The 113877-nt window shown below is 63.2% G+C and carries 100 protein-coding genes and 1 riboswitch (2 of these 101 cut by a window edge); of the genes, 29 read left to right on the top strand and 71 right to left on the bottom strand.

Annotation, left to right across the window (positions count from 1 at the left end; genetic code table 11):
• Positions 1–239: the beginning of a ribonuclease R gene (gene rnr / locus ACEUCR_RS10710; RefSeq protein ID WP_111874761.1), read on the bottom strand. It extends 2140 nt beyond the left edge of the window; 239 of the gene's 2379 nt are visible here — the first part of the coding sequence; it begins with the start codon at positions 237–239; its stop codon lies beyond the left edge, outside the window.
• A 133-nt stretch (positions 240–372) separates the two neighbouring features.
• Between rnr and ACEUCR_RS10705 the strand changes: the two genes are divergently transcribed.
• Positions 373–1395, top strand: a complete 1023-nt coding sequence (locus ACEUCR_RS10705; RefSeq protein ID WP_041995095.1) for a GGDEF domain-containing protein — start codon at positions 373–375, stop codon at positions 1393–1395.
• A 138-nt stretch (positions 1396–1533) separates the two neighbouring features.
• On the opposite strand, the gene luxS is transcribed toward ACEUCR_RS10705, so the two are convergent.
• Genes luxS through ACEUCR_RS10685 form a run of 4 tightly spaced genes read right to left on the bottom strand, consistent with a single transcriptional unit; the run spans position 1534 to position 4628 of the window.
• Complete coding sequence (gene luxS, locus ACEUCR_RS10700; protein WP_408790014.1) at positions 1534–2043, bottom strand: S-ribosylhomocysteine lyase; 510 nt, start codon at positions 2041–2043, stop codon at positions 1534–1536.
• A gap of 18 nt (positions 2044–2061) precedes the next feature.
• The gene (locus tag ACEUCR_RS10695; RefSeq protein WP_408790011.1) at positions 2062–2658 is read right to left on the bottom strand and encodes a transglycosylase SLT domain-containing protein; all 597 of its coding nucleotides are present in this window, start codon (positions 2656–2658) and stop codon (positions 2062–2064) included.
• Positions 2658–2996 (bottom strand): nitrogen regulatory protein P-II, encoded by a 339-nt coding sequence (glnB, locus tag ACEUCR_RS10690; RefSeq protein ID WP_041995101.1) that lies wholly within the window; start codon positions 2994–2996, stop codon positions 2658–2660. The genes ACEUCR_RS10695 and glnB overlap by 1 nt, the downstream gene beginning before the upstream one ends.
• A 9-nt stretch (positions 2997–3005) precedes the next feature.
• Positions 3006–4628: an NAD+ synthase gene (locus tag ACEUCR_RS10685; protein ID WP_408790008.1), complete on the bottom strand. Its 1623-nt coding sequence runs from the start codon at positions 4626–4628 to the stop codon at positions 3006–3008.
• 148 nt (positions 4629–4776) lie between these two features.
• Between ACEUCR_RS10685 and ACEUCR_RS10680 the strand changes: the two genes are divergently transcribed.
• Positions 4777–5268: a GspH/FimT family pseudopilin gene (locus ACEUCR_RS10680; protein WP_408790005.1), complete on the top strand. Its 492-nt coding sequence runs from the start codon at positions 4777–4779 to the stop codon at positions 5266–5268.
• Here the strand turns inward: ACEUCR_RS10680 and ACEUCR_RS10675 are convergent.
• From ACEUCR_RS10675 to murJ, 12 genes are all read right to left on the bottom strand, one after another.
• On the bottom strand, positions 5265–5549 hold the full coding sequence (locus tag ACEUCR_RS10675) for a TapY2 family type IVa secretion system protein (RefSeq protein ID WP_408790002.1): 285 nt from the start codon (positions 5547–5549) through the stop codon (positions 5265–5267). The genes ACEUCR_RS10680 and ACEUCR_RS10675 overlap by 4 nt on opposite strands.
• The gene (locus ACEUCR_RS10670; RefSeq protein ID WP_408790000.1) at positions 5546–9124 is read right to left on the bottom strand and encodes a pilus assembly protein; all 3579 of its coding nucleotides are present in this window, start codon (positions 9122–9124) and stop codon (positions 5546–5548) included. Before ACEUCR_RS10670 ends, ACEUCR_RS10675 begins: the two co-directional genes overlap by 4 nt.
• A 10-nt stretch (positions 9125–9134) precedes the next feature.
• Positions 9135–9566: a type IVa pilus pseudopilin TppD gene (gene tppD / locus ACEUCR_RS10665; protein ID WP_041995110.1), complete on the bottom strand. Its 432-nt coding sequence runs from the start codon at positions 9564–9566 to the stop codon at positions 9135–9137.
• Complete coding sequence (locus ACEUCR_RS10660) at positions 9563–10567, bottom strand: PilW family protein (protein ID WP_408789997.1); 1005 nt, start codon at positions 10565–10567, stop codon at positions 9563–9565. Before ACEUCR_RS10660 ends, tppD begins: the two co-directional genes overlap by 4 nt.
• On the bottom strand, positions 10564–11139 hold the full coding sequence (pilV, locus tag ACEUCR_RS10655) for a type IV pilus modification protein PilV (protein WP_408789994.1): 576 nt from the start codon (positions 11137–11139) through the stop codon (positions 10564–10566). Before pilV ends, ACEUCR_RS10660 begins: the two co-directional genes overlap by 4 nt.
• A gap of 6 nt (positions 11140–11145) precedes the next feature.
• Positions 11146–11550, bottom strand: coding sequence for a type IVa pilus pseudopilin TppA (gene tppA / locus ACEUCR_RS10650; RefSeq protein WP_041995115.1), 405 nt, complete (start codon positions 11548–11550; stop codon positions 11146–11148).
• A 107-nt stretch (positions 11551–11657) separates the two neighbouring features.
• Entirely contained in the window at positions 11658–12593 is a 936-nt protein-coding gene (ispH, locus tag ACEUCR_RS10645) for a 4-hydroxy-3-methylbut-2-enyl diphosphate reductase (protein ID WP_041995117.1), read from the bottom strand.
• A 91-nt stretch (positions 12594–12684) separates the two neighbouring features.
• Positions 12685–13137, bottom strand: a complete 453-nt coding sequence (fkpB, locus tag ACEUCR_RS10640) for an FKBP-type peptidyl-prolyl cis-trans isomerase (protein ID WP_041995119.1) — start codon at positions 13135–13137, stop codon at positions 12685–12687.
• Positions 13134–13649, bottom strand: a complete 516-nt coding sequence (gene lspA / locus ACEUCR_RS10635; protein ID WP_041995121.1) for a signal peptidase II — start codon at positions 13647–13649, stop codon at positions 13134–13136. Before lspA ends, fkpB begins: the two co-directional genes overlap by 4 nt.
• Positions 13649–16510, bottom strand: coding sequence for an isoleucine--tRNA ligase (ileS, locus tag ACEUCR_RS10630; RefSeq protein WP_408773463.1), 2862 nt, complete (start codon positions 16508–16510; stop codon positions 13649–13651). The genes lspA and ileS overlap by 1 nt, the downstream gene beginning before the upstream one ends.
• Complete coding sequence (gene ribF / locus ACEUCR_RS10625; protein ID WP_111874754.1) at positions 16510–17484, bottom strand: bifunctional riboflavin kinase/FAD synthetase; 975 nt, start codon at positions 17482–17484, stop codon at positions 16510–16512. The genes ileS and ribF overlap by 1 nt, the downstream gene beginning before the upstream one ends.
• Before the next feature lie 61 nt (positions 17485–17545).
• The gene (gene murJ, locus ACEUCR_RS10620; protein WP_408789992.1) at positions 17546–19111 is read right to left on the bottom strand and encodes a murein biosynthesis integral membrane protein MurJ; all 1566 of its coding nucleotides are present in this window, start codon (positions 19109–19111) and stop codon (positions 17546–17548) included.
• 191 nt (positions 19112–19302) lie between these two features.
• Between murJ and rpsT the strand changes: the two genes are divergently transcribed.
• Entirely contained in the window at positions 19303–19566 is a 264-nt protein-coding gene (gene rpsT, locus ACEUCR_RS10615; protein ID WP_041995129.1) for a 30S ribosomal protein S20, read from the top strand.
• 49 nt (positions 19567–19615) lie between these two features.
• On the opposite strand, the gene ACEUCR_RS10610 is transcribed toward rpsT, so the two are convergent.
• The 8 genes from ACEUCR_RS10610 to rppH all read right to left on the bottom strand — a co-directional run bounded on the left by ACEUCR_RS10610 (position 19616) and on the right by rppH (position 27302).
• The gene (locus ACEUCR_RS10610; protein WP_041995133.1) at positions 19616–19918 is read right to left on the bottom strand and encodes an ArsR/SmtB family transcription factor; all 303 of its coding nucleotides are present in this window, start codon (positions 19916–19918) and stop codon (positions 19616–19618) included.
• A gap of 50 nt (positions 19919–19968) precedes the next feature.
• Positions 19969–20901, bottom strand: coding sequence for a transcriptional activator NhaR (gene nhaR, locus ACEUCR_RS10605; RefSeq protein ID WP_041995135.1), 933 nt, complete (start codon positions 20899–20901; stop codon positions 19969–19971).
• The gene (locus tag ACEUCR_RS10600; RefSeq protein ID WP_374704033.1) at positions 20888–21271 is read right to left on the bottom strand and encodes a hypothetical protein; all 384 of its coding nucleotides are present in this window, start codon (positions 21269–21271) and stop codon (positions 20888–20890) included. The genes nhaR and ACEUCR_RS10600 overlap by 14 nt, the downstream gene beginning before the upstream one ends.
• Positions 21272–21291: 20 nt before the next feature.
• Entirely contained in the window at positions 21292–22482 is a 1191-nt protein-coding gene (gene nhaA, locus ACEUCR_RS10595) for a Na+/H+ antiporter NhaA (RefSeq protein ID WP_041995139.1), read from the bottom strand.
• A 233-nt stretch (positions 22483–22715) separates the two neighbouring features.
• Entirely contained in the window at positions 22716–23510 is a 795-nt protein-coding gene (thyA, locus tag ACEUCR_RS10590; protein ID WP_041995141.1) for a thymidylate synthase, read from the bottom strand.
• Positions 23511–23592: 82 nt separating this feature from the next.
• A complete protein-coding gene (gene lgt / locus ACEUCR_RS10585) occupies positions 23593–24420 on the bottom strand; it encodes a prolipoprotein diacylglyceryl transferase (protein ID WP_392442070.1) in 828 nt (275 codons plus the stop codon).
• A 74-nt stretch (positions 24421–24494) separates the two neighbouring features.
• The gene (gene ptsP, locus ACEUCR_RS10580; RefSeq protein ID WP_408789990.1) at positions 24495–26762 is read right to left on the bottom strand and encodes a phosphoenolpyruvate--protein phosphotransferase; all 2268 of its coding nucleotides are present in this window, start codon (positions 26760–26762) and stop codon (positions 24495–24497) included.
• A 12-nt stretch (positions 26763–26774) separates the two neighbouring features.
• The gene (gene rppH / locus ACEUCR_RS10575) at positions 26775–27302 is read right to left on the bottom strand and encodes an RNA pyrophosphohydrolase (protein ID WP_084205309.1); all 528 of its coding nucleotides are present in this window, start codon (positions 27300–27302) and stop codon (positions 26775–26777) included.
• 728 nt (positions 27303–28030) lie between these two features.
• On the opposite strand from rppH, the gene mutH reads away from it, so the two are divergent.
• Both mutH and ACEUCR_RS10565 read left to right on the top strand, forming a co-directional pair.
• Positions 28031–28705 (top strand): DNA mismatch repair endonuclease MutH, encoded by a 675-nt coding sequence (gene mutH / locus ACEUCR_RS10570; protein WP_408773473.1) that lies wholly within the window; start codon positions 28031–28033, stop codon positions 28703–28705.
• Between the two features lie 80 nt (positions 28706–28785).
• Entirely contained in the window at positions 28786–29109 is a 324-nt protein-coding gene (locus ACEUCR_RS10565; protein WP_041995149.1) for an isoamylase early set domain-containing protein, read from the top strand.
• Between the two features lie 82 nt (positions 29110–29191).
• Here the strand turns inward: ACEUCR_RS10565 and rplS are convergent, their stop codons facing one another.
• From rplS to ffh, 5 genes are all read right to left on the bottom strand, one after another.
• The gene (rplS, locus tag ACEUCR_RS10560; RefSeq protein ID WP_005313505.1) at positions 29192–29539 is read right to left on the bottom strand and encodes a 50S ribosomal protein L19; all 348 of its coding nucleotides are present in this window, start codon (positions 29537–29539) and stop codon (positions 29192–29194) included.
• A 35-nt stretch (positions 29540–29574) separates the two neighbouring features.
• Positions 29575–30321 (bottom strand): tRNA (guanosine(37)-N1)-methyltransferase TrmD, encoded by a 747-nt coding sequence (gene trmD, locus ACEUCR_RS10555; protein ID WP_111874750.1) that lies wholly within the window; start codon positions 30319–30321, stop codon positions 29575–29577.
• A 27-nt stretch (positions 30322–30348) separates the two neighbouring features.
• Positions 30349–30870, bottom strand: a complete 522-nt coding sequence (rimM, locus tag ACEUCR_RS10550; RefSeq protein WP_041995153.1) for a ribosome maturation factor RimM — start codon at positions 30868–30870, stop codon at positions 30349–30351.
• 24 nt (positions 30871–30894) lie between these two features.
• Positions 30895–31143: a 30S ribosomal protein S16 gene (gene rpsP, locus ACEUCR_RS10545; protein ID WP_041995155.1), complete on the bottom strand. Its 249-nt coding sequence runs from the start codon at positions 31141–31143 to the stop codon at positions 30895–30897.
• Between the two features lie 182 nt (positions 31144–31325).
• Positions 31326–32705, bottom strand: a complete 1380-nt coding sequence (ffh, locus tag ACEUCR_RS10540; RefSeq protein WP_111874749.1) for a signal recognition particle protein — start codon at positions 32703–32705, stop codon at positions 31326–31328.
• Between the two features lie 201 nt (positions 32706–32906).
• On the opposite strand from ffh, the gene ACEUCR_RS10535 reads away from it, so the two are divergent.
• Both ACEUCR_RS10535 and ACEUCR_RS10530 read left to right on the top strand, forming a co-directional pair.
• Entirely contained in the window at positions 32907–33698 is a 792-nt protein-coding gene (locus ACEUCR_RS10535) for a cytochrome C assembly family protein (protein ID WP_041995158.1), read from the top strand.
• 47 nt (positions 33699–33745) lie between these two features.
• The gene (locus tag ACEUCR_RS10530; RefSeq protein ID WP_111874748.1) at positions 33746–35032 is read left to right on the top strand and encodes an HlyC/CorC family transporter; all 1287 of its coding nucleotides are present in this window, start codon (positions 33746–33748) and stop codon (positions 35030–35032) included.
• A gap of 74 nt (positions 35033–35106) precedes the next feature.
• Here the strand turns inward: ACEUCR_RS10530 and ACEUCR_RS10525 are convergent, their stop codons facing one another.
• A complete protein-coding gene (locus tag ACEUCR_RS10525; protein WP_041995162.1) occupies positions 35107–35574 on the bottom strand; it encodes an Rrf2 family transcriptional regulator in 468 nt (155 codons plus the stop codon).
• Positions 35575–35681: 107 nt separating this feature from the next.
• Between ACEUCR_RS10525 and hmpA the strand changes: the two genes are divergently transcribed.
• On the top strand, positions 35682–36875 hold the full coding sequence (hmpA, locus tag ACEUCR_RS10520) for an NO-inducible flavohemoprotein (protein ID WP_392442083.1): 1194 nt from the start codon (positions 35682–35684) through the stop codon (positions 36873–36875).
• 123 nt (positions 36876–36998) lie between these two features.
• On the opposite strand, the gene ACEUCR_RS10515 is transcribed toward hmpA, so the two are convergent.
• From ACEUCR_RS10515 to ACEUCR_RS10490, 6 genes are all read right to left on the bottom strand, one after another.
• Positions 36999–37856: a tetratricopeptide repeat protein gene (locus tag ACEUCR_RS10515; protein ID WP_392442086.1), complete on the bottom strand. Its 858-nt coding sequence runs from the start codon at positions 37854–37856 to the stop codon at positions 36999–37001.
• 123 nt (positions 37857–37979) lie between these two features.
• Positions 37980–38915, bottom strand: a complete 936-nt coding sequence (gene mdh / locus ACEUCR_RS10510) for a malate dehydrogenase (protein ID WP_041995166.1) — start codon at positions 38913–38915, stop codon at positions 37980–37982.
• A gap of 219 nt (positions 38916–39134) precedes the next feature.
• On the bottom strand, positions 39135–39797 hold the full coding sequence (gene artM, locus ACEUCR_RS10505) for an arginine ABC transporter permease ArtM (protein WP_111874776.1): 663 nt from the start codon (positions 39795–39797) through the stop codon (positions 39135–39137).
• Between the two features lie 8 nt (positions 39798–39805).
• Entirely contained in the window at positions 39806–40456 is a 651-nt protein-coding gene (artQ, locus tag ACEUCR_RS10500; RefSeq protein WP_041995168.1) for an arginine ABC transporter permease ArtQ, read from the bottom strand.
• 3 nt (positions 40457–40459) lie between these two features.
• Complete coding sequence (locus ACEUCR_RS10495; protein ID WP_111874746.1) at positions 40460–41197, bottom strand: transporter substrate-binding domain-containing protein; 738 nt, start codon at positions 41195–41197, stop codon at positions 40460–40462.
• Positions 41198–41225: 28 nt separating this feature from the next.
• A complete protein-coding gene (locus tag ACEUCR_RS10490; protein WP_408789984.1) occupies positions 41226–41966 on the bottom strand; it encodes an ATP-binding cassette domain-containing protein in 741 nt (246 codons plus the stop codon).
• A 201-nt stretch (positions 41967–42167) separates the two neighbouring features.
• Here ACEUCR_RS10490 and argR point away from each other — a divergent pair, with 201 nt between their 5' ends.
• Positions 42168–42638: a transcriptional regulator ArgR gene (gene argR, locus ACEUCR_RS10485; RefSeq protein ID WP_005308670.1), complete on the top strand. Its 471-nt coding sequence runs from the start codon at positions 42168–42170 to the stop codon at positions 42636–42638.
• 97 nt (positions 42639–42735) lie between these two features.
• Here argR and ACEUCR_RS10480 read toward each other — a convergent pair whose 3' ends face one another.
• The 6 genes from ACEUCR_RS10480 to glnK form a co-directional block, all read right to left on the bottom strand.
• Positions 42736–43641, bottom strand: a complete 906-nt coding sequence (locus ACEUCR_RS10480) for a Dyp-type peroxidase (RefSeq protein ID WP_111874744.1) — start codon at positions 43639–43641, stop codon at positions 42736–42738.
• Positions 43642–43737: 96 nt separating this feature from the next.
• Entirely contained in the window at positions 43738–44769 is a 1032-nt protein-coding gene (locus ACEUCR_RS10475; RefSeq protein WP_408789981.1) for an ABC transporter ATP-binding protein, read from the bottom strand.
• Positions 44770–44831: 62 nt separating this feature from the next.
• Entirely contained in the window at positions 44832–46457 is a 1626-nt protein-coding gene (locus ACEUCR_RS10470) for an ABC transporter permease (RefSeq protein ID WP_041995181.1), read from the bottom strand.
• A 39-nt stretch (positions 46458–46496) separates the two neighbouring features.
• Positions 46497–47504: a Fe(3+) ABC transporter substrate-binding protein gene (locus ACEUCR_RS10465; RefSeq protein ID WP_408773797.1), complete on the bottom strand. Its 1008-nt coding sequence runs from the start codon at positions 47502–47504 to the stop codon at positions 46497–46499.
• A gap of 172 nt (positions 47505–47676) precedes the next feature.
• Positions 47677–48918, bottom strand: a complete 1242-nt coding sequence (locus tag ACEUCR_RS10460) for an ammonium transporter (protein WP_041995185.1) — start codon at positions 48916–48918, stop codon at positions 47677–47679.
• Positions 48919–48951: 33 nt separating this feature from the next.
• Positions 48952–49290, bottom strand: a complete 339-nt coding sequence (gene glnK / locus ACEUCR_RS10455) for a P-II family nitrogen regulator (protein WP_041995187.1) — start codon at positions 49288–49290, stop codon at positions 48952–48954.
• Between the two features lie 202 nt (positions 49291–49492).
• Between glnK and arfB the strand changes: the two genes are divergently transcribed.
• Positions 49493–49909, top strand: a complete 417-nt coding sequence (gene arfB, locus ACEUCR_RS10450) for an alternative ribosome rescue aminoacyl-tRNA hydrolase ArfB (RefSeq protein ID WP_392442102.1) — start codon at positions 49493–49495, stop codon at positions 49907–49909.
• Between the two features lie 332 nt (positions 49910–50241).
• Here arfB and ACEUCR_RS10445 read toward each other — a convergent pair whose 3' ends face one another.
• The 7 genes from ACEUCR_RS10445 to ACEUCR_RS10415 all read right to left on the bottom strand — a co-directional run bounded on the left by ACEUCR_RS10445 (position 50242) and on the right by ACEUCR_RS10415 (position 57665).
• The gene (locus ACEUCR_RS10445; protein WP_111874739.1) at positions 50242–51438 is read right to left on the bottom strand and encodes a NupC/NupG family nucleoside CNT transporter; all 1197 of its coding nucleotides are present in this window, start codon (positions 51436–51438) and stop codon (positions 50242–50244) included.
• Between the two features lie 181 nt (positions 51439–51619).
• The gene (locus ACEUCR_RS10440; protein WP_041995195.1) at positions 51620–52555 is read right to left on the bottom strand and encodes a LysR family transcriptional regulator; all 936 of its coding nucleotides are present in this window, start codon (positions 52553–52555) and stop codon (positions 51620–51622) included.
• 161 nt (positions 52556–52716) lie between these two features.
• Positions 52717–53253: a glutathione peroxidase gene (locus tag ACEUCR_RS10435; RefSeq protein ID WP_408789978.1), complete on the bottom strand. Its 537-nt coding sequence runs from the start codon at positions 53251–53253 to the stop codon at positions 52717–52719.
• Between the two features lie 59 nt (positions 53254–53312).
• Positions 53313–53876, bottom strand: coding sequence for an NnrU family protein (locus tag ACEUCR_RS10430; RefSeq protein WP_408789975.1), 564 nt, complete (start codon positions 53874–53876; stop codon positions 53313–53315).
• A 149-nt stretch (positions 53877–54025) separates the two neighbouring features.
• Complete coding sequence (locus tag ACEUCR_RS10425; protein ID WP_408789972.1) at positions 54026–55159, bottom strand: glycerate kinase; 1134 nt, start codon at positions 55157–55159, stop codon at positions 54026–54028.
• Between the two features lie 9 nt (positions 55160–55168).
• Positions 55169–56431 carry a GntP family permease gene (locus ACEUCR_RS10420; protein ID WP_408773506.1) on the bottom strand — a complete coding sequence of 421 codons (1263 nt, stop codon included), beginning with the start codon at positions 56429–56431 and terminating at the stop codon, positions 55169–55171.
• Between the two features lie 118 nt (positions 56432–56549).
• Positions 56550–57665: a sugar diacid recognition domain-containing protein gene (locus tag ACEUCR_RS10415; protein ID WP_408789969.1), complete on the bottom strand. Its 1116-nt coding sequence runs from the start codon at positions 57663–57665 to the stop codon at positions 56550–56552.
• Positions 57666–57850: 185 nt separating this feature from the next.
• Between ACEUCR_RS10415 and ACEUCR_RS10410 the strand changes: the two genes are divergently transcribed.
• The 4 genes from ACEUCR_RS10410 (at position 57851) to ACEUCR_RS10395 (ending at position 61360) form a co-directional block, all read left to right on the top strand.
• Positions 57851–58225, top strand: coding sequence for a YacL family protein (locus ACEUCR_RS10410; RefSeq protein WP_041995206.1), 375 nt, complete (start codon positions 57851–57853; stop codon positions 58223–58225).
• Between the two features lie 43 nt (positions 58226–58268).
• Positions 58269–58565: a hypothetical protein gene (locus tag ACEUCR_RS10405; protein WP_025325671.1), complete on the top strand. Its 297-nt coding sequence runs from the start codon at positions 58269–58271 to the stop codon at positions 58563–58565.
• Between the two features lie 203 nt (positions 58566–58768).
• Positions 58769–59599 carry a CPBP family intramembrane glutamic endopeptidase gene (locus ACEUCR_RS10400; protein ID WP_408789966.1) on the top strand — a complete coding sequence of 277 codons (831 nt, stop codon included), beginning with the start codon at positions 58769–58771 and terminating at the stop codon, positions 59597–59599.
• Positions 59600–59800: 201 nt separating this feature from the next.
• Complete coding sequence (locus ACEUCR_RS10395; protein ID WP_408789964.1) at positions 59801–61360, top strand: methyl-accepting chemotaxis protein; 1560 nt, start codon at positions 59801–59803, stop codon at positions 61358–61360.
• A 91-nt stretch (positions 61361–61451) separates the two neighbouring features.
• Here the strand turns inward: ACEUCR_RS10395 and ACEUCR_RS10390 are convergent, their stop codons facing one another.
• Positions 61452–62936, bottom strand: a complete 1485-nt coding sequence (locus ACEUCR_RS10390; protein ID WP_111874732.1) for an alkaline phosphatase D family protein — start codon at positions 62934–62936, stop codon at positions 61452–61454.
• Positions 62937–63025: 89 nt separating this feature from the next.
• Entirely contained in the window at positions 63026–64246 is a 1221-nt protein-coding gene (locus ACEUCR_RS10385; protein ID WP_408790121.1) for a DEAD/DEAH box helicase, read from the bottom strand.
• Positions 64247–64467: 221 nt separating this feature from the next.
• Here ACEUCR_RS10385 and ACEUCR_RS10380 point away from each other — a divergent pair, with 221 nt between their 5' ends.
• Positions 64468–66408, top strand: a complete 1941-nt coding sequence (locus tag ACEUCR_RS10380) for an alkyl/aryl-sulfatase (RefSeq protein ID WP_408790118.1) — start codon at positions 64468–64470, stop codon at positions 66406–66408.
• Positions 66405–66935, top strand: a complete 531-nt coding sequence (locus ACEUCR_RS10375; protein ID WP_041995218.1) for a hypothetical protein — start codon at positions 66405–66407, stop codon at positions 66933–66935. The genes ACEUCR_RS10380 and ACEUCR_RS10375 overlap by 4 nt, the downstream gene beginning before the upstream one ends.
• Before the next feature lie 105 nt (positions 66936–67040).
• Here the strand turns inward: ACEUCR_RS10375 and tpx are convergent, their stop codons facing one another.
• Entirely contained in the window at positions 67041–67544 is a 504-nt protein-coding gene (tpx, locus tag ACEUCR_RS10370; RefSeq protein WP_041995220.1) for a thiol peroxidase, read from the bottom strand.
• A gap of 256 nt (positions 67545–67800) precedes the next feature.
• Between tpx and ACEUCR_RS10365 the strand changes: the two genes are divergently transcribed.
• A complete protein-coding gene (locus ACEUCR_RS10365) occupies positions 67801–70200 on the top strand; it encodes a zinc/cadmium/mercury/lead-transporting ATPase (RefSeq protein ID WP_408789959.1) in 2400 nt (799 codons plus the stop codon).
• 190 nt (positions 70201–70390) lie between these two features.
• Here ACEUCR_RS10365 and pulA read toward each other — a convergent pair whose 3' ends face one another.
• Positions 70391–74038: a pullulanase-type alpha-1,6-glucosidase gene (gene pulA / locus ACEUCR_RS10360; protein ID WP_408789956.1), complete on the bottom strand. Its 3648-nt coding sequence runs from the start codon at positions 74036–74038 to the stop codon at positions 70391–70393.
• A gap of 265 nt (positions 74039–74303) precedes the next feature.
• Here pulA and ACEUCR_RS10355 point away from each other — a divergent pair, with 265 nt between their 5' ends.
• Entirely contained in the window at positions 74304–74711 is a 408-nt protein-coding gene (locus ACEUCR_RS10355; RefSeq protein ID WP_408789953.1) for a hypothetical protein, read from the top strand.
• Positions 74712–74871: 160 nt separating this feature from the next.
• Here ACEUCR_RS10355 and bcsC read toward each other — a convergent pair whose 3' ends face one another.
• From bcsC to bcsG, 7 genes are read right to left on the bottom strand one after another with little or no spacing between them, the layout of a single operon-like run.
• Positions 74872–78315 (bottom strand): cellulose synthase complex outer membrane protein BcsC, encoded by a 3444-nt coding sequence (gene bcsC, locus ACEUCR_RS10350; protein WP_408789950.1) that lies wholly within the window; start codon positions 78313–78315, stop codon positions 74872–74874.
• Positions 78300–79409, bottom strand: coding sequence for a cellulose synthase complex periplasmic endoglucanase BcsZ (gene bcsZ, locus ACEUCR_RS10345; protein WP_408789947.1), 1110 nt, complete (start codon positions 79407–79409; stop codon positions 78300–78302). The genes bcsC and bcsZ overlap by 16 nt, the downstream gene beginning before the upstream one ends.
• 3 nt (positions 79410–79412) lie before the next feature.
• Positions 79413–81638 (bottom strand): cellulose biosynthesis cyclic di-GMP-binding regulatory protein BcsB, encoded by a 2226-nt coding sequence (bcsB, locus tag ACEUCR_RS10340; protein ID WP_408789945.1) that lies wholly within the window; start codon positions 81636–81638, stop codon positions 79413–79415.
• Positions 81635–84202 carry a UDP-forming cellulose synthase catalytic subunit gene (bcsA, locus tag ACEUCR_RS10335; RefSeq protein WP_408789942.1) on the bottom strand — a complete coding sequence of 856 codons (2568 nt, stop codon included), beginning with the start codon at positions 84200–84202 and terminating at the stop codon, positions 81635–81637. Before bcsA ends, bcsB begins: the two co-directional genes overlap by 4 nt.
• Entirely contained in the window at positions 84196–84864 is a 669-nt protein-coding gene (bcsQ, locus tag ACEUCR_RS10330; protein ID WP_408789939.1) for a cellulose biosynthesis protein BcsQ, read from the bottom strand. The genes bcsA and bcsQ overlap by 7 nt, the downstream gene beginning before the upstream one ends.
• Complete coding sequence (bcsR, locus tag ACEUCR_RS10325; RefSeq protein ID WP_408789936.1) at positions 84861–85061, bottom strand: cellulose biosynthesis protein BcsR; 201 nt, start codon at positions 85059–85061, stop codon at positions 84861–84863. The genes bcsQ and bcsR overlap by 4 nt, the downstream gene beginning before the upstream one ends.
• 14 nt (positions 85062–85075) lie before the next feature.
• A complete protein-coding gene (gene bcsG, locus ACEUCR_RS10320; protein WP_408789933.1) occupies positions 85076–86728 on the bottom strand; it encodes a cellulose biosynthesis protein BcsG in 1653 nt (550 codons plus the stop codon).
• 394 nt (positions 86729–87122) lie between these two features.
• Between bcsG and ACEUCR_RS10315 the strand changes: the two genes are divergently transcribed.
• The 6 genes from ACEUCR_RS10315 to ACEUCR_RS10290 all read left to right on the top strand — a co-directional run bounded on the left by ACEUCR_RS10315 (position 87123) and on the right by ACEUCR_RS10290 (position 94177).
• Positions 87123–88319: an amino acid aminotransferase gene (locus ACEUCR_RS10315; RefSeq protein WP_408789930.1), complete on the top strand. Its 1197-nt coding sequence runs from the start codon at positions 87123–87125 to the stop codon at positions 88317–88319.
• Between the two features lie 526 nt (positions 88320–88845).
• The gene (locus ACEUCR_RS10310; protein WP_408789927.1) at positions 88846–90000 is read left to right on the top strand and encodes an AI-2E family transporter; all 1155 of its coding nucleotides are present in this window, start codon (positions 88846–88848) and stop codon (positions 89998–90000) included.
• Positions 89990–91525 carry a TolC family protein gene (locus tag ACEUCR_RS10305; RefSeq protein ID WP_408789925.1) on the top strand — a complete coding sequence of 512 codons (1536 nt, stop codon included), beginning with the start codon at positions 89990–89992 and terminating at the stop codon, positions 91523–91525. The genes ACEUCR_RS10310 and ACEUCR_RS10305 overlap by 11 nt, the downstream gene beginning before the upstream one ends.
• Before the next feature lie 18 nt (positions 91526–91543).
• Entirely contained in the window at positions 91544–92671 is a 1128-nt protein-coding gene (locus ACEUCR_RS10300) for an HlyD family secretion protein (protein ID WP_408789923.1), read from the top strand.
• Positions 92672–92705: 34 nt separating this feature from the next.
• Positions 92706–93731, top strand: a complete 1026-nt coding sequence (locus tag ACEUCR_RS10295) for a DUF2955 domain-containing protein (RefSeq protein ID WP_392442141.1) — start codon at positions 92706–92708, stop codon at positions 93729–93731.
• Positions 93728–94177 (top strand): ion channel, encoded by a 450-nt coding sequence (locus tag ACEUCR_RS10290; RefSeq protein WP_408747106.1) that lies wholly within the window; start codon positions 93728–93730, stop codon positions 94175–94177. Before ACEUCR_RS10295 ends, ACEUCR_RS10290 begins: the two co-directional genes overlap by 4 nt.
• A gap of 65 nt (positions 94178–94242) precedes the next feature.
• Here ACEUCR_RS10290 and ACEUCR_RS10285 read toward each other — a convergent pair whose 3' ends face one another.
• The 6 genes from ACEUCR_RS10285 to ACEUCR_RS10260 all read right to left on the bottom strand — a co-directional run bounded on the left by ACEUCR_RS10285 (position 94243) and on the right by ACEUCR_RS10260 (position 103232).
• Positions 94243–94722 (bottom strand): L,D-transpeptidase family protein, encoded by a 480-nt coding sequence (locus ACEUCR_RS10285; RefSeq protein ID WP_111874005.1) that lies wholly within the window; start codon positions 94720–94722, stop codon positions 94243–94245.
• 197 nt (positions 94723–94919) lie between these two features.
• The gene (locus tag ACEUCR_RS10280; RefSeq protein ID WP_041998121.1) at positions 94920–95222 is read right to left on the bottom strand and encodes a hypothetical protein; all 303 of its coding nucleotides are present in this window, start codon (positions 95220–95222) and stop codon (positions 94920–94922) included.
• Entirely contained in the window at positions 95209–96459 is a 1251-nt protein-coding gene (pgaC, locus tag ACEUCR_RS10275) for a poly-beta-1,6-N-acetyl-D-glucosamine synthase (RefSeq protein ID WP_408789920.1), read from the bottom strand. Before pgaC ends, ACEUCR_RS10280 begins: the two co-directional genes overlap by 14 nt.
• On the bottom strand, positions 96456–98402 hold the full coding sequence (gene pgaB / locus ACEUCR_RS10270) for a poly-beta-1,6-N-acetyl-D-glucosamine N-deacetylase PgaB (protein WP_408789917.1): 1947 nt from the start codon (positions 98400–98402) through the stop codon (positions 96456–96458). Before pgaB ends, pgaC begins: the two co-directional genes overlap by 4 nt.
• Entirely contained in the window at positions 98402–100786 is a 2385-nt protein-coding gene (gene pgaA, locus ACEUCR_RS10265; RefSeq protein ID WP_408789915.1) for a poly-beta-1,6 N-acetyl-D-glucosamine export porin PgaA, read from the bottom strand. The genes pgaB and pgaA overlap by 1 nt, the downstream gene beginning before the upstream one ends.
• 589 nt (positions 100787–101375) lie before the next feature.
• Positions 101376–103232, bottom strand: a complete 1857-nt coding sequence (locus ACEUCR_RS10260) for a M3 family metallopeptidase (protein ID WP_408789912.1) — start codon at positions 103230–103232, stop codon at positions 101376–101378.
• 294 nt (positions 103233–103526) lie between these two features.
• Here ACEUCR_RS10260 and ACEUCR_RS10255 point away from each other — a divergent pair, with 294 nt between their 5' ends.
• The 5 genes from ACEUCR_RS10255 (at position 103527) to ACEUCR_RS10235 (ending at position 109496) form a co-directional block, all read left to right on the top strand.
• The gene (locus ACEUCR_RS10255) at positions 103527–105185 is read left to right on the top strand and encodes a methyl-accepting chemotaxis protein (RefSeq protein ID WP_392442162.1); all 1659 of its coding nucleotides are present in this window, start codon (positions 103527–103529) and stop codon (positions 105183–105185) included.
• 277 nt (positions 105186–105462) lie between these two features.
• A riboswitch (cyclic di-GMP riboswitch) is annotated at positions 105463–105548 on the top strand.
• Between the two features lie 65 nt (positions 105549–105613).
• The gene (gene gbpA, locus ACEUCR_RS10250; RefSeq protein ID WP_408789908.1) at positions 105614–107029 is read left to right on the top strand and encodes an N-acetylglucosamine-binding protein GbpA; all 1416 of its coding nucleotides are present in this window, start codon (positions 105614–105616) and stop codon (positions 107027–107029) included.
• A gap of 228 nt (positions 107030–107257) precedes the next feature.
• On the top strand, positions 107258–108508 hold the full coding sequence (locus tag ACEUCR_RS10245; protein WP_392442178.1) for an MgtC/SapB family protein: 1251 nt from the start codon (positions 107258–107260) through the stop codon (positions 108506–108508).
• A 65-nt stretch (positions 108509–108573) separates the two neighbouring features.
• Positions 108574–109161: a sugar O-acetyltransferase gene (locus ACEUCR_RS10240; RefSeq protein ID WP_408789905.1), complete on the top strand. Its 588-nt coding sequence runs from the start codon at positions 108574–108576 to the stop codon at positions 109159–109161.
• Positions 109158–109496 (top strand): DUF1294 domain-containing protein, encoded by a 339-nt coding sequence (locus ACEUCR_RS10235; RefSeq protein ID WP_408789903.1) that lies wholly within the window; start codon positions 109158–109160, stop codon positions 109494–109496. Before ACEUCR_RS10240 ends, ACEUCR_RS10235 begins: the two co-directional genes overlap by 4 nt.
• A gap of 133 nt (positions 109497–109629) precedes the next feature.
• Here the strand turns inward: ACEUCR_RS10235 and ptsG are convergent, their stop codons facing one another.
• The 4 genes from ptsG to ACEUCR_RS10215 all read right to left on the bottom strand — a co-directional run.
• Positions 109630–111084: a glucose-specific PTS transporter subunit IIBC gene (gene ptsG / locus ACEUCR_RS10230; RefSeq protein WP_408789901.1), complete on the bottom strand. Its 1455-nt coding sequence runs from the start codon at positions 111082–111084 to the stop codon at positions 109630–109632.
• 108 nt (positions 111085–111192) lie between these two features.
• On the bottom strand, positions 111193–112440 hold the full coding sequence (locus ACEUCR_RS10225; protein ID WP_408789898.1) for an ABC transporter substrate-binding protein: 1248 nt from the start codon (positions 112438–112440) through the stop codon (positions 111193–111195).
• Positions 112433–113875 (bottom strand): sensor histidine kinase, encoded by a 1443-nt coding sequence (locus ACEUCR_RS10220; protein ID WP_408789895.1) that lies wholly within the window; start codon positions 113873–113875, stop codon positions 112433–112435. Before ACEUCR_RS10220 ends, ACEUCR_RS10225 begins: the two co-directional genes overlap by 8 nt.
• Positions 113865–113877, bottom strand: the end of a protein-coding gene (locus ACEUCR_RS10215; protein WP_111873994.1) for a response regulator. The gene runs 692 nt beyond the window's last position; only the last 13 of its 705 coding nucleotides appear in the window; its start codon lies off the right edge, out of view; it ends in the stop codon at positions 113865–113867. Before ACEUCR_RS10215 ends, ACEUCR_RS10220 begins: the two co-directional genes overlap by 11 nt.

Here is a 113877-nt window from a genome sequence, read left to right as displayed (position 1 = left end):
GGCAGGGCATAACATTGGTTGCGGGTGAATACCAATTGTCCGTCACGCTCCATGGCGCGCAGACGACGGCGAAGGGCTTCCAACGGCTCTTCCTCGGTCAGCTTGAGGACGGTGGCCAACTCTTCGCGGGACATGGGTTTTTCATGGCCTCGAATGAGCTCCAGCAGCATCTCGCGGCTGGCGATGGGATTCTCATATTTCTCGGCCTCGCGTTGGAGGAAAGGATCTTGTTGAGACATAAGCAGGCCTTAGAATAAGTAATGACTCGGCTAGTATATCGGAGGGGGGAGCTAATGGCATCCACCCGCTGCCTTTTCCAGCATCTCTCTGTCATACTGAGCGCCATTGCGCGCCCGAGAAGACATGGAACCCATGAGCAAGGATTCATTCGCCCAGTCCGCCGCCTACCTGAAACAGGCGGTGCCTCTGATGATCAAGTATCAGATACCCACCACACCGGCCAACTACACCCTCTGGTACAGCTATGTGTCGGCCAGCATGCCCGAGCTCAATCAGGCGATCGATCAGGCCATCAAGTTGCAGGGCACCTGCTCGCTCACCACCTGTGAACGGCTGTTCCACCAATATCTGGCGGCCCAGAGCGACCAGCAGCTCGAGACCATGAAGCTGAATCTGGCCGCCATGACCAGCGAGCTGGGCCACACCATGCAAGACGCCCTGTCGGACACGGGGGCGTTTCAGGCCATGCTGGATCGCAGTTTCGATCGGCTGAGCCGGATCGACGACGAGGGGCTCAGCCTCGAAGATACCATGGGGATATTACGGGAGCTGGTCCGCGAGTCGCGGGATGTGCGGATGTCGACCATGCACTTTCGCAGCCAGCTGACCAGCGCCGAGAAAGAGATAAAGGCGCTGAAGGAAGCCCTGGACGAGACGAGAAAACTCGCCAACGAGGATGCCCTGACCGGTCTGCTCAACCGCCGCGCCTTCAGCCTGGAGATGGATAGCCTCATCCGCAACCGGCACCCCTTCTCCCTGATCCTGACCGACATAGACCGCTTCAAGAACTTCAATGACGAATATGGTCATCTGCTCGGCGATCAGGTGCTGCGCGCCTTCAGCAAGCGGTTGCGGGAATGCTGCAAGGAGGGCGTCAGCGCCTATCGCCTCGGCGGCGAAGAGTTTGCCCTGCTGCTGCCGGGCCGCAGCCTGGCCCTCAGCCGCCAGGTGGCGGAGAGCCTGCGCCGGGCCATCGAGAAGATGTCGATCCTGGATCGCAAGTCAGGTCGGCGTATCGACCACATCACCTCCTCCTTCGGGGTCGGCGAGCACGACGGTACAGAGGCGGCCGACCCCCTGGTCGAGCGCGTCGACAGGCTGCTCTACAAGGCCAAGGAGCTCGGCCGCAACCGGGTGATGCCTCTCCCCTCCTGACGCCCGGATGTCGCTCGGCGGCCGGGCCGCCGGCCACGGCAAGCCCTGCTGTTCGGAGCGAACCTCCTTGCAAGACACAGGGGACAAAAAGAGAAGGCCGGTCACTGACCGGCCTTCTTCGTTTTCGCTGCCCGCGCCTTAGAGGTTGTTGAGCTTCTCTTGCGGCAACGCCAGCTCGTCGTTGTGGTTCACACCGACCCCGCGAGCCAGGACGTTGCGGGCGATACCCTGGGCTTCATCCAGAGAGTGCATGGCGTAGGTGCCGCACTGATAGAGGTTCAGCTCGGGGATCTGGGATTGATCCTGCACCTTGAGCACATCGTCCATCGCCGCCAGCCAGGCCTGGCCCACCCGGGCCTCGTCCGGCGCGCCGATCAGGCTCATGTAGAAGCCGGTACGGCAGCCCATGGGGGAGATGTCGATGATCTCCACCCCATTGCCGTTCAGGTGGTCCCGCATGAAACCGGCAAACAGGTGCTCCAGGGTGTGAATGCCACGCTCGGAGAGGATCTCCTGATTCGGCACGCAAAAGCGCAGATCGAACACGGTAATAGTGTCCTTGCTCGGGGTCTGCATGGTTTTGGCGACACGTACCGCAGGGGCTTCCATACGGGTGTGGTCAACGGTAAAACTGTCCAATAACGGCATTTCTGACTCCTGATTGGGTTACCAGAACCAGCTCCCGCTGGAGAGCTGATCCTTGCATTGTCGATACTGGGCGCCATAGCGCTGGGCGCGGGCCTCCACCTTGCGGGAGACCTTCATCAGCCACCCCTTGCTGCGGTAGCTGCCACGGCGATAACCGCCCCAGCCTTCGTGATAATTGAGGTACTGGCCGTAGGCATCCCACTTGGAGGTGCCGTTGAGCTTCTGGGCCTTGTCAGTGTACCAGCCCATGAAATCGATGGCGTCGGCGAAGTCGTCCCGGCTGCTCCAGCCGTTGCCGGTTTCCCGCTGGTAATCGGCCCAGGTCTCGTCTTTCACCTGGGCATAACCATAGGCCGAACTGGCGCGCCCGGTCGGGATAAACAGGAAGTATCCCATGGGCGGCTGGGCATCATGCACGAAGGAGGACTCCTGATACATCATGGCCATCACCACCTGTACCGGTGTGCCCCACCGCGCCGTCATGTCGAGCGCGGCCTCGTGCCACTCGGGTTTTTCGCGAAAGATCTGACACAGGTTTTCCGGCTGGGCCGGCGGCGAACTGCTGCAGGCGGCAAGCCCCAGCGAGAGGCCCGCCAGCGCGAGGCGTTTGTGCATCAGATGGCGTCTTCGTTCTCTTCGCCGGTACGGATCCGGATCACCCGCTCCACGTCACACACGAAGATCTTGCCATCGCCAATCTTGCCGGTGCGCGCCGTGTTCTGGATCACCTCGATGCAGGCATCGAGTTCTTCATCCTGGACCACCAGCTCCACCTTCACTTTCGGCAGGAAATCCACCATGTACTCGGCACCACGATAGAGCTCGGTATGGCCCTTCTGGCGACCGAAGCCCTTGACCTCGGATACCGTCATGCCGTTGATGCCGATCTCGGCCAGGGCTTCGCGCACATCGTCCAGTTTGAACGGCTTGATGATGGCTTCAATCTTCTTCATGGTGACTCCTTACCAGTTCTGTTTACCGAACCCGGACGTGATGGGGTAACGGCGATCCTTACCAAAGTTGCGGGGCGAGATGCGGGGCCCCACCGCCGCCTGACGGCGCTTGTATTCGTTGATGTCCACCAGCCGGATCACCTTGCGCACCGTGGCCTCATCGAAACCGGCGGCGACCATGTCGGCCACGGAGGCATCCTGCTCCACATAGCGTTGCAAGATGTCGTCCAGAATGTCGTAGGGAGGCAGGCTGTCCTGATCCAGCTGATCAGGGGCCAACTCCGCCGAGGGCGGGCGGTCGATGACCCGCTGGGGGATCACGTAATCGACGCTGTTGCGATACTCGCACAACTTGAAGACCAGGGTCTTGGGCACATCCTTGAGCACATCGAAACCACCGGCCATGTCGCCATACAGGGTGGCGTAGCCCACGGCCATCTCGCTCTTGTTGCCCGTGGTCAGCACGATGCGGCGGCGCTTGTTGGAGAGCGCCATCAAGAGCACGCCGCGGCAGCGCGCCTGCAGGTTCTCTTCGGTGGTATCGCGCGCCGTGCCCTCGAACAGGGGAGCAAGCTGGGTCATGAAGCCCTCGAACATGGGCTCGATGGAGATGATATTGAACTCCACCCCCATACGTTCGGCCTGCTCCCTGGCATCCTCTACGCTCATCTGGGCGGTGTAGCGAAACGGCATCATCACCGCCTGCACCTTGTCGTTGCCAAGGGCATCTCCGGCAATGGCCAGGGTCAGGGCCGAGTCAATCCCGCCGGAGAGACCGAGCACGGCCCCCTGAAAACCGTTCTTGGTAACATAGTCACGCACCGCCAGCACCAGGGCCTGATAGACTTCGGCCAGGGGCTCGAGGGGCTGTGCAGGCTCGCGCTCCTTGCGGGGTTGCCCCTCGACAAAGCGCACCAGCGCCAGCTCTTCGGCAAAGGGGGCCAGCCTGTGGGTCAGCTCCCCCTGGCCGTTGAACACCTTGGAGCAGCCGTCGAACACCAGTTCGTCCTGGCCGCATACCTGATTGAGGTAAACCAGGGGCAAGCCGGTCTGACCGCAGCGCTCCGCCATCAACTCGCGGCGGATCCAGGGCTTGTCCTTGTCATAGGGGGAGGCATTGATGGTGAGCAGCAGCTCGGCACCCGCCGCCTTGGCGGCCAGGGCCGGGCCCGGCTGCCAGAGGTCTTCGCAGATAAGCAAGCCCAGGCGATGGCCCCGCAGCGTCACCACGCAACTCTCATTGCCGGCGCTGAAGTAGCGCTTCTCGTCGAACACCCCATAGTTGGGCAAGTCCTGCTTGAAATAGCGAGCCAGCAGGACACCGTTATCATAGAGGGATGCGGTGTTGTAGAGCTTGCCATCCTGGCGCCAGGGGTGACCCAGCAAGATGGCGCAACGCCCCCGCCAGGCCGCGATGCGGGCCAACGCGGCCTCCACCCGAATCATCAGGTCAGCGCGCAGCAACAGGTCTTCCGGCGGGTAGCCGGTCAGGGCCAGCTCGGAGCAGACCAGCAGATCGGCCCCTTGCTGCTCCGCCTCGGCGGCGGCGGCCAGTACCTTGTCACAGTTATCTTCGATGGCGCCTACCGTCAGGTTCAACTGGGCAAGCATCAGAGAGAGGGCTTTTGCCATGGCGATGCATCTTGAATTCGAAAATGATGGGGAATGATAAAGAAAAGGCGCTGGCTGTGCCAGCTCAACCCTTATCCTCCCCTGGCGCTCTGCCATGAAGACGATAAGCTGTAGTCAATCGGCGGAGATGATACCCATGAACAGGCACATGAACGGATTCACCCTGCTCGAACTGATGGTCGCCGTCAGTCTGGGCGTCATCTTGTTGGGGATTGGCGCCCCGGCTCTCTCCAGTCTGCTCAACGAGAACAGCCTCAAGTTCGAATCGCAAACCCTGTTGAAGCACCTGCGTTTTGCCCGTAGTCAGGCCATCGACAACCAGTTTTCGGTCACGGCCTGCCTGGCCGATGCCAACGATAGCTGCGTCCTCGCCAACCCCACTCACCTGCAGGTATTTGTCGATGATGATGGCAACAACGCCCTGAATGGCGGCGAGCTGCTGCTCGCCAGGAGCCACCCCTTTCCTCAGGGCGTCACCGCCGCCAATAATCGGCGAACCACCCTCTTCAGCCCGGATGGCACCAGCCTGGGGAGCAACGCCACCTTGAACTTATGCAGCCCAGGGGTTCAGCAGATCAATCTGATCATCGCCCCCTCGGGGCGCTCAAGCCAGGCTACCCAGGCAAATATCTGCCCCTAGCGCAGCTGGATTGCATCCTGCTGCTGCGCCTCTTTCGATTTGAAGCGATCCCCCATGTCCAGACACTCCAGCACCTTGACCACGGGTTGGATGACCCCGTCGACCTCATAACCCTTGCGCTGAAATTTGTCCTGCACGGCAACGGGGGAAGCGTCTGCCGTGGTGCCACTCAGCACCACCCGCTGGCCATTAGCCAACTCGACATAGCACTTGATATCGGCCGCCTGGCTACCTCCTGACAAGCCCAGACCAAGCACGCACACCCAAGGGATCAGCCTCATGGTGTCTCTCCTTCATACAGGTAGATTTTCTTGGGTGACATATTCATCTCGGCCTCTTCTGCCCCCTGGACGCACTCACCCGCCCCGGTGCAGCGTTCAGGCTCGCCATTTCCCTGATCATGAAGGATGACTTCGTCTCCGACCCCGCCCCCCAGGATCCGGACCCGGGCGTCGTCTCCCGCATGCACCACCAGATCGTCGGCCACCTTGTTTTGCACCTCGACATAGCGCTCAGGGGTTTCATTGCCGTCCAGATCGACCACATACTTGAACGAGGTGCCATAGTGCATGTCCACCATGTACTGACGAGCCGCCCCGATGGACTGAATGGTGCATTGCAGGAAAGACTGCACCTGGGGCAGGAAAGAGGTGAAGTAGAGCTTGCCTTGCAGCACCACGCCCGCCCCCATGGACTTCTCGCCGGGTTCGTTCAACCAGTTGACCCACCCATTGGCGCTGGTGATCCCGGCCTTGACTCGCAACCTGTCCTCATCCGTGCTCTGGGCAGTCAGGGGGTCATGGGTGACATCATAGAGGTCGCTGATAAGGATGGGCGTCCTGGCCGGGCTGCCCGATGTGCGCGCCGTGACATCATAATCCCGCAGCATGAAGTAGCCATTTCGTACCGTGGATTCGGAGGCGGGACGATTGCGATCCCCGCTACCGATCAGCACGGCATCGAAGGGGCGCTCCTGGTAGGCGTAAAGCTCGTTTCCCCCCACCACGGTTCTGGTCACCTGCTTGTTGATGGTGCGCACCACTATGGGTTGGGTGAAGAAGCGGCGATCGTCGGCCTGGACATCATCCGACCCCAGGCTGGCAAACTTGAACACGCTCCAGGCCGACTTGGTGGCGGACGGCATATCCATGCGCCAGATATGTCCGCCGGTATCGCCGGCATAGATGCGATCAATCTTGCCATCGCCATCGCTGTCCAGCACGGCGACCGAGCCTGGCATGCTGTCCTCCATGGCGGCAACCTGCAGATTGACGGTAGAGGGTGCCGCCGGAGTGGCGCTGAACACCAGGCTGCCATCGGCCGCATTCACGATGTAGATGCCCCTCCCTGCACTGTCTTCCGTGCCCAGGCCGAGCTCGTTCTTATTGGCATCATAGCCGCCCGCAAAGATCAGCACAGGATCGGAGACGCCGGGTACAAAGGCTACCTCAGGCACTGACCAGGTCAGCCCCAGACCGGCAAACCCCGTTTTCTGCTCATCCAGACTCCATTTCAGGCGAGGGCTGTCCGGGTTGGAAATGTCGAAGGCATAGTAGGCCTTGCCTCCGTTACGCAGGCCAGTAAAGACCCATACGAAGTCCGCTTCTGTGGCTTTCAGCACCCCATTGCCGTTGCTGTCTTTGATCAGGGCAACGGGAGAGGAGTCGACGCCATAGAGATGCTCTGCCGACTCGGCGTTGCTTCGCAGAGCCTGCTGGTTTGCCAGCAGGCCATAGGGGATGGCGGCCCAGCTCTCGTCTATGGTGCTGCCCATATCCTTGAACATATGCAGGAAGCCGGCATTGGTCCCGAGCAATATCCGCAAGTCGGGGTCGTCGGCCGGGTTGCCCGACTGGGGGCCATAGTTCAACACCAGGGGGCGGGAGTGCAGGGGATCCCCCATGATGTGGCTGCGGATCAGAGTCGAGGAATCAAAGTCCTCGTCATCGACATCCAGCCCCCTGGTCCAGTTGATCAGCGGGTCCAGTTCGCTCGCGTCATTCACTTTCATCAAGGCCATGAGGGCTGCCTCATTGCCTGCCTGGGATATCAGGTTGGCCTTGGTGAGCGCATCCAGACGATTGTCCGCCTGGTTGACCACGAAGAGATTGCGATTGTCCTTGGTGGCCAACATGGCTTGCGCCCCCCCTTCGGCCACCTTGTTGCCGTCACGGCCGGACGACCAGAAGGTCTGGGCGCTATCCGTGATGGTGCCGTCAGGCTTGATGGCCGGCAGCCCCCTGCTATCCATCACATAGCCCTCGGGAGAGAACATCAGCTTCTTGAGGTTGCCCCGCCACCTGGGGCCATCATCCGGCTCGAACATGGCGTAATAAATGTTGTTGAGGCTGCGGGTCCGGTCGAAATTGTTGCTGGCAATGGCGGGGGATACCAGTGAGGTATTGATGCGCAGGATCGCCAGCAGAGAGGATTTCAGGGCATCGGTCAGGGCCGAGGCATCGGTCGCCGGGTAATACTCTCCCCCTCCTCGCCTGGCCGTCTCCGCCAGCAAGTTACCGGCGCCAGAGATGGCCTCATCGCCAAACCCCACGGTGAAGGTGGTCACCGTCTGGACACCGGGAGAGACGCTGTTCACGTCCTTGTGTTTCATATAGCCGGCCAGGGCCGCCAGATAACTGCTGGACCGATTGTTTCCAGAGCCATATGACACGGTCGAACCATAGGCGGCCTTCTCATCCGTGGTCAGGGTATTGACCAATCCCTGCACGAACGTATCCGAATCCGTATCCTTCGTCGGCTCACCGTCCGTGATGTAGATGACATAACCATTGTTGGAGCAGTTGTCGTAAGGTGCCTGATAGGTACCTTCAGGATCCTCGGCCATGAGGTCGCGAGTCCCGCCCTGCAGGCCATAGATGACCTCCTTGCCACCAAAGAATTGATAAGCTTCGCGCAGGGTCTCGCACAAGGGAGTGTGGGAGCTGGTTGTCAGTCCCTCGACTCTGTCCAGCAGATCCTGCTCCCCCGTCTTGCCGTTGGGCAGGGTGATTTCGCTGCCCAGGATATCCCTGACGATGCGACCGCCATTGTTGTCGCTCTCGTCGTTGCGATTGAACACCGCCAGGCCGAAATCCACTCCCGGGGTCGATGAAATCAGGCCGCTCACCGCATCCTTCGCAATGCGCAACCTTGACTCGATGGAATACCCTGTCGGGCCATAATACCAACGAAGGTAATTGGCGGAATAAAGCACCAGACTGGTGTTGCTGGCATTATCGGCGTTGTTGACATTGGCGGTATAAAACCATTCGCCTCTGTTGTTGCTCGTCTTGTCCACCGGGTAGCCCGCCCCCACGGACCAGGATCCGGTATAGGGATTGGCGGGGTTTCTCGCGATCACATCCTGTTTGCAATCCACCAGCTTGATATCGTCTTCCCGATAGCCGCTGATGGAATTCCACTCGCCCCGACCACGATTGGGGGGCGTGCCATTGCCGACTTCATAGGTCCAGACCTGGGACTGGAAGTAGCCAATATTGGCCAAGGGGGTCTTGGAGCTGGCACAGGCATTTATCTTGTCGGAGAATCGGCGGCTGGTGGTAATGCTGGGAACATCGCCGTCCGTGGCGAAATAGACGTACCGCTCGCTGTTGTTCTGGTCCGGATCATTTTGCAGTGGCGGGTAACTGATCGTCGGATCGTAGGCCTCCTTCACCTGCTCCATGGTTTCGCGCATGCTGCCGGAGTTGTCGAATATCAGCAGCACCTTGGGCCTGAAATCGCCGGCCTTGTTGAAATCATAAATAAACAGTTCGGTATCATCCGCCCTGACGGTCGTTGCGCACCACACCAGACTGCTCCAGCACAGCGCCACTCCAGCTCTGCGTAACCACATATCCTTGCTCCTATTTGGTGAGCAGTGGTTGCTCAACCCCCAGGGTCCAGCTCATCGTGCTTGCATGCTTGCCATAATTGAGCTCCGACTGCATCTCCACATATCGACAGGCGGGGATCACATTCTGGCTGCTGGCATCAAATTTGCGTTTGCACACCGTCTCGGCCCGATCCCTCAGGGCGACCGATGCCGAAACATTGCTGCTGTTCACGCTGATGGCGGCACTGACGCCCATGTTTGCGATCAGTGACGAGACATTGCTGCTCTGCATCGCAGCCTCTATCACACCCTCGAGTTGGTGCTCCGCCTGCCGCAAGCTGGCGGCAGAGCCGGCCATCCTGAGATCCTGACCCGATGACTGCATCACCACCACGGCGATCAGGGTCAGGGGGATGAGAATGAAGAGTGCCACCACCAGCGCCACACCCCGTTGCTGTCTCATGAGCCACCTCCGGCAATCACCGCCGGATTGCGCAGCGATACACTGGTTTCCAATAACAGCCGGCGAAAACCGTCGCCATTCCCTGACACGGAGACATCACCAACCTGATAGACATTGTCATTCACATAACTGCGAGAAGCTTGCAGGGAGCGCACCAGGAGAAAGATCCGTGCGGCCACCACTCGCCCCTCGCTCCACGCCTGCTCGCTGACGTCATTGGTAGAGACATAGCGATCGATGACGCCATCCGGCACCAGGCTGTCATCCACCCCAAACAGCACGCTCAATCTCTCTATCCCCTCGGCCATGGCCCCACCAATCAGCACAGAGCCGCCATTTGCTGTCAGATAGCGCTTCCTCAGTTCAGGGCTGCCAGTGGTCGCATTGGGAGACAGATAATAGATGAGGTGCTGATATTCCCAGAGCTGGCGGGTTGGCATGGTCGTCTCGGTGGGGACGGCTTCCCCTCCCTTGAAGAGCTGAGCCGCCTGGGTGGTGGTGGCGAGATAGAAACGGTTGCCCGTGGCCGCAGCATCAGCCAATGGATTTCCCATCAGTCGTTTGATGCTGAGCACATCGCTGTTGGCAATGCGAGAAGCGGCAGGAATACAGACAAAGGCGTTCCCCTTGATGACTTTGCTGCTATCAATCCTCGCCGCCCAAAACGGTCGCATCGACCCCGTACTCGCCGGCAGGCTGCCCCGTGCCAGGTCATCAAGACAATCACTTGAACTCGGTACCACGGCGCCCGCACTCAGACTGACCCCCTGACCCACCGTCATGGGAGATCCCGTATAGTCCCCCCAGAAACCGGCCCATTTCAGATCCTGGGTCAGCAATCGTATCGCGACCCTGCCATTCTCCTGCAGCTCGCTCTGATCAAACGCCTCTTCGGTGGTCGCACGGGAGGCGACGAAGATGCTGAGTCCGCCACCGACCAGAAACGCACCGATCAGCATGGCGATCAGCCACTCGACCAGGGTAAAGCCTCTGGCATTCACAGGGTGGTCGTCAGCACGAACTGACGCCTCTGATTGTCCGCCACGTTTCCCACACCACAGGTATCGCGCACCCCGGCAACCGCCGCAGCGCCATCGGATAGTGACGCCTTGCCACGCCAGAAGATACCGACCGTCAGGCTGTTGTTGGCCCCGCGGATCACGCAGCCGACCGGGGCTTGCAAGGAAGAGGATGCGCCAGAGACAGCGGCACCCAGCAAGGATTGCTGCCAGTAAAAGAGATCCAGATTACGCAGGTCACTGCGGCTGCATGCCGCCATGGTGCCATCGGCGCTGGCGCAACCAGGCAGGGTCAGGTTGCTGTTGCCAGAGACCAGGGTGATGCTCTGGGTCGACCAACTGTCCTGATTGATCCTCACCCGCTCCACCAGGTCATTGGCCAGCCAGCTGGCGATGGTGCGCTGGCGAGACTCATAACTGGAAAACTTGGCGGTTGCCTGCATGGCGACCAGCCCCATCAGGCCAAAGGAGAGCACGACGGCGGCAATCATCACCTCCAGCAGGCTGAAACCCTGCTCTCCTTGACGCCCTGCCTGGACTGTCGTGGTCAACATGGTTGCTCACCAGCATTCATCGTTTTGATTCCCGGCCAGATTTTCCGCCAGCCTTACGCCATCCTGATCGATGGAGAAGAAGATGCAATCACTGTCGCTCCCCTGGGCGCCGGACGCGGTGGCAAACAGGATGTAACTGCTGCCGGCGGCCGAGATCACCAGATGGTAGTAACCGGAATCGGAAACATCGGCCATGCTGAGGGACGCCGCCGCCGAGGCATACTGGTTGAAGTCCATGAAATAGGTCTCTTGCCGGTTGGCGGCATCCAGCAGCATTTTTTTGGCTTCGACGCGGTGACTGGACAGCAGATAACGCTGATAAGAGGGATAAGCGATAGCCCCAAGGATCGCCACGATGGCGACCACTATCATCAGTTCGATGAGGGAAAAACCACGAGAAGACTCAACCATGACCCATCCTTGGCGATTGAATATCTCTTAGTCTAACGCCAGATTTGTCACTGCAACAAATCTGGCGCCAGTATCTTCATACTTTGTTTTTCAGCCTGATCCGGCCGTCAGATGATCCTGAGTTCCGGGGGCACTTCGAACACCACATTCTCTTCGCGCCCCGGGTGTTCGGCGACCACCTTGCCCCCCAGTTCACGCAGACGGGCGATGACGTTCTGCACCAGCACTTCGGGCGCCGAAGCCCCCGCGGTCACGCCGATGGCCCTGACGCCATCCAGCCAGGCCGGCTCTATCATGGAGGCATCGTCGATCAGGTAGGCGCGCGCCCCCACCTTCTCCGCCAGCTCCCGCAGGCGATTGGAGTTGGAAGAGTTGCGCGACCCCACCACCAGCATGGCGTCCACCAGCCCCGCCATCTCACGCACCGCATCCTGACGGTTCTGGGTGGCGTAACAGATGTCGTCCTTGCGCGGCCCCTGGATGTTCGGGAAGTGACGGCGCAGGGCGTCGATCACGTCCGAGGTCTCGTCCACGCTGAGGGTGGTCTGGGTGACGAAGCAGAGATCGTCCGGATTCTTCACCTTGAGCCTGGCCACGTCCTGTGGCGTCTCCACCAGATACATGCCCCCTTCCGGGTTCTCGTACTGCCCCATGGTACCTATCACCTCGGGGTGACCGGCGTGGCCGATGAGCACGGCTTCGGCGCCCTTGCGACTGGCGCGATGAACCTCCATGTGCACCTTGGTGACCAGGGGACAGGTGGCATCGAACACCTTGAGGGCACGGGACTTGGCCATCTCGCGCACCGTCTTGGCGACACCGTGGGCGGAGAAGATGACGATGCTGTCGTCCGGCACCTCGTCCAGCTCCTCGACGAACACGGCTCCCGCATCCTTCAGCTTGTTCACCACGTAGCGGTTGTGCACCACTTCATGGCGGACATAGATGGGGGCACCGAATTTCTCCAGTGCGCTCTCGACGATGCTGATGGCGCGATCGACTCCGGCGCAGAAACCACGGGGGTTAGCGAGCAAAATATCCATCAGAGTACCTCTTTCCCGTCAAAGTGCGCTGAGCGGGTGCGTACCCCCGGTACGGGAAGACCAAGGGTGACCGCTGGCAGCATATCCGCCATCACAACACCTCCTCCTGGTCGTCAACCCCCAGGATCTCCACCTCGAAGGTGACGGTATGGCCAGCCAGGGGATGGTTGAAATCGACCGTCACCGACATGCCTTGCACCGCCCGCACTATGCCGGGCAGCTCGCCGCCATTGGGCTGATCGAAGACGATGATGGCGCCCACCTTGGGCTCCACATCCGCACCGAACTTGGCGCGGTCCAGATGATAGATGTTGTCGGGATTGGAGAGGCCAAAGGCCTGCTCCGGGCTCAGCGTGAAGCTCTTGGCCTCTCCCTGTCGCAGTCCCAGCAGACACTGCTCGAACTGCGGCGTCAGGCTGCCATCCCCCATGGTCAGTCGCGCCGGCTTGCCGTGCAACTGGGTGCTGTCGGCGACGGAGCCATCCTCCAGCTTGATGGTGAAGTGGAACAGCACCCGGCTGTCATGACCGATAAGCGTGCTCATGCCGACTCCTTGCCTTGCTTGCCCACGGCCTTTTCGCCGCGAAAGCCGTCCAGCACTATCATGGCGGCGCCGATGAAGATGAAGCTGTCCGCCAGATTGAAGGCGGGCCAGTGGGCGCGTCCCCAGTAGAAGTCGAGAAAATCGACCACATGACCCAGCACCAGGCGATCGAACACGTTGCCGAGGGCACCGCCGATGATGAGGGAGTAGGCGATGCCGCTCCAGCGCATGCTTGCCGGCTGCTTGCGCAGCCAGTGGGTCAGCAGGCCGCAGATGGCGAAGGCCAGCACGGCGAAGAACCAGCGCTGCCAGCCCCCCTGATCGGCCAGGAAGCTGAATGCCGCCCCCTTGTTATAGACGTGCACCAGGTTGAAAAAGGGGGTGATCTCCACCCCCGGGTAGCCAAAAGGCAGCATCTTGACCACGGCGAGCTTGCTCGCCTGGTCGAGAATGAAGGCCATCACCGCCAGCCACAGCCAGCGCAGGCCACTCTTGTCGTGAGTCATCTTCATCAGGCAAATTGACGAGCTTCGCCGTCACCCTCAACGTTGCTGACACAGCGGCCACAGATCTCTTCGTGCCCTTTGATCGTGCCCACGTCTTCCACATGGTGCCAGCAGCGGTCGCACTTGGCGGCGGCAGACTGGGCAACGTTCAGCCACAGGTCATCGCGCTCGGTCGCAACGGCACCTTCCGGTGCGGCATCGGCACTGACCACCCTGGCCTTGGAGGTGAGCAGCACGAAGCGCAGCTCATCGGCCAGGGCATTCAGACGAGCGGCAAGTTCGGGCTTGGCGAACAGGGTCAGCTCGGCCTGCAAGGAGCTGCCGATCCGCTTCTCGCCACGGGCCGCTTCCAGGGCCTTGTTCACCTCACCGCGCACGGCCAGGATCTCGGCCCAGAAGGTATCACCCATCTGCTCACCGGCGGCCAGGCCATACAGGCCGTCATACCACTCCTCGGTGAACACGAATTCACCGCGCTCGCCCGGCAGCAGGGCCCAGATCTCGTCGGCGGTGAAGCTCATGATGGGCGCCATCCAGCGCACCATGGCTTCGGCGATGTGATAGAGCGCGGTCTGGCAGGAGCGGCGGGCCAGGCCATCGGCCTTGGCGGTGTACTGCCTGTCCTTGATGACGTCCAGGTAGAAGGAACCCATTTCGATGGAGCAGAACTGCATCAGCTTCTGGGTCACGCCGTGGAAGTTATAGGCCTCATAGGCTTCGACAATCTCGGCCTGCACCGCCTTGGCACGGCCCACCGCCCAACGATCCACCACCACCATGTCGGCGGGCGCGACCATGTCGGTCGCCGGGTTGAAGCCGTTGAGGTTGGCCAGCAGGAAGCGGGCGGTGTTGCGGATGCGACGATAGGCATCGGCACTGCGTTTGAGGATCTCGTCGGAGACGGTCATCTCGCCGGTGTAGTCGGTGCTCGCGACCCACAGACGCAGGATGTCAGCACCCAGCTTGTTCATCACATCTTGCGGACTGACCACGTTGCCGATGGACTTGGACATCTTGCGGCCCTGGCCATCCACGGTGAAACCATGGGTCAGCACCTGGTTGTAAGGGGCCTTGTTGTTCATGGCCACCCCTATCATGAGCGAGGACATGAACCAGCCACGGTGCTGATCCGACCCTTCCAGGTAAAGATCCGCCGTCTTGCCGTTGAACTCGGGACGGGCCGCCACCACGGAGGAGTGGGTCGACCCCGAGTCGAACCAGACGTCCAGGGTGTCAGGCACCTTGTCGTAATGGTCGGCGTCCTCCCCCAACAGCTCGGCCTTGTCCAGATCCCACCAGGCCTGGATGCCGGATTGCTCGACCCGTTTGGCCACCTCTTCCATCAGGCGCACGGATTCAGGGTGCAGTTGCTGGGTCTCTTTGTGAACGAACAGGGAGATGGGCACGCCCCAGGTACGCTGACGGGAGATACACCAGTCCGGGCGGTTCTCCACCATGGCCTGAATGCGGTTCTTGCCCCAGGCGGGTACCCAGCCGCTCTGGCCGTGCTGGGTGATGCCCTCCTGCTCGATGCGGTCGATCTCGGTCAGGGCCTGCTTGCGCAATCCCTTCTGCTCCATGCTGATGAACCACTGGGGAGTCGCACGGAAGATGATCGGCGTCTTGTGGCGCCAGCAGTGCGGGTAGGAGTGGTTGAACACCTTGTGATGGAGCAGGGCGCCATGGGTCTTGAGCACCTCGACCACCGCGGTGTTGGCCTTGAACACATGCTGGCCGGCGAACAGCTGGGTGTCCGGCAGGTAGACGCCGTTGCTGCCCACCGGGTTGGCCACTTCCAGGCCGTACTTCTGACCAACCACGAAGTCTTCCTGGCCATGGCCGGGGGCGGTGTGCACCGCGCCGGTACCTGCGTCCAGGGTGACGTGCTCGCCCAGCACGATGGGCACATCGAAGCTGTAGAAGGGGTGCTTGAAGCGCAGCAGATCGAGCGCGGCGCCCTTGGCATAACCCAGATTATGGAACTGCTCGATACCGGCGCGGTCCATCACGTCCTTGACCAGATCGGCGGCCAGGATCAGGCGCTCCGGATGTTCGCCTTCCACCTGCACCAGGGCATAGTCCAGGTCGGCGTGCAGGGCCACGGCGCGGTTGGCCGGCAGGGTCCAGGGAGTGGTGGTCCAGATCACCACGGAGAGCGGACCGCGACCGAAGTGACCCTCGGCGCAGTCAAACTTGCCAGCCACCTCGGCCTCGTCGACGGCCTTGAAACGCACATCGATGGCGGGGGAATCCTTGTCGTAGTACTCCACCTCGGCCTCGGCCAGGGCAGAGCCACAGTCGGTACACCAGTGCACCGGCTTGGAACCCTTGTGCAGGTGACCATTGTCCACGATCTTGGCCAGGGAGCGGATGATGTTGGCTTCGGTGCCAAAATCCATGGTCAGGTAGGGTTTTTCCCAGTCACCCAACACCCCCAGACGGACGAAGTCGCTCTTCTGGGCCTCGATCTGGGTCTTGGCATACTTGCGGCACTCGGCGCGGAACTCGGCGGCGGAGATCTTGACCCCCGGTTTGCCGACCTTGCCTTCCACCTTCAGCTCGATGGGCAGGCCATGGCAATCCCAACCCGGTACATAGGGGGAGTCGAAGCCGGACAACCCCTTGGACTTGACGATGATGTCTTTGAGGATCTTGTTGACCGAGTGACCGATGTGAATGCTGCCGTTCGCATAGGGAGGGCCGTCATGCAGGATGAAGGAGGGCTTGCCCGCTTTGGCGCGGCGAATGGCCCCGTAGAGATCCTGATCGTACCAACGCTTGAGCATACCGGGTTCGCGCTTGGCCAGATCGCCACGCATCGGGAACTCGGTTTCCGGAAGATTCAGGGTGTGTTTATAGTCGCTCATCAGTCCTGGGTTCCCTTCTTTTCTAAAAGAGTGCTGGGTAAATTGAATAACGGCAGCCCAAACCAGGCTCGGGCTGCCTGGGCATCTCGTTCGATCTGTTCTTTCAAGGCGGAGAAAGAGGCAAATTTTTGCTCCTCGCGCAGCTTGTGGCGAAGCAGCACCTTGACCTGCTGACCATATAGATCACCAGAAAAATCAAATAAATGTACTTCCAATCTGGCTTGAGTACCGCTCACGGTCGGCCTCACGCCCACGTTGGCAACACCGGGGAAGATCTCGCCGGAACATAACACTTCCACCGCAAACACGCCACCGACCGGGATGACCTGCCGCTTGAGGGCCAGATTGGCGGTGGGAAAACCTATGGTGCGCCCCAGCTTGTCGCCGTGGGCCACCCGGCCACTGATGGCATAGGGACGACCCAGCATCAGCTCCACCTCGGCCATCCGACCCGCCTTGAGCGCCTCGCGTACCAAGGTGCTGCTGACCCGCTGGCGGGCAAGCTCGAAGCTCTGGGTGCTGACCACCTCGAAACCGAAACGGCGGCCCGCTGCCTCCAACAGGTGAAAATCCCCTTCCCGCCCCTTGCCGAAGCGAAAATCATCCCCCACCACCAGATAGCGCACCCCCAGCTTGTCGACCAGGAGCTGTTCGATGAAGGTATTGGCGGCCTGGCTGGCGAATGCGTGGCTAAAGCGCACGCAGAGCAGACGATCGATATGCAGCGCCGCCAGGGCTTCCACCTTCTCCCGCAGCCGGGAGAGGCGTGCCGGGGCATCAGCCCCCGCAAACAGTTCAAGGGGCTGGGGCTCGAACAGCAAGACGCAAGCCGGCAAGCCAAGGGCGGCGGCCTTCTCCTGCAGCCGCGCCAGCACGGCGCGATGACCCTGATGGACCCCATCAAAGTTGCCTATGGTCAACACGCAACCCCGGTGACGGGGCTTGATATTGTGGATACCGCGGATAAGCTCCATCAGTGCCTTGTGTTCTGCTGCTGTCGAAATCGCCGGATTATATCTCAGGCGGCGGTCTGGATCAGCCCTCCCGGCTGGATTTCAGATGACGCGGGCGAATTCCGAAGGCAAGCAGACAGATCCCGTAGACGCTGCCCCCCATCAAGAGCAGCAGTGCCAGCTCCCAGCTGGCCTTGGCCATGCTCCAGGCCCCCCACTGGGCAAGGTCCGGCGACAGGTAGCCAATCAGACCTCCCATGACCAGGGTCGCCGCCAGCAGCTTGAGGCAGAAGACCCCGGTCTGACGCGAAGGACGATAGACCCCTTGCTGATACAACCCCTTGAACAACAAGACCGCATTCAGGGTGCCCGAGCAGGCGGTCGCCAGGGCCAGCCCCACATAACCCAGGGGATAGATGAAGACGAGGTTGCATGCCATGTTGGCCACCATGGCCATGATACCGATGCGCACCGGCGTCCTGGTGTCCTGGCGGGCGTAGTAACCTGGAGCCAGCACCTTGATCAGCATCAAGGAGAGCAGGCCCGTGGTGGACGCCAGCAGGCTGGCCCCCGACATGCTCACCTCGTGCAGGCCGAACTCACCGCGCATGAAGAGCACCCGCAATATGGGCTCGCGCAGCACGGCGATCCCTATCATGGCGGGCAGCCCCAGCAGCATCACCATGCGCACTCCCCAATCCATGGTGCGGGAAAAATCGGCGGGATCTGAGTCCACATGGGTCTTGGCCAGCGCGGGCAGGATGACGGTACTGATGGCCACCGCAAACAGGCCGAGGGGGAACTCCAGCAGCCGATCCGAGTAGTAGAGGTAGCTGATGGCGCCAGTGGCGAGAAAGGAAGCCAGCATGGTGTTGATCAACAGGTTGATCTGGCTGACCGACACCCCGAACAACGCCGGGATCATCAGGGTACGTATCTTCACCACCCCGGGGTGGTACCAGCCCCACTTTGGCCAGACCAGCATGTTGATCTGACGTAAAAAGGGGTACTGAAACAGAAACTGCACCAGACCGCCCAAAAAGACCCCTATCGCCAGCGACAGCTCGGGCCGCTCCAGCAGGGGCGCTATCCACCAGGCCGCCGCTATCATGGCGATATTGAGAAAAACCGGGGTAAAGGAGGAGACGGCGAAGCGGCCAAAAGTGTTGAGAATAGCTCCCGCCATGGCGGTGAAGGTGATGAACCAGAGATAGGGGAAGGTGATCTTGAGCATCAGGCTGGCCAGCTCGAACTTCTCGGCCGCCGGACCGCCATGCAGCCAGTCCCAGAACCAGCCCCAGCCGAACAGGGCGGTCAGGGCCCCGGAGCCAATCACCCCCAGCAGGGTCACCAGGGTGACGATCCCCCCCAGGGTACCCGCCACGGCGGCCAGCAGCTCACGCACCTCCCCCTCATCCCCCTTCTTCTTGTATTCGGTCATCACGGGGACAAAGGCCTGGTTGAATGCTCCTTCGGCGAACAGACGGCGCAGGAAGTTGGGGATGCGATTGGCGAAGAAGAAGACGTCGGCCGCCGCCCCGGCGCCGAGCAGGTTGGCGATCACCACATCGCGTACCAGACCCATGACGCGGGAGACCAGCGTCATGGAGGAGACTATCATGCCGGATTTGATCAATTTCTTACTCAAGACGAAGCCTCTGGAACTGTCAGAACGGGAAGAATGCTGTTAGAATCGGCCGACAGTTTAACCGTCTCCCTATTGCCACACCACCGGGGGGCGGTGTTTATTTGCACAAATCGTTTGACAATATGTGGTTGAGAAGGCATATTTCTCGGCCTTTTCAATACACTCGCTAAGACAGTTTTAGGAGTTTTACCTTGGCTAACATCAAATCTGCTAAGAAGCGCGCGATTCAGGCAGAAAAACGTCGTCAGCACAACGCCAGCCGTCGTTCCATGACCCGTACCTACCTGAAGAAAGTAATTGCTGCCATCGCCTCTGGCGACAAAGCTGCTGCCGTTGCTGCTTTCGCTACCGCTCAGCCGATCATGGATCGCATGGCTACCAAAGGCCTGATCCACAAGAACAAAGCTGCTCGTCACAAGAGCCGCCTGTCTGCCCAGATCAAAGCTATGGCTTAATCAGCTTCGGCTGTATAAAGCTAAAAAAACCGGCCATAGTGCCGGTTTTTTATTGCTGTGAGCTGCAATACAGCCTGTGCAGCAGTCCTATCATCTCGCGCACCTCAACGCTGCGCAGCGAATAATAGACGGTTTGAGCCTCTTTTCGCGTCGTCACCAGTTCATCCCGGCGCAGTACCGCCAGATGCTGTGACAGTGCCGACTGACTCAGCCCCAGCACCGCATTCAACTCACCGACCGACAACTCCCTGTCCAGCAACTGGCAGAGAATGAACAGCCGCCGTTCGTTGGCAAGCGCCTTGAGCAAGGCCACCGCCCTCCCCGCATTCGCCTCCATCGCCTCCAGATCCATGCCGCTCTCCTCTTGAAGCAAGTCGGGATAATACCTTGATTGGCCTGAATTTAAAACGACAGGGTCGCAGGCTGTATGGTGGCGAAGTCCTCCTGGCCGGCGAACAAAAACGAGAAGTCGCTGTCACATACCCGCTTCACTGCCGGGTGCTGGATCATCCGCTCGGCGAAGATGACGTAATACTCCTCCATCAGGTCCTGGGTCTCGCCAAGCAGCATGACCCCCTCCCCCTCGAGTATCTCTTCCCGGTAGATGGTGGGCGCCATGAAGATGCCCTGATTGAAGAAGCCAAAGGCCTTCATCAGCGCCGCATCATCAAATTCCCCCAGAATGCTGGGGGAGATGCCCTGCTGCTCCAGCCATTGGGTCAGCTGGCGTCCCATGGCGGTGCGGCGACCCGGTACGAGCAACTTGCGCTCCTCCAGACAGGCGGGAAACGGCTTCTCTGGCATGGGGGCCTTGCAGAAGAAGCTGACCCCGCAGCCACCGAGTCGCTTGGAGAGCAGGCCCGCATGCTGACCCGAATCCACCGGGCAGTCGGAGAGGATCATGTCGAGTTTGTGCTCGCTCAATTGTTCGAGCAGCAGCTCATGGGTCGACTCGAAACAACGCAGGTGGATGGAGCCATCATTGGGGATGACGGAGAGCAGTACCCGGCTCGCCAGGCGCTTGGAGAGCGCATCGGCAATGCCGACATCGAACAGGATCTGGCTCTCCTTGCGATAGTTGACGATATCCAGCATCTCGTAAGAGAGGCTGAACATCTTGTCGGCGTAACGAAACACCAGCTGCCCCAGCTCCGTCGCTTCGAGGGAACGCCCCTTGCGTTTGAGCAGTTTCCCCCCCAGGCGCTGCTCCAGCAGCTTGATCTGACCGGTGACGGTTTGCGGCGTCAAAAAAAGGGCCTCTGCCGCCTGGGTGACAGAGCCCTTCTTCTGAGTCATCCAAAAATAGTAGAGATGATTGTAATTAAGGTGTGACATCCGATGGGGTTCCCGCGGTGCGCGGACTCCGGTAGCAGCTGAGTTCAACCGCCAGAATGTCATACATGTCGCTGACCGAGTCAACCTTGTTCGCCGCGAACTGATCGATCAGGGTCTGCTTCAACTTGGCCGCATCGGGCATACGCTGACCACAATAGCGCTTGTTCTCATGCTTGAGCCGCTCCCCCACCCGGCTGCGCAGGGCGCGTTCCTGGAAGGTCTCGCCGAAGCGCGCGCGCGCCTGCTGGTCTCCCATGGCGAGGGCACCATCGACCACCCCGTTGAGGTAGGTGGCACACTCTGCCGATCCGGCATCCTGCTTGCATTGCTCCAACCCATTCGCCCAGACAGCAGTCGGTCCGAGCAGCATCAGTACCATCAAGCTCTTCTTCATAACCCCTCCGTACTCTGATCGGCGATCCCCTTGGGCAAGGCCAGACGCATGGCGACATAACCCACCAGGGCCGCCAGGGTGGAGCCCACCAGGATGCCGAGGCGCGAGTAGCTGCCATAGTCCATGCCGCCATGTTCAAACGCCAGAGACGCGATGAACATCGACATGGTAAACCCTATGCCACACAAGATGCTGACCGCGAAGATCTGGAAGAAATTCACCCCGGGCGGCAGCTGGGCTATGCCCAGACGCACCGACAGCCAGCTGATGGTAAAGATGCCTAGCGGCTTGCCCACGAACAGCCCCAGCATGATCCCCAGGGGGACAGGGCCGAGCAGAGTGTCGAGACCGATCCCGTCAAGGGACACACCCGCGTTGGCAAACGCGAACAGCGGCAGGATCAGATAGGCACTCCAGGGATGCAGTTGATGCTCCAGGTGCTTGAGCGGCGAGGCGTGGCGCTCGCCCTTGAGCGGGATCAGGAAGCCGACCACCACCCCCGCCAGGGTTGCATGGACACCCGACTTGAGCACCGCCACCCAGAGCACCAGCCCGACCAGCATATAGAGGGAGATACGATCCACCCCGCGACGATTCATCCATACCAGCAGCAGAGTGGCAACCAGGCCAACCGCCAACGCCGTCAGTGACAGCTGCTGGGTATAGAAGAGGGCGATGATGATGATGACCCCGAGATCATCCATGATGGCAAGTGCCAGCAGGAAGACCTTGAGACTGGTGGGCACCCGCTTGCCGAGCAGCGCCATGACGCCGAGGGCAAAGGCGATATCGGTCGCCGCCGGTATGGCCCAGCCCGCTCGCGTCGCCTCATCGCCATAGTTGAAGAAGGAGTAGATCAGCGCAGGCACCAACATGCCTCCCACGGCGGCGATGGCCGGGAAGGTTGCCTGCTCCCGGGAAGAGAGGGCCCCTTCCATCATCTCCCGCTTCACCTCCAGCCCCACCAACAGGAAGAAGATGGCCATGAAGCCATCGTTGATCCAGAGCAGCAACGGCTTGTTGATGTCCAGCGCCGAGATGCGAACCTGCACCTGGGTGTTGAGGAAGGCCTGATAGGCATCGGCCAGATTGGAGTTGGCGAGCAAGAGAGCAACCAGTGCCGCCAGGATCAGAATAATCCCCGAGGCGGACTCCAGTTTCAGAAAGCGTTTCAATACTTCACTCATGTTCAAGCTACTCCCAAAAAACATATAGGACTCAGTCTAGAGAGGGATGTGAGTAATGAAAAATCGTTTCTTACAGCCAAAAACAACGATAAAACCGAATCCACCATCCTCTATGGCTGATGATCGACCGCCATCGGATGGAGAAGACTCCCTTCCCAGTAACGAAATGGGAATAAAAAATACTATAGGGCAAATAAACAGGAATGAAAAAGGCGCCCGCAGGCGCCTCTGGCTCAGATGGCGACGGGCGCCTTGATGCCTGGATGAGGGTCATAGCCCTGGATCTCGAAATCCTCGAACCTGTAGTCGAAGATGGAGTCCGGCTTGCGCTTGATCACCAAGGTCGGCAGCGGGCGCGGCTCGCGGGAGAGCTGCAGGGCCGTCTGTTCCATGTGGTTGGAGTAGAGGTGCACATCACCACCGGTCCAGACAAAGTCTCCCACCGCCAGATCGCACTGCTGGGCCATCATGTGGGTCAGCAGGGCGTAGCTGGCGATGTTGAACGGCAGACCGAGGAATACGTCGCAGCTGCGCTGATAGAGCTGGCAGGAGAGCTTGCCATCCGCCACATAGAACTGGAAGAAGGCGTGACAAGGAGCCAGCGCCATCTTGTCCAGCTCCCCCACGTTCCAGGCAGAGACGATGATGCGGCGCGAATCCGGGTTGTGCTTGATGTCGTCCACCGCCTTCTGGATCTGGTCGATGACGGAGCCGTCGGCCGCCGGCCAGGAACGCCACTGGGCACCGTAAACCGGGCCCAGATCGCCGTGCTCATCTGCCCACTCATCCCAGATGCTGACGCCATGCTCCTTCAGATAGGCGGTATTGGTGTCGCCATTGAGGAACCAGAGCAGCTCGTGAATGATAGAACGCAGGTGGCACTTCTTGGTGGTCACCAGCGGGAAACCTTCCGCCAGGTTGAAGCGCATCTGATGGCCGAACAGGGAGACGGTGCCCGTGCCGGTACGGTCAGACTTGACGGTGCCCTCATCCAGGATTTTCTGCATCAGGTCGAGATAAGCCTTCATGACTTTGCCTCCCAGGTCACATCACCACAGGCTCTCACGCCCCTGCAGGCCAGAGTCTTCTGCACAAGACCGAGATAACCCCTCATGACTTTGCCTCCTTTGCCGCGTTGCCGAACAGTTGTGGACGCTTGTAGGCAAGCCAGATCATCAGGGCGCCGATGATGATCATCGGGGTAGAGAGGATCTGCCCCATGCTGATCTCCTGGAAATAGAGGCCGAGCTGGGCATCCGGCTGGCGCACAAACTCCACCAGGAAGCGGAACAGGCCGTAACAGAGCAGGAACATGCCTGAAATGGCGCCACGGGGCGGGTTCTTGCGCCAGAACAGATTCAGGATGATGAAGAGCACCACTCCTTCCAGGGCGAACTGATAGAGCTGGGAAGGATGACGAGGCTCAGGGCCCGCCTCGGGGAAGATGATGGCCCAGGGCACATCGGTCACCCGGCCCCACAGCTCGCCATTCATGAAGTTGCCGAGCCGACCCACGCCGAGGCCAAACGGAATGAGGGGCGCCACAAAGTCCGCGACCGTGAAAAAATGCCGCTTGGTCTTGTGAGCAAACCAGATCATGGCGGTGATGACCCCGATCAGGCCACCGTGGAACGACATGCCACCGGTCCAGATCTTGAACAGATAGAGGGGATCGGCCAGGAAGAGATCGAAGTTGTAGAAGAGCACATAACCGAACCGCCCCCCCAGGATCACCCCGAGGAAGCCGTAGAACAGCAGGTCGGAGACCTCATTGCGGGTCCAGCCGCTGTTCGGCGCATCGGCACGTCGACCCGCCAGCCACATGGCGAAGGCAAAACCGAACAGGTACATGAGACCGTACCAGCGTACCGATAGTGGCCCCAGGCTGAAGGCGACGGGATCTATCTGCGAGAAAACCCAATATCCATCGTGCTGCATAAGCGTCTCAGTCAAACGAAAAGCCGCATTTTGCGATCATTCGCGACAGGGGACAAGGTTTGATGTTAATCGGATCAGGGCTTGTGACCGGCACGCAGCAGACCACCCAAACCATGCTCTTCCAGATAACGGGCAAACAGGCCGCGCAATACGTGGGGGTTGTCATGCTTGAGCCCCTCCGCCAGCAAGTCAGTCAGCTCGCTCAGCCTGGCATGGCGCAGCACATATTTGATGCGGGCAATGTTATTGGTGTTCATGCTGAAGCGGCGATAGCCCATGGCCATCAGCAGCAGCACGCCGACCGGATCGCCGGCCAGCTCACCACAGACGGAGACCGGCTTCTGGTAACGCCGGGAGGCATCGACCAGCAGTTGCAGCGCGCGGATGACCGCAGGATGGAAGGCATCGTAGATGTTGGCGACCCGGGCATTGTTGCGATCCACGGCCAGCAGGTACTGGGTCAGGTCATTGCTGCCCACCGACCAGAAGTCGATGAGGGGCGCCATCTCCGGCAATATGTAGAGCGCGGAGGGGACCTCTATCATGGCCCCCAGGCTGGGATAGTTGATGGTGACGCCCCGCACGGCCGCCTCTTCCGAGACCTCATGCCAGGCCTGATCCAGCAGGCGACGGGAGGCCTTGATCTCCCCCACGCTGCTGATCATCGGCAGCATGATGGTGAGATTGTCCAACCCCTCGCTGGCACGCAGCATGGCCTTGAGCTGCACCAGGAAGAGTTCGGGGTGATCCAGGGTGAGCCGGATCCCCCGCCAGCCAAGGAAGGGATTTTCCTCCACGATGGGGAAATAGGGGAGCGGCTTGTCCCCCCCCACGTCCAGGGTACGCATGCAGACGGGGCGATCGCGATAGGTCTCGAGAATGCCGCGATAGCGGGCGGTCTGCTCCAGCTCCGAGGGGAAGCTGTCTTGCAGCATGAAGGGGATCTCGGTGCGATAGAGCCCCACGCCATCCGCCAGCTGACTGAGGGAGATCTCGGTATCGGCACTGAGGCCTGCGTTGAGCAGCAGCGACACCTTGACACCGTCAGCCGTCTCGGAGGGTTGATTGTCGACCGAGCGCACCAGGGTATCCAGCGCCCGCTCCTCGTCGAGCAACTGGCGGTACTCGGCCTGCAGCAGCGCGCTGGGCTCGATGAAGAGATCGCCGCTGTAGCCGTCCAGGATCAGCTGCCGTCCGCCGATGTCCCCCAGGGGCAACTCCACCCCCATGATGGCAGCGATGCCCATGGCGCGGGCCAGGATGGCGGCATGGGAGTTGGTCCCCCCCTTGAGGGAAACCACACCACTGAGAAACTCGCGGGGGACCTCGGCCAGTATGGTGGCCGTCACCTCGTCCGCCACCAGGACCACGGGTTCCCCTATGGTGAAATGTTCGGGTTCATTTTGCACCAGCCGACTGATGAGCCGCTGGGCTATGTCCTTCACATCGGTGGATCGCTCCTGCAGGTAGGGATCCTTCATCCCCTTGAACTGGTCGATCAGCCGATCACTGACCAGCTTGACCGCTGAGACCGCGGTCCAGTGCTCCTTGCTCACCTTGTTGCGGATGGGCCGGATATAGCCGGGATCATTGAGCAGGTGCAGATAGATGTCGAAGATGGCGACCGAGTCCTGGCTGTAACTCTCGCGAAATCGCAACGCCAGGCTCTCCAGATCGTGGCGCACCTCCTCCACCGCCTCCTCGAGGCGAGCCAGCTGGGCATGGTGATCCTCATCCTTGCGCGGGACTATGGAGCCCAGCTCCTTGCGCGGTCGCCATACCCAGGCCCTGGCGATGGCAATGCCGCTTGCCCCGGCGATGCCGCGCAGCGGCTTGCTCCAGTCGGTCTTCTGCAGCCAGCCCTTGGTCTGGGCATGGGCGAGACGGGCGGCCAGCTGGGCCGCCAGGGTGACCAGGAAGGACTCCTCCCCCTCATCGAAACGACGGCTCTCCTTCTGCTGCACCACCAGGATGCCAACCACCTGACGCTGATGCATGATGGGGGCGCCGAGGAAGGAGCGAAACGCCTCCTCGGCCACATCGGGCAGGAACTTGAAACTGGGGTGGGAGGGGGCATCGGCCAGGTTGATCAGCTCTTCCCGCTGACCGATCAGGCCGACGATGCCCTGCTCGAATGGCAAGGTGGTCTTGCCGACGGCAGATTGCGCCAGACCGTCGGTGGCAGCCAGTCGATAGCAGCGCGCCTCGGGCTCGGAGACGTAAACGGAGCAGCAGGAAACCTGCATGGCGAGCCGGGTCTGGCCCACCAATGCTTCCAGTGCCTGCTCGAGGGTATTGGCCTGGGCCATGCTCTCGACGATGCGTCTCAATTCCGTCAGCAAATGCTCTGCTCCTTAGCGAGAGCGGTGGCGCCGCCCTTCCCTCTTGTTGCTTGCCTGCTGCACCACCGGCATGGCCAGCGGGGCAAACTCCTTCATCACCCGGCGATACACCTCCCGCTTGAAAGAGACCACCTGGCGAACCGGATACCAGAAGCTGACCCAGCGCCAGTCATCGAACTCAGGATGACCATAACAGCCAAATTGAATGTGCGACTCTTTCCCTGGATTCAGCTGCAGCAGAAACCATTTCTGTTTTTGGCCAATACAGACCGGTGAACTGTCCCATCGGACAAGTCGTTTGGGTAAGCGGTACTTGAGCCAGTTACGGCTGATAGCCAGTATGGTCACATCGTCGGGCTTGAGGCCAATCTCCTCATAGAGTTCCCGATACATGGCCTGCTCTGGTGTTTCACCCTCATCCACTCCCCCCTGGGGAAACTGCCAGGAGTGTTGTCCATAGCGCTTAGCCCACAGAACTTGTCCTTCGCGGTTACAGATCACGATGCCGACATTGGGACGAAACCCGTCACCATCTATCACGTGATCACCTTATAAAGGCTGAATCTATAAAGAGATTGTTCCACATTCACCCCTTGGCGGCAAACTGCGGTTGTCGATCACCAACCATGAATAACTTTCGATTTCAACCCAAGTTATAAACAAACAAAGGGATCCTTTCTGGCAAGTTGCTCACCCGTTCTGTGCATAACACTGTGGGCAAGCAGGTATACGGCTGAATATCAGCAACCATGAGTATAAATATGCTGGCATATATCAATGAAGATGAAAATCATTAAATAGATTTAAAACAATGAATTAGCATCAAGACACTGGATCAAGATCCATGCTTTATCCGCAGCGGGATCCCGGATCCTGATTGTGAACAAGTTCCGGCGCTCAAAGATCCACCAAGGGCAATTTATCCACAAGCCTTGCCTCCTTTCTCATCAGGATCCGGGCCGAAAAAGCGGATGGATCACATTTTTTTTCTCCATCCACGGCAATGGCTGCCATCCTTGATCAGTTATCCAAGTTTTCTGTGGATAACTGTGTGCAACAAGCAGGACAAACCCTTGGACAAGTTCTCCCCCCAAGGATCCCGAGCGGAACAAAGCCGGACTTTTCTATCAAAACCATTTAAAATCATAGTCATAAGCAAAGAATGCCCTTGCCAGGGTATTCGTCTGCCCCGCCATCTGGACTGGTCATAAAAACGACAGCAACCGGTTTGGGGACAGTTCCCGACGTTTCATCCACAGGAGGATCCTATGCCCCATCCCCCCCAGTCAGAGCAGGAGTTGCTGGATCGTGCTCATGCCATCGCCGGCTTTACTCTGGCCCAGCTGGCGACCGACGCCGGGATCCCTGTGCCGCGGGACCTGCGCCGGGACAAGGGCTGGGTCGGCCAGCTGATCGAATGGCATCTGGGCGCCAGTGCCGGCAGCAGGCCGGAGCAGGACTTCCCCGAGCTCGGGATAGAGCTCAAGACGATCCCGGTGGATCCCAGAGGCAAGCCCCTGGAAACCACCTTTGTCTGCGTGGCACCGCTGATCGGGATCAGTGGCCAGCGCTGGGAGGAGTCCAATGTACGCAACAAGCTGTCGCGGGTGCTCTGGATCCCGGTGGAGGGGAGTCGGGAGATCCCCGTTGGCGAACGCAGGGTCGGCATGCCGCTGATGTGGCGCCCGAGCGAGGAGGAGGATGCCTTGCTGCGCCAGGATTGGGAGGAGCTGATGGACATGATAGTGCTGGGTGAGGTGGAACAGATCAGTGCCCGTCATGGCCAGGTGATGCAGCTGCGCCCCAAGGCCGCCAACAACAAGGCTCTGACCCGGGCCATCGGTCGCGCCGGGCAGCCCATCATGACGCTGCCACGGGGCTTCTATCTCAAGATCCCCTTCACCCATGCCCTGCTGATGCGTCACTTTGCCCTGCCCAAATGAGGCTTTATCTATCTCCCTGCCATAAATTGGTATAAAAATAACCAATCTGGTTTCTTCGTAGCCAATGACAAGGAGGCGTCATGCCTATCAACAAGCAGTTCCTCAAGTCCCGTCCGGAAGTCAAAGTCACCTTCGAGGTGGAGAAAGCCGCCGCAGAGGGGGCCGAGCAGGTACTACTGCTGGGGGAGTTCAACCAGTGGCAGCCGATCGCGCTCAAGCGCATGAAAAGCGGTGAGTTCAAGGCGACTCTCAACCTGCCCACCGACGGCCCCAGCCATTTCGAGTATTGCTATCGGCTGATCCAGCCCGATGGCGAGTGCCGTTACGACAATGACTGGGCGGCGGACGGCTATGTCCCGGGCCCGTTCGGACGGGACAACTCGGTGGTCAGGGTCAATCCCTAGCCTGGAAGCGGACATAAAAAAGGCTCGCCATTGGCGAGCCTTTTCACTATCCGTCGATAAATCGACACCAATTCGAGTCGAATTAGTTGAGCTTCTCTTTGATACGAGCAGCTTTGCCGGACAGGTTGCGCAGGTAGTACAGTTTGGCGCGGCGAACATCACCACGACGCTTCAGTTCTACACTGTGGATCAGCGGAGAGTGAGTCTGGAATACACGCTCAACACCTTCGCCGTTGGAGATCTTGCGAACGGTGAAAGCAGAGTGCAGACCGCGGTTACGCTTGGCAATCACGATGCCTTCGAAAGCCTGCAGACGCTCTTTACCACCTTCTTTAACACGCACTTGAACACGTACGGTGTCGCCCTGGGCGAAAGCCGGGATGTCGGTACGCAGTTGCTCTTGTTCAAGCTGCTGAATAATCTTGCTCATTGTCTTTCCTTACCTAGGATAAACTGAAAACTCTACTAAACGCTGTCACGCACTTCGCGGACATACTCGGCAAGAAGTGATTCTTGCTCGTCAGTCAGAGCTAGGTTGTTAATAAGTTCCGGCCTACGTTGCCAGGTTCGTCCGAGCGATTGCTTGAGCCGCCAGCGTCGAATCACTTCGTGATTGCCGCTTGTCAGCGCCTCCGGCACCGCCAATCCATCCAACAGCTCAGGTCGAGTGTAGTGGGGATGATCCAGCAGGCCATCCGTGAAGGAGTCCTGCTCCGCACTGGCCTGATCGCCCAATACCCCGGGTACCAGACGCGAAACCGCGTCGATCAGGGTCATGGCAGGCAACTCGCCACCACTTAGCACGTAATCGCCGATAGACCACTCTTCGTCGACCTCGGTTTGTATCACGCGCTCGTCGATACCTTCGTATCGACCGGCAATCAGGATCAGCTTTCGATCCTGCGCCAACTCGGTCACGCCCGCCTGTGTCAGCTTGCGTCCCTGAGGAGAGAGATAGATGACTTTCGCCCCGTCTCCCGCCGCTTGTTTGGCCGCATGAATCGCATCACGCAGCGGCTGAACCATCATTAACATGCCGGGCCCACCACCATATGGACGATCATCGACCGTACGGTGCTTGTCGTGGGTAAAGTCCCGGGGGTTCCAGCACTCAATCTGCAGCAGGCCACTCTTGACGGCCCGACCCGTTACCCCGTGCTCGGTAATGGCTCGGAACATTTCCGGGAAGAGGCTAATCACCCCAATCCACATAAGAAACCTCCGGCACACCGCGGGAAACTAGAAACCAGGATCCCAATCAACTTCGATTGTGCGAGCAGTCAGATCAATATGCTTGATCACCTGCTCTTCCAGGAACGGAATCAACCGCTCCTTTGCGCCAAAGGCATCTTTTACATTGGCCTCAACCACCAACACATCGTTGGAGCCGGTTTCCATCAATTCGGTCACCTTGCCAAGGTCGTATCCCTTGGTGGTCAATACGGTGCAACCAATCAGGTCGCGCCAGTAGAACTCACCCTCGGGCAGACTCGGCAACTGATCGGCGTGAACGCCAATCTCGACATTGGTCAATGCCAGGGCATCCTCGCGCACATCGATACCATCGAGCTTGCAGATCAGACCCTTGTTGTGACGCTTCCAGGATGAAACCTGAAGTTCACGCCACACCCCGTTCTGATTGATCAGCCAGGGTTTGTAATCGAAAATCGCTTCGGCAACATCGGTGAAGGAGTTCACTTTCAGCCAGCCCTTGATGCCGTATACGGTACCCAGGGTGCCCAGAACTATAGGTTTATCCACCTTAACTCCCTACCGTTTAACTGATTAAGCCGCTTTGGCAGCGTCTTTGATCAGCTTGGCAACGCGGTCAGAAACAGCGGCACCAGTACCAACCCAATGCTCGATGCGAGCCAGGTCCAGGTTCAGCTTCTCAGCGGAACCAGAAGCAACCGGGTTGAAGAAACCGACGCGCTCGATGAAACGACCGTCACGGGCGTTACGGCTGTCAGCAACTACTACCTGGTAGAACGGACGCTTTTTCGCGCCACCACGTTGTAAACGAATGGTTACCATATCGTCCTCATTAACATCTAATGAACAAGGCCCGCAAACACGCGGACCCTAGCTTAAAATAAGCCGCATAATTCTACTTGAATTCATGCTGATTGCAACCGAGCCAGCCAATTTTTGCACAGGCGGCAGACAAAAGAGGCTCCCTTCTGGGGAGCCTCTGTCGCCATGGCAGGCAGGGTCGTTTAGAAGGGGCCGCGACCACCACCGCCGAAGCCCGGTGGCAGCATGTTTTTCATCTGACCCATCATCTTGCGCATGCCGCCCTTGCCCGACATCTTCTTCATCATGCGCTGCATCTCGGTGAACTGCTTGAGCAGCTTGTTGACGTCCTGCACCTGCATGCCGGAGCCTGCGGCGATGCGGCGCTTGCGGGAGCCCTTGATGAGATCGGGGTGCGCGCGCTCCTTCGGGGTCATGGAGCTGATGATGGCCTCCATGCGCACGGTGAGCTTGTCATCCATCTGATCTTTCACGTTGTCAGGCAGGCCGGACATGCCAGGCAGCTTGTCGAGCATGCCCATCATGCCGCCCATGTTGCGCATCTGGACCAGCTGCTCGCGAAAATCTTCCAGGTCGAAGCCCTTGCCGCTCTTGACCTTGCTGGCCAGCTTGGCCGCCTTCTCCTTGTCGACGTTTCGCTCCACCTCTTCGATAAGGGACAGCACGTCCCCCATGCCGAGGATGCGTGACGCCAGGCGATCCGGGTGGAATGGCTCCAGGGCGTCGGTCTTCTCCCCCATGCCGATGAACTTGACCGGCTTGCCTGTGATATGGCGCACCGACAGGGCGGCACCGCCACGGGCATCGCCGTCGGCCTTGGTGAGGATGACGCCGGTGAGCGGCAGCGCCTCGTTGAATGCCTTGGCGGTATTGGCCGCATCCTGACCCGTCATGGCATCCACCACGAACAGGGTCTCCACCGGCTTGATGGCGGCGTGCAGATCCTGGATCTCCGCCATCATCTCGCCATCGACGTGCAGACGACCTGCGGTATCGACGATCACCACGTCATAGAACTTCTTGCGCGCCTGATCGATGGCTGCGGTGGCGATGGCGATCGGCTTCTGGCTGGCATCGCTCGGGAAGAAGTCGACGCCGATGTCGCCGGCCAGGGTCTCCAGCTGCTTGATCGCCGCGGGGCGATAGACGTCGGCACTGACCACCAGCACCTTCTTCTTGCTGCGCTCCTTGAGCAGCTTGGCCAGCTTGCCGACCGTGGTGGTCTTACCGGCACCCTGCAGGCCGGCCATCAAGATGATGGCCGGCGGCTGGGCTGCCAGGTTGAGCTGCTCGTTGGCCTCCCCCATCACGGTGACGAGTTCGCCGTGCACTATCTTGATGAAGGCCTGGCCCGGGCTCAGGGACTTGGCCACTTCCTGGCCGACGGCGCGTTCCTTGACGCGGGCCACGAAGTCACGCACCACGGGCAGCGCCACGTCCGCCTCAAGCAGCGCCATGCGCACCTCGCGCAGGGTCTCCTTGATGTTATCTTCGGTCAGCCGCCCACGGCCACTGACGTTGCGCAGGGTGCGCGAGAGTCGTTCTGTCAAATTCTCAAACATGACGCTTTCCGGTTCTTGGCGTAATAAATGGCGGCATTATACCTCAGCCATCGCCTGAGGACGATTATTCGCCGCATCGGCTGCGGCGCCCTGCTCCCTATATATGGGCAGATTGCGAATTGCACAACTGGCGAGCACCTCGGGTGCAGGGTATACTGCCTCTCTTGTTCATCTAACTGCTTGTTCGACAACGACCTGGTTATGATCGTGATCTCTGTTCTGGCCCTGGCGTTTTATCTGCTGGCCATCATCGCCTCCCTGCACCTGTTGCTGAGCGCCAAGCCAACCGGACAGCACAAGTTGTTTGCCTGCGTCGCGTTCGCCCTGGTCGCTCACGCCATCACCCTGGGTGCCGAGGTAATGCAGACCCAGTCCGGCCAGAATCTCAGCATGTTGAACGTGGCCTCTCTGGTGAGCCTCATCATCAGCACCTTCATGACCTGCGCCGCGCGCCGTTTCAACGGCTGGATCCTGCTGCCGGTGGTCTATGGGTTTTCCGCGCTGCTGCTCACCGCCAGTGCGCTGATCCCGAGCCGCTACATCACCCATCTGGAGGCCCATCCCCAGCTGCTGCTGCACATAGGTCTGGCCCTGATGGCCTATTCGGTGCTGATGATTGCCTGCCTGTTCGCCCTGCAACTCGCCTGCCTGGACCGCCAGCTAAAGTCTCGCAAGATCAGCCAGCTGCCCGCGATGCCGCCCCTGATGACGGTGGAGAAGCGACTGTTCCAGCTCATCTCCGCCGGCCTGTTCCTGCTGACGCTCTCCATCGCCTCCGGCCTCTTCTTCCTGGAAGACATGTTTGCCCAGGGCAAGTCCCACAAGGCGGTGCTCTCCATTCTCGCCTGGTGCGTCTACGCATTTCTGCTCTGGGGTCATCATGCCAGAGGCTGGCGCGGTCGCCGCGTCATCACCCTGAGCCTGATAGGCTCGGCCATCTTGACCCTGGCCTATTTTGGCAGCCGCTTCGTCAAAGAAGTGCTGCTGAGCTGATATCTCACCCCCCTTCATTCATTATTTAGCCCCAACAGGAGCCCTTCTTGGACAGCATATCAACGAGTACGTTACTGATTGTTCTCGTTATTCTGATCTTCCTTTCCGCGTTCTTCTCGAGCTCCGAAACCGGCCTGATGTCGCTCAACCGCTACAAGTTGCGTCATCTCGCCCAGACCAAGCACAAGGCCGCCCGCCGGGTAGAACGCCTGCTGGCCCGCCCGGATCGCCTCATCGGCCTCATCCTCATCGGCAACAACCTGGTCAACATACTGGCATCGGCCATCGCCACCATCGTCTGCATTCGGCTGTTCGGCGACATAGGGGTGGCCGTGGCCACCTTCGGTCTGACCATAGTGGTGCTCATCTTCGGCGAGGTCACCCCCAAGACACTGGCCGCCATGTACCCGGAGAAGATCGCCTACCCCGCCTCCTGGATCCTCAAGGGATTGATGGTGCCCCTCTACCCCTTCGTCTGGCTGATCAACGGCATCACCAGCAGCCTGCTCAAGCTGCTCAAGATCACGCCCAAGCAGGGGGACTCCCTCAACACCGAGGAGCTGCGCACCATAGTCAACGAGGCGGGCAGCATGATCCCCCAGCGCCATCAGGAGATGCTGCTCAGTATCCTGGATCTGGACAAGATGACGGTGGAAAACATCATGGTGCCGCGCAGCGAGATCTATGCCATCGACATCAATGACGACTGGAAGACCATACTGCGCCAGCTGGTGCATTGCGCCCACACCAAGATCCTGCTCTATCGCGACAACATAGACGACGCGGTCGGCTTCCTGCATGCCCGCGATGCCCTGCGGCTGATGGCCAGGGATCAGTTCAGCAAGTCCAGCCTGCTGCGCGCGGTCAAGGAGCTCTACTTCATCCCCGAGGGGACGCCCCTCAATGTCCAGCTCGCCAAGTTCCAGCGCAACAAGGAGCGGATCGGCCTCATCGTCGACGAGTATGGCGACATCCAGGGTCTGATCACCCTGGACGACATCCTCGAGGAGATAGTCGGCGACTTCACCACCTCCATGACCCCGACCCCGAGCGAAGAGATCCATCCCCAGCCTGACGGCTCCTTCCTGGTCGAGGGCTCGGTCAGCATCCGTGAACTCAACAAGGAGATGAACTGGCATCTGCCGACCGATGGCCCGCGCACCCTCAACGGCGTCATCCTGGAGTACCTGGAGGAGATCCCCCAGCCCAACATCAGCATCCGGCTGGCGGGCTATCCCATCGAGATCCTCGAGGTCGAGCAGAACATGGTGACCATGGCGCGCATCATGCCGCAGTTTTATCGCAGCACGACATCAGACGAGGACGATGACTGATGCCGACCGAGACACCATGACCTCCATGAAGAAGGGCTGCCCACGGGCAGCCCTTCGCGTTGATGGGGCTCGCCTCAGAACTCGTTATCGTCGGCGGGAATGGTGAGGGTCGGGATCAGCTGGCCGAACACCTGTTCCAGCTCGCTCCGGTTAGCCAGCAGGTCTTGCAGGCTGTAACCGTCCATGACGGCCAGGAAGGCATTCATCGCATCCTTCAGCGCCCCCTTGAGCAGGCAGACCGAGATGATGTGGCAGGCGGGCGAGTGGCAGTCGATGCCATCCAGATTGCCTTCCAGCTCGCGGATCACCTGGCCGATGTTGATGGCATCCGGGGCACAGGCCAACCGTATGCCGCCATGCTTGCCGCGCTGGGACTGCAGATAGCCCAGCTTCACCAGCTGGTTGACCACCTTCACCATGTGGTTGCGAGAGACACCGTACAAGGCGGACACCTTGGCAACGCTCGACAATTCCCCCTCCGGCAGGGTCGCCAGATAGATGAGGGCTCTCAATCCAAAATCGGTATAACTTGTCAGTCTCATAGTGCCTGTTTAGCGCAAAGCGAAAGAAGGAGGATTGATCCTCATCAAATAAACATCTAGGATGCCACTTATAAAATGTCATTCTAGATGTCAAATTAAGAGGACCTATGTTAGATCAAGCCACCATCGCCGTCATCAAAAGCACCATTCCCTTGCTCGAGTCGGCGGGCCCTGCGCTCACCCAGCACTTCTATCGACGCATGTTCAGCCACAATCCCGAGCTCAAGGACATCTTCAACCTGGCCCATCAGCACAGTGGCGGCCAGCCCCTGGCCCTGTTCAATGCCGTCGCGGCTTATGCCAGACATATCGACAACCTGGGCGCCCTTGCCGGTGCGGTCGAGCGCATCGCCCACAAGCATACTGGTTTCCTGATCCAGCCGGAACAATATCACATTGTGGGTAGTCATCTGTTGGCCACGCTCAAAGAATTGGGCGGAGAGGCGGTCACCGAAGAGGTCTTGACCGCCTGGGGCAAGGCCTATGGGGTGCTGGCCGACATCTTCATCGGCCGGGAGGGGGAGCTCTATCGGCAGCAGGCCGAGCAGCCCGGTGGCTGGCAGGGCGCCCGCCCCTTCGTCATCACCCACAAGCGGGAAGAGAGCGACATCATCACCTCCTTCGTCCTGGCCCCCGTCGATGGCCAGCCCGTCCCCGACTTTCAGCCTGGTCAGTATCTCAGTCTCAAGCTGACCCACCCCGACCTGACACATCAGGAGATCCGCCAGTATTCCCTGTCCGATGCCCCCAACGGCCGCGACTACCGCATCAGCGTCAAGCGAGAACCAGCGGGCCAGGTCTCCAACCTGCTCCATGACAAGCTGGCGCCCGGTGACGTGCTGGCGGTAATGCCGCCAGCGGGAGACTTCGTGCTGGCCGCCGAGCCCGGCCAGGCCGTGGTGCTGATCTCGGCCGGTGTCGGTCTGACCCCCATGCTCAGCATGCTCAATGGGCTGCTGGCCAAGGGCCATGATGCCGAGATCCGCTGGCTGCACGCCTGCGAGCAGGGAAGCTTGCACGGCTTCAGACAGGATATCCGGGACAAGTGCGATCGCCATGAACGACTGCTGAGCCGGGTATGGTATCGCGTCCCGCAGGATCAGGATCGGCAAGGGGTGGATTATGACTTCAGCGGCACCATGGCACTGACTCAGGTGCGGGAGCTGCTGCCGAGCAATGCGCACTACTACTGCTGCGGCCCCCTCCCCTTCATGGCCAGCATCAAGCGGCAGTTGCTGGCCCTCGGGGTGGGTGACGAGCGCCTGCATTACGAAGTATTTGGTCCCCATCAAGATCTGTAAGGACCGGGTATTCATATCAAGGAGGGGGAAACAGCCTGCACGGCACGGCGGCTGATCTTCCCATAACAGGAGGGCCTCTGCTGCAAGCAGGGGCCCTCTTTCATCAAGGGGCAAACGCCCGCATCAACGCATCGCCTTGGCCCGTGCCACCGCATTGGCTGGCATGCGGGCGGCGAGTCGCGAGAGCAGACTGGCGGCCCGACCATGGAGCGCCTTGTCGCCGATCACGGCACCGTGCAACCACTGATAGGCCTCCTCATAGTCGAGGGGGCTGCCAAGCCCTGCCAGCAGCATCTCCACCCACTCCAGCTGCGCCTTGAGCAGCCCCTGGCTGGCCGCCTCCCGCATCAGGGTCTCCGCCCTCAGCGCATCCTTCTGTACCAGGATCCCCTTCCAGTAGTAGCGACCCAGCTGCTCCAGGGCCGGAGCCAACCCCTGATCCGCCGCCGCCCACAGGTACTTGACCCCCTGCTCGGCATCGGGTTTGACGCACACCCCCCAGGCCAGCATGTCCCCCCACAGGAATTGATAGGAGGGGATCTTCATCACCTTGGCCCGCGCTTCTATATCCTGAGTCAGCTGGCACCTGTCCTGCCTGACCTGCTTGAGGTGACGCCCCTGCTCGATCCAGTCGAGCAGTTCATCCTGCCGATAGAGCGGCACCGCCTGCAGGGGCGCCACCGAGACGGGGGGTAACTTGGCGGCGGGATCCGCCACCTCCACCAGGGTGGCCGTCGCCGCCGAAGTGCCGCTGGCGGGAAGGGGCCACTGGGGCAGAGTCGCTCCGGGAGAAGGCGCACTCGGGGCGGCAGGCAGAGGAGCCGAATCGCCCGCCTTCGCCCCTTCGAGGGCGGTCGCGGGGGCTGAGTCCGGGCGGGAGGCCGCCGCCAGCATGGGCTCGGGCGCGCCGGCCTCCTGCTCGGCCCGGATCGCTCCGGCCCAGAGGCATGCAAAGATAATGAGGGGGATGGCTTTCGTCATGGTGATTCTCCTGCTGCCCTCCTGTATCGGCAGCGGCGCTTCATCCCTTAACTCCGGATGGGCCTGCAAGCCCACAATGACAAAAGGGGAGCCTGGGCTCCCCTTTTCCAACCGACTGGCGGCTTACTTGACGAAGTCGACGCCCAGCTGGATGTCGGCCTTGAGGGTGGCCAGCATGCCATCCATCGCTTCCTGCTCGAACGCGCTCAGCTTGCCGTAGTCCAGTATGGTCTCGACGCCGTCCTTGCCCAGCAGGACGGGCTGTGCGAAGAAGCTGGCGTGCTCGCCATTGCCTTCCACGTAAGCACATTCGATGACGTTGGCTTCGCCCTGCAGACCCTTGATGAGCGACAGGCCGAAACGGCAGGCAGCCTGACCCATGGAGAGGGTGGCAGAACCGCCACCGGCCTTGGCTTCCACCACTTCGGTACCGGCGTTCTGGATCCGCTTGGTCATGGCAGCCACTTCCTCGGCGGAGAAATCGGCACCTTCGATCTGGGACAGCAGCGGCAGAATGGTCACGCCACTGTGGCCGCCGATCACGTTGACACGCACCTTGTCGACGTTCAGACCCTTGGCTTCGGCCACGAAGGTCTCGGCACGGATCACGTCCAGGGTGGTGACGCCGAACAGGCGACGCTTGTCATAGACACCGGCTTTCTTCAGCACTTCGGCGGCGATGGCGACCGTGGTGTTGACCGGGTTGGTGATGATGCCGATCAGTGCTTGCGGGCAGCTGGCGGCACACTTCTCCACCAGGTTCTTGACGATGCCGGCGTTGATGTTGAACAGATCGGAACGATCCATACCAGGCTTGCGCGCCACACCGGCGGAGATCAGCACCACGTCGGCACCGACCAGAGCAGGGCTCGGGTCTTCGCCGCAAAATCCTTTTACTTTCACGTCAGTCGGGATATGGCTCAGGTCGACGGCCACGCCCGGGGTCACGGGGGCAATGTCATACAGGCTCAATTCGGAGCCAGCAGGCAGACGATTCTTCAGCAACAGGGCAAGGGCTTGGCCTATGCCACCGGCGGCACCCAGAACGGCAACTTTCATGATCAACTCCATGTTTAAGCGTAGGTTTAAGGTTGTTTCTTGTTGTGCGCCCAACCTTAATGGATCCCCCCCGAAAAAACAATCTGATAACAGTTGTGACAACAGGTTCTGTGAGCTATGGAACAGCCAGCAGCAAAAGGGAGGGAGAAAAGTGAAAAGTTGGAGGGAAAGCACAGATTTTCTGCGTTTCCCTCCCACCTGGCGGGCCGTTTCGGCCGTTCAGCCCTGAAAGGCCAGCGCCCGCCGTTCGCACCAGCGAAAGCCAATTGTTAACAAACCATTCATGGTGAGGTAGAGGGCACCCGCCACCGTGAACACCGCCAGGGTGTCATAGGTCTGGGCGTTGAGACGCTGGGCCAGCCCCATGATGTCCATGATGGTAATGGTGCTGGCGAGCGAACTCCCCTTGAGCACCAGGATCACCTCGTTGGAGTAGGCGGGTACCAGCCGCCGCGCGGCATGACGCACTTTCATCCACAGGGTCTGTCCCGGCGTGAAACCGAGTGCCCGGCAAGCCTCCACCTCGCCGGCCGGGATGGCATCGAGCGCCCCCTTGAACAGGCGGGTCGAATAGGCGGCGGTATTGAATCCCAGTGCCAGCACGGCGCAGAACCAGGGTTGCTTGAGCATGGGCCAGAGCGGCCCCGATTTAAGCCACTCGAACTGCCCGGGCCCGTAATAGATGAGGAAGATCTGGATGAGCAGCGGCGTGCCGGTGAAGACCAGCACCCAGAGCTGCACCAGTTGGGTCGCCACCGGAATACGCCGCTCCAGCACCCAGGTCATCAGGGCCGCCATGGCAACCCCGAGCAGCAGACTCAAGGCGGTGAGTTGCAAGGTCGTGGCCAATCCCCCCAGCAATGTCATGAGATAGTCCTGCATCATCAAGATCAAGCTCCGTAGCGGCGGGTATAACGGGATGCCTGCTTGAGGCCGAACTCGCTCACCAGGCTGATGACCAGGTAGATGAGAGCCGCTGTGGCATACCAGGTGAAGGGCTGATAGGTGCTGGCCGACGCCATCTGGGCCTGACGCATCATCTCGTTGACCCCGATGAGGGAGACCAGGGCCGTGTCTTTGAGCAGCACCAGCCACTGATTGCCCAATCCCGGCAGGGCGTGGCGCCAGGCCTGGGGCAGGACGATGCGAAAGAAGGTCCGCCCCCGCCCGAGCCCCAGCGCCTGCGCCGCCTGACGCTGACCTGCGGGCACCGCATTGAGGGCCCCCCGCAGCGTCTGGCAGGCATAGCTGGCAAACAGCAGGGAGAGCGCCAGCACGCCACAGGCGAAGGGACTGAACTCCACGTACTCGCCGGTGATGAGAAACAGCACCTGGGTCGAGCCGAAGTAGATGAACAGCACCACCAGCAGCTCGGGCAGGCCGCGCACCAGGGTGGTGAAGGCGGCGACGGGCCAGCCGAGCCAGGGCTTGCCACTGAGCTCGGCGGCGCTGAAGGCCAGCGCCAGCACCATGCCACCGGCCAGGGAGGCCAGCGCCAGCCCCAGGGTCATCCAGGTCGCGTCAAGCAGCAGACTCAACATGGCTTACTGGGCGAAATATTTGTCGAAGATCTGCTGATAGGTGCCGTTGGCCTTGATCTCGGCCAGCCCCTTGTTCAGCTGGGTCAACAGTTCCTTGTTGCCCTTGGCCACGGCGATGCCAAAGCCGGTACCGAAATATTTGGCGTCGGTCACCGGGCTGCCCATCACGGCATACTCCTTGTGCTGCTTGAGCCAGTCGGCGGCCACTGCGGTATCGGCAAACACGGCATCGGTGCGGCCGTTCATCATGTCGAGGAAGGCGCTCTGATAGCTGGCATAAGGCACGGTGAGCAGCCCCTTGCTGACCCAGTTATCCACCAGATAGGACTGGTGAGAACTGCCATTCTGGACACCGACTGTCTTGTCGACCAGGGCTTCCGGCCCCTTGAAGGCATCCTTCTTGGCCACGAATACGGCGGAGTTCTCGTAATAGATGTCGGAGAAATCGACCTGGGCGGCCCGCTCCGGGGTCACATCCATGGCGGCGATGGCCGCATCGAAACGACGGAACTTGAGGCTGGGGATCAGGCTGTCAAAGGCCTGGTTGTGAAAGCTGCACTCCAGCTTGACCTGGGCACAGATGGCGCGAGCCAGATCGATGTCGAATCCCTGAAACTCGTTCTTGTCATCCAGATACTCGAACGGTGCATAGGTTGCCTCGGTGACGAACTTGATCTCCTTGGCCAGGGCGGAGGTGCTCAATACGCCCATGGCCACGGCCAGCAATGCGAACTTTTTCATGTGCTTATCCTTGTCAAAATGAAATGATTCAGTGATTGAGAAACTCGGCAAAACGACGGGTCTGGGGCGAGGCGAAGATCGCGGCGGAGCCTGCCTCCACTATCTGGCCCCGTTCCAGGTAGATCACCTGGCTGGCGACCTTGCGGGCGAAGTCGACTTCATGGGTCACCACCACCTGGGTGATCCCCGTCTCCCCGAGGCCGCGGATGATCTGGGCGACCTCCTTGGTTATCTCGGGATCCAGGGCCGCGGTCGGCTCGTCAAACAACAGGACCTCGGGATCCATCATCAGGGTGCGGGCGATGGCCACCCGCTGCTGCTGGCCGCCGGAGAGCCGGGCAGGCCAGGCATCCAGCTTGTCGGCGAGCTGCAGCTGGGCCAGCAGATAACCGGCCTTGTCGATGGCGGCCTGCTTGCCCATGCCGAGCACCTTGACCGGCGCCTCGATGAGGTTTTCCAGCACGGTCAGATGGGGCCAGAGATTGTACTGCTGGAACACCATGCCCACCTTGCGGCGCAACGCCTGGGCTTCCCGGGCAAATTCCCCCCTGGAGAGGGTCGACGGGAAAGAAAATTCACTCTGGCCGATGCGCAGGGTGCCGGCGTCCGGGGTGTCGAGCAGGTTGAGCATCCGCAGCAGCGAGCTCTTTCCCGCACCGCTGGGCCCCAGCAATACCAAGGTTTCACCGGGATTGGTGCGAAAAGAGACCTGCTGCAGGACGGGCTGCTTGTGCCAGGACTTGTCGATAGCTGTTAATTCAATACCCATACAACCTGATTGAATAAATTTTCAAAATTTCGTCCTGATTTTAATCTCAACAAGGGACGATGCAAGCTAAACTTGCATCGATATGCAGTACAAACCGCAGTTCCTTGCCAAAAAAGGCATATGAATGCAAAATGGCCGGGCTGAAACCAGCTGCCGCCTGCCCTACACAGGCCGCCACCCTCCCTCATTCGTGAGTCCAAGATGAAGCATAACGACAAGCAAGAAAAACTGGCGAAGGCCTTTAAAGCCTTGCTGAAAGAAGAACGATTTGGCTCCCAGGCAGAGATAGTCACCGCCCTGCAAGAGATGGGTTTCGAAAACATCAACCAGTCCAAGGTATCGCGCATGCTGAGCCGCTTCGGCGCCGTTCGCACCCGCAATGCCAAGATGGAGATGGTCTACTGCCTGCCGGTGGAACTGGGCGTGCCCACCACCTCCAGCCCCCTCAAGAACCTGGTACTGGATGTGGACCACAACGGCGCCCTGGTGGTGATCCACACCAGCCCGGGAGCGGCCCAGCTCATCGCCCGCCTGCTCGACTCCCTCGGCAAGGCGGAAGGGATCCTCGGCACCATCGCCGGTGATGACACCATCTTCATCACCCCGACCAGCGACACCGACATCGAAGAGCTCTACCTCTCCGCCCTCGAGCTGTTCGAACAGACCCCCTGAGCGGGTCCCGCCATCAGGGCGGCGCGACCCCAACGCAAGATCCCGGCCTAGGCCGGGATCTTTGTTTTCACGACGGCTCGCCCTGTTCGGCGACGCCTCACTGCCCCTGGCGTTGCAGGAAGTCGGTTGAAGGGGCGAAGAAGGCGGCCCCCGTCACCGCCCTGGTGAAGCGCAGCAGGTGGTCGAAGTGGCCGCTCTCCCCCTTGTACATGCTGGCCAGCATGGCATTGAAGTGCGCCTGGGTGCGGCAGCAGGAGATGAAGTAGAGCCCCTGCTCCTTCATGGTGCCCCAGGGCATGCTCTGGCGCAGTATCTCCATGGATTCACCCTTGGGGGTCTTGAGGTTGACCCGCTTGATGTGGGAGGTCAGCGGCTTGTCGGCAGAGGCGTACTCTATGTTGTCCTGCTTGGTGCGCCCTATGATGTCCTCCTGCTCCTTCAGTGCCAGTCGTTCCCATTCGCTCATGGCATGCACCCAGCGCTGCACATGCAGGTAGGAGCCCCCCGCAAATTCACCGCCATCCACCAGCGCCACCTCGGCCCTGTGTTCACCCTGGGGATTCTCGGTGCCGTCGACGAAACCGGTCAGGTCCCGGCAATCCTGGTTGCGAAAACCGCGCATCTCCTCCGCCAGTTCTACCAGCCCCCCCAGCAGGGCCATCAGCCGCTGGCCGGCATGGTGCAACACGTCGACCCGATCGGCCCGCAGCTGCACGAACAGATCGAAGGGGGTGTGGGGCGCCTGCTGGCCATTGGCCTCCTGGGCCATGAAGCCGCGAAACTGGGGCGGACGCGCCAACGGGTAGAGGCTGTCCCAGGCTTCGGAACCGACCGCCAGCAGGCCGGTGAAGCCTGCGTCGGGAAAATCGGCGCTGACGGACTGCCACAGGGTAGGCACCTTGGCGAGGCGGCGGACCAGCTCGGCGCGGTCACCGACCCGGTTGAACATCAGATAGAGGGCATGCAGGTTAGGCTCTGCGCAGATCCCGGCTTGGGCGTTCATTCATTTCTCCCATGTGTGAGCATCGGTCGATCATAGAGTCGCCCGATTATAAAGCAATGACTGGCTGGATCCTTGACATGGCGCAGGGCCGGTCCCTCATAAGGGGTCGAACAGCACCAGAGGATGAGGCGCCACCTGCACCCGGGCGCGCCCCAGCGTCAGAGGCTCGCTGATGCTGGCCTCCAGGATCAGCCCGTCGCAGGCCAGCTGCACCCGACAGTGATGGCCGAGAAACTGCTGCTCCACCAGGGTCAGCGGCCCCGCCTCGTCCCCCCTGAGCTGCAACTGCTGGGGTCTGAGCATCAGCTGCAGACGGGCGCCAAGGGGGCGGCCATGGGGCTCGCTGCCACGTATGGTACCGATGGCAGTGGTCAGGCTCCATTCGTCCACCACCTCGGCATCCAGATAGTTGACCCCACCGAGGAACTCGGCCACGAAGCGGTTCTCGGGACGGCGATAAAGACGCTCAGGCTCGCCCACCTGCTCGATCTGGCCGGCACGAAACAGCGCCAGCCGATCGGCGAAGGCAAAGGCTTCCTCCTTGCTGTGGCTGACGAAGACGGCTCCTATCCCCTGTCCCTTGAGCAGGGCGCGGATCTCCAGGATGAGCTTCATTCTCACCTGGGTATCGATATTGGAGAAAGGTTCGTCCAGCAGCATCAGCCTGGGCTTGCACACCAGGGCGCGGGCGATGGCGACCCGCTGCTGCTGGCCACCGGAGAGCTGATGGGGATAGCGCTCCCCCAGCCCCTGCAGGTTGACCAGGTTGAGGGAAGCCTCCACCGCCTCGCGGCGCTCGCGCCGGCCGCGTCCCTCCAGGCCAAAGCCGATGTTCTCGGCCACCGTCAGGTGGGGAAAGAGGGCATAGTCCTGGAAGATCATGCCGATGCCCCTGTCCTCCGGCGCCATGGTCACACCGGGGCCATCGAGCAGCCGATCGCCAAGCAGAATGCGACCCTCAGCCAGGGGGATCAGGCCGGCAATGGCCTTGAGCAGCGTGGTCTTGCCGCAGCCGCTCGCTCCCAGCAGGCAGACGATCTCGTTGTCGGCCACCGACAGGGAGAGCTGCTCCAGCACATTGCGCCCGTTGTAACGGCAACTGACGCCCTCAATCTCCAAACAAGACACGACTCATATCCTCTCGTTCCTTGGGGCCGGCTCTGGGCCGGGCCGCCAGATGTAAAGCGGGCTCAGTGGCCCTTGCCATCCAGGCTGCGGTTGACCCAGATCAGGGGCACCAGACCGACCAGCACGATGACGATGGCGCCGAGGGCACCCCGTTCGAGCATCTCGTCCGACACGAACTGGTAGACATGGGTGGCCAGGGTCTCGAAGTTGAACGGCCGCAGCAGCAGGGCGGCCGGCAGCTCCTTCATGGATTCGATGAACACCAGCATGGCGCCGGCGAACAGGCCGCGCCGCACCAGGGGCAGGTGCACCCGCCTGAGCATGCCACCCGCCCCCTGCCCCAGGGAGCGGGCGGCCATGTCGAGACTGGGGGAGATCTTGCCCAGGCTGCTCTCCACCGAGCCAATGGCAATCGCCACGAAGCGCACCAGATAGCCGAAGACGATGGCGGTGAGGGTGCCGGTCAGCAGCAGGCCGGGCCCCTGTCTCCCCAACCACTCGGCCAGATCATTGATGGCAAAATCGAGGGCCGTGAGCGGTACCAGCACACCGATGGCGAGCACAGTGCCGGGCATGGCATAGCCCAGGGCGGCCAGGCGCAGGGGGATCAGGCTCTTGATCCCGCCATCGAGACGGCGGAAGAAGCCGAGCAGCAGGGCTACCCCCATGGCCAGCAGGGCGGTCAGGGTAGAGATGAGCAGGCTGTTGCCGGCGAATCGGACAAACTCCGGCGTCCATGAGAGGGCGAAATAACGCACCCCGTAATCGAGCAGGATGGCGAACGGCAATATGAAGCCCGCCACGACCAGTCCCCAGCACCAGCACCCGGCCAGCCAGCGCCCCATGCCCCCGAGGGGATAGCGCAGCGGCTGCTCGAAGCCCATGGACTTCTGGAACACCTGCTGACGGGCCCGGGAGCGCCGCTCCAGCGCGATCAGCAAGACCACCGCCAGCAGCATCAGACAGGAGAGCTTGGCCGCCGTGGCCAGGCTGCCATAGCCGAGCCAGGTATCATAGACGGCGGTGGTGAGGGTGTTGATGGCAAAGAAGTGCACCGTGGCAAAATCCGCCAGCGTCTCCATGGCCACCAGGGAGACCCCCACCATGATGGCGGGGCGAGCCAGGGGCAGACTGAGACGGCGAAAGCTCTGCCAGGGGTTGCACCCCAGCAGGCGGCTCGACTGGATCAGGCTGACCGACTGTTCCAGGAAGGAGGCCCGCGCCAGCAGATAGACATAGGGAAACAGCACCAGGGCCAATACCCAGGCGGCGCCGCCGAGGGAGCGAATGGCCGGGAACCAGTAATCCGCCGGACTCTGCCAGTCGAACAGGGCTCGCAGGGCAGCCTGCAGCGGGCCTGAGTAATCAAACAAGTCGGTATAGACGTAGGCCACTATGTAGGAGGGCATGGCCATAGGCAGCATCAGCGCCCACTGCAGGGCGCGGCGGCCCGGCACCTGGCACATGGCGACCAGCCAGGCGGTCGGCACCCCGAACAGCAGGCTGAGCAGGACCACCCCCAGCACCAGCAACAGGGTATTGGTGAAATAGGTAGAGAGCACGGTGTCGGCCAGATGGGCGAACAGATCCCCATCCGCCGAGAGCGCGGAAAACAGCAGTGCCAGAACGGGCAAAACCAGCAGCAGGGCGCAGGCCCAACCGCTGGCTATCCAACCAAATCGTTTCATGAGTCCACAAAAATGGATGGGGCACCTGGCCCCATCGGATTAGAGATCGAACTGGACTTCGTCGAGCAGCGCCAGGGCATCCTTGCGGTGCTTGGCATAATCGCTGACCGGCAGGGCATCGACCTTGAAATCGCCCCAGGACTTGACCATGGCGGACGGCTCGACACCGGGCTTGACCGGGTACTCGGCATTCACGTCCGCGTACATGTGCTGCGCCTTGTCGCCGGCAAGGAACTCCATCAGCTTCTGGGCTTCTGCCTTGTTCTTGGCGTACTTGGTCATGGCCACGCCGCTCACGTTGACATGGGCACCGCGATTGGTCTGGTTCGGGAAGTTGATCTCGACCGCGTCGGCCCAGGACTTCTGCGCCGGGTCTTTCAGCATGGCGCCCAGGTAGTAGCTGTTGCCGAGGGAGATGTCGCAGATGCCATCCTTGATCGCCTTGACCTGATCCCGATCGTTGCCCTGGGGCTTGCGCGCCAGGTTGGCCTTGACCCCTTCCAGCCAGGTCTTGGCGTCCGCCATGCCGTGATGGGCGATCATGGAGGAGACCAGGGCGACATTGTACTCGTGCTTGCCGCTACGTGTACAAATTTTCCCTTTGAATTCAGGCTTGACCAGATCTTCATAGCTGATGGTATCGAGCTTGCCCAGACGCGCCTTGCTGGAGTAGATGGCGCGCACCCGGGTGGTCAGGGCGAACCACTGATTGTCCGGATCACGATAGGCAGCCGGGATGTTCTCCTGCAGCAGCTTGCTGTCCACCGGCTGCACCAGCCCCTTGTCGACCAGATCGGTCAGGCGGCTGATGTCGACGGTCAGCATCAGGTCGGCCGGGGAGAGTTTGCCCTCGCGCTCCAACCGCTCGTTGAGGCCCTCTTTGGCGAACACCACGTTGACCTTGATCCCCGACTCCTGCTCGAACTGCTGGATGATGGGTTTGATCAGCTCATCCTGACGGCTCGAGTAAACATTCACCTGCTGTGCGGCCAGGGCAGCCGGCGTGGAGATGGCGGTAAAGGCCATGGCCAACAGAGTCTTCTTCATCATGAAATCAATCCCTTGGGTGGATAGAGTGAGAACTATTGTCGTTTGCATTCTGCCTCAGCAGCTTGCCCCATCGCAAGACGATCCCCTGCGCTGGCTCACATATTTATTCCATGATGAATAAAAAGGGCCGGATGGAATCCCATCCGGCCCTGCATGACAGCCCTCGTTATCAGTGGCTGGCTTTGACCGTCACGAATTCGGGGTAGGCATCCACGCCGCATTCGTGCATGTCCACACCCATCATCTCTTCCTCTTCGCTCACCCGGACACCCAGGGTGGCCTTCAGCACGGCCCACACCAACAGGGAGGCAAGGAAGACCCAACCGAAGATCACCGCGGCGCCGAGCAGCTGGGCCCCGAAGGTGGTCGCCTCGTTGCTGAAGGGCACGACCATCAGGCCGAAGAAGCCGCAGACACCGTGTACCGAGAGGGCACCGACCGGATCATCGATCTTGACCTTGTCGAAGCAGACGATGGCATAGACCACCAGCACACCGGCCAGCACACCGATCAGGCTCGCGAACAGCGGGCTCGGGGAGGCGGGGTCGGCCGTGATGGCCACCAGGCCAGCCAGGGCGCCGTTCAATACCATGGTCAGGTCGGCCTTGCCCCAGGTCAGCTTGGTCACCAGCAGGGCGCCGAGGGCGCCGGTCGCAGCGGCGGCATTGGTGTTGACGAAGACGGCACCGATGGCGGTGGCGTTGGCCGCATCGGACAGCATCAGCTGGGAGCCACCGTTGAAGCCGAACCAGCCCATCCACAGGATCAGGGTCCCCAGGGTCGCCAGCGGCAGGTTGGAGCCGGGGATCGGGTAGATCTCGCCGTTCTTGCCATATTTGCCACGGCGCGCACCCAGGATCAGCACGGCGGCCAAGGCGGCGGCGGCACCGGCGAGGTGCACTATGCCGGAGCCGGCGAAGTCGGAGAAGCCCGCCTCTTTCAGGAAGCCGCCACCCCAGGTCCAGTAACCCTCGACCGGGTAGATGACCCCCGTCATCACCACGCAGAACAGCAGGAAGGACCAGAGCTTCATCCGCTCGGCGACGGCGCCGGAGACGATGGAGGTCGCGGTCGCCACGAACACCACCTGGAAGAAGAAGTCAGACTCGAGCGAGTGGCTGGCATCTTCGGCCTGGGTGCCGATCAGGGTGCCGAAGCTGGGCAGCCAGCCGCCAGCGCCGTTGTCGACGTACATGATGTTGTAGCCGATCAGCAGATACATGACGCAGGCGATGGTATACAGCAAAATGTTCTTGGTCAGGATCTCGGTGGTGTTCTTGGCGCGCACCAGACCCGCTTCCAGCATGGCGAAACCGGCGGTCATCCACATGACCAGCACACCGGACATCAACAGATAAAAGGTGTCCAGCGCAAACCGCAGCTCACTGACACTCTTGGCTAACTCTTCCATGATTCTCTCCTACCAGCTCTCTATCTTGGTTGCTTACAGCGCTTCGGCGTCGGTTTCACCGGTACGGATCCGCACCGCCTGCTGCAGGTCGTAAACGAAAATTTTGCCGTCACCTATCTTGCCGGTGTAGGCGGCCTTGCAGATTGCTTCGATCACGCTCTCCACGTTGTCGGCTATGGTGGCTATCTCCAGCTTGACCTTGGGCAGAAAGTCGACCTGATACTCGGCGCCACGGTACAATTCGGTGTGTCCCTTCTGGCGGCCAAACCCCTTGACCTCGGAGACGGTCAACCCCTCGACCCCAAGGTTGGCAATGGCTTCACGAACATCGTCCAACTTGAAGGGCTTGATAATCGCTGTAATCAGTTTCATCTGGTTGCTCCCAATCCATGGTGTGTCGATATAGGGCAATCAATTCTTGTGCCAACAATTTTTAGTGTTATTTTTCAGATAGATAACTCTTTTCTCTCCCGCAGCCTCCGGCCAGGCTCCCCAAGGGAGAGCAGAGCGCCCCACAATGAGGCACCATCCTTAAACAAGGTTAAAAAATGCACCAACTTGGTTCAGTGACCCCATGCTAGTCATCTCAAACAACGTGACCCTGCCCTGGCACGAGCTGCAATTCCAGGCCATGCGTGCCCAGGGCGCCGGAGGGCAGCATGTCAACAAGACGGACTCCGCCGTCTGGCTGCGCTTCGACTACCGCCACTCCCCCAGCCTGCCGGATCTCTACAAGGAGGGCCTGGACAAGCTCAGCGACAGCCGGGTCCACGACGGCTTCATCCTGATCCGGGTCGAGACCCACCGCAGCCAGGACATGAACCGCAAGGAAGCCATGAACCGGCTGGTGGAACTGCTGACCAAGGCGGCATGGCGCCCCAAGACGCGGCGCCCCACCAAGCCGACCAAGGGTTCCCAGCGCAGGCGGGTCGAGGCCAAGAAACGCAAGGGGGACATCAAGTCCGGGCGCGGCAAGATCACCCTGGAGTGAGGCGAGTCCGCCCGGGGCCAGGTACCCATGACAAGAGCAGGGAGAATGAACACAGGATGAAGGGGCTTCTCAGAAGGGCTTCAGGAAGCCGCTGGCATGATGCGGGCGTACCTGGTGGCGTACCACCATGCAGGTATACCCATGTGACGCTTCCGATCTGTTTTCCCGCGCCTCCCCAGAGGCGCTTTTTTTATGTCCGCTTTCCCCTCCCGCTCTTTGTCCCAAAGCCGGAGTCATCCTGTTCAGCGCGGCATGTCGATACCCGGGAGACGGCCATAAAAAAGGCCCGCCGAGGCGGGCCATGACCGGAAGGTGCTAGCTTCAAGGGTCAATCAGAGGGCGAGGAACAAGCCTGCCAGCGCGGCGCTCATCAGGTTGGCGAGCACCCCTGCCAATATGGCTCGCATGCCGTAGCGAGAGATGAATGCCTTGCGTTCCGGCACCATGGCCCCCAGGCCACCGATCAGGATCGCCATGGAGGAGATATTGGCGAAGCCACACAGGGCGAAGGTGACGATGGCCTTGCTCGAGGCGCTCAGGGTCTGATCCTGCACCAGGGCGATGAAGGCGACGAACTCGTTGATGACTACCTTGGTGCCGATCAGGGCGCCCGCCGCCTGGGCCTGATCCCAGGGCACACCGATGAGCCAGGAGACGGGGGCAAACAGCCAGCCCAGGATGATCTGGAAGCTCAGCTCCCAGCCAAACAGAGCACCACCCCAGCCGAGCAGGCCGTTGAGCAGGGCGATCACCCCGACGAAGGCCAGCAGGGTGGCCCCCACGGCAACCGCAATATTGAGGCCGGCCATGGCGCCGTCGGCCGCCGCCTCGATCACGTTGGTGGCACGGGGGATCTCCACGTCCTGATGGTGATCCTGCTCATGCTCGGCCGGGGGCACCAGGATCTTTGCCATGGCCAGACCCGCAGGCGCCGACATGAAGGCCGCGGCGATCAGGTATTTCAGCTCCACCCCCAGGCTGGCGTAGCCCACCAGGGTGCCACCGGCAACCGAGGCCAGGCCGCAGCTCATCACAGCGAAGAACTGGGAGTCGGACATCCTGGCGAGATAGGGTTTGACCACCAGGGGCGCCTCCACCATGCCGACGAAGATGTTGGCGGTGGCGGAGAGGCTCTCGGCCCGGCCCGTTCCCAGCAGCCGTTGCAGGCCGCCGCCCAGCAGGGCGATGATCCGCGGCATCAGACCTATGTGGTAGAGGATGGCGATGACGGCGGAGAAGAAGATGATGACGGGCAGCACGTTGAACGCAAAGATGAAGCCCAGCTTGAACTTGGCAAGATCCCCGAACAGGAAGGCGATCCCCTCCTGGCCGTAACCGATCACATGGCTCACGCTCTCGCTGACGGCGTTGAGCACCCGCTGCCCGGCCGGCAACCAGAGCACCAGGGCGGCGAAGACCACCTGCAGGCAGAGGGCGCCCCCCACTGTTCTCAAGGGAATACGACGACGGTTATCGGAGCAGAGGGCGGCGAGCGCCAGGATACAAAGCATGCCGAGCAGGGCGATCATGGGGGACTCCATCAGGGATTTTCGATGGGCGCGGATTCTGCGCGCCCCTGCCCAGCACGGCAAGTCCGCCTGCGTTACAGCCCTGTTAGCAAAAACGTTTGCCCCGCGCAGGTTTCGCCAACTGCCTGATTTGGCTCGATTTTGGGATCAGGCGAAAACCAGCATTTCTTGATGGAAACAATCATTCCTCCACGCCGGACAATTTGCCCCCGACCCAGGGGGCGAGCCGCCGTGCCCAATAGGGCTCCTGGCCGAACCCCTCCTTGAGAAAATCGATGAACAGACGGATCTTGGGATCCAGGTGTTCGCGCCTGGCATAGACGGCGTGCACCGCCATCTTCTGGCTCGGGCGCCAGTCCGGCAGCAGGGGGATCAGGGCGCCCGATTGCAGCTCCTTGTCCAGCAGGTAGTTGGCGATATAGGCCACCCCCAACCCGGCCAGGGCGGCATCGCGCACCGCCTCCGCCAGATCCACCCGATAGTTGCCCGCCACCTGCACGCTCTGGCGCTCCTTCCCCTTGCGAAAGTGCCACTCGTGGTAACGCCGCTCCCGGCTCTGGTAGGTGATGCAGTTGTGGTGGATCAGATCCTTGGGGGTCAGCGGGGTGCCGTGGCCGAGCAGATAATCGGGCGAGGCCACCAGCACGAAGCCGATGTCGGCCAGACGCTGGCCTATCAGCCCCTCCGGCTTGTCTTCATAGGTGGTGATCCAGAGATCCAGCCCCTCATCCACCAGGTTGGTCTTGTGGTCGAACAGGGAGACCTCCAGCTCCAGATCGGGGTAGCGCTGCTGGAACGCCTTGAGCCGCGGGATCACATGGAGTCGGCCGAAGGACTGGCCCACCCCAAGGTGGAGCACGCCGCTCACCTTGCCGCGCCGATCCGCCACCATGGATTCGGCCTCCAACGCCACCGCCACCAGAGCGCGGCAGTGGCGGGCATACTCCTGACCCAGCTCGGTCAGGGCGAAGCGGCGGGTGGTGCGCTGCACCAGCTGGGCCCCCAGCTCGGCCTCGAGCTGGGCCAGCTGCTTGCTGATATGGGACTTGGAGACGCCAAGGCGCCTGGCGGCGGCGGAGATGCCCTGCTCGCGAACCAGGGCATCGAAGATCAACATCTGCGGTAATCGGTGCAGCACGGGGTCACCAGGTTGGAGGGTGGGCCTCCATTATTCCAGAGCCGCCCGATCAGGGGTAGGGCCGCGTCCCCCTTGCGGGCGGGCGCCCTGCCCAGGACGTCATGATAGAACCCCGGTGCCCCTGCCAGGCACCCGGGTGACTAGCGGCCGAGTGCCTCCCTGAGCTCCCGCTGCAGGGGGTCGGCCACCGGACTCTGTCTGGCACCATAACTGCCGATAAGCTGGCCATCACGGCCCACCAGGTACTTGTGAAAGTTCCAGTTGGGAGCATCCCCGTCGGCCGCGGCGGCCAGTCCCTTGAACAAGGGCGCCGCATCCGAGCCCCGCACCGCCACCCGGTTGAACATGGGAAAACTGACCCCGTAATCCCGGCGACACACCTCGGCGGTCTTGTTCTCGTCATCGGCCTCCTGCCAGAAGTCATTGGAGGGAAAGCCCAGCACCATCAATCCCTCCGCCTTGTGATCCTGATAGAGCCGCTCCAGATCCCGGAACTGGCCGCTGTAACCGCAATAGGACGCGGTATTGACCACCAGCACCACCTTGCCCTCGGTCAGCTGGCAGAGGTTGTGGCGCTGGGTGCTGTTGAGCTCCCGCATCTCCACGTTGAAGTAATCGGGACAGGCGGCGGATGCCATCCCGCTCCCCAGCAGCAACCACAAGGCACTCCATTTCATCGCCAGCACTCCTCTTCGGTTTATCCGTCATACGCGACGCCCGCCCGCCGGGTTCACTCTCAATAAAGCGCAATGCCGGTCAGCCAGCCATGGCCCCAGAAGATGAGCAGGGTGTATGCCGCCAACCCCAGGGCCAGCGTCACCAAGGTGCCCTGCCAGTTCGCCTCGGGTCTGGGTACCTGGCCCCAGTCACGAAGCGATATCCAGATGATGCTGACGATTGCCCAGACGCCCAGGCCGCCAAACAGCACCAGGGAGCGGGCCTCGGCATTGACCAGCAGATGGGTACCACACCAGATCAGCACCCCAAGCAGCTGGGGATGGCGCAACCAGCGCCGAAAATGGTTCGGTCCCTGGCCGGCGAAGAAGAGGATCAGGGCCAGCGGCATCAAGCCCTGGACAGCCATGGGCCCCCAGGAGGGCAGGAAGTAGAGCGGCATGGGATAGAGGCTGCGCCAGCCGGCGATGATGAGGGCGATGGCCACCAGCAGCAGCAGGGAGAAACAGCCCTTGTAGCGGTTCTCCCCCAGACGCTCCCTGAGCCGGGCGCGATGGGCCGGGGCGAAGCAGGGATAGAGGTGTACCAGCGTGAACAGCAGCACACCCAGGATCAGCATCAACATGGTCACCTCCTCGTCGTCAGGCATCACTATGACGCAAACGGGCCCGCTGGCCTACAGAAACCACTGGGCCCGCGGGGCAGAACAGAGGAGAAAAAGATACCGGCCAGAGGCCGGTATTGGAAAACGCCACACAGGATGTGACGACGGGATCAGAGGCCCAGTCGGTAGAGGGCCGCCACGTTGCGGGCCGTGAGCTGCAGATTGGTGGTGGCGGTGGCCAGCGCCTCCGGCAGGGACATGGCGCGGTTGACCACGGCGAACACCGCATCCAGCCCGTGCTCGTGCACCACGCCGCAGTCGTCGGTGAGGCAACCGGCGATGCCGATCACCGGCTTGCCGAACTGCTTGGCGCAGCGGGCCACCCCGATGGGCGTCTTGCCGTGGATGGTCTGGCTGTCGATGCGCCCCTCCCCTGTGATCACCAGATCCGCATCGGCCACCGCCTCGGCCAGGTTCAGCGCCTCGATGACGATCTGGATGCCGGGTTTGAGTTCGGCGCCGAGCAATCCTACCAGGGCGGCCCCCATGCCGCCTGCGGCCCCCGTGCCCGGGATCTCCTTCACCTGGCGGCCCAGGGCCTGCTCGATGCAGTCCGCGTAGCGGGCCAGATTGGCATCCAGCTCGGCCACCATCTCTGGGGTGGCGCCTTTCTGGGGACCGAACACGGCGGACGCCCCTTTCGGGCCGCACAGCGGATTGTCCACGTCGCAGGCCACCTCTATGGTGAGCCCGGCCAGACGGGAGTCCAGCCCGCTCAGGTCGATGGTGGAAAGCTCACCGAGACCAGCGCCGCCCAATGCGATGGGGCTGCCATCCGCTTTCAGGAGCTTGCCGCCGAGGGCCTGGATCATGCCGGCGCCGCCGTCATTGGTGGCGCTGCCGCCGATGCCGAGGATGAGGTGGTTCACCCCCATCTCCAGCGCGGCCAGGATCAGCTCGCCGGTGCCGACGCTCGAGGTGAGCCGCGGATTGCGCTGCTCGGGCGCCACCAGATGCAGGCCGGAGGCCGCCGCCATCTCGATCACGGCCCGCTTGCCATCCCCCAGCAGACCGACGAAGCCCTGCACCCTGTTGCCGAGGGGGGCCGTCACCTCGACCGGCAGGATGCGGCCACCGGTGGCATCCACCAGGGACTGCACCGTCCCCTCGCCGCCATCGGCCATGGGCAGCTTGACGTAGGTGGCATCCGGCAGCACCTGCTTGAAACCGGCCTCGATGGCATCGGCCACCGCCATGGCGCTCAGGCTCTCCTTGAATGAATCGGGGGCAATAACAATTTTCATATCAGTTCCTTAGGCGAGGCCAAACACGCCAAACATCAGGGTGGAGACAACGGCAATGGTCAGACCGACCGCGGTTTCGTAGGGGATGAGCTTGAGGCGCTCACCCACACCCATGTGGACGCTGCCGCCGGTGGCATGGAAGAAGGAGCCGTGGGGCATGTGGTCGAACACGGTGGCGCCGGCGTGGATCATGGCGGCCCCCGCCAGACCGCTCACCCCAAGTTCAATCAGGGTGGCGCTGAACACGTTGGAGGCCACCACGGTCCCGGCGGTGGTCGAGGCGGTCGCCAGCGACATCAGGGCGCCGGAGATGGGGGCCAGCAGGTAGGAGGGCAGGCCGGAGGCGGTCAGACCGCTGATCAGCACATCCTTCAGACCTGAGTTGGCTATGATGCCCGCCAGAGTCCCCGTACCCAGCAGCATGATGGCCACCGGCGCCATGCGGGCCAGGCCCGAAACCGCAAACTGGTTCACCTTGCGAAACTTGCCCATCATGAGAGCCCCCACCAGGCCGCCGAGGGGCAGCGCAATGAGCGGATCCACGACTATGCCGGCGACGGGACGCAGGGCCAGCAGCAGGATGGCCACCAGGGGCGCGCTGATGGCGGCGGCAAAGCCCGGCAGTTTGGTGCCCTCGAAGCTCACCACCTCATCGGCGGCCACCTTGCTGCCCCGGTTGTTGAGGCGCTTGGCGAGCCAGTAGGCCATCACCAGACCGAACAGGCCCGGAATGATGCCGGCCGCCATGACGGAGGTGAGGGGCAGGTGGAAGGCATCGGCTGCCGCGATGGCGTTGGGGTTGGGGGACATGACGTTGCCCGCCTTGCCGCCCCCTATCATGGCCAGCAGTATGGCCGGCTTGGAGAGATCGGCACGGCGGGCGATGGCCAGCGCGATGGGGGCGACCGTGATGACGGCCACGTCCACGAAGACGCCGACCGCAGTCAGGATCAGGGTGGCCAGAGCCAGAGCCAGCAGGGCGCGGGTCTCGCCCAGTTTCTTGACGATGGTCTCGGCGATGGTGGTGGCGGCCCCCGATTCGATGAGCACGCCGGCCAGCACGCCCGCCGCCAGGATCCGCATCACCGCCGTGGTGATCCCCTGGGCGCCGCCGATCATCAGGGCGACGGTCTGGGTCAGGTCGGCGCCACCAATCAGGCCACCGGCCAGGGCGCCGACTATCATGCCGTAGGCGGGCGGCACCTTCTTCAGGATGAGGAAGATGGCGATGGAGAGTGCCGCGAGGGCACCAAGGGCGGTAACCGGGATCATGACGAGCACCTTGAGCTGTGAAGATGCTCGCCATTATCGGGATCCGGCGCGGGAAAGCTTTGTAAAAAATGCCAAAAAGCAGACCGTTAAATGATGGCTTTTTGTTAGAAATGACAATTCAATCGCCGAGATTGAGCCCGAGATAGAGCAGGAACTTGTCGTCTAACTTGTTGAAATGCAAACCGGTTATCTGCTCTATCCGGCTCAGCCGATAGCGCAGGGTATTGGGGTGGATGAAGAGCGTTTCGGCACAGGGATGCAGATCACAATCCTGCAAGAAATAGTGGCGCAGTGTCTTTTGCAACACCCCCTTGCGGTCCGCCTGGGCCAGCTTTTGCAGCGGAGCCCGCAGCTGATCCGCCTGCCAGGAGTCCGCCAGGCTGCCGAGCAGCACAGGCAGACGGTAATCCTCGAAGAAGTAGACCTGCTTGCGCGGCGCCTGGCGCAAGCCAAGGCGCAGGGTATCCCGCGCCGTCTGATAGGAGCGGGCCAGACCGCCTGTGCCTGCGAAGTAGTCCCCCACCCCGATGCGCACCTTGAAATGGGGAATACGGGCAAGCAACTGCCGGATGCGGCTGCGCTCCTGGGACGATTGCCAGACTCCCTGCTCCAGCTGGGCCGGTTTGAGCACCACTATCTCGTCCAGGCCATTGATGGCCACCAGGTTGTCCCGCTGCGGGTACTCCAGCAACTCCACCAGCTCCCTCATCTGGGCGGGCTCGGCCTCCTCCAGCGCCAGCACGGCCACCACCCTGGGCTGGGCGAGATCCAGACCGAGGAAACGGGCCGCCTGTTGCAGCTGATCCACCCGTCCCTCGCCGCGGATGAGCTGCAGCACCAGCTCCTCCTTGTGGCGCTTGTCCCATTGCAGCTGCTCGGTGAGCGCCGCCTGCTCCAGGATAAGCTCGGCCGTCATCCTCACCAGCTCGGCGTAAGCGCGCACTATGTCCGGATCCCCAGAGATGCCGATGACCCCGAGCAGCTCCCCCTGATAGGCGATGGGCAGATTGATGCCGGGCCTCACCCCCTTGAGCTGCTGGGCGGTGGCGTCGCTTATCTCCACCACACGGTTCTCGGTCAGGGCCAGCACGGCCCCCTCGTGGCGCTGGTGCAGCCGCTCCGGATTGCCGGAGGCGATGATAAGCCCCCGTTCGTCCATGACGTTGACCGAGAACGACAGTATCTTCATCGCCCGGCTCACTATCTGCCGGGCGAGCTGTTCATTGAGTTGCACATTGGACTCCTGTGACGCGCTTCCCTGTTCGCCTCGGCACCCTGAACGTCACATCATCAAGACAAGCGAGGAGGGGATCGCTAGAATAGGCCACTTTACTCCAAGTGACGCCGGAATCGGTATCCGCGCCGTCCCCTGGAGTGCCCGCTCCTGTCGAGCGGGCATCCAGCCGCGAGAACACCTCTATGGATTATGAATTTCGCCGCGATCCCTTCGGTGGCTATCGCGCCCGCTTCTCCATGGGCCATGAGGCCATCGGCCAGTGGCTGATCGACGAGGTGGGCAAAGACGAGGAGAAGCTCGACGCGCTGTTCGCTGTCATCGACCAACTGTCTTGTCGCAGCCTGGCGGAGTACAAGCTGCTGGGGGGCGACTATTCGCTGCTGCTGACCCAGGAGGAGGCCGAAGTGAAGGCCAATGTCCTCAATATCGAGCAGGACGAGGATCTCGACGATCTCGCCTACTACGATGATGAACAGCTGGCCATGTGCGGGCTGGAAGACTTTGCCCAGGTACTGACCTCCTGGCGTGCCTTTATCCGCAACGAGGATATGGGCTGACACATTTCGGGCCAAGCGCCCATTGCAACCAACAGGATTGACCATGTCCATTTACGATTTTGATGACGAACTGCCGGAAGACGAAGAACAGGAATCCAGCCAGAAAGCCGCCGTGCCTGCCAAGAAGAAGGGCAAGCAGGTGATGAACACCCAGGTAAACCTGAGCCCGCGCGATGCCAGCCGGCTCAACGGCCTGCACGTCGAAGCCATCACCACCCTGGACGATGTCAGCCTGCCGAAGAACGTCATCTTCAAGGCCGGCCTCATTGCCCTGGGCGAACTGGAAGCCAGCAAGCGCGCCGATATCATCGCCCGCGTCATCGCCGAATCAGGCCGATAAGCCCCTGGGCGCGCCGGCAACCAGCCAGCGTCGCCGGGTTTCTCGCGAACCTGGCCAGATCCCAAAGCCGGAGCCTCAGCTCCGGCTTTTTTATTGCCCGGCGCGAGCGCAAAGCAGAAGCAGGAAGGGATCCGACCAGTCTCTCCCGCCTTGTGCGGGAGGCCAGGGATCGTTAAGGTGCGCCCCTCGCACAAGGAGACTCAATGCTGCCACTACCTGACACTCTCATCTGGGGCGCCCTGGGGCTGGCCGTGCTGCTCTGCCTCGCCCGCCAGCGCCTGCCCGGCCTCATGCTGCTGGGGGTATCCCTGCTGCTGGCCCTCTGGCTGGAACGCATCACGCCTCCCGCCCTGCTGTTTACCCTGGCGGGCCTGGTGCTGGCCTGGCGCACCCCCGCCCTGTCCCCCCCCTGGCGCGGCGTCGCACTGGCGCTGGTCCTGGCCTGGGCACTGGCCCTGATGCTGCATCTGGTGCCGGGCTTTGCCAATCTCAAGGTGCTGGATCGGGTGCTGGCCGGCCCCGCCAGCGTGCCCTTCACCCTCTACCTCAATCTGGACAAGCCGCTGATCTTCTTCGCCCTGCTGCTGGCCTTCCCCGGCCTGCTCGGCCCGGGCGGCCCGGTGCGTTGGCGCCCCCTGGTCCTGCTGAGTCTGCCACTGGCCGCTCTGCTGATCACCGCCTGGCAGCTGGGGGCCCTCAGGCCCGAAGCGGGCCTGCCCCACTGGTGGTGGCTGTTTGCCCTGAACAACCTGCTGTTCACCTGCGTGGCGGAAGAGGCGCTGTTTCGCGGCCTGATCCAGCAGGGGATAGCCGCACGCAGCCGGGTCTGGCTTGGCGTGCTGGCCGCCAGCCTGCTGTTCGGCGCCGCGCACCTGGCCGGTGGCCCGCTGCTGATGCTGTTCGCCGCCCTGGCGGGGGCCTGCTACGGTCTGGCGTTCCAGCTTAGCGGCCGCCTCGCTGTCGCCATCCTCCTCCACTTCCTGTTCAACTTCGCCCACCTGGCCCTGTTTACCTACCCCCTGGCCAGCCGCTGATCCCCGGCGCCCCGCCCGGGGCGCCATGCTCGAGCTTCCATACAGCCCGTCCGCGCCGCCCCAATCATCTCCCTGGCGCCAGAGTGATGATTTATTGACCCAAGCCAAGATGGTGTCATCTCGGCCCCATAGAATGAACCAGTCACAATCACCACAATAAAAATCTAATTATCAGTTACATGGCTCATTCAGGATGCACACATGATGACAACCCGACGGGAGGAGGAAATTCGTTTCCCCGACCACTTATCACTGATCTCGACCACGGATCCCGCCAGTCACATCACCTATGCCAACCAGCACTTCTGTGACGTCGCCGGCTACAGCGCCGCAGAAATGGAAGGGGAACCCCACAATCTGGTGCGCCACCCAGACATGCCCAGGGCGGCCTTCGCCGACATGTGGCAGCGACTGCGCCAGGGCAAGAGCTGGATGGGGCTGGTCAAGAACCGCACCAAGAGCGGCCACTTCTACTGGGTCAACGCCTATGTCACGCCGATCCTCAACGAGCAGCGGCAGATCATCGAATACCAGTCGGTCCGCACCCGGCCGCAGGATCATGACATCGCCTGGGCAGAGCGGCTCTATGGCCGGATCCGTGACGGCAAGGCGCTGCCCTGGCTGACCCGGTTGACCCTGGAGCCTGGCCATCTCACCCTGCTGCTGTCCGCCACCGCCCTGGCCGGCGTCGCCGCCAGCCTGGCCACGGGTGAGCCAGGCTGGAGCTGGGCCCCCCTGCTCTGTTTGCTGGCCCAGATGGGGCATGGCTGGCAACTGCAACGGCGGCTTGCCCGCTTGCTGGCCATGGCGGGGGAGCAGCAGGGCACGCCCCTTAGCCAGCTGCTCTATGGCAGACGGCGGGACAGCCTGGCGGCCATCGAACTCTTGCTGCGCATGAAGAAGGCCGAGCTGCGGGCCGTGGTGGGCCGCAGCGCCGACACCAACCAGCAGATCCTGCAGGCGGCGGAGGACGACAGGGGGCATATCCAGGCCATAGACACCCACCTGCAACAGCAGCGGGATCAAAGTCAGCGACTGGCCGCGGCCATTACAGAGCTCAATGGCGCCATTCGTGACGTGGCCAGCAGCGCCCATGAAGCCAGTGCGCTGGTGAGCGAGGTGCAGCAGGTCTCTACCGAGGGGTTGCAGACCCTGGCCATCACCCGGTCATCGGTAGACCAGCTCCATCAGGAACTGGATGACAACCACCAGAGGCTGGCCCGCCTGACAGACGACAGCCAGAAGATCAGCGGGATCCTGGAGGTGATAGGCCAGATTGCGGATCAGACCAACCTGCTCTCCCTCAACGCGGCCATAGAGGCGGCCCGGGCCGGCGAACAGGGGCGCGGCTTTGCGGTGGTGGCCGACGAGATCCGGGCCCTGGCCCAGAAGACCCGCAGCGCCACCGGCGAGATCAGCGACATGATAGGGGCGCTGCAGCAGAGCACACGGCAACTCGCCCACGGCATGAGTCAGGGGGCCCAGACCTCGGAGCGCTGCCAACGGCATGTGGGCACCACGGCCGAGGTACTCAACCAGATCAATCTCATGCTGACCCGGGTGACCCATACCAGCGACGAGATTGCCCAGGCCGTCAGCCAGCAGGTGGATGTGACCGGCAGGCTGGATCAGGGGATCCAGCAGATCCACCAGCTGGCGAACCACACCGCAGACAACAGCCGTCAGGCCCTGGATGGCATCACCCTGCTGGTGGAGCGGCTGCACAACCTCTCCCGCCTGATCAACCAGTTCCACGACTGAGGCTTGCGGGGCGCGTCAGCCGGCGCATCAGTGCCATGACACCTGCGCCATAAAAAAGGGCCCGCATGGGCCCTTAACGTTGTTCAGGCCGTCAGGCCAGCGGGTAGCTCGCCGCCAACCCGTTCTCGCAATGCCAGTTTGCCCACAGCTTGTCGTCACTGCCCATCAGCAGGGTGGCGAAGTTGCGGGTGCGCAGGTAGAGGGGGGCGCCGAACGGCTTGAGCAACTCGGCGCGGATCAGCCGGTTCTCGTCGAGGTACTCGGGATCGTCGTTGGTCATGGCGAGGATCCCCATCCACTGGAACTGGGTGGGGCAAGGGTGGACTATGCCGGAGGAAACCAGCTGGTGCACATTGACCACCCCCTCCCGCTTGTCCTGGATGACGCCAAGGCAGCCCACGTGCACGTCGCCGGAGAGGATCAGGGTCTTGCTGTGCTGACCCTGCCGGCGCCTCAGCCTGGCGTTGTCCAGCAGCCGCATGATGAGGCGGGCCCGCTCCCCCTGATGGGACTTGGCGCGCCAGTGATCCTTGAGATCGTCGGTCAGCTCTTCCTCCCAGGGGGTGGCATCCAGCGCCGCCTCGGTGAAGGAGAAGTCGCGATAGACCACGGGCACCCCTGCCATCACCAGCAGGTGACCCGTGTCACAGGCCGCCAGGGCCCCGTTGATCTGATCCCACTGGGACTGGCTCATCACCTGGTTCAGGGTGCGGTTGGCCCGGTTGTCGAGCGCCAGGATCTGGTAGCCCCGAAAGCCGAGCCGCCAGGAGTGATGATTCAGAGCCTTGTCCAGCAGAGTCCCGTTGGCATCGCCGCGCAGCTGGAACAGCCGGAAGTACTTGGCAGCGGCGGCATAGATGGCCTGATAGACCTCGCAGCGCTGCAGATCCTCCGGGTAGCTGCCCCAGCCGTCGAAGATGTCGTGATCGTCCCACATCATGGCGCTCGGCACCCGGGCCAGCATGAAGGCGACCTCGAGGCGTCCCCACTGCTTGCAGTAGAGCTCGCAATAGAAGCGGTCGAGCTGCTCCACCATGGTCCGGGTCGCCTTGCGCCTGACCTTCTCCTCCCGATCCAGCTCGTTCCAGGCCTTGAGGGTCGGCACGCTTGTCCAGAGGGAGTCGGCATAGACCTGATCGCCCCCCATCAGCAGCAGGGAGAAGGGGTGCGCCTTGTGCTGCGCGGCCAGCTTGTCCCACATGGCGTAGGGAGCCGGGGTGGAGGTGAGCAGCTTGAAATCGGAGAAGCCGTTGCAGGAGGCGTAGCCTATCCGCACATGCTCCTTCTTGCCCGGCAGATAGAACTGCCATTTATCGTGTCCCGCCAGATCGTGCGCCGGTTTCTGATCCAGCAGGATCTCGTAGTCGACGGGGGTGCCGGCCTTGCTCTTGGGACTGGCCTGCCAGACGAGCCGCCAGAAGCCCCCTTTCGGGGTGTCCGCCTGCTTGCTGGCGGCCAGGACTTCGCCGTTGATCCTCACGGCCGCGCTCTTGCAGTCGGCCTCTGCCATAAAACAGACGCTGTATTCGGTCTCTGACTCGAGGCCCAGCAGGGGGCCCATTACCAGACGGGTCATTCGTCATCCCTCCATGGTGAAATCCATGGAGCATAGCGAAGGGAGCCTGATTTGATAGTGACCAGCTGGGCAAGCCAATGGGCCTTGACCTAGCTCCTGCCCTTGAACTGCTTGACGCTGCGCTTGGCCTGGGTGCGGCGATTCGCCTGCTTGTCCCGCGGCGCCCGCTTGCCCTCCCCGCTCGCAGGCTTGTCTGTCACCGGGAAGCCCTCAAGCTCCTCCAGCGGCAGCGCGCGACCGGTCAGGGTGCGGATGGCCGCGAGTGTCTCGGCCTCGCCGTGGCAGACCAGGGAGAGGGCGAGGCCTTTCTGCCCGGCGCGGGCGGTGCGGCCGATGCGGTGCACATAGACGGGGGCATTGGCAGGCAGGTCCAGGTTGATCACCACAGGCAGCGCCTCCACGTGGATGCCCCGCGCCATCAGATCCGTGGCCACCAGCACCCGCACCTTGCCCCCCTTGAAATCGGTTAGTGCCTGCTCCCGCGCCCCTTGATCCTTCTCGCCGTGCAGGGCGGCCACCGCTATGCCCGCCTTGGCAAGTTTTCTGGCCACGGCGTCCGCATCGTCCCTGGCGCTGATAAACACCAGCACCTGGGACCACGCCTGCCCCTTGAGCAGGCTGATGAGCGCAGGCACCTTGCTGCTCTTGTTGACCAGATGGAGCCGCTCCTCGATGTCGTCGGCCACGCTGTTGCGAGGATCCGCCTCCACCCGCACCGGCGCGTTCAACAGGCCGGTGGCCAGGGTCTCGAGTTCGGGGGGCAGGGTGGCGGAGAACAGCAGGGTCTGCCGCTCGATCGGCATGGCATTCATCAGCCACTGGATATCGGGCCAGAAGCCCATCTCCAGCAGGCGATCCGCCTCATCCAGCACCAGGGTACGCAGCTTGCCGAGGCCAAGCAGCCGCTGGGCCAGCAAGTCCCGCAGTCGCCCCGGGGTCGCCACCAGCAGTTGGGGCCCCAGGGCCAGCTCGGCCTGTTGCTGCTCCTGAGCCACCCCGCCGCACAGGGTCAGGACACGCAGCCCCAGCGCCTCGGCGACCCCTTGCAGCGCCGCACTCACCTGGCTCGCCAGCTCCCGGGTCGGCACCAGCACCAGTCCCTGCACCCGGCCGGACGCCGCATCCAGCCCCTGCAGCAGTGGCAGGCCGAATGCCAGTGTCTTGCCGCTGCCGGTCCGGGCCAGGGCCAGCAGATCCTGGCGCGTCAATGCCGCCGGAATGGCAAGTTGCTGGATGCGGGTCGGGGTGTGCAGCCCGGCCGGCAAGGCGGCCAGCAGAGCAGGATCGAGGTGGAGTTCGTTAAAGGTCATGGGGCTACGCGGCAGGAAGAAGTGGGAGGCGAAGTCTAGCCAGACTGACCCCATAAGTAAAAATTACCTGCTTTCTTGACTCATCCTGAACAAGACGTCATTCGAAACCAGCGAAAACATGAAACGACCACAAGGTTGCATTAGAGTGAACAGGTTGTTCCACTCAAGGAGTCAGATCGATGACAACTGCAAAAGCCCCAGCCAAACGCCTGTTGACCCTGATGATTGCGGCCTTGTGCCTGCCCCCGGGCACGGCCTTCGCCCTGGTCGATGCCAAACCGGCCACCGAGAGCACCATCAAGGCGAACGAGGCCGTCAAGGCCAGTCTGCCATTCAACGACAAGCAGGATTTTGCCGACGCGGAGCGAGGCTTTATCGCCAAGCCAGAGACCCTGACCATCAAGGATGACAAGGGCAACGTCGTCTGGGATCTGGAGCGGTACAAGGCCTACATTGGCCTGGACAAGGCGGCCCCCGATACCGTCAACCCCAGCCTGTGGCGCAACGCCCAGCTCTCCATGCAGTACGGCCTGTTCAAGGTCACCGACGACATCTATCAGATCCGTGGTTTCGATCTCTCCAACATCACCTTCATCAAGGGCAACAAAGGCTGGATCGTCTTTGATCCGCTCATTTCGCCAGACACCGCCAAGGCAGCCCTGGCCTTCATCAACGAGAAAGAGGGCAAGCGCCCTGTGGTGGCCGTGATCTACAGCCACAGTCACGTTGACCACTACGGTGGCGCCGCCGGCCTGTTCAGCACGCCGGAGGAACGCGAGCAGGCGCAGATCATCGCCCCGGAAGGCTTCACCGAACATGCCGTCTCCGAGAACGTGATCGCGGGCAATGCCATGGGGCGCCGCGCCATCTACATGTATGGCGCCCTGCTGCCCCGCAATGCCCAGGGCGGTGTCAACGGCGGTCTGGGTCAAACGGTCTCCACTGGTGTGCCCTCCTTGATAGTGCCCACCAAGCTGATCACCAAGACGGGTGAAGCGCTCGACATCGACGGCGTCAAAATGGTCTTCCAGATGACCCCTGGCACAGAAGCGCCCGCCGAAATGAACACCTGGTTCCCGCAACACAAGGCGCTGTGGATGGCGGAGAACACCACCAACACCATGCACAACATCCTGACCCTGCGCGGTGCCCAGGTGCGGGATGCCTTGAAGTGGTCAACCTATCTGAATGAAACCATCGAGACCTGGGGCGACCAGGTCGAGGTCAAGTTCCAGAGCCACCACTGGCCGCGCTGGGACAACGCCAACATAGTCGATTACTTCAAGAAGCAGCGTGACCTCTACAAGTACATCCACGATCAGTCGGTACGCCTGATGAACATGGGCTACACGGGCGAGGAGATCTCCGAGCAGATCAAGCTGCCCCCTGAGCTCGAAAACTTCTGGCCGAACCGGGGCTACTACGGCACCTTGCGCCACAACAGCCGCGCCATCTATCAGCGCTACATGGGCTGGTATTCGGGCAATCCGTCCGATCTGGACAACTTGCCGCCGGAAATGGTGGGCCCCAAATACATAGAGTTCATGGGGGGCGAAGCCGAGGTATTGAAGAAGGCCAAGGCCTCCTTCGACAAGGGGGAATATCGCTGGGTCGCCGAGGTGCTCAAGCATCTGGTGTTTGCCAACCCCGACAACAAGGAAGGCAAGCTGCTGCTGGCCGATACCCTGGAGCAGCTGGGCTATCAGGCCGAGTCCGGCCCCTGGCGTTCCGTCTACCTGCAGGGCGCCTATGAACTGCGCAATGGCGTACCCAATGCAGGTGGTACCAACACGGCATCACCCGATACCATTCGCGCCATGCCGCCCAGCATGCTGTTCGACTATCTGGCGGTGCGTCTGAACCCGGAGAAGGCCGCAGGCAAGAAGATGACCATCAACATCGACTTCACGGATATCAACGAGAAACACTCGCTGAATATCGAGAATGCGGTGCTGAACCACACCACCCGCTATGCCGACAAGCCGGATACCACTGTGACCCTGACCAAGAAGGTGCTGGATGATATCCAGCTTGGACAGACCACTCTGGAGCAGGAGATCGCCAGCGGCCAGGTCAAGATCACCGGAGATAGCAAGAAGTTCAGCGAGTTCGTCGGCATGCTGGACAAGTTCAACTTCTGGTTCAACATAGTGACCCCATGAGCAAACTCGCCGTCAGACTGCTGCTCTGCGCCATGGCCACGGGGCCCGTCCCCCTGGCCATGGCCTGCGGCTACGATGCCATCTACCCCAACCCCTTCGAGCAGAGTTGGCCGGGCTCCCTCGATGTCGCCATGGCCACGGCGGCAGCCATTTCGGATCGGAAGCTCGACCCTGTGCCCAAGATAACCGGTCCAGATGGGTTCAGCCGAAGCTACCAGTGGCTCAACCAGCTGAAAGGCTCGCTCAAGGATGGTCAGTTACCGGGCAATGTCTCCATCCTGTTGGTGGATTCGGGGCTCTGGTCCAGGGTTCGGGGCAAGGAGAGTCTGCTGCTGCAGACCCACACCGAGGGGCCCGCCAGGCAGGACAGGATAATGTTGACCAGCGAGGCGGGCATCCAGGCACTGCTGTCTGGCCAGCTCTCTGTCGCGCAGGCAAAACAGCTTGGGTTGCTGGTGATCGAGGATGACCCGGATGATGCTTTCTCGCAGAGTCTGGATCGCGCCCTTAGCCAGGCAACCAGCTAGTCGAGCATCGCTCTCCGATACATGCAAAAAGGGCCCGCAGGTTGCGGGCCCTTTCTATTTCGGCCACCTGGCTTAGTTCAAGCCAAGGACCTTGCTGGCGACCTATCAGGCCAGGGCAGCCAGGGCGGCAGCGTAGTTCGGCTCGTCGGCCACTTCGGCCACCAGCTCGCTGTGCAGCACCTTGTCGTGCTCATCCAGCACCACGATGGCACGGGCAGCCAGGCCCACCAGGGGGCCGGAGGAGAAGGCCACGCCATAGTCCTGCAGGAAGGAAGCGCCACGCAGGGTGGAGAGGTTCACTACCTTGTCCAGACCCTCAGCGCCGCAGAAACGGGCTTGGGCGAACGGCAGATCGGCGGAGATGCACAGCACCACGGCGTTGTTCAGGGCGCTGGCCTGCTCGTTGAACTTGCGCACCGAGGTGGCGCAGGTCGGGGTGTCGACGCTCGGGAAGATGTTCAGGATCTTGCGCTTGCCGGCGAAGGTCGCCAGGGTCGCATCGGACAGATCGCCAGCAACCAGGGAGAAGGGCTTGGCCTGCTCGCCGGCAACGGGGAAGTGGCCGGAGACGGAGACGGGGTTGCCTTGCAGGGTGACGGTATTGCTCATGTTAGGTCCTTGATTATCGAGGGTGGGATCCAGGGTTCCCAGTATAGGCCCGCCACGGGATGACAAACACCCGCTAATGGCAGGGATTTGCCACCCTTTTTGCCCGGCTCCTTTTCCAGGGGACTGGCAAGCGAGCACCGCCTCCCTGTCGAGCGAAGGGAGAAGAGGGCTTGACCTTGGACTTAACACCAAGGTTTACACTGGGTTCAGTCATCCAGGATCCCGCAGGGGCGGGATCCCTCAAGAGGAAAGCACCATGAGCAAATCCTGCTGCAGCCATTCCCATGCCGCCCCCATCAAGGCCGTCAGCAAGGCAGACGCCTCCCGGAGCGGGCACAGCCATGCCAGCCACTGCTGCGACAATGCGGCGGCCAACTGCTCGGCCAACCCGACCCACCCCGATCACCAGGGGCAAAGCGTCGCAGACAGCCCGGGTGATGAAGACCCCCCCAGAGGCGATTGCGCCACCGACACTGCGCACGATCACCATGAGCAGGGACATGATCACGCCCACGCGGCCGCCGCGACCGAACCGCCGCTGGCTGCACCCGAGCAGAACCACCGCCGCCACAGCTGGCAGGTGCTGGGGATGGATTGCCCCAGTTGCGCCCGCAAGATAGAGACGGCCGTCAACCGTGTCGAGGGTGTCACCCAGGCTCGCGTGCTGTTTGCCACCGAGAAGCTGGTGGTGGATCTCGCCCCCGGCCTCTCCCCCGATCCCGTCACCGCCGCCGTGCTGGCCGCCGGTTTCCAGCTCAAGGGCAACACTCAGGCGACAGAGCGCGATGACAAACGGCTCAGCCCCCTGATGACGCTCCTTGGCAAATATTGGCAGCCCCTCTCCTTGGCCGCCCTGATGGGGGTGGCGGCCCTGCTGCCGAGCCAGATCGGTCAGCCGCTCTTTACCCTGGCGACGCTGTGGGGCCTGTGGCCCGTCGCCCGCAAGGCGTGGGCATTGACCAGAAGCGGCTCCCCCTTCGCCATCGAGACCCTGATGACGGTGGCGGCGCTCGGCGCCCTCTTCCTCGGGGAGACCGCCGAGGCGGCCATGGTGCTGCTGCTGTTCATGCTGGGGGAACATCTGGAGGCCTACGCCGCCGGCCGCGCCCGGGCCGGGGTCACCGCCCTGATGGCCCTGGTGCCCGACCAGGCGCTGCGCATCCGTACCACTGCCGAGGGCGAGGTGCGGGAAGAGGTGGCCGCCGAGATGTTGCGCCCTGGCGACATCATCGAAATCGCCCCGGGCGCCCGTCTGCCGGCCGATGCCCGCCTGCTCGATCCCCTCGGCGCCTTTGACGAGAGCGCCCTGACCGGCGAGTCCATCCCGGTGGAGCGCCGCCAGGGTGACAAGGTGCCCGCCGGCAGTCTGGCGGCGGATCGGGTGCTGCGCCTCGAGGTGGTGTCCGAGCCCGGCAACAACGCCATCGACCGCATCCTGCACCTCATCGAGGAGGCCGAGACCCAGAGAGCGCCCATCGAGCGCTTCATCGACCGCTTCAGCCGCTGGTACACCCCGGCCATGATGCTGGTCGCCCTGCTGGTGGTGCTGGTCCCGCCGCTCGCCTTCGGCCAGGGCTGGGACGAGTGGATCTATCGCGGTCTGGCGCTGCTGCTCATCGGCTGCCCCTGCGCCCTGGTCATCTCCACCCCGGCGGCGGTCACCTCGGCCCTGGCGGCGGCCACCCGGCAGGGGGCCCTCATCAAGGGGGGCGCCGCCCTGGAGCGCCTCGCCCATATAGATACCCTCGCCTTTGACAAGACAGGCACCCTGACCCTGGGCAAGCCGCAGCTGACCGAACTGGTGAGCCTCGATGGCCGATCGGAAGCCGAGCTGCTGGCACTGGCGGCGGCCATCGAGCAGGGCTCCCACCACCCCCTGGCCCGCGCCGTGGTGACGGCGGCCGGCGAGCAGGGCCTTGCCCTTGCGGCGGCCCGGGATCTGCGCGCCCTGCCCGGCATGGGGGTGGAGGGTCGCATCGACGGCGCCCTCTGGCAGCTGCTGGCGCCGAGCCGGGCCACCACTCTGGATGCCGCGGTGCAGGCCCAGGTCGCCACCCTGGAGCAACAGGGCAAGACGGTAGTGGTGCTCGGTCAGCCGGGCGCCGCCCCGGCCGCCCTGCTGGCGCTGCGCGACCAGATCCGGCCGGACGCGGTTGCGGCGCTGCAAGGGCTGAACGAGCTTGGTCTCAAGAGCATCATGCTGACCGGGGACAACCCCCGCGCCGCCGAGGCGATCGCCACCGAGCTTGGCATGGGCTGGCGCGCCGGCCTGCTGCCGGAAGGCAAGGTGGAGGAAATCGCCAAGCTGGCCAAGCAGCAGAAGGTGGCCATGATTGGGGATGGCATCAACGACGCACCGGCCATGAAGCGGGCCAGCATCGGCATCGCCATGGGAGGCGGCACCGACGTGGCGCTGGAGACAGCCGACGCCGCCCTGACCCACAACCAGCTCGGCGGCCTGGCCGCCATGATCCGGCTCTCCCGCGCGGCGCTGGCCAACATCCACCAGAACATAGCCCTGGCGCTGGGGCTCAAGGCCATCTTCCTGGTCACCAGCCTGCTCGGCATCACGGGCTTGTGGATTGCGGTGCTGGCCGACACCGGCGCCACCGCCCTGGTCACCGCCAACGCCCTGCGCCTGCTGCGAAAGCGATAAGCCATCCGATGACGGCCTGACCAAATGCCGCCCCCCATCGGGGCGGCTTTTCTTTTTCCTCTCAGCCCCATTCCCGTAAAAGAAAAAGCGCGGCTGCCAGTCGGCAGTCGCGCTTTGCTTGCTCTGTCTGTGTCATCCCGCCCCTGGCGAGGCGAAGGCTGTCGAGCCAGCCGGGAACGCCATGGGCCCCTTACGGGGTGGGTGCGGTGAAGCTGACGCTCAAGGTCGGCTTCTCCTTGCTCATGGCGGTGAAGACGAACTTGTAGCTGCCCGCCTTGTCCAGCGCCAGCCCGACGTTGCCGGTCGAGCCACCGGCGCACAGGGTCAGGGGTGTGCCCACCACCAGCTTGTCAGCGGCGTTGCAGGTGCCGTAGTTGACCGGCCCCCAGCTGGCATCCGCAATCTTGACCTCGGTATTCCCCAGCTGATCCCCTGCCACCTGGGCGGTGAACTCGTACATGAAGTTGCTGGTGAAGTGCATCTGATTCACCTCGCCCCATTCGCCGAGCAGCCCCTTCAGATAGACAGCCGTGCTGCCAAAGGGGGGCAGGGTGCCGAGATCCGTCTTCTTGCCCACCGGCAGGCCCGCGCCCTGGACTCCGCTCTGGGGTTTGACGAACACGGCCGCCGACCAGGCGCCCAGGGTCAGCTCACCATTAGCAAAGGAGGCACCGCTGGCGATGCTGCCGCTGCCGCGATGGGCGGGGCTCAATACCATGCCGGCGAGATCGATGGGCAGATCCTGGCCGTCACGGAAGTCGCCGATGCTCTGGGGAGCATTGGTGGCGTTGATCATCACCACCAGGCCGTCGATGGCAGGATCCAGATCCGCACCGGCGCCCACCCCGTCGTCCACGCTCATCACGATGAGGCCGGGCACCTGATCCGGCCCTGTGTTGCGAAAATCGACCCGCTTGATCACCTCGGCGCCGCTGCCAAGACGCAGCAGGCGGGAGGATTGACGCAGTTCGGAGAGCTCCTGGTAGAAGCTCACCATCTGCGCCACCTCGGCCGAGCCCGGCTTGGCGTGCTGGCCGAGCACCTGCTCGATCAGCGCGTAGTTGTCGCCATCCTTGTCCTTGCGCGGCAGCCCCTTGTTGAAGTTATTGTCATTTAAGCCGTAGTCGACCCGGTTGTACCAGTCACCGGAGTCGTAGCTGTCCCGCTCCATGGACTTGGAGCGCAGCAGCTCGACCCCGGCATGGGTGAAGGGGATCCCCTGCCCCAGCATGGCGGTGGCGAGCGATACCCCCTGCATCCGCACCAGATCGGCCCCTTGCGGCGCCTTGTAGACGTTGATGTCGAACAGGGTCTGGTTGTCATGCTTGGAGACATAGTTCTGCACCTCGGTCGGATCCTGGGCATAGCCGGCAGGCTGACCGTTGTAGTCGATGTCGGCCCCCACCCTCGGCATGCCGTCCTTGTCGGTCAGCACGAACCCCTTGAGGTTGCCCGCCATGCCGAGGCGCACCAGATCGGACTGATGCAGAGCGGTGGCGCGATCGACGCCGTCCACCTCGTTGGCATGCACGAAGGCGCCGTTGCCAAAGCCCTGGGTCTTGCGGATGGCATCGCCGCCGTCGAACGGGCTGCCGCCGCGCACCGCGTCACGCAGCCGGTCGGAGAAGGAGCCGATGCCGGTGCCGGCCAGGTGCTTCTGGGTCGCCTGCACGAAGCGCTTGTCATCCTGCACTTCGCCGAAGTTCCACCCCTCGCCGTAGAAGTACATGTCCGGATTGACCTGCTTCACCGCGGCCAGGGCCTGCACCATCTGATCTTTCGGGTGATGGCCCATGAGGTCGAAACGGAAGGCATCTATCTTGTAGTCCCGGGCCCAGGTGACCAGGGAGTCATCCATCAGCTTGGCAAACATGGCGTGTTCCGGCGCAGTGTTGGAGCAGCAGGTGGAATTTTCCACCGAACCGGTCTCCGGATTGAGGCGCTGGTAGTACCAGGGGACAATCTTGTCGAGCACGGATTTGGAACCGAGACCCGCTTCGTTGGTGTGGTTGTAGACCACGTCCATCACCAGGTTCATGCCGATGTCCTGCTTGATGGCCTTGACCATCTCGCGGAACTCCTTGATCCGGGTCGTCCCCTCCGCATTGGTGGCGTAGGAGCCTTCCGGCGCAGTGTAGTGGTAGGGGTCATAGCCCCAGTTGAAGGAGTCCACCCCGCGCAGATAGCCGTACAGCTCCTGCACCACAGGGTTCTCCTTGCTGTCGCTGGCCTGCAGATCTTCCAGCACGGACGCTATGGTCTGGCCGCCGCCGCAGTGGCTGGCAAACCTGGATTGCTTGACCTCGGCATTGACCTCGCACAGCTTGCTGAAGTCATCGCTTATGTTGGCCACCTTGGCCGGATCCTCGTTGACGGTGGCGATGTCGAAGATGGGCAGCAGGTGCAGGTGGCTGACGCCGCTCCTGGCCAGGGATTTGAGGTGGGTGACGGGCACGCTGTCGCTGTCGGTCAGCCCGAGGAACTTGCCGCGGTGCTCGGCCGGGGTGGAGTCGTCGTTGCCGGTCAGATCCCGGACGTGGGCCTCATAGATGGTGATGTCGGCGGGGTTCTTCTGGCTGTGGGGGGCCTTCAGGCTGTCCCAGCCTTCCGGCTTGAGGGCCGGATCGTCGAGATCCACCACCTGGCTGAACTCGGAGTTCATCGCCAGGCTCAGGGAGTAGGGGTCGGTCACCTGATAGGATTCCAGCTTGCGGCTGACCGGGTGATAGACCTGGATGTCGTAGCGATAATACTTGCCGACAAGATCGCTGCCCCCCTGCAGGCTCCAGCTGCCGCTGGCCTCGTCCTGTGTCATGGCGCGCTCGCCGAGGGACTTGTGCTGCTCGTCGAACAGCGCCAGCTTGACCGATCTGGCGGTCGGTGCCCAGAGCCGGAAGGTGACATTGCCCCCCTCCACCACGGCGCCGTAGGCCAGCTTGGTGGCTGCTTCGCTGTAAAGGGCATCGAGGGCCCCGGCGCTCTGCACCAGGGTCGCCCCCTGCAGGATGCCGTCCGCATCGGTGCCGATGGCCACCAGCTCACCCTTAAGCAGGGGCTTGAGATCTTTCCCCGCAGGCAGGGCGAAGGCGGCGGCATCCTTGAGGTGCGGGTATTTGGCCTGCTGCTCTGCGGTCAGGCTGGTCGGGGTCAGCTTGAGGTAGGGGAAATCGAACACACCCTCGCTGTTGGCGGTGATGGTGCCTGACTCTGTGTAGTAGAGGCGCACATGGGGCTTGTCCTTGCCCCCTTGCCAGATCAGGGTGTTGTCGTCGATGAGGTGGGCACTGGCCCCCGCCACGCCGAAGGCGGCGGTGAAGGCCTCGGCCCGGCTGCCGAAGATCTCGTTCTTGCCCGCGACGATGGCCACGGTGCGATCCGGGTGATCGCTGAAGATCACCTTCATGTCGGCGCCGGTCAGGTTGCCAAGGGCACCATCCCGGGCGATAAAGTTGATGCAGCCCTCCATCTTGCTAAGCGGCACCACCCAGGCCGGGCCGAAGCTGTCCGCCGCCGCCGGGGTCTTGCTGGCGTCCTCCCAGCCGGTATTGAGGCCGCCCGCCGAGGTCGCGTTGCAGGCGTCGTTGTTCCACAGGTGCAGGCTGTGGCTGGCGAAGGGACCCGTGGTCCCGCGCGCCGCCGCCGTCTGGGTATCCACCAGGGCGACAACCGTTTCATTCGGTCCTGCCACCAGCAGCTCCTTGGGTGGATCCATCTGCGGCAACCTTGCCACAGGATCGGCGCTACTGTCGTTGTTGTCGGATCCGCTGCCGTTGCAGCCGGACAATAGGGTCAGCAGTGAGGCCGTTACCAGCGCCACCTTGGTCATCTTCATATCCATGTTTTTATTATTCCCGCTGTGTGAGTCCCGAGGGTCGAGACGTTCAGGCCCGGTCGGTGCCGAGCCGGTCCATATTAATCAGCGACTCTAGGGGTAAATGTGAGCGGTTTTGCATAAAAACCATACAATTTCAACAAGATAACGTTTTCATAACGGAAACTGGATCGGGCTCACAGACTCGCCGACCGAACCGGTTCATACCGGGGAAACGCCCGGTTGTCGAAGTGGCGCCAGTGTGGATCAGGGACGAAACGGGGAGAAACGGATGACATCCATCGACGAACGAGCCAGGGGGCTGGATCGGGACTATCTGGCCATCTGCCAGCTGTTTGACCAGTTCTGCCAGCAGGGAGGAAGCCTCGCCGAGCAGTACCACTTCTTCCGCTGGCCAGATTATGAGGAGACGCCGCCCATGAGCCGCGCCTTCACCCTGCTGGGGGAGCCGCGGGAGCTGAGGCTGCGCTGCCAGCCCGGCGAGGGGGGTTTCCTCTACGGCCTCCTCCAGGTGTGCGGCGAGGAAGAGAAGGTCCATGCCAGCCAGGGCTTTCGCGCCGACGGACAGCTGCTGCTGGTATCCGGCCACTTGCTGGACAACCCGCCCGAGCTCTTGCTCTCCTTGCTGCTGGGAGCCATCTGGCAGCAACCATTCCGTGAGGAGGGCAAGCATTCCTGATGAGGGCGCCCCGCTTCATGGCGCGCCGTGCCTCTGCATCGCCTGTCTTTATGGTGACCTGTACCCGCGTCTCGCAAATGACGAGTCGCTAGTGATCTGGCGAAACGGATGCTGCGCGCCTATCTGAGATGAGTGCCCCCGATCTCACCGGACGCGCTCATCAGTCGAAGTCCGCATAAGGAGTCAGCGGCCTTGGTGGCAGGTCGAGATCTCCCTGCCAGGGTTTGAAGGTGTAGCGCAGGTAGAACATGAAGTGGCTCGGGGCATAATCATCCGCCTGCTGGATATCGACCCGCCCACCTACCCGCCAGTGCTCGGTCAACCTGTGTTCCACCACGGCATTCAGGGTGTAACCGAATCCGCTGCTGCTGCCCCCCTCCTCTACGGCATCCCGATCCGGCAGCGTCTCGGGGATCAATCCCTGCAGCGGATAGCGCAACCCGTCATCCGTCTTGGAGGTCGACCAGGAGAGAGAACCACCCAGTTCCCACGACCAGTCCGGGGTGCGCTGCCGGTAGCTGGCCGGAAGTGCCAGCGAGAAGTAGCGCTGCGGACTGTAGTAACCCCCCTGTCCCAGTGTATAGGCGCTCAGGTCATGCTCGAAGCGCCACAACATGGTGCTCAGGCCGACGCTGGCTCGGCGATGCTCCTCGTTTATCACCTTGTAGTAAGTACCTCCCATCAGGCGGGTACGCCAGTTGTCCTCGACGTGCTTGCCGGTCAGCAAGTGCTGCTGCAGGCTGCCCCAGTAGCCGATAGCTCCCCCAAGATCGTGGCTGGCATCGACGCGCACCCCGTTGGCCCTGACCCCGCCCCAGCGGATGCCGGTCCCCGGATCCACCGTGCCCGCATAGGAGAGCAGCGAGCTGCTCACCGGCCGGCGCGAAGCGGTAAGGGTAAAGCCGACGTCGTGCCAGTCCCCACTGACGCTGGCCCCGCCGACCCAGTCCACCACTTCAAAACCGAGCGGTGTAGTGCCGAGATCGAAGGCGAAGCGATCGTTGGCCCAACCAGCCGCCATAGTGACCCCCTCGCTCTTCTGCTGCTGATCGCCATAACAGTTCTGACGATGACAGGTTCCGAATTTCTCCCGATAGGGGTCGTCCGGCAGAGAACCGGCATCCAGATGCACCCACTCAAGCCGGCCGAAGGCCCGTCCCGCCCCCAGCTGGCTGTCAAGCTGCAACATCTGGGTCAGGGCCCGCAGATCCGAGACCCCACCCGTTCCATTGTCACCCCAATAGTCACTGTCGAAGGAGACAGTGGTCTGGCTCTGCCGATAGTGCTTGGCAAGATCGCTGCGCAGCCCGGAGGCCAGCCACTCCTCGCCGTCGCGGCTACGGGCGAGCGCGGTCAGGGTCCCCCCATCCAGATCCTCCCCGGGGGCCAGGCCCGCCGCCACCAGTCCCTTGCGATCCCGCGCCAGGGCGCCCTCGGCGTCGCCGTTGGCGAAACGCTGACGGGCGGCATCCCGCCAGAACAGGGCCGTCTGCTGGGAGGCGGGCTGCGTCGACACCAGGGGCTCGTAGCCGCCGAAGATGGCCTGCGCCGTCTCCCCCTCCCCCAACGCCTGATAGAGGTTTGCCACCCGGCGGTAGTAGTTGAACTCCTCCGGGGGCAAGGGGCTGACCGGCCAGGCCGGCAGCCAGTGGCGAGCCTCTGCCGGATTGCCCCTGGTCTGCGCCAGTTCGGCCATGCCGAGCCTGGCCTCGGGGTGCTGGGGGGCGTGCGCCAGCACAGCGCGGTAATGGCGCTCGGCCCCGGCGACGTCCCCGCGCTCCGCGGCCCATTCGGCCAACATCAGGGTCACCTCGTCATCGGGCTGCAACGGCTGCAGCAGGCGCTCGGCGCCCGCCTCATCCCCCTGCTGGTGCAATTGCCTGGCGTTGGCCAGCAGCTCGCCACGGGCGAGGCGGCGATCCAGCGCCTGCATGTCCGCCGACCAGCGCGTGGCCGGCACCTCGGCCAGCACGGCGCGGGCCTGAGGCGACTGATCCTGTCCCGACAGGTAGAGGGCAGTGGCGTAGCGCAGGCTGTCGTTCTGTGGCTGCGCCGCCAACCGCCCTCGCAGCAGCTGCTCCCCGACTGCAACATCCCCGAGTCGGGCCTGGGTGGTGGCGACCCGGTAGGCCAGCCAGACATCATCCGGCATCAACCGCAGCGCCTCCTGGCGTTGGGCCAGGGCCTGGGGCAGCTTGCCGGCCTGGTCGAGCTGATCGGCCTGCTCCTGCAACAGCTCGGCCTTGAGCCGCTTGCCCTCGGCCTGCATGGCCGGGGTGCCGTGTTGATCCAGCAAGGCCAGCGCCCGCGCCGGATCCTGCCTCTTGTAGAGATCGAACAGCCGGGCCAGGGCCCGATCACGGGCTCCCGGCATGGCGAAGGCCTTCTGATAGGCAAGCTCGGCCTCGCCGTCGCGATGACGGCCCCGCTCGCTGTCCCCCAACCCGAGCCAGGCCTCCGGCTCCTTGCCGTCCAGGGCGATGGCGCTGCGATAGCGGGTCGCCGCCACCTCCCATTGCTGCTGCTCCAGGGCCTGGGAGCCCTGATTGACCAGCAGCCAGTAGCGGTTGGTGGCCAGCAGGCTGGCCCACTTGTCCTTGTCGGTCACATCGGGATGGCGCAGCACCCGCTCGAACTGGGCGATGGCGAGCGCGCGCTGATCGTGGCGGGAATAGGCCTGACCCAGGGCCCCCATGAGGTCGGGATCCCCGGGATTGGCGGCGAGGGCCCGCTGCAGCTCGGCTATGGTGGCCCCGCCGCTGGCGGTCCGGGCCAGTGCCAGCTGTCGGGAGCGATAGGCCGGAGAGGCCCACTGCGCCTCCTGGGTGGCGAGCAGCGCCTCGGCCTTGTCGGCCTCCATCTCGGTACCGAAGAGGGCTATGTATTGCTTCAATTCGTCGATGCTCCGGGGCCCGACCGGCATGGCCTCGATGTCCGCCAGCCAGATCTCCGCTGCCTCCCCGCGGCTGTTGTCATCCTTCGCCATCTCCCGCAGCAGCCCCAGGGCCTGCTGGCGCCGACCGTCGGCCAGGTAGTGGCGGGCCAGCCCGCTGCGCACCCGTGGCTCACCCGGATATTGCCGGTTCAGGCTCTCCAGCGAGGCCATGCCCTTCGCCTTCATGGCGGGCATGCGCATCTGCAGCAGGGCATACTCCACCGCCACGTCGAGATTCGGGGGCAGATCCCCCACGAACAGGGAGCGATAGAGGCGCTCGGCCTCCTCCAGCCGGCCGGCATTGGTCAGCAGCCGCGCCTGTTGCAGTTGCTGGCGCTGGGCCGAGTCGCTCAGGGCGAGATTGGCCATGCCCTGGTGGTAAATCGGGGAGTCCGGCGCCAGCTTGCCGAGCCGGGCCAGCAGCGCCTTCGCCTCCTTGATCTTGCCCTGACGCAGGGCCTGGCGCGCCTGGGCCGCCAGCAGCTCCGGGTGATTGGGCTCCACCAGGGAGAGGGAGTAGAGGCTGTTGCTGACGAGCTCCTCACGCCCGCTGGCCTCCCCTATCCTGACCTGCTCGAGCAGCCAGTCCACCGGCTGCACCGCCCCCAGCGCCAGGTTGCCGCTCATCAGGCAAGCGAGCAGGCAAGCCAGGGTCAATCTGCTTGGCATGACTCGCTCCAGCCTGGCTGCAGGGTGCCGTCCGCAGCGAAGCGATAGCGGCCCTGATCCCAGCCTGCGCCAAACAGGGTCAGGACGCTGCCGTAATAGGCGTCGGCCTGCTCGCCATGCTGTTTCACCTGCTCACGCAGGCTGGCCAGCATCGGCTGCCCCTGGGAGAGGGGCAGCAGGGCGGCGGCAAAGCCGACCGGTCCCCGTCCCTGGGTCTGGCCACTCTGGGTGTCGACCCGCTCGGGGACGGCGCCGAGGGCCGCCGTGCTCTCCAGCATGGGGGCGAAGTGCGCCACCAGGGGCCCCTTGGCGGGATCCTCGTCGTTCAGCATGCCGAGCCAGAGGTAGACGCGGATGGCGTCGTAGCTGCCCTGGGGCCCCTTGTCGGCCGTCACCTGCCACCCCTTCTCCCCCTGCCAGTCCACCCAGTCGGGGGCAAAACCACGGGGGGCGCTCTCCTGCAGCAGCCTTGGCAGTTGTGCGCGCATCTCGCGCCAAGGCCCCTGCAGCGCCGCGAAGCGGGCCAGCAGCTGGGGCGGCAGGTAGCTCGGGTTCAGGGTCCAGCGCCCCTCCCCCGTATAGCCGTGGGCGCCGGGCAGCAGCACCGGGCCCAGACCGGGGATGGTGGCGACCTCTTCCCGGGCGATGCGCCGCAGCAGCAGGGTGCCGATGGACTCGTAGCTGTGGTTGTCCCACAGACGCCCCGCCTCGAGCAGGCTGTAGGCTATCCAGAGATCCGAGTCGGACGCGCTGTTCTCATCCAGCACGCCCCAGCTGCCATCCTCCTGCTGGCCCCAGAGCCAGGATGGCAGGAAGCCGGTCAGATCCCCCCGGGCGAGTCGCCGCTCGGTCCAGTCGAGCAGGCGGGCGAAGGTCTCCCTGTCGTTGTTGACCAGGGCGAAGAAGAGGCCGTAGCTCTGGCCCTCGGAGGTGGTGATCCGCCGACCGTCGGCCGGGTCTATGACCCTCCCCTCCTCGCTGATGTAGTGCTGGCGAAAATGCTGCCACGCCGGCCAGTCACAGGCCGCCAGGGCAGGCAGGGTACACAGGGCCCAGAGCAGCAGGGCACCACAGGCTTTTTTCATCTGAGTCATCTCTTAATCTTCCTTCAGGCGGCTACGGCTGGCACCGGCCAGCAGCACCCGCAGGCCCCAGCCCAGCACCAGCATGCAGAACAGCGTCAGTCCGGCAAGGCGTAGCGGGTACTCGGCAAACAGCTGCCAGACTCGCTCCCACCAGGGCAGATAGCCCACCTCATAACGCTCCCCGACCTCCAGGCTCTTCACCCCTGACTCCCGGATGATGGCCACAGAGCCCGCGACCTGGCCGCGCAGGGTGGCGTTTTGCAGGGTGTCATTGAGCAGCCTGACCCCGGCCGGGCCGTCGGCCAGCAGGGCCACCAGGCTGCGCTGCTCGTGGGTCGGCGACTGCAGGCCCAGGATGACGGCGATGGCGAGGTTGCCCGTCATGCCGACCCTGGCCTGGGGCTGGCGATCGGCCATGCTGTGCAGCAGATCCCCCTGATGCTGGCGGGTCGGCTCGTTGACCCAGCTGCGGGTGGCCTGCAGCAGGGCGTCTGGCGCCAGATCCCCCTGAAACTCCTCGGGCAGGGTGCCGATGAGCAGGGTATCCAGATCGGCGGTGCGGGCCCGCTCCCAGTCATCCAGGACTCGCAGGGAGAGGGCCGGATAACCGGTCTCGGCCCCGATGGCTCCCACCGCATCGAGCAATGTGGTGATCTGCGCCGGGTGCGCCCTGGCGGGCATGACCACCTGGCTGTCGGCAAGATCCGCCATCCGGCTGAACGGGAAGCCCGCATAGGCGAACGCCTTGAGGTTCGGCATCTCGATGAAGTGGCGATAGCCGCTGAAGTCGATGGTGGAGCCCTCGTCGATGCGCACCTGATGGGCGGGGGGCAGCACCAGATCGCAGCGGCCGTTCTCATTGCCCCCCTTCATCTCCCTGGCATATTCAAACGAGAAGCTCAGGCTGTTGGACTGGGTAGTCTTGAGCCCGGGCATGCGCAGCGCAGTGGCGTCGTCATCGGCGGCGAACCAGAGCGGCAGGGTGAGCAACTGCTCGCTCTTGGCCTCACCCGGCTCGAGCGGGAACGACTTCATGAACTGGCCGTTGACCGCCACGTCCAGGCGGGAGCCATCCCGCTGGATCGGTGCCGTATTGTGGTACTTGAGATCCGCCTTGATGCCGTTGGCACCCAGCAGATAGAGATCCGGCGGCAGCCGCAGCGTCAGGCTCATGGGCCAGAGCCGGCTGCCCGTCGCCTGCAGCTGGCCCGGATAGTCCGTCAGCTCGTCGAACCGCATCTTGCGATCGAGCCGCACCCAGTTGGGGGCATCATAAGGCTGGCGCGGGGCCAGGGGTTTCACCTCGTCCACCAGCACGCTCTGGCCGCGCAGCAGCACCTCCCCCTGGGCCAGCCCCTTGGCCGCGGTCAGCAGATCCTGCTGATCCCGTCCCAGGATCAGCAGCAGCTTCACATAGGGGTTGTCCGGGGAGCTGATCATGTCGATGGTGGGCCCCTTCACCTTGGGGTAGTCGACCAGGAAGTCGGGACGGGCGTCGTTGGTGGCGAAGATCACCCCGTTGCGATCCGGCAGCTGGTTGATGAGCACCGGGAAGTGCTGGCCCCGCCACTGGGCCTTGGTGCCGAACCAGGAGGCCAGCACGGCCGCCGCCTGCTGTTGCAGGAGCGGGACTGCGCCGCTGAACACCATGGGCAGGATCAGCTTGCCATTGTCCCGCACGTCGAGGAACGGCATGGGGAAGAAGGAGAGCTCGTTGCGCACCGGCAGGGTCTGCAGTTGCAGGCTCAGCTTGCTGTCCCGGTTGACGTTGAGCCACAGGGTATCGCTCGCCGGGTTCTCGCACACCTTCTGGTAGTGGCCGACGAAGCTCACCTTGATCCGGTTGAAGTCCTTGGCGTAGCGCGGATCCAGCTCGATGCGGGCATGGGTACGCTCCCCCATCTGCTCCTTGGTGAGGGCGGTGACCCCCATCAGCTCGTCATTGAGGTAGACCTTGATCTGGGAGAGCAGCGGCAGCAAGGAGGGGGACGGGGTGAAGTCGAGATCCAGGCTGGCCCGGGTGACCACCTCGTCCCGCCGCACCGTGAAGTCCGCCTGACCGTCAGGGGCATTGCCACGCAGGGAGAGGGTGCCCGGAGAGGAGGACATCTGTTCGAAACTCAGGTCCTGACTGCGCACCGGTGCGGGCACCGGCGGCAAGGGGCCGCTGGCTTCGGCGGCCAGCGCACTCTGCGTCATCAGCAGGAGAGGGATAAGGTAGCGTTGTGGTTTCATCATCCTTTCACTGTCTGTGTGGTCGGAGCCCCGGACCGGAAATCCGGCGAGACGCGACGAGGAACGAAAGAGAGCAGCCAGCGAGCCAGCTTCTCAAGCAGGATACAAACAAAGCCGATGGGTGAGGTGCGCGCCAGGCGCCAGTAGGCTCCCCAGCCGAGCAGCGTGATGTCGAGCAGGCTGTGGAGCGGGCGATCCTTGCCCAGGCGCTGCTGCCACAGGGACCAGGTGTCGGCCCGGGCGAAGGTGCACTGGATGAAGGCGATGTGCTGGGCCTGCTCCATGGGCTCCAGCTCCAGCCCCAGCTTGCGGCCGAACACCCGCTGTACCTTGGCGGCGAAGGCCTGCTCCCGCTGGCCGTGGCGCAGCAGCAGCCAGACCCTCTCCTTGTCGGCCAGGGGCAGGGCGTCCTCGAGCAGGACGCCGACCCCGCCATTGGAGTAGTCCTTGACGGTGCAGGGGTAGAGGTGGCCGTTGGCCAGCTTGATGGCCGCCGGCATCACCATCTCCACCCTGGGGTTGGTGCGCACCTGGCGCGACTCGAACGCCACCGCCAGCGCCCCGCCCAGTATGGTCATGTTGTAGAGGGTCCACAGCATGCTGAGGATCAGGGTCAGCACCTCGTCGGCCGGGCCGGTGCAGATGCGCCAGATACCGAAGCCCAGCCCGCACAGGTTGAGCAGGATCAGGATCAGATAGGGCCTGGAGACCGACAGATCCAGATACACCTCCTCCGTCATGCCCCCCTTGGCGGTGACGTTGAACTTGCCCTTGTGGGGGGCAAACAGCGCCACCGTGGTCGGCCTGGCTATGTACCAGGCCAGCACTGTCTCGTAGACCTCGCCCCAGAAGGAGTGGCGCACCTTGCCCTGCAGCCGGGAGTTGGTCAGGGCGCTGTGGAAGATGTGCGGCAGCATGTAGAGGGCGATGGCCGCCGCCGGGGCATAGATGATGTAGGCGTGCAGGATCAGGAAGGCGAGTGGCGCCGTCAGGAAGATGAGCCGCGGTATGCCCGACAGGAAGTGCAGCATGGCGTTGAAGTAGCAGAGCCGCTGCCCCAGATTGAGCCCCTTGCCAAACAGGGGGTTGTCCAGGCGCAGGATCTGCACCATGCCGCGCGCCCAGCGGATGCGCTGCCCTATGTGGGCGGAGAGGCTCTCGGTGGCCAGCCCCGCCGCCAGGGGAATGCGGATATAGGCGGAGGTGTAGCCAAGGCGGTGCAGCCGCAACGAGGTGTGGGCATCCTCGGTGACCGTCTCCACCGCGATGCCGCCGATCTCGTCCAGGGCAGAGCGCTTGATGACGGCGCAGGAGCCGCAGAAGAAGCTGGCGTCCCACATGTCGTTGCCATCCTGCACCAGGCCGTAGAACAGCGCCCCCTCGTTCGGCATCTTGCGAAACCGCTGCAGGTTGTGCTCGAACGGATCGGCGGAGAAGAAGTGATGGGGAGTCTGCACCACCCCCAGCCTGGGATCCCGGTAGAACCAGCCCACCGTCATCTGCAGGAAGGAGCGGGTCGGCAGGTGATCGCAGTCGAAGATGGCGACCAGATCCCCGCTCGCCTGCCTGAGCGCGTAGTTGATGTTGCCGGCCTTGGCGTGCTCGTGGGTCGGCCGCGCCACATAGCGGATCCCCGCCTCTTCGGCGAAGGCGCGAAACGACGCTCTGTCCCCGTCATCGAGCAGCCAGACGGTCAGCTTGTCGGCGGGCCAGTCGAGGGCCAGGGCCGCGTAGACTGTGCCCTTGACGATGGCGAGATCCTCGTTGTAGGTGGGGATCATCAGATCCACGCTGGGCCACTGTGCCGGGTCCGCCGGCAAGGGCGCCGGGGGGCGATTCAGCGGCCAGGCCGTCTGCCAGTAGCCGAGCAGCAGCACTATCCAGGCATAGGTCTCGGCGGCCAGCAGCAAGAGGCCGCAGGTGAGGCTGACGGGATCGAACCAGTCCAGGGTGGAGGTGTAGCGCCACCAGATGTAGCGGCAGGAGACGGTGAGGGAGAGCACCATCATCATCAGCATGGGGTAGCGGCCCGGCACGGCGCGCAGGATGAAGGCCATCCCCATCAGCATGGTGACGAACACCAGCTGGGCCTCGAGGGTGAATGGCTGAGTAATGCAGAGCAGGGAGAGGGTGCCGGCCACCGCGCACAGCAGCACGCTCTTCCAGCGCGCCTCCCTGGGGGTGGCCCTGGCCGCCGCCAGCCCCTTCTCTTCCTGCCGGATCAGGAAGCGGCCGAGGGCCTGGGTGCCCCACTGCCAGGCACGCTGCCAGGAGGCGGGCCAGCGCAGGGGAATCGGCCTGGGGCGGCGCACTATGATCCAGAGACTCTGCAACAGGATGCGCAGGGGATCCCCGACCCGGGGCCGGGCCAGGTGGGGATAGAGCCCCTCTGCATGGCTCAGCACCCACTGCCAGCCATGGCGCTCCAGGGGAAACAGGGTCCAGGCCAGCAGCCACACCAGGGTCAGACCGGCGGATCCCAGCCGGGAGCCTCCCTGGCGGCGCAGCCCCTGGTAATGCCGGGAGCACCAGAGGCTCGCCGTCGGCGTCAACAGCCGGGCTAGCATGGGTCGTCGCCCCCGGCGCCCAGACACCAGCTGGCCAGGGAGGCCAGCTCGTGGGCGACCAGGCTGGTGGGGGCATAGCGGCCCACCGGCTGCTTGGCGGCCATGGCTTCGGCCATCGCCTCGTCCCGGTGCAGCCGCAGGCCGAGCAGGGGCAGGCCGGCCGCCTGCCAGAGATCCAGCAGATCCTGCTGCAGGGCCCGGCGGCTGCTGAACTGGGTTACCAGCAGTCGCTCCCCGGCCGCCCAGGCATGGCGGTGGAGCCGCACATGGCAGTTGGCATCGGCATTGACTATGGTCAGCAGCCGGCAAGGGATCGCGGGAACCGGGCCCAGGGGCAGATCCAGCAGCACCAGATCATAACCATCGAGGGCCTGCAGCCAGTCCCCTGCGGACGCTCCCGGCTGGCCGCCATGGGGCAGCAGATCCAGCCCCTCCTCATAGTGATAGAGTGCCGAGCGCCACTCCCGGGCCGGATCCGCCAGCCGGCTCCAGCCCCTGGCATCGGCATGGGGCAACCCCAGATGGATGCCAAGCAGGTTGTCATGGCACAGATCCACCGCCAGCACCCTGGCCCCCTGCTCCCGGGCCGCCAGCGCCAGGCCGGCGACGAGGGAGCTGGTGCCCACGCCGCCACGGATCCCTTGCAGAGCAACGCAATTCATTCAGGCCCCCTCATCTCCAGCTCCGCCAGCAAGGGGAAGCGCTCGCGCAAGGCGACGAGCCGCTCCCTGAAGGCGATGTCCTGATAGGAGAGGCTCACGCCGAAGGCCTGCTGCACCATGGCCACATCGCTCATCATGCCGCCTTCGACCGGCACACCGAAGGGGGTGGGCGTCACGGGTCGCCGTTCACTCCGCATCTCAGCCTCCGGTGTTATAGGGGATAGGGGACCCAGTCCCCCTCCCCCAGCTTGATGTGGTACTTGCCCTGATATTCGAGCACGACCGAGCCCTGGTTCTCCGAGACCGCAGGCGTCTCGGGCAATCCCTTGAGCAGCCCGTCCCAATCTATGGTGGCACTGCCGAAGGTGTTGCCGCCGACCAGACGCGAGATGAGCTCAGAGATGGCCAGGAAGCTGCTGGGTGTGTCTATGGCCTTGGTCGCTCCATGGCCGCCCTTGGCACCGATCAGGGCAACCCCGACCGGCACCTGGGTGATGCTGGGACTGGGGATGTCCCGCAGACCGGCCATCTGCATCTTGTCGCCGGCGATGGCCGCCCCGTGCTCGGGCACCAGGATCACCGCCACCTTGCGACCAGACTGCTCCAGCGAGGTGAGGAACTGATCCAGTTGATCGAGCAGAGTCTGCAGTCGCGCCTTGTAAGGGGCTATCTTGCGGGTGGCCGCGTAGCGGTTGCCGTCGTGCAGGGCGATGAGGTTGAAGAAGGTCACATTGCGCTCCGCCTTGCTCTTCTGCCGCTCACTCAGCCAGCGGGCGAACAGGGCATCATCCCGATAGATGGGTTCCCCATCGAAGGAGGCGAGATCGTGGGGCATCCCCTCCTTGCTCATGAGGGGGACATCCAGGCTGGCATACTGCTGCAGATCCTTGAGGTAGTTGCCGAATGCCCCCGAGTGATCCATGGCGACCTGCTTCTCAAACCCGAGCTGGGCCAGGTTCTCGAACAGCAGGCACTGGCTGGGCGCTGTCGTGTAGAGCCCCTGGTGGCTGGTCTGTCCGCAACTGGCCCGCAGCAGCCGGATGGAGCTCGGGCCGCTGTAGGAGGTGGCCGAGTTGAAGTGCTTGAACATCAGGTCCAGGTGACGACCTATGGGGTGAGCCATCAGATCGCTGGCCGTCACGTCGCTCCAGGCCAGGGAGCAGATGTTGATGATGAGCACGTCGAAGGGGGCCGCATCCGCCGGCAACTGCTGCGGGAAATGCACGACCCTGTCCCGCTCCTGCGCATAGAAGCTGTCGAGGTAGGCATTGAGATTCTGGTTGGTCGGCGGCGCGCTCTGATCCAGCTGCTCCGCCATGGACACCTGCTTGTCCTCAGGCTCAGCCGCCAGCTCGCTGCCCTTGTCGGTGCTGGCGACCCGGGTTGCCTGCGAAGCAAAGGGATCCCCCACCAGGGGCGAGAGCCACAGCCAGAGCAGGGCCAGCAGGATCCAGGGGGTGAAGCGCAGCCACTGGGCGATGAACAGATAGAGGGTCAGCATCACGAAGCCGGCGCCGACCATCTCCCAGTTGATGAAGCGGCCGAGCAGCTCAAGCCAGTAATCCAGGGTGAAGGAGAAGACCTGCGCCCCCTGGGCGCGAATGCTCTCCATGCCCGGCAGCCAGGTGTCGTGATAGAAGATCCCCACCCCGACCGGCAGAGCCAGCCAGTGCCGGATGCGCCGCAACCCAGCCCGGGGCAGAGGGAAGATCAGGAAGGCGGCAAACACCAGATTGATCAGGGGATGGAAATTGAGGTAACCCGCCCAGAGCAGGGCAAACTTGGCAAGGAAATAGATATTCCAGCCACCCAGGCCGTGCCAGTCCAGCCAGGGAGAAGAGGCATTAGAAACGTGTCGAGTCATCGGCGATGAGTCACCTGTTATCGTGGGGTCCCGCAACCGGGCCAAGGCACACTGCAATGTGTTGTCAGAAAATACTCAGCTTATTATGCAACTAATCATTTGCCCCAGCTGGCCCGGTATTAGATCCGGGTAGCCGGGTGACCGTCATGATGGAGTACTCTATGCACGACAATGTTATCCAAGTGACACTATAAAGGCACCCTCAACGACCAAAATGGGGGAGATTAATTTTATGACTGCCCTTTTCTACATGGATGACATCTCTCTCTTGTTACGACAATAACTGTCATTCTTGCCGCCATGCCGAACAGCTTGAGGCCACTTCCAGATTACGACATGATAACGACCCGGCCCCGAGCCGACGAAACTGGACAGCCAACCTCAAGGACCCCCCATGTTTGAACACGTCGATGCCTATGCTGGCGACCCCATACTGACCCTGGTCGAGACCTTCCACAAAGACACCCGCGAGCAGAAGGTGAACCTGGGGATCGGCCTCTATTACGACGAGCAGGGCCGCATTCCGCTGCTGCCCTCGGTGCAGCAGGCCGAAGCGGCGCGCGCCGCCGCGCCGGCGCCGCGTCCCTATCAGCCGATGGAAGGGGCCGCCAACTACCGCACCGCCGTGCAGCACCTGCTGTTTGGCGCCGATCACGAGGCGGTCAAGGCCGGTCGCATCGCCACCATCCAGACCATAGGCGGCTCCGGCGCCCTGAAGATCGGCGCCGATCTGCTCAAGCGCTACTTCCCGACCTCCGAGGTGTGGGTCAGCAATCCCACCTGGGACAACCACAAGGCCATGTTCGAGGGGGCCGGCATCAAGGTGCACGACTACCCCTATTACGATGCGGCCACCGGCGGCGTGCTGTTCGACGCCATGATCGACTGCCTGAGCAGCCTGCCGGCGAAAAGCATAGTGCTGCTGCACCCCTGCTGCCACAACCCGACCGGGGTGGATCTCTCCCGTGCCCAGTGGGACCAGGTGATCGCCCTGGTGGTCGAGAAGAACCTGATCCCCTTTATGGACATCGCCTATCAGGGCTTCGGTGACGGGCTGGAAGAGGATGCCTATGCCATCCGTGCCATGGTGGCCGCCGGTGTCAGCTTCTTCGTCAGCAACTCCTTCTCCAAGAACCTCTCCTTCTACGGCGAGCGCTGCGGCGGCCTGTCGGTCATCTGCCAGGATGCCGAAGAGGCGAGCCGGGTGCTGGGCCAGATGAAGGCCACCGTGCGCCGCAACTACTCCAGCCCCCCCACCCACGGCGGCCAGATCACCGCGGCCGTGATGAGCCAGCCCGAACTGCACGCCATGTGGGTCGGTGAGGTGACCGAGATGCGCACCCGCATCAAGGCCATGCGCCAGAAGCTGTTCGAGGTGCTGAGTGCCAAGGTGCCGGGCCGCGATTTTGGCTACTTCATCAACCAGCGCGGCATGTTCAGCTACACCGGCTTCACGCCGGAGCAGGTGGACCGCCTTCGGGAAGAGTTCGCCGTCTATCTGGTGCGCTCCGGTCGCATGTGCGTGGCGGGCCTCAACAGCCGCAACGTGGAGTACGTGGCGGACGCCTTCGCCGCCGTGCTCAAGCAGTGATCTCCGCCCTCGCGGCCATCACGGACACCCGCAGAGAGCCCCGCCCGTGCGGGGCTCTTTCTTGCGGGTCTGGCAGCAGGGTAAAACGGATCGGAGGCGGAAAAGCCACCTCCTCCTGCCCGCCAGGCTCTCAGTCCGGATTATCAATACGGACTCTGCAATCCGGGGTCTGGCATATTGTGCAGCCATGGCGCCCATTGGCAGGAAAATATCTGATGATGGCGGCGGCCATCTCGCCATTATCAGCATCTTGTGTCGCCGCGAATAAATGAGCGGCACCTCTCTCCTAATTTCTCCCCAGCAGCCAATCCCGTGAAAATACCGGCAAGAATACGCCCGTTAAATAAGTACCCATGCCAGCGCTCGCATCGGCTATAAATCAATGTATTGATATCTATGAAGCTTTTCCGTTCTGCAAATAGCACAGCGGTTAAGCATGGGGACAGGTTAATGAATCAAGAATGTCCCCCCTTGACCTTGCCAATACTTGATAACCCCCACCTCACTTCCATCGCGAGAGCCTGATATGCAGCAATACGACACCAACCCGGAACTGGAGCGGCGCTTGTTCAACAAGCTGCTGGATGTGCTGATCAAGGCAGGGCTGATCCTGGCCCTGGTCATCACCTGCTACGGCATCTTCTCCCCCTTCCTGACCCTGATGCTGTGGGCCCTGATCCTGGCCGTCACCCTCTACCCCGCCCATCAGAAGCTGGCCGCCAGACTCGGCCAGAGACAGGGCCGCGCCGCCACCCTGCTGGTGTTGTGCGGCATCGTCCTGATCGTCTTGCCCACCATCTGGCTCACCAGCTCCCTGGCCGACACCATCACCGGGTTCATCCACGCCATGAAGGAAAACAGCCTGCAGATCCCCCTGCCGGCCGAATCCGTGGCCAACTGGCCCGTCATCGGCAAGAAGGTCTATGGCATCTGGCATCAGGCCGCGACCGATCTGCCCGCCTTCATCCAGAGCATGCAACCCAAGATAGGCAACATCGCCAAGACGGCGCTGAGCATGGTCGCCAGCATGGGCACCGGCATGCTCCAGTTCATCGTCTCCTTCGCGGTGGCCGGCATCATCATGACCTATGGCCTGCCCGGCCAGCAGAGTGCCCGCGCCATCTCCGCCCGCATCATGGGCGAGGATCGGGGCGACGAGTTCGCCACCCTCTGCACCGCCACCATACGTGCCGTGGCACAAGGGGTCATTGGGGTCGCCTTCATTCAGGCCATCATGCTCGGTCTGGTGATGGCGATTGCGGGGATCCCGGCGGCCGGCCTGCTCGCCCTGTTTGCCCTGATCCTCGGCATCGCCCAGATCCCGGCCGCCGTCATCTTCATCCCCTGCCTCATCTATATCTGGAGCAGCGGTGACTATGCCACGGCCCCCGCCATCGCCTATTCGGTGCTGCTGGTGATCTCCGGCCTGGCCGACAACGTGCTCAAACCCCTGTTGCTCGGTCGCGGCGTCGATGCCCCCATGCCCATCATACTGCTGGGCGCCCTGGGCGGCATGGTCTCGAGCGGCATCCTCGGCATGTTCGTGGGGGCGACCCTGCTCGCCATCGGCTACCAGATCTTCATGGCCTGGGTCGCAGGCCACCACCTGACACCATTGGCTGGCAAACCAGCCCAGCTGGACGACAGAACCGAGACGACAGACTCCGGCAATGCTTCCTGAACCTGCTGATGCCAGATCCCGCGCCGGCGGCCTGACCGTCGGCGTCGCCCTGCTGGGCTCCCTGCTGCTGAGCGCCTGCACCACCCTGGGGCCAGACTATGTCCAGCCCCCGGGGGGAGCCGTTGCCGACTGGCAGGGGGGCTCCCTCGAGCAGAGCCGGGCCAGGGCCTTTGCCACTCGGCTCGACGAGTGGTGGACCCTGCTGGGAGACCCAGCGCTCAACGCCCTGGTGCAGGAGGCGCTGCACCACAACCACAGCGTACGGACCGCCGGGCTGCGCATCCTGGAGGCGCGGGCCCAGCTCGGCATCGCCAATGCCAGCCGCTATCCCCAGTTGCAGCAACTGAGCGGCAATGCCCTGCAAACGGGGCAGGTGCGGGATGGCCCAGACCCCCACTTCATCCGCTATGGCCTGGGGGCCAATCTCGGCTGGGAGATCGACTTCTGGGGCAAGTTCCAACGCAGCATAGAGGCGGCGGATGCCAGCTACTTCGCCACCCTGGCGCAATATGATGACATCCAGGTGCTGATGGCGGCCCAGGTGGCCAGCCTCTACGTCAACATCCGGACCCTGGAGTCCCGGCTGCAGATCTCCCGGGACAACGCCCGCTTGCAGGAGCGCAGCCTGGCGATCACCCAGAAGCTGTTCAAGAGCGGCAACAGCGACGAGCTGGACGTGCAGCAGGCCAGGACCCAGTACCTGAGTACCCTGTCCGGCATCCCCATCCTGGAGGCCAGCCTGCGCCAGGGACAGAATGCCCTGAGCACCCTGCTGGCCCGCGCCCCCGGCCCCCTGCCCGAGATGCAGGCTGGCACGGGCAGGATCCCCCATGCGACCCTGACCCTGGCGGCCGAGCTGCCCGCCGACCTCGTCCGCCGTCGCCCCGATGTGCGCAGCGCGGAGCGGTTGATGGCGGCCCAGTCGGCCCTGATCGGCGTCAGCGAGGCCGAACTCTACCCCTCCTTCACCCTGCTGGGCTCGGTCGGCCTGTCGGCCAGCTCCCTCTCGGGCAGCGCCACCACCCTGGACTGGGGGGTCGGGCCAAGTTTCAAGTGGAATCTGTTCGACCATGGCCTGCTCAGCAACGCCGTGCTGGTACAGGACGCCCGCTTCCAGCAGCTCAAGGAGAACTATCTGAACACCCTGCTCGGCGCCGCCCGCGAGATCGACGACGCCGCCATCGGCTTTGCCAAGAACGAGGAGCAGATAGCCCTGCTGGAGCAGACGGAGCAGGCGGCCCGCCGCTCCCTCGACATCGCCAACATCCGTTACCGGGAAGGCATGGCGGACTTTCAGCGGGTGCTGGACTCCCAGCGCGCCCTGTTCAGCCAGCAGGAGCGCCTGGTCAGCAGCAGAGGCAATGTGATGCTCAGCCTCATCTCCCTCTACAAGGCGATGGGCGGTGGCTGGCAACAGGGGCGACACCGTCCCCTGCTCGACGAGCAGAGCCGGCAAGAGATGCAATCACGCAGCGACTGGGGTCCCCTCCTGACCGACCCCCTGCCCCCGGCCGATGCCCCCTAATGTGATGACGAGACGACCATGAGCCAAGAGACCCTCCAACCTGCCGCCACGCCGCCCGCCCCCAGCCCACAACCGGGCAAGGGGAGCCGTATCGGCACCCTGATCCTGCTCGCCCTGATCGGCCTGAGCCTCTTGTGGTACTTCAGTGCCGACCGCCTGACCCCCTACAGCTCCCAGGCCAGGGTCCAGGCCTTCGTGGTACCGGTCGCCTCCCAGGTGTCGGGCCAGGTGCAGAAGGTGCTGGTGAAGGACAATCAGGATGTGGCCCAGGGCCAACCCCTGTTCGAGATAGACCCCAGCCAGTATCAGATCGCCCTGCAGCGGGCCAGGTCCGACTATGACTCCGTGTTGCGCTCGGTCAATGCGGCGGGGGCTGGCGTCATCGCCGCCGAGGCCTCCCTGCAGGCCGCCAGGGCCAATCGCCTCAAGGCCGAGCAGGACGCCAGCCGCCAGGAGCGACTCTATGCCGAGGATCCGGGGGCCATCTCGGTGCGCCGGCTCGAGGTCGCCCGGGCCACCCGGGTGCAGGCCCAGAGCCAGGTGAAGGCGGCAGAGGCCAGCCTGATCCAGGCCAGGGAGGCCGCCGGCAACCGCGGCGATGACAACTCCCAGCTCATCAGCGCCCGATCCGCCATCGAGAAGGCCAGGCTGGATCTTGACAACACCCGGGTTCTGGCCCCCTCCCGGGGGCTGGTGACCGACCTGCGCACCGACGTCGGCCAGTTCGCCGCGGCCGGGGCGCCGGCCATGACCCTCATCGCCATCCACGACGTCTGGGTCAGCGCCGACATGACAGAGAACAACCTGGGCAACCTGGCTCCCGGCAATGAGGTGGACATAGTGCTCGACGTCATGCCGGGCCGGGTGTTCAAGGGCAGGATCCGCAGCCTGGGCAACGGGGTCAGCTCGGGTTCCCAGAGTGCGGCGGGCAGCCTGCCCACTGTGCAGAACAACCGGGACTGGCTGCGCCAGGCCCAGCGCTTCCCGGTCGCCATCGCGTTCGATCAGGATGAGCTCAAGGATGTGCGGGGGATCCGGGTCGGCGGCCAGGCCGAGGTACTGGTCTACAGCGGGGAGCATTGGCTGATGAACGCTCTGGGGGCCGGTTTCATCAGGCTGATGAGCCTGCTCTCCTACTTCTATTGAGCGGCGAGCCCATGCGAGACGGAGCAACACTCTGATGCACAAGGCCGACAAGGCGGTGCTGCGCCTCACCCTGGGGCTGGGCCTCAGCGTCATGGTGACCTATGGCCTGGCCTGGCCCCTGCCTCACCTCAGCTGCCTGGTGGTGATACTGCTGCTGTGCAGGCCGGGTCCGCCCCTGCCTCCCCTCAAGGGGCTGCTGATGGCCGGCGTCCTCACCTTGCTGATGGGCGGCGGCGTGCTGATGGTGCCCCTGCTGCAGCACTATGGGGTCAGCGCCCTGCTGCTGATCGCCCTGGTGCTGTATGGTCTCTTCTACCTCGGCCTCAAGAGCGGCAACCCCCTGCTGACCCTGCTGGTCATCACCTTCACCCTGGTCCCTGTGGCCGGGGTAGCGGAGCAGGCCCTCGCCTTCGTGGTGATCCAGGCCCTGGCGATCGGGGTCCTGCTGGGGGCCTTCATCGGCACCATTTCACACCATCTCTTCCCCGATGGGGAGCCCGTTGCCAAACCCGTCTATCTCAGCCCGCAAAACGCCACCTGGGTCGCGCTGCGGGCCGTAATCATAGTGCTGCCCGTGCTGGTGCTGGCCTTGCAGGATCCCGGCCACTACCTGGCCGCCATCATGAAGACGGTGGCGCTCGGGCAGCAAGCCTGCACCACCCAGGCCCGCCACGCCGGCAAGGAGCTGATAGGCTCGACCCTGGTGGGCGCCCTGGTGGCCGCCATCGCCTGGTCCGGGCTCGCCCTCTGGCCCAATCTGTGGATGCTGATGCTGTGGATCATGGCCGCCAGCCTCTGGCTGGGCGTGCGGCTGTTTCGAGTCAAGGGGAGCCGGGTCGCCCCTTCCTTCTGGAGCAACGCCCTGCTGACCATGATGATACTGCTGGGCCCGGCCATTCAGGACAGCGCCAACGGCAAGGATGTGCTGCAAGCGTCCCTGTTCAGGCTCGGCCTGTTTTTGCTGGTGGCAGGCTACGCCTGGGCGGCCATCTGGGCACTGGAACGCTGGCGGATGCGCCGGCCACACTCACTTTCTGCCAACCATGAGACGATGCCATGATGCTGATGAATCTTCTGGTGGGCCTGCCCACCATGCTGGTCTGCCTCGCCCTGCAAGCCGCCCTCACCTTTCGGGCGGTGCGCTTCTATATCAGGCAGGTGCACAACAATCCCAACCCGGGGCGGCTCGGTCGCGGGGTCGGCCCCCTGCTGGTGGTCATGGTGCTGCTGATGCTGGGCAACTTCGCCCAGATCATGCTCTGGGGCCTGCTGTTTCTCGGCCTGGGGGAGTTCGAGCTGCTCTATGAAGCCGTCTACCACTCCGGGGTCAACTTCACCTCCCTCGGCTATGGCGACATAGTGATGAGCACTCACTGGAAACTGCTGGGCCCTCTGGAGGCGGCCAACGGGGTCCTGATGTTCGCCATGACGGGGGCGGCGCTGATGGCGGTATTGCAGGCGCTGATCAAGTCCCAGCTCAATGACAGGATGCACCGGCCAGGGTGAGGCCCCCGCCAGCAAGCAAAACGGCAGGCCCAGGGCCTGCCGTTTTGCTGTCTGAATCGATCCCGTCAGGGGTGGATGACGATGGGGGTGCCAGGTTCGATGGCGTCCCACACCTCGTCCATGTCCTTGTTGAGCAAGGCGATGCAACCATTGGTCCAGTTGGACGGTTGCAGGCTGGAGCCGTTGCCGTTGCGCTGGCCGTGGATCATGATCATGCCCCCCGGCCTGACCCCGAGCTCGTTGGCGGTCTTGATGTCGTCCAGGTTCGGGTAGTTGATGTGGATGGCCCGATAGAAGCTGGAATCACTCTTCTTGTAATCCAGGGTGTAGCGCCCCTCTGGAGTACGCTGATCCCCCTCCCGCTGCTTGTGACCCTTGGGCGCCGGCCCCAGGGCGATCCAGTAGCGTTTCAGCTCCTTGCCATCCTTCATCAGGCTCAGGCTGTAGGAGGACTTGTTCACGACCACCATGTCCGCGCTCATGCCCAGACTGGCGAAACTCAATGCGGGCCACAGGCCCAGTACACACAAGATTACGGCTCTCATTCCATCCCTCGACGAGCCTCTGAGCGGGCTCCTGATACAGGTCATCTGAATGCCGCCCCTTGGCGGCGAGCGCCATGATATTGGATCGCCATCAATACTCAATATACCCAGCGAAACATATCTGGCGCCATACCGAGTCCATTTCCCACCCCCAGATTGGAAACCACAATCAAATCAGATGGGTAGCCAGCCCCCCCTCAGAGCGTCCGCCGCCGCACCAGCAGATGGATCCACTTGTTGTACCTGGCCCAGGTATGGATCAGCAGAAACAGTCCCAGGACCAGCGCCAGGAACAGCTGACCCAGGGCCAGCCAGTCGAGGGAGCCGATGAAGCTCACCTCGCTGCCACTGCCGAGGTAGTTGAACCAGGGCTGCAGCGCCAGCAGCAACCAGCCCCCCCAGGTCAGCAGCAGGATCAGCAGATCCCGCACCCTGTAGCGCCAGCTGCAACGGCCACCGTTGCGAATGATCATCTCGTTGGCAAACTTATTTCTTGTCACGGAAGGACTCTCCTCTGTCGGGGCTTTCCCAGACGGCCAGCTGGCCGCGGCGACGCAGCACCGCCTTGGGCACGGCGACGATCACCGTCACCAGATTGAGCAACCAGTAAACCAGCGGATACCAGACGCACCAGATGAAGCTGCGGGCCATGCTCTTGTCATAGTGATGGTCGATGAAGATGCTGACCCCGAATTGCAGCAGGCAGATGCTGGTCATCAGGACCCCGGACCAGGCGAAGAAGTGCCCCTCCCCCAGGGCATGCAGATCCGGCGCGGCCAGCCAGATCAGCGCCAGCAGCACCATGGCATAGCACCAGAGCACGCTGGCCGCATATTCGAGCAGCAACAGCCAGAAGCGACGGTTGCGCCAACGCAGCGCCTGGGGGCCATGGCGCAGCATCACCTCGGCCCCGCCCTGGGCCCAGCGCAGCCGCTGCTTGTAGAGGCCACGCACCGTCTCTGGCATCAGCACCCAGCACAAAGCCTGGGGCTGGTAATGAATGAGCCAACCCGCCAGCTGCAACTTCCAGCTGATGTCGATGTCCTCGGTCACCATGTCGGTGCTCCAGCCCCCCACCGCCTCCAGCGCCGAGCGGCGAAACGCCACCACTACCCCGGAGACGGTGAAGACGGTGCCGTAGATGCGCTGGGCCCGCTTGATGAGGCCAATGATGGAGCTGAACTCGCCGGTCTGGATCTTGCCGATGATGGTGGAGCGGGTACGCACCCTGGGATTGCCGGTGACGGCGCCGACCTTGGCGCTGTCGAGAAAGTGCTTCACCATCCAGGCCACGGCGTCATGGTCGAGCACAGCATCCCCGTCTATACCCACCAGTATCTCCCCCTTGGCCACCTTGAGGCCGTTGTTGAGGGCCATCGCCTTGCCCTGATTGCGCTGATGGAGCACGCACAGGCGCGTATCCTGCGCCGCCAGCCGATCCAGCCGCGCGCCCGTGTCATCCCGGCTGCCGTCATTGATGGCCAGCACCTCGAAGTCGGGGTAACGCTGGCGCAGCAGGTGGCCTATGGTCTCCTCCACGTTGGCCCCCTCGTTGTAACAGGGCACCATCAGGGTCACCTTGGGATAGCGGGGCAGCACCAGGCCGCGCCTGGCCAGGGCCAGATCCCGCCGCTCCCACTGGAAGTAGTAATAGAGGCCGCCACACATCCACACCAGGGCCATCAGGCTGGGGTAGGCCAGGGTAAAGACAGCCACCCCGGAGAGAAAGTCGCTCACCGCGTCACCCCCGTCTGCGCCGCCGAGCCGGTGGGAGCCGATGGCAGCTGGACAGCTCGTGGCTGGGTCTGCACCGAGAAGACTGGCTTGAGGACGGCGGGATCCGGCTGATTGCTCAGAAAATCATCCGGGTAGTAGCCGAAGTTGTTGACCCCCTCGCGCCGGATGATCTGCATCCAGCGCGCCAGCTCGGCATCCGGGATGGGTTGCCCGGTGCGCCAGTTGCGACTCTGCAGCTCGAACACCAGCCGCTCGGCCGGCACCTGCGCCAGCGCATCCACCGCCAGCTTGGCCAGCCACTGGTCGGGATTGTCCGCCTGCTCCATGTAGGGCATGGCCATCACGGCGGTGTAGTCATAGGCCTTGGCGAACGCCGCCATGCTCTGGGCGAACCACTGCTGGGAGTGCGGCTCCGTCACCAGGGCTGCATAGATGTTGCGGGCCGTTTTGAGACCGTCGGCGCCCCCCTGACGATAGCGGGCCGCGGCATCCCGCAGCGCCAGGGTAAAATCGATCAGCAGGTCGGTCTTTTGCTCCCCTTGCGCCTGCAGCGCATCCGGGGTGCGCGCCAGGGTCATGGGCCCCTCGTAGTCGCCGAGGAAGGCGTCGTCGTGAAACAGCAGGCCGTCGAACTTGGTGTAGAAGCCGAGATCCTCGTAGATATCCAGCACCCGCTGCCGGCTGTCTGGATCCCAGGGAGAGAGCCGCAGATACTGCCCCTCGGCGGGGGCACCGGTACGGCTGTCGGTGACATAGGCGTGACCCGGCCCCAGGTCGTAGGCCAGCACCGGCATCCAGGCATACACCTTGACCCCGGCCCGGGTCTTGAGCTGCCAGGCCACCCGGTTGAAGAGATCCGCCTTGACCGGCATGTGACGATTGGGGAAGTAGAGCGCCTCCGCCACCCCGTCGCCGTTGTCATCGGCATAAGCCTGCAGGTAGACGGTGGTGATGCCGTAACCCTTGATCCGATCCAGCAGCAGATCGATGTTCTTGTTCATCTGGCGGGGATCCGGGTCGTAGACATAATCCAGATCCACGTGCACCAGTCGCTCCACCTGCCGCGTCCAGGTATTGCCCCCCATGATCTCGTCCAGGGTCTCCAGGCTGGTCTCCTCCTCCAGCAGGTAGCGACGCACCCTGCCCCCGGCGTCGCTCACCCTGTTCGTCCCTTCGGCCAGGGTGAAGGTGTAGGGCATGCCGGCTGCACTGGCCAGATCCAGCGCCGTCTGGTTGAAGGCACCGTAGGGCCAGACCAGGATCCGCGGTGCGCGGCCGGTCTGCGCCTTCAGCTGGCTGGCCGAGGCGTCGAGGTCGGCCTTGATCCGCGCCCGGTAGTCGGCCATGGTCTCGTAGCCCTGCTGGCTCCAGCCAGCCGTGGTCATCGCCGGCTGCACATTGCCCTGGGGATTGGCCAGCAACCCGTAATGGGAGGCGAAGGTGTGGGAGGCTATCTCCACCAGCCCGGACGCCTGCATCTCGCGGATCTGCGGCCAGCCGACAAAGTAGCTGCGCGGCAGCTTGTCATTGCCGTAGGGCACCATCTTGTCGTCAGGCACCTCCAGCCAGCTGCCCACCAGGGCGAAGACCGCCGGATAGCGGTAGAGCTTGAGCAGGGGATAGACCAGGCGGTAGAAGCTCTCGTAGCCATCGTCGAAGCTGAGCAGGATCGCCTTCTCCGGCAGTGGTGCCTTGCCCGCCTTGGCATCCAGGATCTGCTGGAAGCTGACCGGCTGATAGCCCTGCTGCCTGATCCAGTTGAAGTGGCGGATCAGGGTGTCGCGCCGTATGGTCTGGGGATAGAGCTTGAGGTTGGGGGTCAATTTCAGATCGACGATGTCGTGGTAGCAGAGCACCACATAATCATCGGGTTGCCGGGCCGCCTGGCCGAGGGATGGCAGCAGGGACAACAGCAGAAAGAGGGGCGCAAGCCAGCGTCTCATCACATGAAACTCCATTGCAGATTGGCGAAGATGAAATTTCCGAACTCGGGGTTGCCGTCGTAGATGGCCTGACGGCGGCCCAGGCCATAGCCCAGGCTGAGGGCGGGGGAGAGTATCCAGTCGTGGCGGTAGCTGAGCTGCCAGCCCTGATCGCCGCCATAGCCCTGCTGCCAGTAGCGATTGCCGCTCATGACCAGGCTCTGCTGCAGGGCGCGCCGCCCATCCAGCGGCAGCCGGTAGCGCCCCGCCAGCTCCAGCTCCAGGTTGCGGTCACTGAGCGGATTGAAGTAATCCGCCTCGACCGCCTCGTTGCGGGAGCTGGCTGCCCGCAGGGTGCCGTCGAACCACCAGCGATCCCGGCGCCAGAGATCCTGACGCAGCCAGCCGGAGGCGGTCAGCCGGCGGTTGCCATCCTCTATGTCCATCCGCTCCAGCCGCAGCCCGGCCTCCCGGGTCTCGTCCTGGCGCCAGCCAAGATCCAGCTGATATTGATCGGCGTAGTCACCCCGGGCCAGTGCCCGCAGCGGGGTATCGGCGCTGTTGAGATTGATGGCGGCGCCCAGGTTCCAGTGATCCCCCAGCCGCCAGTCGAGGCGGCTCCACAGATAGCCTCTGTCATTGAGCTCGCTGCCCACTCCCCCTTCCAGGGTGAGTTGCAGCGGATAGAAAGAGAGCTCGGCCCCGAGCCCGGTATAGGCGGCGCGCTCGGGCTGCCCGTCAAATTCGCCAAAGCCGCCCTGGCGCCGGACAAACAACCGATCGCCGCCGTCGCTGCGGGAGCTGTAGAGACGGCTGTCGTAGCGCCAGTCCCGGCTGGCCTGCACCGAGCCCCCTTCGTTGCGACCATGGCTCAGGTCGGCGACAAAGCGGGGGGCCTGCTCCAGCGCCAGGCGCTGCTGCAATGCCTGCCGATCCCGGGTCAGGTTGCCGAGGTCGCGCACCGCCTGCGCCGTGCCCCGCCACTCGCCCTTGTCGATCAAGGCGTTGAGGCGACCCGGCTCGGCCTGTTCGCTGCGCCCGGGGGGCAACCAGCGCATCGCCTCTCGGTAAGCCTGTTCGGCCCCATCGGGGTGGCCGCGCCAGCGGCGGATATCCCCCAGTTGCAGCCAGAGCCAGGGGTTGGCAGGCGCACTGTCCAGCCACCCTTCCAGTTGTCTCTGTGCCGCGTCCGCTTCACCACGCCAGGCCTGCAGCAGGGTGTTCAGCTGCAACACCTTCTCGTAGTCGTCGTTGGCCATGCGCATGTTGCCGGTAAAATCCCAGCGGGTCGGCGGCTCCTGCCAACCGGCCAGCAGCCCCTGGGCGGCGCCATAACGCTCGCCGTCCGAATAGGCGTAGAAGCGCTTCTCCAGCAGCGCCTTGTCCCTGGCTCGCGCCGGGGTCGCCAGCGCCTCGTAGAGATCGGACGCCTCATCCACCCGCCCCAGCCCGGCCAGGGCATCGGCGCGGGCCTCCAGCACATAGTCGGGCAACGGCCCCTCGGCCTGCAGCGCGGCAGACGCCTGTTCGGCCCGGGCAAACTCGCCGAGGGCCACCAGGGTCACCACCGCATCCCGGCGTGCACTGAGGTAGAGCTGGTGATCGCGAGGAGCCCGGGCCAGGATCCCCTCTTGCAAGGCCAGGGTGCGAGTCAGGGCATCGCGGGCCTGCGCCGGATCGGCAAGCCGGGTCGAGATCCGCAGCAGGTTGACCGCCTGGTAGTAATCGAGCCAGAGCCGGTCGACCGCGGTGAACAGCTCAGGATAACGGTCCATCAGATCCACGGCGGCGGGACCGGCACCCAGGCTCACCGCCACCCGGTAGAGAGCCAGCACCTGCTCACCGTTACCTGGTTCCAGCGCCAGCCACTGCTGGCGCGCCAGCAGCTCTCCCATGGGGTCCTCGGCCCGGCGAGCGGCATAGATGCGGGCATCGAGGATGGCACGATCGCGGCCAAATCTGGCGTCATATTCCTCTGCGGTGCGGCGGGCCAGCTCCTGGTTGCCCTGATCGCTGGCGGTGAGAAACAGCCCGAGCCAGCCGTTGCGGTTGGCGGGATCACGCCCCTGCAGGATACGGTAATAGCTGATCGCCAGAGGGTAGCGCCCCAGATCCCGGGCCGCCCTGGCCAGGGTTTCGAGGGAGTCATTGGAGATGGGTTTGAATTCGCACGGCTCACAGCTGGCCAGGGCCGCTGCACGATCCTGACGCCAGATCTGCACGGCGATGAGATCGTCGAGCACCCGGCCATCCCCGCTGCGCCGATAGAGGGCGTCGAGCCCGGCGGCAGCCTGGGCCAGCTGACCCTGGCGGGCCTGGATCACCCAGGCCTCCCTCTCCCGATCGAGGGAACCGGCCTGGACCAGGCCAGGCAACAACACGAATAGATAAACAAAGCGATTCATTCGCAACATACACCCGGTTTCATAGCGAGACTCGCCCGACTGAGCAAACGGACACGCCTAGGGGCGACCGGCTCAGGGTGGCGATGATGCTCGGGAATTAAGGGTGAAAGGCGGGGCCCGCCCTTCGTATGTGCGGTCCAGCCGTCTCATGACATGAGACCTGCGACTTTCCGAACCCGACTCGCGTCGGGGGTGGCGAGAGGGCCGATTCTGGGTCTGACCGAGAAATAGTCAACGGCGACACCAAGGGAGGGGAGAGCAGGCCCGGCGGATGGGGCCAAGTAATTTCACGCTAGAAAAAATGAACGGAGCAGGGAGAGGAGGCGGCCCCCTTTGGATGAGGGCCGCCTCCTCGTCGTCACCCCGCGCAACCTGGGTAGATTATTTCCCTTATGAATTAACAAATTGCCCCGTTCTCGGCGCGACATCCGATGTCGCCACCGGGTCACAGCATGTCGGCCAGCCCCGGCAGTCCCGAGGCAAGCAAAGAGACCCCCTTTCCTCTCCACTGTGGATACCAGCCAGGAGCCGCAACGCCCCAAAAAAAGAGCCCCTTTCGGGGCTCTTTTTATGGCTGTCATGCCAGGGCTCAGGCCCGGGTCGGCTCGGCCCTCTGCTGCGCCTCCAGGCGCCGGATCCAGGCCTCGAAATCCGCCAGCATGCGGGCCTCGGATTCGCTGTTGTCGGCGATGAGCTCGGCCCCGTGCACCACTCGGATCTGGGCGTCGAGGGGCGTGCCTTCCCCAGCCGGTGGGCGCTGGTGCGCCGCCGCCATGCACGCCTGGGCCTGCTGCCACGCCTGCGCCACGCTCCGATTGCACGCCTCTGCCAGCGCCGCCGCGCTGAAGCCCTCGCCAGTGAGGCTCCTGAGCGTCTCGTCGTGGGTCATGCCGTTGCCCGGCCCCCAGTAGTGGGCGGCCAGATCCGGCCCGATGCGCGGGTTGTCGGTGAGGTAGCCGTCGCGCTCAAGGAAGTAGGCGCGGGTCTGCTCCACCGCCATCAGCGCCAGCAGGTAGCCGTGATAGGCGCAGGCCGACTCCTGATTCAGGAGGTGCGGAATGGCCAGCAGCGGGCGCGGGCTCTCCACCCCCAGGATCCGGCGCTCCCACTTGCGGGCCAGCGCCAGCACGGCGCCTGGGGTGCGCTCGCTCTCTGCCATGGCGTAGAGATCCCGCTCGAAGTAGGCCACCAGGGCTATCTGGCGCTCGTTGAAGGCGCGAAATGGCTGGCGCGCTTCTATCATGGCCTGGATGAGCGCGTCATGGATCGCCTCCCCCGCTCCGTTTCTGGCGTAGCGTTTGAGCCAGTCCGCGTCGTCCAGCAGGCTGTCGCAGAACATGGACTGGGTCTCGGCATAGGCCATGGAGGTGGGGGGAAACTCCTGGGAGAAGCAGGGGGCATTGCCGGTGACGTTGGCAAAATGCGCCGCGTGACCCCCCTCGTGGAACAGGGTGTTGAGGCCGCTCCAGCCGCTGCCCACCTGGGCAGGATCCGCCAGACTGGTGAAATTGACCACAGCCGGGACCCACTCCCCCTCCTGCCAGAAGCTCGGCACCGGGCCGTGACAGAAGCCGTTCTCGTATTTCCCCTCCCGGGTCAGCAGATCCAGGGTGAGGGTGGCACCGCGGTACTGGATGCCGAGGCGACGGAAGCTCTGGACCCAATCCTTCAGCGCCCGGGAGAAGGGTACGTAAGGATCGAGCTGGCGGGTCACGTCGCCACTCACGCTGTAGCGCAGGTTGTGGGGCAGCAGGGCCGCTTCCCCCTTGGCAGCCTTCAGCTCTTCCAGACTCTGGTGCAGCCGATCATCGGTGCGGGCGATGAAGTCGTCGAGAATGGCAAACAGCTGGGCCGGGCTCATCTGCTCGTTCTTGTGCACCTTGTAGTCGAAGTAGTCGCGATAACCCATGGCACGGGCGAAGCGGTTGCGCAGCGCCACCACCTCGAGAAAGCCATTGTCGACCACCCACTGCTCCAGGGAGTGGAACATGGCGAGCGCGCTCTGGCGCACCGCCTCGTCCGCACTTGCGGCCAGCGCCGTGCTGGCGGCGGGCAGGCTGCCGGGCACCTGGCGGCCCTGCTCGTCCAGCAGGGTGAGCTTGAGCCCCTTGCGACGGGCGAAGAGATCCGCCTCGGCGGCCACCAGCTCGTCCATCAGGGCGGCGGCGGCCGGATCTTCGATGACGTTGCACTCGAAGAAGGCAGCCCAGCCGGCCAGGCCGCGCCTCAGATCCGCCTCCTCGGCCTGGGCCTGCATCTGCCGCAGCACCGGCAGGCGGGCAGGATCGGCACAGAACGCCTTGTAGGCCTGTTCGGCGGCGGTGAACCCGGCCTGATCGTCGCTGGTGCCCATGTAGGTGGACCAGAAAAGGTCCTCCTTGCGCCTGTGTACCTTCAGGTAGTCGGCGTTGAGCTGGTTCAAGTAATTCCTGGCAATGGAACTCATAAATTCCCTCTTGTGATGGGGTCCCCCTCGGGGCGCCCACTTCCTTTTTTGGTGAAATGCCAACTCATTCACATTTCTTGCAAATAGAGTCGAACAATGATGCGCCGGGATGCGCCAGATCACGCTACCAAAAGCCAGGGTTGATGTCTGCTAGCTATACTGGCTGCCAAAAAACCCAAATGGATACTAGTTATCACAACCATATGAAAGTTAAATAAATATAAGCATGAAACAATCAAGGCCAGCTCGTTGACCGGCCATCAACAGACCCGCACGAGAGACAAGGAAAAGACTATGTTCAAGCTCGGTGATATCGCAGTGAGTCGCAAATTGATGCTGCTGCTCTCAGTGGCATTGCTCGGTTTCCTCGCACTGCTGCTCATCTCCGCCAGTGCCCTGCATCGCAACCTGATGAGCGAGCGGGAAGCCAGATTGCAGGCGGTGCTGGATCTGGCCATGAGCCGGATCCAGACCCTGGCCGCCACCCTCCCCGCCTCGGAAGCACAGGCCCAGGCCAAGGCCATGCTCGACAGCATGCGCTTCGATGGCGACAACTATCTGTTCGTGCTGGACGAAAACCGCCATGTGGTGGTGCATCCCGCCAAGCCCGAGCTGGTCGGACGGCCGATGGGCGAGCCCGGCGTCGCCGCCGAAGCCCATTGGCTGCGCATGGTGGATCTCGGCAAGGGCGGCCGGCAGGGTCGGCTGGAATACCAGTGGCGCTCTCCCACCGGGGAGACGGCCCAGAAGATGACCCTGGTGGCCGGCTATCAGCCCTGGGGCTGGATCCTGGGGTCCGGCCTCCTGCTGCAGGACATAGAAGCCACCATCTGGTCCCAGTATGAGCTGATGGGAGGGGCCACCCTGCTGGTGATCCTGCTGATGGGGCTGCTGGGCCTGGCCATCAGCCGCTCCATCGTCAACCCGCTGGCGGCCATCAACAAGGCCATGGCCCGGGTAGCGGCCGGGGATCTGGTGGTCAACATACCCGTGCACGGCAAGGATGAGCTGGGAACCGTCGCCCACTCCACCAACCAGGGACTGGATGCCATCCGCCGCGCCCTGCTGGAGGCGAGCCAGGGAGCCCGCAACGTGGCGGACGCCGCCCTGCGCATCGCCGCCTCCGCCGAGCAGACCAATCAGGCGGTCAACAGCCAGCGGGATCAGCTGGCCCAGCTCGCCACCGCCATGAACGAGATGAGCGCCACCATCTCGGATGTGGCGGGTCATGCCGAGAACACGGCCCGCGACACCCAGGACGCCACCAACGAGGCCGGGCTCGGCAACGAAGACGTCCACGCCAGCGTACACGGCATCCAGACCCTGGCCACCGAGGTGGAGCAGGCCACCCATCAGGTCAATCGCCTCAAGGAGGGGGTGATGCAGATAGGGGAAGTGACCGCCGTCATCAGCGCCATCTCGGATCAGACCAACCTGCTGGCCCTCAACGCCGCCATCGAGGCGGCCCGGGCCGGCGAGCAGGGCCGCGGTTTTGCCGTGGTGGCCGACGAGGTGCGCCAGCTGGCCAGCCGTACCCGCCACTCCACCGAGGAGATCCAGAGCACCATCACCCAGTTGCAGCAGCGGGCGGTCACCGCCGCCAGTGCCATGGACACCAGCCGCAAGCTGGCGGAGAGCAGCGTCGGTCAGTCCGAGAAGGCGGGGCAGGATCTCTCCCTCATCGTCAGTCACATCCAGCACGTGAGCGACATGGCGACCCAGATAGCCACGGCGGCGGAGCAGCAGAGCATGGTGGCGGAAGACATGAACCGCAACGTCAGCGGCATCAATGACTCGGCGCTCGAGATGTCCCAGGCCGCCTCCCAGCTGGCCCAGGAGAGCGAGCTGCTGGCCGGACTGTCGCGCAGCCTGGACGAGCGACTGGCGGCCTTCCGGCTTGGCAGCGCCATCTCAGCGGATCAGGCGCCGGAGCACACTCGCCAGCACGCCTGATCCGCCAGCGCCGCTGCGCGTCAGCGCACGTCCCGCCCCACCGCCTCTTCTGCCCGCCATGCTGGCAGAGGAGGCGGCCACCACTGCGCCAGGGCCCCCCTTTGTCGCCATCATCAGGCTGAGTGTTCAGGCCTTCCTCCACAGACAAATGGCAAAACAAGCCGTTAAGCGACGACGCCAGATCGAGCGGGTCAAGCTGTCAACTTTGACACTTAATTATTTAACAAAAAATAGTCATGATGGCACTGCCGCCCAATGCGGCACCATGACCCTTTCAGTAGTCATTTGGCAAACTGGTTGAAAGGCCAGGACGCAAAGCCTCCGGTCTAAAGACATGCCGTCCAGGATAGCGGGGTTACCACACCCAGGTGTGTACCGGGGATTTCCCCAGCCAAGGTGACTGCCCACATCACCGAACAGAGGAATGTATGGCAGCAAAAATTCGACTCAATCATGTGGCTGCGGCGCTGGCGCTGCTGGCCAGTGGCGGCGTGCTCGCCCACGGTTACATCAGCCAGCCGGAGGGACGCAACGCCCTGTGCAAGACCGGCGGCAACATCGGCTGCGGCGCCATCCAGTGGGAACCCCAGAGCCTGGAGGCGCCGTCCGGCTTCCCCGATGGCGGCCCAGCCGACGGCCAGATCGCCTCGGCCGGGCATCCGCAATTTGGCGAGCTCAACGCCCAGACCAGCGATCGCTGGACCAAGCGCAATGTGCAGGCCGGCCCCTTCAATATCAGCTGGACCTTCACCGCCAACCACGTGACCCGCAACTGGCGCTATTACCTCACCAGGCAGGACTGGAACCCGAACCAGCCCCTGACCAGAGACGCATTCGATCTCAACCCCTTCTGCGTCATCGACGGCAACATGGTGCAGCCCCCCAAGCAGGTCACCCATGAGTGCACCCTGCCGGCGCGCACCGGCTATCAGCTCATCCTCGGGGTCTGGGAGGTGGGCGATACCACCAACAGCTTCTACAACCTGATCGACGCCCGTTTCGATGATGGCACCCAGCCGCCGCTGAGCTGGAGCCAGGCCGGCACCATCTACCCCTCCATCGATCTCGCGGCCGGTGACAAGGCCAGGACCCGGGTGTTCGATGCCGGCGGCGAGCGGGCCGATCTGCAAACCGTGCTGACCATAACCGACGCCGAGCAGGGCCTGAAGAACAACTGGGCCCACGCCCTGGCAACCAAGATCAATGCCGAGCAGAGCCAGATCCGCGCAGGGCAAGGGGCCGACGGCCAGTTCAACCCCGTCTACGGTCAGAACCCCATCTACCTCAAGGCCGGCAGCAAGCTGCAACGGGTCGAGATCCAGCTCGAACAGCAGCAACCGCCGGTAGGCAACAGCATCAGCGTCAGCGGCCTGGGGAGCGACTACCCGCTCGACAACGGCAAGGTTACCCTGAGCTTCACCGTCACGGCCGAGGGGGATCTCGCCGTCACCACTACCCTGTATGACCATGGCGGCGTCGCCAGGGGGCAGAGCAGTGCCGACATCAAGGACGGCAGCCAGGGTTTCACCCTGGAGGCCACGGGCCTGAGTGCGGGCCACCACCAGCTGGTGATCGAGGGCAGGCCCAAGGCAGGAGGGGAAGTGGTGCAGCAGACCCTGGATCTGATGTTCAAGGCGCCGACCAGCGGCGACTATCAGTTCAGCTTCCCTGAGGGGGTCGACGGCTACACAGATGGCACCCGGGTGCTGCAACCGAAAAATGGCAAGGTCTATCAGTGCAAGCCCTTCCCCTACAGCGGCTGGTGCAGCCAGTGGGCGGCCACGGCCACCCAGTACGAGCCCGGGATCGGGTCTCATTGGCAGGATGCCTGGGTCCAGCAGTGAGCCGTCACGCCAGCACGGCATGAACCCGGGTGGCCGCATGCCAGATCCTGGCCGACCGTCGCCATGCCAGCAACAAAACGAACAGGGGAGCCTCGGCTCCCCTGTTTATTGACGCGCCGCCAGGAAGTGTCGGGCCCCTTCGATACTCTGTGAGCCAGGCCCCCGCGGCCTCGTGCAGGCTGTGCCATCATGGGATCCAGGCAGAGGCGCATGAGCAAGGAGTTCGGCATGTGGATCGAGGCAGACCCCATCAACGGGGCCCTGGTCTCCCTGGCCATCGGCCTCATCATAGGGCTGGAGCGGGGCTGGCAGGTACGCCAGCTGGGGGACAACCAGCGCGTCGCCGGGATGCGCACCTATGGCCTCGTCGGCCTGCTCGGCGGCGTCTGCGCCCTGCTGCTGCCCACCCTGGGCACCTGGCTGCCCCTGCTCGGCCTGCTGGCGGTACTGATGGGCTGCGCCCTCTCCATCTGGCTGGCCCAGCGCTGGCAGGGAGAATTCGGCCTCACCAGCTCGGTGGCCATGGTGCTCACCTATCTGCTGGGGCTGATGTCCGTGCTGCTGAGCCCGAGCGAGGCGGTGGCCTGCGCCGTGCTGGCGGCGCTCTTGATGGGGCTCAAGGGCAAGATCCAGCAGGGGATGCTGTTTCTGAGCGAGACGGAATTTCACGCCACCCTGCGCTTCTTGCTCATCTCCCTGGTGCTGCTGCCCGTGCTGCCGAACCAGGAGATGGGCCCCCTCGATGCCTTCAACCCCTTCAAGATCTGGCTGATGGTGGTGGTGATCGCCGCCATCTCCTTTTCGGGCCACTTCGCGGTGCGCCTGCTCGGCACCCGCTCTGGCCTGGTGCTCACCAGCATGCTGGCGGGTCTGGCTTCCTCCACCGCCCTCACCCTGCAATTTGCCCGCCTCAATCGTCAGCAACCCGGGCTGGAGCGGCTGCTGGCCACCGGCATCCTGCTGGCGGGGGCCACCATGTGGCTGCGACTGCTGGTGCTGGTGCTGCTCATCCAGCGGGATCTGGCCCTGCGCCTGGCCCCGCCCCTGTTGATCCTGGGGCTGGTCGTCTACGGCTTTGCCTTCTGGTTCTGGCGCCAGCGGGAGGCGACCCCGGATGAGCCTGTCCAGCCCGAAACCCGCAATCCGCTGGATCTCGCCACCGCCATCAAGTTCGGCCTGCTGCTTGCCCTCATCGGCTTTCTGGCCACCCTGCTGCAGAGCGAGGTGGGCAGTTCAGGGGTCTATCTGCTGGCCCTGGTATCGGGGATCACCGACGTGGACGCCATCACCCTGTCCCTGGCCCAGCTCACCAGCAAGGAGCTGACCCTGGAGGTGGCCACCCGGGGCATTTTGCTGGCCGGTCTGGTCAACTCCCTGGTCAAGGGGATGCTGGCCCTGGTGATAGGGGGGCGCCGCCTGGGCACCCGGGTGCTGACGGCCTATCTGGTGTCCGCACTGCTGGCCCTGCCCTTCGCCTGAGGAAGATCCCGGGCGCGGCCAGGGGTATACTGGCCGCCTCACAGACCAGCGGAGAAATCGACCCCATGAGCGACTGGGACAAGGTATTGGCCGGGGGGCCCCTCGACAGCCAGAGCGAGGAGATAGCCGGCGATCGCATTCGCGGCCAGGCCCTGCTGGCCCGGCTCAATGCCTCGGCGGCAGGGGATCAGGCCCTGCGCCAGCAGATCTGCGCCGAGCTGTTCGGCCAGTGCCCGCAGAGCTGTTGGATAAGCACCCCCTTCACCTGCGAGTTTGGCCGCAACATCCACATCGGCGAGCAGACCTTCTTCAACTTCAACGTCACCATACTGGACGTGGGCGAGGTGCACATCGGCAGTCATGTGCTGCTGGCTCCCAACGTGCAGATCTACACCGCCACCCACGATATGGACTATCTGGCTCGCCGCAACTGGACCGCCTACAACAAGCCGGTACGCATCGGCGATGACTGCTGGATTGGCGGCGGTGCCATCATCTGTCCCGGCGTCACCATAGGGCCGCGATCCATCATAGGGGCCGGCGCCGTGGTGACCCGGGACATACCGGCGGACTCGGTCGCCGTGGGCAATCCGGCCCGGGTCATCCGCACCCTCAGCCCGGATGAGCCCAGGGATCAGGCGCTGCTGTCATGATGGCCCTGGCCCTGCTGCCGCTGGGGTGGGCCGCCTGGCTTGGCGTCCAGAGCGGCCTCTGGTGGCCGCTGGCCCTGATCCTGCTGATGAGCCTGCTGACCCTGGCCGCCTATGCCTGGGACAAGCGCCAGGCCATCCGTGGCGGCTGGCGCATCCCGGAAGCCCGCCTGCACCTGCTGGAGCTGATCGGCGGCTGGCCCGGCGCCCTGGTAGCCCGCCACTGGCTGCGCCACAAGACCCAGAAGGGGAGCTATCGCCTGCGGTTCTGGGCCATCGTCTGGGGCCAGTTGCTGCTGCTCGGGATCTGGGTGAGCCGACCGCTCTGGCTGGCCTGAGCCCCTTTCCCCGCACGACAAGTACAAAGAGGGCCCCACCATGGAAGGGGGCCCTCTCGTCATTGCCTATGTCTCAATACCCGCCGAGCGCCCGGCCATCTCGGCCCAGACAGGCTCGGCGCGGCTACCGCCTTCACACCGCCAGCGCAGCCGACATCTCTGTCTTGATGTTGTCGGATCGGGTGCCGAAGATGGCCTGCAGGTTGTTGCCCACCACCAGCACATCGATGGCGCCGAGGGCCTTGATGCGCGGGATATCCGCCAGCTTGATGTCGTGCAGGCTGACCCTTAGCCGGGTGATGCAGGCATCCAGATGCACTATGTTTGCCGCCCCGCCCATGGCCTCGACCAGATCCAGCGCCAACTCGTCTTTCTCCTTGATGTCCACCGCCTGCAGCGGCTGGCGCTCCCGCCCCGGGGTCTTGAGGTCGAATTTGCGGATGAGGAAACTGAACAGGCTGAAATAGAGCAGCGCCCAGAGCGGCCCTATGATCAGGAACCACCAGGTATTGTGGGTCTGGGGCAGGTTCAGGTAGAGGAAGAACTGCAAGGCGCCGTGGGCGAAGTCGGTGCTGTGCACTATCCCCAGATAGTTGGTCAGGGCGAAGGCCACCCCGGTCAGCAGGGTGTGGATCACATAGAGCATGGGCGCCACGAACAGGAAGGCGAACTCCACCGGCTCGGTGATCCCGGTCAGCCAGGAGGTAAAGGCCGCCGACAGCATCAGGCCCCCCACCAGCTTGCGTTTTTCCGGGCTGGCGCAGCGATAGATGGCCAAAGCCGCGGCAGGCAGAGCCCACATGGAATACATGTATCCCCCGGCCAGCCCACCGGCACTGGGGTCTCCCTTGAAGAAGCGCACCAGCTCCCCGGTCACCACCTCCCCGGTCTGGGGATTGGTCCAGCTACCCAGCTCGTTGAAGAAGAAGGCGTTCCAGATATGGTGCAGGCCGGTCGGGATCAGGGCCCGTTCCACCAGGCCATAGAGGCCGAAGGTGACGGACTTGTTCAAGGTGCCCAGGTAGGCGGTGAACTCGAAGATGGCGCTGCCCACCACGGGCCAGATGAAGCCGAGCATCACCCCGAGCAAGATGCCGCTAAAGCCGGTGATGATGGGCACGAAACGCTTGCCGGCGAAGAAGCCCAGGTATTCTGGCAACTTGAGGGTGTGGAAGCGATTGAAGAAGTAGGCCGCCAGGGATCCCATCAGGATGCTGCCGAGGATCCCCATGTTGAGGGTGGGAATGCTCAGCACCTCTGTGTTGGTCTCGAGGCCCCGCAACACCACCGTCTTGCCGAGGGCGGCATTCATGGTGATGAAGCCCACCACGGCGGCCAGGGCGGCGGTGCCGTCGTTGTTGCGGGCAAGGCCGATGGCGATGCCGATCAGAAACAGCAGCGGCATGTTGCCGAAGATCCAGTCCCCCGACACCATGAGCACGCTCCAGAAGGAGGGGGGCAGGAAGAGGTGCCCCTGGGCACCGAAGTTGCCTATCCCCAGCATCAGGCCGGCGGCAGGCAGGGTCGCCACCGGGAGCATCAGGCTGCGCCCGACCCGCTGCGCCTGGGAAAAAAATGATCCGGACATGTCTCAATTCCTCTTTGATGGTTGTCCAGATCAGGGTATAGGGTCGGCGCCAGCCCTGAGTATCAATAGGCTATGGGATTGTAATCAAACACTTACAAAAGGGATGCCTCATCCCTTGCTGGAGGCGCTGCGCGCCACTGCGCCGAGGCGGCGGATCACCCCCTCCCGGTCGAGTTCGGGCTGATTGAAGAAGCGATAGAGCTCGCTCTCCACCGCCTTCTGGTAGAGGGGATGCAGGGCCATGGAATCCGCCACGCTCGGCATCAGGTTGCCCGCGGCCTCAGCCTTGTCATAGTCGAGGCGCGACAGCCGGGCGCAGGGATTGAAGTCGGCCAGGGAGAGATCCCGGCGCACCGGGATAGAGCCCTTGGCCCGGTTGAAGGCGAGCTGAAAATCCGGGCTCGCCAGGGCCCGGGCAATGGTCAGATGATCTCTGGGCAGGTTGGCGTTGAACATCACGAAGCTGTCCATGTTGTAGACATAGAGCCCCTGGGTGCCAGGGGCTGGCAGGCATTGCACCTGCTCGGGCACGGCCACGCCACGGGCCAGCAGATCCCCCAGCACCCAGTCCCCCATCAACTGGAAGGCCGCCCTGCCCTCGGCGAGATCGGCGCTGGCCTCATCCCAGCTCTGGCCGCTCAGGGTGGGCAGCACCAGATCGCTCAGCTCGCGAAAGCGGTCCAGGATCTGGCGACTGGTGTCGCTGCCGAGCGCCACCGGGTCCAGCTCGACGAAGGCCTTCTGGTAATACTCCTTGCCTCCCATCCCCAGCGCCAGGCTCTCGAACAGCAGGGCAACCTGCCAGGGGTCGTTGCCGAGCGCCAAGGGCTTGATGCCCTTGGCCTTGAGGGCGCGCACCGCATCGAGAAAGCCGGGCCAGTCGGTGGGAGGGGCCATGTCGAGGCGGGCCAGCAGGGCGCGGTTGACCCACATCCAGTTGAGACGATGCACGTTGACCGGGATCCCCATGTAGTGACCCCCTATCTTGTTGACCCTGGGGGCCACCCCCAGCAGTTGCCTGTCCCACTCCTGCTCCCCCGCCACCTCGTCCTGGGGCTGGATGAAGCCAAGCAGGGCCCAGGAGGCGATGGCCTGCCCCTCCAGCTGGGCCAGGGCCGGGGGATTGCCCGCGATGGCCCGGGCCTGCAGCACCTCCATGGCGCTGTTGCCCCCGCCGCCGAGGATGGCGGCATTCTTGAGTTCCACGCCAGCCCCATGCAACTGGGTCGTCACCACGGCGAAGGCGGCCTGCTCCCCGGGGGACGTCCACCAGTGCAGCATCTCCACCTCGCCGGCCAGGGCGTCATGGAGCGGCAGGGCCAGCAACCAGGCCAGGGCGCGCAGGGAATCAGTCAAGGTTGAGCTCCAGCACCAGGGTCAGCCCCTGGGGTTGATGATTGTGAAGATGAATGTCGCCGCCGTGGATGCGGGCGATGTGGCGAGCTATGGTCAGGCCGAGCCCGCTGCCAGGCAGATCCCGGGTCGACGCGACCCGAAAGTAGGGGTCAAATACCCGCTCCATCAGCGCCGGACTGATACCCGGCCCCTGGTCGCTGAACGCGATCCTCACCTTGTCCCCCCGGTGCGTCACCTGTACCCTCAGGCGCTCTCCGTACTTGATGCCGTTGTCTATGATGTTTTGCAGGCAGCGCTTGATGGCCAGCGGCTTGCCCACCAGCATCAGGCTGGCCGGCCCTTGCAGCGTCATCCTGGCTTCATCATGGTTATAAAGCTCGCCGCAGCGGCGCAGCATCTCCATCAGATCCAGCGCCTCTATCTCCTCGTGGATGTGGGTCTCCTTCATGTACTGCAAGGCCCCCTTTATCATCAGCTCCATCTCGTCCAGGTGGGCGGCAAACTTGCTCTGCTCCTCTGGGTCCGCCAGCATCTCGGTGCGCAGCTTGAGGCAGGCCAGCGGGGTCTTGAGATCATGGGACATGGCGCTGAACAGCAGATCCCGCTCGTGCAGGTGACTGCGAATGCGGCGCTGCATCTTGTTGAAGGCATGGATGGCGGCCCGGGTCTCGCTGCTGCCCTCCTCCTGTACCTCGGGCACCTCCCGCTTGCTGTCGAGCAGGGTCGCGGCCCGGGCCAGATTGCGGATGGGCCTTATCTCCTTGCGCACCACCCACCAGGTGGCGATCAGGATGATCAATGCCGACCCCAGCATGAAACCGAGCTGGCTCGGGGTGAAGAAACGGGGATCCAGGCTCTCGTACGGGGCGGGCAGGGCCGCCGCCAGATAGAACCAGGCGCCGGGCGCGACGGCAATCTGGATCACCAGAATAGGCGGGTTGAGCTCCCCCAGGGCCAGGCTGTAGTGGGCCCAGTTCAGGGGCAGATCGTCGATGGGGATCTCTGTGTTGAATACCCGCAGATCGGCGCGGCTGGTGAAATCGACCCTGCTGGTCACCTCGTGACCCAGCTCCTGTTGCAGCACCCGCTCCACCTCCCCCACCATCTGGGCCCGGCGCTGCGATCCCGAGATGGGGGTCACCGGCAGCGGGTGGTTGTTGAGGGAGACGAAGAAGCGGGTGCCCCCCATGTTGCGCAGCTGCTCCAGCACCAGATGACGGTAATCCTGGGGCAGCTTGCGAAAGAAGGCGATGGTGGAGGAGGCGCTCAGGGCCATGCTGCGCACCGTGCTGATGAGCCCCTGCTCCTGGGCCTGATTGCTGTGGCGATACCAGAAGAAACCGGCGCACAGCTCGGCCGCCAGGATGACGCACAGCAGAAACAGGCTGGTACGGCTGGCCAGGGAGCGTGGCCCCCAGCCCCGGCTAGGCCTCATAG

Origin of the sequence: Aeromonas bivalvium (assembly GCF_046078285.1) — a bacterium.
Lineage (GTDB): Bacteria > Pseudomonadota > Gammaproteobacteria > Enterobacterales > Aeromonadaceae > Aeromonas > Aeromonas bivalvium.
This window is presented reverse-complemented; position numbering and strand designations above follow the sequence as displayed.

Excerpts from the sequence above, each read along its gene's own strand:
- ribF (WP_111874754.1), bottom strand. The coding sequence starts at position 17,484 with ATGGAGCTTATCCGCGGTATCCACAATATCAAGCCCCGTCACCGGGGT.
- ACEUCR_RS10235 (WP_408789903.1), top strand. The coding sequence starts at position 109,158 with ATGATGGCCCTGGCCCTGCTGCCGCTGGGGTGGGCCGCCTGGCTTGGC.
- ACEUCR_RS10445 (WP_111874739.1), bottom strand. The coding sequence starts at position 51,438 with ATGATCGCCCTGCTCGGCATGCTTTGTATCCTGGCGCTCGCCGCCCTC.
- ACEUCR_RS10535 (WP_041995158.1), top strand. The coding sequence starts at position 32,907 with ATGATCGTGATCTCTGTTCTGGCCCTGGCGTTTTATCTGCTGGCCATC.
- ACEUCR_RS10420 (WP_408773506.1), bottom strand. The coding sequence starts at position 56,431 with ATGATCCCGGTTACCGCCCTTGGTGCCCTCGCGGCACTCTCCATCGCC.
- ACEUCR_RS10470 (WP_041995181.1), bottom strand. The coding sequence starts at position 46,457 with ATGAAACGATTTGGTTGGATAGCCAGCGGTTGGGCCTGCGCCCTGCTG.
- nhaR (WP_041995135.1), bottom strand. The coding sequence starts at position 20,901 with ATGTCACACCTTAATTACAATCATCTCTACTATTTTTGGATGACTCAG.
- bcsA (WP_408789942.1), bottom strand. The coding sequence starts at position 84,202 with ATGCTAGCCCGGCTGTTGACGCCGACGGCGAGCCTCTGGTGCTCCCGG.
- ACEUCR_RS10565 (WP_041995149.1), top strand. The coding sequence starts at position 28,786 with ATGCCTATCAACAAGCAGTTCCTCAAGTCCCGTCCGGAAGTCAAAGTC.
- ACEUCR_RS10260 (WP_408789912.1), bottom strand. The coding sequence starts at position 103,232 with ATGAGTTCCATTGCCAGGAATTACTTGAACCAGCTCAACGCCGACTAC.
- pgaA (WP_408789915.1), bottom strand. The coding sequence starts at position 100,786 with ATGAATCGCTTTGTTTATCTATTCGTGTTGTTGCCTGGCCTGGTCCAG.
- ACEUCR_RS10410 (WP_041995206.1), top strand. The coding sequence starts at position 57,851 with ATGGATTATGAATTTCGCCGCGATCCCTTCGGTGGCTATCGCGCCCGC.
- ACEUCR_RS10395 (WP_408789964.1), top strand. The coding sequence starts at position 59,801 with ATGATGACAACCCGACGGGAGGAGGAAATTCGTTTCCCCGACCACTTA.
- ACEUCR_RS10295 (WP_392442141.1), top strand. The coding sequence starts at position 92,706 with ATGCACAAGGCCGACAAGGCGGTGCTGCGCCTCACCCTGGGGCTGGGC.
- ffh (WP_111874749.1), bottom strand. The coding sequence starts at position 32,705 with ATGTTTGAGAATTTGACAGAACGACTCTCGCGCACCCTGCGCAACGTC.
- fkpB (WP_041995119.1), bottom strand. The coding sequence starts at position 13,137 with ATGAGCACGCTTATCGGTCATGACAGCCGGGTGCTGTTCCACTTCACC.
- ACEUCR_RS10430 (WP_408789975.1), bottom strand. The coding sequence starts at position 53,876 with ATGTTGATGCTGATCCTGGGTGTGCTGCTGTTCACGCTGGTACACCTC.
- ptsG (WP_408789901.1), bottom strand. The coding sequence starts at position 111,084 with ATGTCCGGATCATTTTTTTCCCAGGCGCAGCGGGTCGGGCGCAGCCTG.
- rplS (WP_005313505.1), bottom strand. The coding sequence starts at position 29,539 with ATGAGCAAGATTATTCAGCAGCTTGAACAAGAGCAACTGCGTACCGAC.
- ACEUCR_RS10425 (WP_408789972.1), bottom strand. The coding sequence starts at position 55,159 with ATGAAAATTGTTATTGCCCCCGATTCATTCAAGGAGAGCCTGAGCGCC.
- nhaA (WP_041995139.1), bottom strand. The coding sequence starts at position 22,482 with ATGAGTGAAGTATTGAAACGCTTTCTGAAACTGGAGTCCGCCTCGGGG.
- ACEUCR_RS10305 (WP_408789925.1), top strand. The coding sequence starts at position 89,990 with ATGCTTCCTGAACCTGCTGATGCCAGATCCCGCGCCGGCGGCCTGACC.
- pulA (WP_408789956.1), bottom strand. The coding sequence starts at position 74,038 with ATGGATATGAAGATGACCAAGGTGGCGCTGGTAACGGCCTCACTGCTG.
- ACEUCR_RS10440 (WP_041995195.1), bottom strand. The coding sequence starts at position 52,555 with ATGTTGATCTTCGATGCCCTGGTTCGCGAGCAGGGCATCTCCGCCGCC.
- ACEUCR_RS10460 (WP_041995185.1), bottom strand. The coding sequence starts at position 48,918 with ATGGAAGAGTTAGCCAAGAGTGTCAGTGAGCTGCGGTTTGCGCTGGAC.
- pilV (WP_408789994.1), bottom strand. The coding sequence starts at position 11,139 with ATGTTGACCACGACAGTCCAGGCAGGGCGTCAAGGAGAGCAGGGTTTC.
- ACEUCR_RS10315 (WP_408789930.1), top strand. The coding sequence starts at position 87,123 with ATGTTTGAACACGTCGATGCCTATGCTGGCGACCCCATACTGACCCTG.
- bcsR (WP_408789936.1), bottom strand. The coding sequence starts at position 85,061 with ATGCGGAGTGAACGGCGACCCGTGACGCCCACCCCCTTCGGTGTGCCG.
- tpx (WP_041995220.1), bottom strand. The coding sequence starts at position 67,544 with ATGAGCAATACCGTCACCCTGCAAGGCAACCCCGTCTCCGTCTCCGGC.
- thyA (WP_041995141.1), bottom strand. The coding sequence starts at position 23,510 with ATGAAGGCTTATCTCGACCTGATGCAGAAAATCCTGGATGAGGGCACC.
- glnK (WP_041995187.1), bottom strand. The coding sequence starts at position 49,290 with ATGAAACTGATTACAGCGATTATCAAGCCCTTCAAGTTGGACGATGTT.
- bcsC (WP_408789950.1), bottom strand. The coding sequence starts at position 78,315 with ATGCCAAGCAGATTGACCCTGGCTTGCCTGCTCGCTTGCCTGATGAGC.
- bcsB (WP_408789945.1), bottom strand. The coding sequence starts at position 81,638 with ATGATGAAACCACAACGCTACCTTATCCCTCTCCTGCTGATGACGCAG.
- ACEUCR_RS10365 (WP_408789959.1), top strand. The coding sequence starts at position 67,801 with ATGAGCAAATCCTGCTGCAGCCATTCCCATGCCGCCCCCATCAAGGCC.
- hmpA (WP_392442083.1), top strand. The coding sequence starts at position 35,682 with ATGTTAGATCAAGCCACCATCGCCGTCATCAAAAGCACCATTCCCTTG.
- argR (WP_005308670.1), top strand. The coding sequence starts at position 42,168 with ATGAAGCATAACGACAAGCAAGAAAAACTGGCGAAGGCCTTTAAAGCC.
- ACEUCR_RS10480 (WP_111874744.1), bottom strand. The coding sequence starts at position 43,641 with ATGAACGCCCAAGCCGGGATCTGCGCAGAGCCTAACCTGCATGCCCTC.
- artM (WP_111874776.1), bottom strand. The coding sequence starts at position 39,797 with ATGCAGGACTATCTCATGACATTGCTGGGGGGATTGGCCACGACCTTG.
- rpsP (WP_041995155.1), bottom strand. The coding sequence starts at position 31,143 with ATGGTAACCATTCGTTTACAACGTGGTGGCGCGAAAAAGCGTCCGTTC.
- ACEUCR_RS10300 (WP_408789923.1), top strand. The coding sequence starts at position 91,544 with ATGAGCCAAGAGACCCTCCAACCTGCCGCCACGCCGCCCGCCCCCAGC.
- ACEUCR_RS10695 (WP_408790011.1), bottom strand. The coding sequence starts at position 2,658 with ATGCACAAACGCCTCGCGCTGGCGGGCCTCTCGCTGGGGCTTGCCGCC.
- artQ (WP_041995168.1), bottom strand. The coding sequence starts at position 40,456 with ATGTTGAGTCTGCTGCTTGACGCGACCTGGATGACCCTGGGGCTGGCG.
- ACEUCR_RS10390 (WP_111874732.1), bottom strand. The coding sequence starts at position 62,936 with ATGACCCGTCTGGTAATGGGCCCCCTGCTGGGCCTCGAGTCAGAGACC.
- ACEUCR_RS10405 (WP_025325671.1), top strand. The coding sequence starts at position 58,269 with ATGTCCATTTACGATTTTGATGACGAACTGCCGGAAGACGAAGAACAG.
- luxS (WP_408790014.1), bottom strand. The coding sequence starts at position 2,043 with ATGCCGTTATTGGACAGTTTTACCGTTGACCACACCCGTATGGAAGCC.
- ACEUCR_RS10355 (WP_408789953.1), top strand. The coding sequence starts at position 74,304 with ATGACATCCATCGACGAACGAGCCAGGGGGCTGGATCGGGACTATCTG.
- bcsZ (WP_408789947.1), bottom strand. The coding sequence starts at position 79,409 with ATGACTCAGATGAAAAAAGCCTGTGGTGCCCTGCTGCTCTGGGCCCTG.
- ACEUCR_RS10680 (WP_408790005.1), top strand. The coding sequence starts at position 4,777 with ATGAACGGATTCACCCTGCTCGAACTGATGGTCGCCGTCAGTCTGGGC.
- bcsG (WP_408789933.1), bottom strand. The coding sequence starts at position 86,728 with ATGACTCGACACGTTTCTAATGCCTCTTCTCCCTGGCTGGACTGGCAC.
- ACEUCR_RS10375 (WP_041995218.1), top strand. The coding sequence starts at position 66,405 with ATGAGCAAACTCGCCGTCAGACTGCTGCTCTGCGCCATGGCCACGGGG.
- tppA (WP_041995115.1), bottom strand. The coding sequence starts at position 11,550 with ATGGTTGAGTCTTCTCGTGGTTTTTCCCTCATCGAACTGATGATAGTG.
- ACEUCR_RS10670 (WP_408790000.1), bottom strand. The coding sequence starts at position 9,124 with ATGTGGTTACGCAGAGCTGGAGTGGCGCTGTGCTGGAGCAGTCTGGTG.
- ileS (WP_408773463.1), bottom strand. The coding sequence starts at position 16,510 with ATGAGCGACTATAAACACACCCTGAATCTTCCGGAAACCGAGTTCCCG.
- ispH (WP_041995117.1), bottom strand. The coding sequence starts at position 12,593 with ATGGATATTTTGCTCGCTAACCCCCGTGGTTTCTGCGCCGGAGTCGAT.
- ACEUCR_RS10495 (WP_111874746.1), bottom strand. The coding sequence starts at position 41,197 with ATGAAAAAGTTCGCATTGCTGGCCGTGGCCATGGGCGTATTGAGCACC.
- ACEUCR_RS10675 (WP_408790002.1), bottom strand. The coding sequence starts at position 5,549 with ATGAGGCTGATCCCTTGGGTGTGCGTGCTTGGTCTGGGCTTGTCAGGA.
- ACEUCR_RS10400 (WP_408789966.1), top strand. The coding sequence starts at position 58,769 with ATGCTGCCACTACCTGACACTCTCATCTGGGGCGCCCTGGGGCTGGCC.
- ACEUCR_RS10290 (WP_408747106.1), top strand. The coding sequence starts at position 93,728 with ATGATGCTGATGAATCTTCTGGTGGGCCTGCCCACCATGCTGGTCTGC.
- ACEUCR_RS10380 (WP_408790118.1), top strand. The coding sequence starts at position 64,468 with ATGATTGCGGCCTTGTGCCTGCCCCCGGGCACGGCCTTCGCCCTGGTC.
- arfB (WP_392442102.1), top strand. The coding sequence starts at position 49,493 with ATGCTAGTCATCTCAAACAACGTGACCCTGCCCTGGCACGAGCTGCAA.
- mdh (WP_041995166.1), bottom strand. The coding sequence starts at position 38,915 with ATGAAAGTTGCCGTTCTGGGTGCCGCCGGTGGCATAGGCCAAGCCCTT.
- ACEUCR_RS10245 (WP_392442178.1), top strand. The coding sequence starts at position 107,258 with ATGTGGATCGAGGCAGACCCCATCAACGGGGCCCTGGTCTCCCTGGCC.
- ACEUCR_RS10310 (WP_408789927.1), top strand. The coding sequence starts at position 88,846 with ATGCAGCAATACGACACCAACCCGGAACTGGAGCGGCGCTTGTTCAAC.
- ACEUCR_RS10220 (WP_408789895.1), bottom strand. The coding sequence starts at position 113,875 with ATGAGGCCTAGCCGGGGCTGGGGGCCACGCTCCCTGGCCAGCCGTACC.
- ACEUCR_RS10610 (WP_041995133.1), bottom strand. The coding sequence starts at position 19,918 with ATGGATCTGGAGGCGATGGAGGCGAATGCGGGGAGGGCGGTGGCCTTG.
- lspA (WP_041995121.1), bottom strand. The coding sequence starts at position 13,649 with ATGAAGATGACTCACGACAAGAGTGGCCTGCGCTGGCTGTGGCTGGCG.
- trmD (WP_111874750.1), bottom strand. The coding sequence starts at position 30,321 with ATGTGGATTGGGGTGATTAGCCTCTTCCCGGAAATGTTCCGAGCCATT.
- glnB (WP_041995101.1), bottom strand. The coding sequence starts at position 2,996 with ATGAAGAAGATTGAAGCCATCATCAAGCCGTTCAAACTGGACGATGTG.
- ACEUCR_RS10255 (WP_392442162.1), top strand. The coding sequence starts at position 103,527 with ATGTTCAAGCTCGGTGATATCGCAGTGAGTCGCAAATTGATGCTGCTG.
- ACEUCR_RS10465 (WP_408773797.1), bottom strand. The coding sequence starts at position 47,504 with ATGAAGAAGACTCTGTTGGCCATGGCCTTTACCGCCATCTCCACGCCG.
- bcsQ (WP_408789939.1), bottom strand. The coding sequence starts at position 84,864 with ATGAATTGCGTTGCTCTGCAAGGGATCCGTGGCGGCGTGGGCACCAGC.
- ACEUCR_RS10685 (WP_408790008.1), bottom strand. The coding sequence starts at position 4,628 with ATGGCAAAAGCCCTCTCTCTGATGCTTGCCCAGTTGAACCTGACGGTA.
- ACEUCR_RS10490 (WP_408789984.1), bottom strand. The coding sequence starts at position 41,966 with ATGGGTATTGAATTAACAGCTATCGACAAGTCCTGGCACAAGCAGCCC.
- ACEUCR_RS10515 (WP_392442086.1), bottom strand. The coding sequence starts at position 37,856 with ATGACGAAAGCCATCCCCCTCATTATCTTTGCATGCCTCTGGGCCGGA.
- ACEUCR_RS10435 (WP_408789978.1), bottom strand. The coding sequence starts at position 53,253 with ATGAAATGGAGTGCCTTGTGGTTGCTGCTGGGGAGCGGGATGGCATCC.
- ACEUCR_RS10525 (WP_041995162.1), bottom strand. The coding sequence starts at position 35,574 with ATGAGACTGACAAGTTATACCGATTTTGGATTGAGAGCCCTCATCTAT.
- ACEUCR_RS10705 (WP_041995095.1), top strand. The coding sequence starts at position 373 with ATGAGCAAGGATTCATTCGCCCAGTCCGCCGCCTACCTGAAACAGGCG.
- ACEUCR_RS10385 (WP_408790121.1), bottom strand. The coding sequence starts at position 64,246 with ATGACCTTTAACGAACTCCACCTCGATCCTGCTCTGCTGGCCGCCTTG.
- ACEUCR_RS10285 (WP_111874005.1), bottom strand. The coding sequence starts at position 94,722 with ATGAGAGCCGTAATCTTGTGTGTACTGGGCCTGTGGCCCGCATTGAGT.
- gbpA (WP_408789908.1), top strand. The coding sequence starts at position 105,614 with ATGGCAGCAAAAATTCGACTCAATCATGTGGCTGCGGCGCTGGCGCTG.
- mutH (WP_408773473.1), top strand. The coding sequence starts at position 28,031 with ATGCCCCATCCCCCCCAGTCAGAGCAGGAGTTGCTGGATCGTGCTCAT.
- ACEUCR_RS10240 (WP_408789905.1), top strand. The coding sequence starts at position 108,574 with ATGAGCGACTGGGACAAGGTATTGGCCGGGGGGCCCCTCGACAGCCAG.
- tppD (WP_041995110.1), bottom strand. The coding sequence starts at position 9,566 with ATGAGACAGCAACGGGGTGTGGCGCTGGTGGTGGCACTCTTCATTCTC.
- pgaB (WP_408789917.1), bottom strand. The coding sequence starts at position 98,402 with ATGAGACGCTGGCTTGCGCCCCTCTTTCTGCTGTTGTCCCTGCTGCCA.
- lgt (WP_392442070.1), bottom strand. The coding sequence starts at position 24,420 with ATGCAGCACGATGGATATTGGGTTTTCTCGCAGATAGATCCCGTCGCC.
- ACEUCR_RS10600 (WP_374704033.1), bottom strand. The coding sequence starts at position 21,271 with ATGCTGCTCGGACCGACTGCTGTCTGGGCGAATGGGTTGGAGCAATGC.